The 115,343-nt window shown below is 52.9% G+C and carries 100 protein-coding genes and 1 tRNA gene (2 of these 101 cut by a window edge); 59 read left to right on the top strand and 42 right to left on the bottom strand.

Annotated features, from left to right (window positions below; translation table 11 throughout):
- From B051_RS0107485 to B051_RS0107475, 3 genes are all read left to right on the top strand, one after another.
- On the top strand, positions 1-340 hold the 3' portion of the coding sequence (locus B051_RS0107485; protein WP_018477572.1) for an efflux RND transporter periplasmic adaptor subunit. It extends 713 nt beyond the left edge of the window; the window shows 340 of its 1,053 coding nt (coding positions 714-1,053); the start codon falls outside the window, past its left edge; the stop codon is at positions 338-340.
- A 37-nt stretch (positions 341-377) separates the two neighbouring features.
- The gene (locus tag B051_RS0107480) at positions 378-3,557 is read left to right on the top strand and encodes an efflux RND transporter permease subunit (protein WP_026236253.1); all 3,180 of its coding nucleotides are present in this window, start codon (positions 378-380) and stop codon (positions 3,555-3,557) included.
- Positions 3,558-3,652: 95 nt separating this feature from the next.
- Entirely contained in the window at positions 3,653-3,898 is a 246-nt protein-coding gene (locus B051_RS0107475; RefSeq protein WP_033316757.1) for an acyl carrier protein, read from the top strand.
- Between the two features lie 92 nt (positions 3,899-3,990).
- Here B051_RS0107475 and B051_RS0107470 read toward each other — a convergent pair whose 3' ends face one another.
- Both B051_RS0107470 and B051_RS0107465 read right to left on the bottom strand, forming a co-directional pair.
- A complete protein-coding gene (locus tag B051_RS0107470) occupies positions 3,991-5,943 on the bottom strand; it encodes an ATP-binding protein (protein WP_018477569.1) in 1,953 nt (650 codons plus the stop codon).
- The gene (locus tag B051_RS0107465; protein WP_026236251.1) at positions 5,940-6,743 is read right to left on the bottom strand and encodes an alpha/beta fold hydrolase; all 804 of its coding nucleotides are present in this window, start codon (positions 6,741-6,743) and stop codon (positions 5,940-5,942) included. The genes B051_RS0107470 and B051_RS0107465 overlap by 4 nt, the downstream gene beginning before the upstream one ends.
- A 478-nt stretch (positions 6,744-7,221) precedes the next feature.
- Here B051_RS0107465 and B051_RS0107460 point away from each other — a divergent pair, with 478 nt between their 5' ends.
- Positions 7,222-7,692: a YbhB/YbcL family Raf kinase inhibitor-like protein gene (locus B051_RS0107460; RefSeq protein WP_018477567.1), complete on the top strand. Its 471-nt coding sequence runs from the start codon at positions 7,222-7,224 to the stop codon at positions 7,690-7,692.
- A 10-nt stretch (positions 7,693-7,702) separates the two neighbouring features.
- Here the strand turns inward: B051_RS0107460 and B051_RS0107455 are convergent, their stop codons facing one another.
- Positions 7,703-9,001: a hypothetical protein gene (locus tag B051_RS0107455; RefSeq protein ID WP_033316756.1), complete on the bottom strand. Its 1,299-nt coding sequence runs from the start codon at positions 8,999-9,001 to the stop codon at positions 7,703-7,705.
- Between the two features lie 235 nt (positions 9,002-9,236).
- Between B051_RS0107455 and B051_RS0107450 the strand changes: the two genes are divergently transcribed.
- Together B051_RS0107450 and tamL are read left to right on the top strand one after the other, a co-directional pair.
- Positions 9,237-14,366, top strand: coding sequence for a translocation/assembly module TamB domain-containing protein (locus tag B051_RS0107450; protein WP_322786344.1), 5,130 nt, complete (start codon positions 9,237-9,239; stop codon positions 14,364-14,366).
- A 7-nt stretch (positions 14,367-14,373) separates the two neighbouring features.
- Positions 14,374-16,773 carry a translocation and assembly module lipoprotein TamL gene (gene tamL, locus B051_RS0107445; protein ID WP_157578685.1) on the top strand — a complete coding sequence of 800 codons (2,400 nt, stop codon included), beginning with the start codon at positions 14,374-14,376 and terminating at the stop codon, positions 16,771-16,773.
- 20 nt (positions 16,774-16,793) lie between these two features.
- Here tamL and arsC read toward each other — a convergent pair whose 3' ends face one another.
- Positions 16,794-17,135 (bottom strand): arsenate reductase (glutaredoxin), encoded by a 342-nt coding sequence (arsC, locus tag B051_RS0107440; RefSeq protein WP_026236249.1) that lies wholly within the window; start codon positions 17,133-17,135, stop codon positions 16,794-16,796.
- Positions 17,136-17,508: 373 nt separating this feature from the next.
- Here arsC and B051_RS0107435 point away from each other — a divergent pair, with 373 nt between their 5' ends.
- Positions 17,509-18,147, top strand: coding sequence for a DUF3347 domain-containing protein (locus tag B051_RS0107435; RefSeq protein ID WP_018477562.1), 639 nt, complete (start codon positions 17,509-17,511; stop codon positions 18,145-18,147).
- A 78-nt stretch (positions 18,148-18,225) separates the two neighbouring features.
- Here the strand turns inward: B051_RS0107435 and B051_RS0107430 are convergent, their stop codons facing one another.
- From B051_RS0107430 to B051_RS0107420, 3 genes are all read right to left on the bottom strand, one after another.
- Positions 18,226-18,534 (bottom strand): DUF6122 family protein, encoded by a 309-nt coding sequence (locus tag B051_RS0107430; protein WP_018477561.1) that lies wholly within the window; start codon positions 18,532-18,534, stop codon positions 18,226-18,228.
- Between the two features lie 129 nt (positions 18,535-18,663).
- Positions 18,664-18,933 carry a hypothetical protein gene (locus tag B051_RS0107425; protein ID WP_018477560.1) on the bottom strand — a complete coding sequence of 90 codons (270 nt, stop codon included), beginning with the start codon at positions 18,931-18,933 and terminating at the stop codon, positions 18,664-18,666.
- A gap of 266 nt (positions 18,934-19,199) precedes the next feature.
- A complete protein-coding gene (locus tag B051_RS0107420) occupies positions 19,200-19,595 on the bottom strand; it encodes a hypothetical protein (protein WP_157578683.1) in 396 nt (131 codons plus the stop codon).
- Positions 19,596-19,929: 334 nt separating this feature from the next.
- On the opposite strand from B051_RS0107420, the gene B051_RS22170 reads away from it, so the two are divergent.
- Positions 19,930-20,139, top strand: coding sequence for a response regulator transcription factor (locus tag B051_RS22170; RefSeq protein ID WP_071594862.1), 210 nt, complete (start codon positions 19,930-19,932; stop codon positions 20,137-20,139).
- A gap of 36 nt (positions 20,140-20,175) precedes the next feature.
- Here the strand turns inward: B051_RS22170 and B051_RS0107410 are convergent, their stop codons facing one another.
- Positions 20,176-20,613, bottom strand: a complete 438-nt coding sequence (locus tag B051_RS0107410) for a nucleoside deaminase (RefSeq protein ID WP_018477557.1) — start codon at positions 20,611-20,613, stop codon at positions 20,176-20,178.
- Between the two features lie 240 nt (positions 20,614-20,853).
- On the opposite strand from B051_RS0107410, the gene B051_RS0107405 reads away from it, so the two are divergent.
- The 3 genes from B051_RS0107405 to B051_RS0107390 all read left to right on the top strand — a co-directional run bounded on the left by B051_RS0107405 (position 20,854) and on the right by B051_RS0107390 (position 24,791).
- On the top strand, positions 20,854-21,123 hold the full coding sequence (locus B051_RS0107405) for a hypothetical protein (protein ID WP_018477556.1): 270 nt from the start codon (positions 20,854-20,856) through the stop codon (positions 21,121-21,123).
- A 280-nt stretch (positions 21,124-21,403) separates the two neighbouring features.
- On the top strand, positions 21,404-23,833 hold the full coding sequence (locus tag B051_RS0107395; RefSeq protein WP_018477554.1) for an outer membrane beta-barrel family protein: 2,430 nt from the start codon (positions 21,404-21,406) through the stop codon (positions 23,831-23,833).
- Between the two features lie 208 nt (positions 23,834-24,041).
- Entirely contained in the window at positions 24,042-24,791 is a 750-nt protein-coding gene (locus B051_RS0107390; RefSeq protein WP_026236248.1) for a metallophosphoesterase family protein, read from the top strand.
- A gap of 52 nt (positions 24,792-24,843) precedes the next feature.
- On the opposite strand, the gene B051_RS0107385 is transcribed toward B051_RS0107390, so the two are convergent.
- On the bottom strand, positions 24,844-26,376 hold the full coding sequence (locus B051_RS0107385) for a SulP family inorganic anion transporter (RefSeq protein ID WP_018477552.1): 1,533 nt from the start codon (positions 26,374-26,376) through the stop codon (positions 24,844-24,846).
- Positions 26,377-26,664: 288 nt separating this feature from the next.
- Here B051_RS0107385 and B051_RS0107380 point away from each other — a divergent pair, with 288 nt between their 5' ends.
- Positions 26,665-26,853 (top strand): hypothetical protein, encoded by a 189-nt coding sequence (locus tag B051_RS0107380; RefSeq protein WP_018477551.1) that lies wholly within the window; start codon positions 26,665-26,667, stop codon positions 26,851-26,853.
- A 231-nt stretch (positions 26,854-27,084) separates the two neighbouring features.
- A complete protein-coding gene (gene mscL, locus B051_RS0107375; protein WP_211214323.1) occupies positions 27,085-27,522 on the top strand; it encodes a large conductance mechanosensitive channel protein MscL in 438 nt (145 codons plus the stop codon).
- Between the two features lie 90 nt (positions 27,523-27,612).
- On the opposite strand, the gene B051_RS0107370 is transcribed toward mscL, so the two are convergent.
- The gene (locus tag B051_RS0107370; protein ID WP_033316791.1) at positions 27,613-28,380 is read right to left on the bottom strand and encodes a creatininase family protein; all 768 of its coding nucleotides are present in this window, start codon (positions 28,378-28,380) and stop codon (positions 27,613-27,615) included.
- 86 nt (positions 28,381-28,466) lie between these two features.
- Positions 28,467-28,886, bottom strand: coding sequence for a hypothetical protein (locus B051_RS0107365; protein ID WP_018477548.1), 420 nt, complete (start codon positions 28,884-28,886; stop codon positions 28,467-28,469).
- Positions 28,887-29,267: 381 nt separating this feature from the next.
- Here B051_RS0107365 and B051_RS0107360 point away from each other — a divergent pair, with 381 nt between their 5' ends.
- Positions 29,268-29,555 (top strand): hypothetical protein, encoded by a 288-nt coding sequence (locus B051_RS0107360; protein WP_018477547.1) that lies wholly within the window; start codon positions 29,268-29,270, stop codon positions 29,553-29,555.
- Between the two features lie 218 nt (positions 29,556-29,773).
- On the opposite strand, the gene B051_RS0107355 is transcribed toward B051_RS0107360, so the two are convergent.
- Together B051_RS0107355 and B051_RS0107350 are read right to left on the bottom strand one after the other, a co-directional pair.
- A complete protein-coding gene (locus tag B051_RS0107355; protein ID WP_157578681.1) occupies positions 29,774-30,478 on the bottom strand; it encodes a hypothetical protein in 705 nt (234 codons plus the stop codon).
- Positions 30,479-30,749: 271 nt separating this feature from the next.
- A complete protein-coding gene (locus B051_RS0107350; protein WP_018477545.1) occupies positions 30,750-31,031 on the bottom strand; it encodes a hypothetical protein in 282 nt (93 codons plus the stop codon).
- A gap of 962 nt (positions 31,032-31,993) precedes the next feature.
- Between B051_RS0107350 and B051_RS0107340 the strand changes: the two genes are divergently transcribed.
- Entirely contained in the window at positions 31,994-33,520 is a 1,527-nt protein-coding gene (locus B051_RS0107340; RefSeq protein WP_018477542.1) for a S8 family peptidase, read from the top strand.
- 173 nt (positions 33,521-33,693) lie between these two features.
- Positions 33,694-34,443, top strand: coding sequence for a class I SAM-dependent methyltransferase (locus B051_RS0107335; protein WP_018477541.1), 750 nt, complete (start codon positions 33,694-33,696; stop codon positions 34,441-34,443).
- A 143-nt stretch (positions 34,444-34,586) separates the two neighbouring features.
- Here B051_RS0107335 and B051_RS0107330 read toward each other — a convergent pair whose 3' ends face one another.
- The 3 genes from B051_RS0107330 to abc-f all read right to left on the bottom strand — a co-directional run bounded on the left by B051_RS0107330 (position 34,587) and on the right by abc-f (position 38,008).
- Entirely contained in the window at positions 34,587-35,075 is a 489-nt protein-coding gene (locus B051_RS0107330) for a hypothetical protein (protein WP_018477540.1), read from the bottom strand.
- 317 nt (positions 35,076-35,392) lie between these two features.
- Positions 35,393-35,812, bottom strand: coding sequence for a hypothetical protein (locus tag B051_RS0107325; RefSeq protein WP_157578679.1), 420 nt, complete (start codon positions 35,810-35,812; stop codon positions 35,393-35,395).
- Positions 35,813-36,079: 267 nt separating this feature from the next.
- Positions 36,080-38,008, bottom strand: a complete 1,929-nt coding sequence (abc-f, locus tag B051_RS0107320) for a ribosomal protection-like ABC-F family protein (protein WP_018477538.1) — start codon at positions 38,006-38,008, stop codon at positions 36,080-36,082.
- 235 nt (positions 38,009-38,243) lie between these two features.
- On the opposite strand from abc-f, the gene B051_RS0107315 reads away from it, so the two are divergent.
- The 3 genes from B051_RS0107315 to B051_RS0107305 all read left to right on the top strand — a co-directional run bounded on the left by B051_RS0107315 (position 38,244) and on the right by B051_RS0107305 (position 44,693).
- A complete protein-coding gene (locus B051_RS0107315; protein WP_018477537.1) occupies positions 38,244-38,795 on the top strand; it encodes a 2'-5' RNA ligase family protein in 552 nt (183 codons plus the stop codon).
- Between the two features lie 467 nt (positions 38,796-39,262).
- Positions 39,263-41,458: a catalase gene (locus B051_RS0107310; protein ID WP_018477536.1), complete on the top strand. Its 2,196-nt coding sequence runs from the start codon at positions 39,263-39,265 to the stop codon at positions 41,456-41,458.
- Positions 41,459-42,098: 640 nt separating this feature from the next.
- Complete coding sequence (locus B051_RS0107305; protein WP_018477535.1) at positions 42,099-44,693, top strand: M1 family metallopeptidase; 2,595 nt, start codon at positions 42,099-42,101, stop codon at positions 44,691-44,693.
- Between the two features lie 81 nt (positions 44,694-44,774).
- Here the strand turns inward: B051_RS0107305 and B051_RS0107300 are convergent, their stop codons facing one another.
- The 4 genes from B051_RS0107300 to hslV all read right to left on the bottom strand — a co-directional run bounded on the left by B051_RS0107300 (position 44,775) and on the right by hslV (position 48,455).
- Complete coding sequence (locus tag B051_RS0107300; RefSeq protein ID WP_018477534.1) at positions 44,775-46,046, bottom strand: outer membrane beta-barrel protein; 1,272 nt, start codon at positions 46,044-46,046, stop codon at positions 44,775-44,777.
- Between the two features lie 143 nt (positions 46,047-46,189).
- Complete coding sequence (locus B051_RS0107295) at positions 46,190-47,161, bottom strand: deoxyhypusine synthase family protein (protein WP_018477533.1); 972 nt, start codon at positions 47,159-47,161, stop codon at positions 46,190-46,192.
- Positions 47,162-47,316: 155 nt separating this feature from the next.
- Positions 47,317-47,883: a Crp/Fnr family transcriptional regulator gene (locus B051_RS0107290; RefSeq protein WP_018477532.1), complete on the bottom strand. Its 567-nt coding sequence runs from the start codon at positions 47,881-47,883 to the stop codon at positions 47,317-47,319.
- A 29-nt stretch (positions 47,884-47,912) separates the two neighbouring features.
- On the bottom strand, positions 47,913-48,455 hold the full coding sequence (gene hslV / locus B051_RS0107285) for an ATP-dependent protease subunit HslV (protein ID WP_018477531.1): 543 nt from the start codon (positions 48,453-48,455) through the stop codon (positions 47,913-47,915).
- Positions 48,456-48,663: 208 nt separating this feature from the next.
- On the opposite strand from hslV, the gene B051_RS0107280 reads away from it, so the two are divergent.
- The 6 genes from B051_RS0107280 (at position 48,664) to B051_RS0107255 (ending at position 53,444) form a co-directional block, all read left to right on the top strand.
- Positions 48,664-49,305, top strand: coding sequence for a hypothetical protein (locus B051_RS0107280; protein ID WP_018477530.1), 642 nt, complete (start codon positions 48,664-48,666; stop codon positions 49,303-49,305).
- 106 nt (positions 49,306-49,411) lie between these two features.
- Entirely contained in the window at positions 49,412-50,254 is an 843-nt protein-coding gene (locus tag B051_RS0107275; RefSeq protein WP_018477529.1) for a 1,4-dihydroxy-2-naphthoyl-CoA synthase, read from the top strand.
- Positions 50,255-50,916: 662 nt separating this feature from the next.
- Complete coding sequence (locus tag B051_RS0107270) at positions 50,917-51,300, top strand: hypothetical protein (protein ID WP_018477528.1); 384 nt, start codon at positions 50,917-50,919, stop codon at positions 51,298-51,300.
- Between the two features lie 166 nt (positions 51,301-51,466).
- On the top strand, positions 51,467-51,955 hold the full coding sequence (locus B051_RS0107265; RefSeq protein ID WP_157578677.1) for a hypothetical protein: 489 nt from the start codon (positions 51,467-51,469) through the stop codon (positions 51,953-51,955).
- Positions 51,956-52,052: 97 nt separating this feature from the next.
- Positions 52,053-52,910 (top strand): alpha/beta hydrolase, encoded by an 858-nt coding sequence (locus B051_RS0107260; protein ID WP_018477526.1) that lies wholly within the window; start codon positions 52,053-52,055, stop codon positions 52,908-52,910.
- Between the two features lie 81 nt (positions 52,911-52,991).
- Complete coding sequence (locus tag B051_RS0107255; RefSeq protein ID WP_018477525.1) at positions 52,992-53,444, top strand: DUF1569 domain-containing protein; 453 nt, start codon at positions 52,992-52,994, stop codon at positions 53,442-53,444.
- 191 nt (positions 53,445-53,635) lie between these two features.
- On the opposite strand, the gene B051_RS0107250 is transcribed toward B051_RS0107255, so the two are convergent.
- Together B051_RS0107250 and B051_RS0107245 are read right to left on the bottom strand one after the other, a co-directional pair.
- Entirely contained in the window at positions 53,636-55,375 is a 1,740-nt protein-coding gene (locus tag B051_RS0107250; protein WP_026236246.1) for a pyruvate dehydrogenase complex dihydrolipoamide acetyltransferase, read from the bottom strand.
- Positions 55,376-55,494: 119 nt separating this feature from the next.
- Complete coding sequence (locus tag B051_RS0107245) at positions 55,495-56,121, bottom strand: histidine phosphatase family protein (protein ID WP_018477523.1); 627 nt, start codon at positions 56,119-56,121, stop codon at positions 55,495-55,497.
- Between the two features lie 63 nt (positions 56,122-56,184).
- Between B051_RS0107245 and B051_RS0107240 the strand changes: the two genes are divergently transcribed.
- The 7 genes from B051_RS0107240 to B051_RS0107210 all read left to right on the top strand — a co-directional run bounded on the left by B051_RS0107240 (position 56,185) and on the right by B051_RS0107210 (position 63,162).
- Positions 56,185-56,595 (top strand): hotdog fold thioesterase, encoded by a 411-nt coding sequence (locus tag B051_RS0107240; RefSeq protein ID WP_018477522.1) that lies wholly within the window; start codon positions 56,185-56,187, stop codon positions 56,593-56,595.
- Between the two features lie 5 nt (positions 56,596-56,600).
- Positions 56,601-57,815 carry an isochorismate synthase gene (locus B051_RS0107235; protein WP_018477521.1) on the top strand — a complete coding sequence of 405 codons (1,215 nt, stop codon included), beginning with the start codon at positions 56,601-56,603 and terminating at the stop codon, positions 57,813-57,815.
- A 178-nt stretch (positions 57,816-57,993) separates the two neighbouring features.
- Positions 57,994-59,691 carry a 2-succinyl-5-enolpyruvyl-6-hydroxy-3-cyclohexene-1-carboxylic-acid synthase gene (menD, locus tag B051_RS0107230; RefSeq protein WP_018477520.1) on the top strand — a complete coding sequence of 566 codons (1,698 nt, stop codon included), beginning with the start codon at positions 57,994-57,996 and terminating at the stop codon, positions 59,689-59,691.
- A gap of 106 nt (positions 59,692-59,797) precedes the next feature.
- Entirely contained in the window at positions 59,798-60,253 is a 456-nt protein-coding gene (locus B051_RS0107225; protein WP_033316755.1) for a DoxX family protein, read from the top strand.
- Between the two features lie 363 nt (positions 60,254-60,616).
- A complete protein-coding gene (locus B051_RS0107220) occupies positions 60,617-61,732 on the top strand; it encodes an AMP-binding protein (RefSeq protein WP_018477518.1) in 1,116 nt (371 codons plus the stop codon).
- A gap of 49 nt (positions 61,733-61,781) precedes the next feature.
- Entirely contained in the window at positions 61,782-62,654 is an 873-nt protein-coding gene (locus B051_RS0107215; protein WP_018477517.1) for an SMP-30/gluconolactonase/LRE family protein, read from the top strand.
- Positions 62,655-62,748: 94 nt separating this feature from the next.
- Positions 62,749-63,162 (top strand): hypothetical protein, encoded by a 414-nt coding sequence (locus B051_RS0107210; protein WP_018477516.1) that lies wholly within the window; start codon positions 62,749-62,751, stop codon positions 63,160-63,162.
- 93 nt (positions 63,163-63,255) lie between these two features.
- Here B051_RS0107210 and hutG read toward each other — a convergent pair whose 3' ends face one another.
- The 3 genes from hutG to hutU form a co-directional block, all read right to left on the bottom strand.
- Positions 63,256-64,230: a formimidoylglutamase gene (gene hutG, locus B051_RS0107205; RefSeq protein WP_018477515.1), complete on the bottom strand. Its 975-nt coding sequence runs from the start codon at positions 64,228-64,230 to the stop codon at positions 63,256-63,258.
- Between the two features lie 23 nt (positions 64,231-64,253).
- Entirely contained in the window at positions 64,254-65,501 is a 1,248-nt protein-coding gene (gene hutI / locus B051_RS0107200) for an imidazolonepropionase (protein WP_018477514.1), read from the bottom strand.
- A gap of 127 nt (positions 65,502-65,628) precedes the next feature.
- On the bottom strand, positions 65,629-67,341 hold the full coding sequence (gene hutU, locus B051_RS0107195) for a urocanate hydratase (RefSeq protein ID WP_018477513.1): 1,713 nt from the start codon (positions 67,339-67,341) through the stop codon (positions 65,629-65,631).
- Between the two features lie 120 nt (positions 67,342-67,461).
- Here hutU and B051_RS0107190 point away from each other — a divergent pair, with 120 nt between their 5' ends.
- A complete protein-coding gene (locus B051_RS0107190; RefSeq protein ID WP_018477512.1) occupies positions 67,462-68,085 on the top strand; it encodes a class I SAM-dependent methyltransferase in 624 nt (207 codons plus the stop codon).
- A gap of 289 nt (positions 68,086-68,374) precedes the next feature.
- Entirely contained in the window at positions 68,375-69,871 is a 1,497-nt protein-coding gene (locus B051_RS0107185; RefSeq protein ID WP_018477511.1) for a S8 family peptidase, read from the top strand.
- A 72-nt stretch (positions 69,872-69,943) separates the two neighbouring features.
- On the opposite strand, the gene B051_RS0107180 is transcribed toward B051_RS0107185, so the two are convergent.
- The 3 genes from B051_RS0107180 to B051_RS0107170 form a co-directional block, all read right to left on the bottom strand.
- Positions 69,944-70,987, bottom strand: a complete 1,044-nt coding sequence (locus B051_RS0107180; RefSeq protein WP_018477510.1) for an NAD(P)-dependent alcohol dehydrogenase — start codon at positions 70,985-70,987, stop codon at positions 69,944-69,946.
- Positions 70,988-71,066: 79 nt separating this feature from the next.
- On the bottom strand, positions 71,067-71,969 hold the full coding sequence (locus B051_RS0107175) for an SMP-30/gluconolactonase/LRE family protein (RefSeq protein ID WP_018477509.1): 903 nt from the start codon (positions 71,967-71,969) through the stop codon (positions 71,067-71,069).
- 82 nt (positions 71,970-72,051) lie between these two features.
- Positions 72,052-72,546 (bottom strand): c-type cytochrome, encoded by a 495-nt coding sequence (locus B051_RS0107170; protein WP_018477508.1) that lies wholly within the window; start codon positions 72,544-72,546, stop codon positions 72,052-72,054.
- A 185-nt stretch (positions 72,547-72,731) separates the two neighbouring features.
- Here B051_RS0107170 and B051_RS0107165 point away from each other — a divergent pair, with 185 nt between their 5' ends.
- Both B051_RS0107165 and B051_RS0107160 read left to right on the top strand, forming a co-directional pair.
- Positions 72,732-75,164 (top strand): zinc-dependent metalloprotease, encoded by a 2,433-nt coding sequence (locus tag B051_RS0107165; protein WP_018477507.1) that lies wholly within the window; start codon positions 72,732-72,734, stop codon positions 75,162-75,164.
- Between the two features lie 56 nt (positions 75,165-75,220).
- On the top strand, positions 75,221-75,889 hold the full coding sequence (locus B051_RS0107160) for a hypothetical protein (RefSeq protein ID WP_018477506.1): 669 nt from the start codon (positions 75,221-75,223) through the stop codon (positions 75,887-75,889).
- A gap of 167 nt (positions 75,890-76,056) precedes the next feature.
- Here the strand turns inward: B051_RS0107160 and B051_RS0107155 are convergent, their stop codons facing one another.
- Positions 76,057-76,320, bottom strand: coding sequence for a hypothetical protein (locus tag B051_RS0107155; protein WP_018477505.1), 264 nt, complete (start codon positions 76,318-76,320; stop codon positions 76,057-76,059).
- 237 nt (positions 76,321-76,557) lie between these two features.
- Between B051_RS0107155 and brnQ the strand changes: the two genes are divergently transcribed.
- Together brnQ and B051_RS21015 are read left to right on the top strand one after the other, a co-directional pair.
- Complete coding sequence (gene brnQ / locus B051_RS0107150) at positions 76,558-77,910, top strand: branched-chain amino acid transport system II carrier protein (protein WP_322786339.1); 1,353 nt, start codon at positions 76,558-76,560, stop codon at positions 77,908-77,910.
- Positions 77,911-78,039: 129 nt separating this feature from the next.
- On the top strand, positions 78,040-79,161 hold the full coding sequence (locus B051_RS21015; RefSeq protein ID WP_018477502.1) for a pseudouridine synthase: 1,122 nt from the start codon (positions 78,040-78,042) through the stop codon (positions 79,159-79,161).
- A 140-nt stretch (positions 79,162-79,301) separates the two neighbouring features.
- On the opposite strand, the gene B051_RS0107140 is transcribed toward B051_RS21015, so the two are convergent.
- Together B051_RS0107140 and B051_RS0107135 are read right to left on the bottom strand one after the other, a co-directional pair.
- A complete protein-coding gene (locus tag B051_RS0107140) occupies positions 79,302-80,156 on the bottom strand; it encodes a pirin family protein (RefSeq protein ID WP_018477501.1) in 855 nt (284 codons plus the stop codon).
- Between the two features lie 266 nt (positions 80,157-80,422).
- On the bottom strand, positions 80,423-81,103 hold the full coding sequence (locus tag B051_RS0107135; RefSeq protein ID WP_018477500.1) for a type 1 glutamine amidotransferase domain-containing protein: 681 nt from the start codon (positions 81,101-81,103) through the stop codon (positions 80,423-80,425).
- Positions 81,104-81,967: 864 nt separating this feature from the next.
- Between B051_RS0107135 and dinB the strand changes: the two genes are divergently transcribed.
- Positions 81,968-83,050, top strand: a complete 1,083-nt coding sequence (dinB, locus tag B051_RS0107130; RefSeq protein WP_018477499.1) for a DNA polymerase IV — start codon at positions 81,968-81,970, stop codon at positions 83,048-83,050.
- Positions 83,051-83,056: 6 nt separating this feature from the next.
- Here the strand turns inward: dinB and B051_RS0107125 are convergent, their stop codons facing one another.
- Entirely contained in the window at positions 83,057-84,670 is a 1,614-nt protein-coding gene (locus tag B051_RS0107125; RefSeq protein WP_026236240.1) for a hypothetical protein, read from the bottom strand.
- A 435-nt stretch (positions 84,671-85,105) separates the two neighbouring features.
- Here B051_RS0107125 and B051_RS0107120 point away from each other — a divergent pair, with 435 nt between their 5' ends.
- The 16 genes from B051_RS0107120 to B051_RS0107045 all read left to right on the top strand — a co-directional run bounded on the left by B051_RS0107120 (position 85,106) and on the right by B051_RS0107045 (position 102,014).
- Positions 85,106-87,610 carry a zinc-dependent metalloprotease gene (locus B051_RS0107120; protein ID WP_018477497.1) on the top strand — a complete coding sequence of 835 codons (2,505 nt, stop codon included), beginning with the start codon at positions 85,106-85,108 and terminating at the stop codon, positions 87,608-87,610.
- A 172-nt stretch (positions 87,611-87,782) separates the two neighbouring features.
- On the top strand, positions 87,783-89,396 hold the full coding sequence (locus B051_RS0107115; protein WP_018477496.1) for a CTP synthase: 1,614 nt from the start codon (positions 87,783-87,785) through the stop codon (positions 89,394-89,396).
- Between the two features lie 30 nt (positions 89,397-89,426).
- Entirely contained in the window at positions 89,427-91,268 is a 1,842-nt protein-coding gene (gene yidC / locus B051_RS0107110) for a membrane protein insertase YidC (protein WP_026236239.1), read from the top strand.
- 102 nt (positions 91,269-91,370) lie between these two features.
- Positions 91,371-91,967, top strand: a complete 597-nt coding sequence (locus B051_RS21945; RefSeq protein WP_157578675.1) for a hypothetical protein — start codon at positions 91,371-91,373, stop codon at positions 91,965-91,967.
- Between the two features lie 33 nt (positions 91,968-92,000).
- Positions 92,001-92,498 (top strand): DUF6438 domain-containing protein, encoded by a 498-nt coding sequence (locus B051_RS0107100; RefSeq protein WP_018477493.1) that lies wholly within the window; start codon positions 92,001-92,003, stop codon positions 92,496-92,498.
- Between the two features lie 540 nt (positions 92,499-93,038).
- Entirely contained in the window at positions 93,039-93,884 is an 846-nt protein-coding gene (locus B051_RS0107095) for a YsnF/AvaK domain-containing protein (RefSeq protein ID WP_018477492.1), read from the top strand.
- A gap of 233 nt (positions 93,885-94,117) precedes the next feature.
- Positions 94,118-94,672 (top strand): YsnF/AvaK domain-containing protein, encoded by a 555-nt coding sequence (locus B051_RS0107090; protein ID WP_018477491.1) that lies wholly within the window; start codon positions 94,118-94,120, stop codon positions 94,670-94,672.
- A gap of 333 nt (positions 94,673-95,005) precedes the next feature.
- Entirely contained in the window at positions 95,006-95,686 is a 681-nt protein-coding gene (locus tag B051_RS0107085; protein ID WP_018477490.1) for a metal-dependent hydrolase, read from the top strand.
- 7 nt (positions 95,687-95,693) lie between these two features.
- Positions 95,694-96,476, top strand: a complete 783-nt coding sequence (locus B051_RS0107080) for a ParA family protein (RefSeq protein ID WP_018477489.1) — start codon at positions 95,694-95,696, stop codon at positions 96,474-96,476.
- Positions 96,477-96,488: 12 nt separating this feature from the next.
- Positions 96,489-97,403: a ParB/RepB/Spo0J family partition protein gene (locus B051_RS0107075; RefSeq protein WP_018477488.1), complete on the top strand. Its 915-nt coding sequence runs from the start codon at positions 96,489-96,491 to the stop codon at positions 97,401-97,403.
- Positions 97,404-97,412: 9 nt separating this feature from the next.
- The gene (locus tag B051_RS0107070) at positions 97,413-98,060 is read left to right on the top strand and encodes a DUF5683 domain-containing protein (RefSeq protein ID WP_018477487.1); all 648 of its coding nucleotides are present in this window, start codon (positions 97,413-97,415) and stop codon (positions 98,058-98,060) included.
- Positions 98,057-98,773 (top strand): 4-hydroxy-tetrahydrodipicolinate reductase, encoded by a 717-nt coding sequence (dapB, locus tag B051_RS0107065; protein WP_018477486.1) that lies wholly within the window; start codon positions 98,057-98,059, stop codon positions 98,771-98,773. Before B051_RS0107070 ends, dapB begins: the two co-directional genes overlap by 4 nt.
- Before the next feature lie 18 nt (positions 98,774-98,791).
- The gene (gene lepB / locus B051_RS0107060; RefSeq protein ID WP_018477485.1) at positions 98,792-99,892 is read left to right on the top strand and encodes a signal peptidase I; all 1,101 of its coding nucleotides are present in this window, start codon (positions 98,792-98,794) and stop codon (positions 99,890-99,892) included.
- A gap of 224 nt (positions 99,893-100,116) precedes the next feature.
- The gene (locus B051_RS0107055) at positions 100,117-100,494 is read left to right on the top strand and encodes a hypothetical protein (RefSeq protein ID WP_018477484.1); all 378 of its coding nucleotides are present in this window, start codon (positions 100,117-100,119) and stop codon (positions 100,492-100,494) included.
- A gap of 116 nt (positions 100,495-100,610) precedes the next feature.
- Entirely contained in the window at positions 100,611-101,180 is a 570-nt protein-coding gene (locus tag B051_RS0107050) for a DUF4256 domain-containing protein (RefSeq protein WP_018477483.1), read from the top strand.
- Between the two features lie 39 nt (positions 101,181-101,219).
- Positions 101,220-102,014 (top strand): outer membrane lipoprotein-sorting protein, encoded by a 795-nt coding sequence (locus B051_RS0107045; protein ID WP_018477482.1) that lies wholly within the window; start codon positions 101,220-101,222, stop codon positions 102,012-102,014.
- Positions 102,015-102,269: 255 nt separating this feature from the next.
- Here B051_RS0107045 and ung read toward each other — a convergent pair whose 3' ends face one another.
- Entirely contained in the window at positions 102,270-102,932 is a 663-nt protein-coding gene (gene ung, locus B051_RS0107040; RefSeq protein WP_018477481.1) for a uracil-DNA glycosylase, read from the bottom strand.
- A 98-nt stretch (positions 102,933-103,030) separates the two neighbouring features.
- Between ung and apaG the strand changes: the two genes are divergently transcribed.
- Entirely contained in the window at positions 103,031-103,417 is a 387-nt protein-coding gene (gene apaG, locus B051_RS0107035; RefSeq protein ID WP_018477480.1) for a Co2+/Mg2+ efflux protein ApaG, read from the top strand.
- A gap of 125 nt (positions 103,418-103,542) precedes the next feature.
- Complete coding sequence (locus tag B051_RS0107030) at positions 103,543-104,328, top strand: O-methyltransferase (RefSeq protein WP_018477479.1); 786 nt, start codon at positions 103,543-103,545, stop codon at positions 104,326-104,328.
- A gap of 358 nt (positions 104,329-104,686) precedes the next feature.
- Here the strand turns inward: B051_RS0107030 and B051_RS0107025 are convergent, their stop codons facing one another.
- The 3 genes from B051_RS0107025 to B051_RS0107015 all read right to left on the bottom strand — a co-directional run bounded on the left by B051_RS0107025 (position 104,687) and on the right by B051_RS0107015 (position 107,107).
- Positions 104,687-105,463 (bottom strand): DUF695 domain-containing protein, encoded by a 777-nt coding sequence (locus B051_RS0107025; protein WP_018477478.1) that lies wholly within the window; start codon positions 105,461-105,463, stop codon positions 104,687-104,689.
- 72 nt (positions 105,464-105,535) lie between these two features.
- The gene (kdsA, locus tag B051_RS0107020) at positions 105,536-106,345 is read right to left on the bottom strand and encodes a 3-deoxy-8-phosphooctulonate synthase (RefSeq protein ID WP_018477477.1); all 810 of its coding nucleotides are present in this window, start codon (positions 106,343-106,345) and stop codon (positions 105,536-105,538) included.
- Between the two features lie 171 nt (positions 106,346-106,516).
- The gene (locus B051_RS0107015) at positions 106,517-107,107 is read right to left on the bottom strand and encodes a methyltransferase (protein WP_018477476.1); all 591 of its coding nucleotides are present in this window, start codon (positions 107,105-107,107) and stop codon (positions 106,517-106,519) included.
- A 75-nt stretch (positions 107,108-107,182) separates the two neighbouring features.
- On the opposite strand from B051_RS0107015, the gene B051_RS0107010 reads away from it, so the two are divergent.
- Complete coding sequence (locus B051_RS0107010; protein WP_018477475.1) at positions 107,183-108,163, top strand: hypothetical protein; 981 nt, start codon at positions 107,183-107,185, stop codon at positions 108,161-108,163.
- A 193-nt stretch (positions 108,164-108,356) separates the two neighbouring features.
- Here B051_RS0107010 and cphA read toward each other — a convergent pair whose 3' ends face one another.
- The 3 genes from cphA to B051_RS21005 form a co-directional block, all read right to left on the bottom strand.
- A complete protein-coding gene (gene cphA, locus B051_RS0107005; RefSeq protein WP_018477474.1) occupies positions 108,357-110,987 on the bottom strand; it encodes a cyanophycin synthetase in 2,631 nt (876 codons plus the stop codon).
- Positions 110,988-111,395: 408 nt separating this feature from the next.
- A tRNA-Cys gene (locus B051_RS0107000) sits at positions 111,396-111,466 on the bottom strand.
- Between the two features lie 122 nt (positions 111,467-111,588).
- On the bottom strand, positions 111,589-111,957 hold the full coding sequence (locus B051_RS21005) for a hypothetical protein (protein ID WP_018477473.1): 369 nt from the start codon (positions 111,955-111,957) through the stop codon (positions 111,589-111,591).
- A gap of 467 nt (positions 111,958-112,424) precedes the next feature.
- Here B051_RS21005 and B051_RS0106990 point away from each other — a divergent pair, with 467 nt between their 5' ends.
- A complete protein-coding gene (locus B051_RS0106990; RefSeq protein ID WP_071594861.1) occupies positions 112,425-113,483 on the top strand; it encodes an acyltransferase family protein in 1,059 nt (352 codons plus the stop codon).
- 10 nt (positions 113,484-113,493) lie between these two features.
- Here the strand turns inward: B051_RS0106990 and B051_RS0106985 are convergent, their stop codons facing one another.
- The 3 genes from B051_RS0106985 to B051_RS0106975 all read right to left on the bottom strand — a co-directional run.
- On the bottom strand, positions 113,494-114,402 hold the full coding sequence (locus tag B051_RS0106985; protein ID WP_018477471.1) for a pseudouridine-5'-phosphate glycosidase: 909 nt from the start codon (positions 114,400-114,402) through the stop codon (positions 113,494-113,496).
- Between the two features lie 47 nt (positions 114,403-114,449).
- Positions 114,450-115,007, bottom strand: a complete 558-nt coding sequence (locus tag B051_RS0106980; protein ID WP_018477470.1) for a dihydrofolate reductase family protein — start codon at positions 115,005-115,007, stop codon at positions 114,450-114,452.
- 86 nt (positions 115,008-115,093) lie between these two features.
- A protein-coding gene (locus B051_RS0106975; protein WP_018477469.1) for a HigA family addiction module antitoxin crosses the window boundary here: on the bottom strand, positions 115,094-115,343 show its 3' portion. It continues 50 nt past the right edge of the window; only the last 250 of its 300 coding nucleotides appear in the window; its start codon lies off the right edge, out of view; it ends in the stop codon at positions 115,094-115,096.

The raw sequence follows: 115,343 nt of genomic DNA, 5'->3' as shown, positions 1-115,343 counted from the left end.
CATTGCCGCCCAGGCCGACCCTAGTCTGAAGTTCGATGTAGAAATCGAAGTGAAAAACGCAGCGAACAACAACCTGAGAGCCGGAATGTATGGCACAGCCTCTTTTGAGGTGGACGACCAGCGTGATGCTATGCTGCTTCCACGTGAGGCCATTGTGGGCAGCATCCAGAACCCTAGCGTGTACGTGGTGAACAATGGCGTTGCCAACATGCGCCAGGTAAAGGTAGGTGTGGTGACTCAAGACAAAGTGGAGATACTGGATGGTGTGAAGCCAGGCGAAAAGGTGGTACAGAGCGGCCAAATAAACCTGCGTGAAGGCATCAAAGTGTCAGTACTTTAATAACTGAAGGACTTCTTTTCAAAAAAGAAACTATAAAATGAATATAACCAAAATATCGATTCAGCGATCAACCATAGTAGTGGTGGTATTTACCGTGCTCACGCTACTGGGTGTTGTCAGCTACCAATCGCTTAACTATGAGCTTCTGCCGAAGTTCAACCCTCCGGTGCTCACCATCATGACCTTGTATCCGGGTGCTTCGCCAAACGAAGTGGAGAACTCTGTTACCAAAGAGATTGAAGACGCACTTGCCTCGCTGGAGAACGTGAAAGAGATGAAGAGCACCTCTATGGAGAGCTTTTCGATGATTGTGATTAACCTGAACCAGGGTACGGATGTAGACCTTTCCTTGCAGGAAGCCCAGCGTAAAATCAACGTGATTCTGGCTAACCTGCCCGAGGATGCGGAGGCGCCTACGCTGAATAAGTTTGACCTCGACGACCTGCCCATCATCAAGATGGGTGCTACGGCCAACATGCCTGCCACTGAGTTCTACGACCTGATTGACAAGAAAATCAAGCCGGAGTTGTCGCGCATACAAGGTATGGCTGCCATCAAAATCCTGGGTGGCCAGGAGCGTGAAATCAAAGTAAACATCGACGCCAACAAGCTGGAGGCTTACAACCTGTCTATCCTGCAGGTGCAGCAGAAAATCAGGAACTCAAACCTGGACTTCCCGACTGGAAAGATAAAGCAGGAAAGCGGCCAGACACAGATTCGTTTGGCTGGTAAGTTCCAGTCTTTAGAGCAGCTGAAGAACCTGATTGTTCGTGAGGATGCAAATGGTATCGTTCGTCTTGCGGACGTAGCCGAAGTACAGGATACACAGAAAGACACCGAAGTACTGAACCGTATCAATGGCAAAGCTTCGGTAGGTATAACCATACAGAAGCAGTCTGATGCCAACGCCGTGGAAGTAAGCCGTCTGACAAAAGAAGCGCTTGCTGAACTGGAAAAAACATATGCAGCCGAAGGCTTGCAGTTCAACATAGCCAATGACTCTTCTGACTTTACCCTGGAAGCAGCCGACTCGGTGATACATGACCTTGTGATTGCGGTTATACTGGTTGCCATTGTGATGTTGCTGTTCCTGCACTCGCTTCGAAACGCGGTTATCGTTATGATTTCCATTCCGGCCTCGTTGGTGGCTACCTTTATTGCGATGTACCTGTTTGGCTACTCGCTCAACCTGATGTCCCTGCTGGCGCTCTCGCTTGTGGTTGGTATCCTAGTGGATGATGCCATTGTGGTGATTGAGAACATTCACCGCCACATGGAGATGGGCAAAAAGCCGGCCCAGGCCGCTTACGATGGTATCCGTGAAATCATGGCGACTGTTACTTCCATCACCCTGGTAATCGTAGTAGTGTTCATCCCGATTGCGCTTTCCACGGGTCTGGTTTCGGATATCCTGCGGCAGTTCGCAGTGGTAGTGGCCGTATCTACGTTCCTGTCACTGTTCGTGGCCTTCACCCTGATTCCGTTGCTTGCCAGCCGCTTCTCCCGTTTGGAGCACATCTCAGACAAGAACATCTTCGGACGGTTCATACTTGGCTTCGAGCGTTTCTTAGATAGGATAATTGATGGTTTTACTGCTGCGTTGAATTGGGCATTTAACCATAAGTTCATTACGCTGGCCGTAACCATACTCATGCTGTTCGCTTCGTTTGCATTGGTGCCGTTCGGCTTTATAGGTTCTGAATTTATACCTGCCGGCGACCGCGGTGAAGTGAGCCTGCAGCTGGAATTGCCAAAGAATGCCACTGTAGAGCAAACCAACTTTGCCACACGCCAGGTTGAAGAGTACCTGCAGTCAATCCCGGAAGTGGAGCAGGTATTTACCACGGTAGGTACTACTACTTCGGCTCAGGCTGGTCAGAACACAGCTTACAAGGCAGATGTTTCGGTGACACTGGTGGATGTGAAGGAGCGTGCGTTCAGCACAAACCAGTTCAGCCGACAGGCAAAGGCCGACATTGAAAGCAGAATTCCGGATGTGGAAGTGACACCGGTTCCGGTAGGTCTGGTAGGCAACGCACAGGCGCCAATCCAAATCATTATATCCGGCTCGAACCTGGACAGTGTGATGGCTTTCTCGCAGAAAGTGATGGCCATTACCGAGAGTGTGGATGGTACGGCCGACGTGGAGACATCTGTAGAAGGTGGTAACCCGGAGATTGAAGTAGTGGTGGACCGTGATAAGATGGCGAACGTGGGTCTGTCATTGGAGAGTGTGGGTGCAAGCATGCAGCTGGCTTTCAGTGGCAACTCCGATGTTACCTTCCGTTCCGGTACCGAAGACTACGATATCAACATCCGTCTGGATGAGTTTGACCGCCGCAGCGTGAACGACATCGGCAACCTGTCTTTTGTAAACAACAGGGGCCAGATTGTTCGTCTGGCACAGTTCGCTGACATCAAACAGTCTACTGGCCCATCGCAGCTGGAGCGTTACAATCGTGTGACTTCCGTGAACGTGAACTCGCAGGTGATTGGCCGTCCGTCTGGTTCGATAGGTGCAGATATTCAGGCGAAGCTGGCTGAGATAGAAGCGCCAAAAGGGGTGAACTATGAGTTTGGTGGCGACATGAAAAACCAGAGCGAAGGTTTCGGTACGTTGGGTATAGCCCTGCTTGCTTCCATCATCTTCGTGTACCTGATTATGGTGGCGCTGTACGACTCCTACATTTACCCGCTGGTGGTACTGTTCTCTATTCCGCTGGCGATTATCGGTGCCTTGCTGGCCTTGGCGCTGGCTGCCCAGTCGCTGAGCATCTTCTCCATCCTGGGTATCATCATGATGATTGGTCTGGTGGCGAAGAACGCGATTATGGTGGTCGACTTCACAAACAAGCTCAAGGAAGAAGGGGTAGCCGTGAAGGAGGCCCTGATAGAAGCGGTAAGAATCCGTTTCCGTCCAATCCTGATGACGACGCTGGCAATGGTGATTGGTATGTTGCCAATCGCGCTAGCTGGTGGCTCCGTGGCTGCTACTAAAAACGGCCTGGCCTGGGCCCTGATTGGTGGTCTGAGCTCCTCCATGTTCCTGACCCTGATTGTGGTTCCGATTATCTACTATGGCTTCGACAGGATACTGGCTAAGTTTGGCTGGGATAAAAAGACCAAAATCGAATTGGAAGACAAGACCCTGGAAGAACTGGAGCATGAAACCAGAGAATTGGAAGAAAAGAAAATGGCGCACGAGTTCGCGCACTAAGCCTATACCTTAACCTCTCCCCCACTCCTCCTGCTGCACATGAGCAGGAGGAGCCGGCGGGAACTAGTGCATCGATTCCCTATATTTTTACTCAGATGGCAGATTATAGAACCACCTTGTATAACGAGGTACTACACCTGGTAAGCAGGTTGAAAGCAATTGACCCCCGTAAACTTTCCGGCCCCAAAGGACTTTGGGAAAATGGAATGGATATAGTTGACGTTGTAGACATCATTCTGGCCGTAGAAAAGAAATATGCCGTGGTGATTCCGGACGAAGTACCTGTCTACTCCATTGATGACCTTGTGAATTACCTGCAGCTGAGCACAGCCAAAAGCTAGACACAGCAGCTCTTTAATAATTTAAATGAATTGCCGCGGCGCATTGGGTTACTATTCCTGATGCGCCGTGGCTTTTTAGTATGCGCCATCCGTCAGGTAATCTTTGAATCCAGGCCGGCTATTATTTTCTCAAATTGCTCGGAGATAGACGCCGTCAAAGACTGCAGCACATCCGGTGCCTGGCCTTGCTGTGACAGAAATGATTTACCCTGCTGCAGAACCTCTTGCAATCGCCTGGCCTGCAGCAGTTCCAATGACGTCTCCAGTTGTTGAAGCCAGAACGTATACCGTTCTGCATCTCCACGACGTAGAGCCTCTGTTGACTCAAGGCGCGCCTCCTGTAGGGTGGCGATGGTGATGTTCAGGATTTCCAGCATACCTGCCTTGTCGTCTGCCATCAGTTCATCAAACGTATCCAGGCTGTAGGCATGCTCCGATGCCGTGTCTTGTTCGCTATTGGCTGTAGCAGCCTCAGCTGCGGCGGCATTATAGGAAACAAGCAAGGTATACAGCTCCTGTGGGTCAAAGGGCTTGGCCAGAATACCATCTATACCTGATGCCTGGAGCCTGCCCTCATAGTCAGCCTTGGCGGAGGCTGTCAGGGCGACGATGGGCACCTGCTGCGCCTTTTCGTCTGGGAGCTGGCGGATACGGCGGCTGGCTTCGTACCCATCCAACACGGGCATCTGGAGGTCCATCAGCACCAAATCATATACCTGCTGCTCCAGTTGCTCCACCGCCTGTGCGCCATTGTTGACCACGTCAAAGTCCACTCCCCACTTTTTGAGGTATTGCGACACGACGTACACATTGATGTTGTTGTCCTCAGCCAAAAGCACTTTCAGGCCTTTGGCGGAACCAGCAGGTATACGCTCCTGCTGCGCTGATGCGGACTTACCGGGCTTCAGACTCAGGTCGAAATAGAAGCTTGCGCCCTTGCCGGGTTCGCTCTCCACCTGCAGCCGGCTTTTGTAAAGCGCGAGTAGCCGTTGGCTGATGGCCAGACCAAGCCCGGTTCCACCGTACTGCTGGCTTATCTCAGAACTGGCCTGAGAGAACTCCTCAAATATCCGCTCCAACTGGTCTGGCTGTATACCTATACCTGTATCCGCCACCTCGAACCGGATGTCGACTCTGTCTTCCTGCTGTTGCAAGAGCTTCAGCCGGACATCCACAAAGCCCTTGTCAGTGAACTTGATGGCATTGCCCACCAGGTTAGTGAGCACCTGCCTCAGCTTGATGGGGTCTCCCTCGAGTAGTTGGGGAATTTGCTCATCCACCTCCACCCGGAATGTGAGCCCTTTCTCCACGGCGTTGCCCTTGGTGCTGTAGATGACGTTGTTGACCATCTCGCGTATGGCGAAGCTCTTTTCCTGCAGCGTGACCTTGCCAGCTTCTATCTTGCTGAAGTCTAGGATGTCATTGATGAGGGTGAGCAGGTTGGAGGAGGATTGCTGCAGGATGCGCAGGTACTCCGCCTGTTTGGGAGTGAGCGGTGTCTCGCCCAGCAGGTTCACGATGCCCACGATGGCGTTCAGGGGCGTCCTGATTTCATGGCTCACCGTGGAAAGGAAATCGGCTTTTACCTGAGCGGCTTCTTCGGCTATCTTCTTGGCGTGCAGCAACTCCAATTCATACTTCTTCCGGTCGGTGATGTTGAAGAGCGTGGTTCTGTGCAGCACCGGTTTGCCATACCTGTCCTTCACCTGGGTCGTGTTGAGCAGGACCGGCAGAAAAGTACCATCGGAGCGCCGCAAGGCAAAATTGATTTCGTACAGGAAGCCCTGCATCTGCAAGAGGGGCAGGAAGTGCGTATCGTAGAAGATGACATCGCCTACCTGAAGCAAGTCCTGAATCCGCTTGACATACAACAATTCTGTCGCGTTATAGCCCAGCCATTGCAAGAACGTGTTGTTGATTTTGACGAAGGTGCCGTCAGTCAGCGTGGAGAAGTAGCCGCAGGGTGCGTTGTTGTAGAGTTCCTCGGTGCTTTCCTCCAGCAGTCCTTCATACGTCAGCTTTTTGAGTTCTTCCTGGCTTATCACGTCTGCTCCTCTCTTAAGAATTCTAGGATGGCGGCGATGGTATCTTTGGGGGCGCTCAGGTGCGGGCAATGGCCTGATACGTCCAGTGTGACCATGCTGCTACCCGGAACCGCATCATGCACATACTGCCCCACCACCGGCGGAGCAATGACATCCTGGCTGCACTGCAGGACCAGGGTCTTGGCTTTGACACCAGGCAAGTCAGCGCGGTTGTCTGACAGGAAGGTGACCTGCGCGAACTGCTGCGCGATGTCCGGGTTGGTCCTGCAGAAGCTGTTGGTGAGTTCCTCTGTCAACTCTGGTCTGTCGGGGTTGCCCATGATGACGGGTGCCATGGCGCGGGACCAGCCCAGGTAGTTGCTCTCCAGTGACTGGAGCAGCCCATTGATGTCTTCACGGGAGAAACCGCCTACATAGTCGCCGTCGTTGATGTAGCAGGGAGAAGGACCTACCATAATCAGGTGAGTGAACAGGTCTGGCTTCTGGGCAGCAGCCACCACGCCTACCATGGAGCTGACTGAGTGGCCAACGAAAATCACCTTCTCTAGAGAAAGCGCCTCGCATATCTCCAGTACATCTGCCGCATACCCGTTCAGCGTGGCATAGCGGGCTTTATCATAGGCCGACTCGTCTGACAAGCCTGCTCCCACATAATCGAAAAGCACGATTTTGTAGGCATCCTCGAAAGCGGGGGCGATGAAGCGCCACATGTGCTGGTCACAGCCAAAGCCGTGGGCGAATAGCATGGGCCTCTCCCCTCGCCCACTTACCTGAACATTGTTTCGTTTGAGTATATCCATCGCTATTTTCTATAGCCAGATTCCAAACTAGAGCCTACCATTGTTTACGCGACACATGCACTTGGGTACATTGGTGAGGGAAACATCACAAAGTTTTTAATCTGATTAATGCCATGCCTCCCGAAGAGTTGCAAAGACTGCCAACTAGCCATTGCCTCAGCCTATCCATTGCATATTAATTACCTCATGTTGGTGAAAATTATGAGTGGTAATGGGTAAACAGCAAACAGCTAAACCTTAAAAGAACAATATATTTAGTTAATCTATGTATTTATTTATTTAACAGCCAGCCTCTAGCCTACGAATTGTAGTTATTATATTTTAAACTGTACTCATATAGTTTGACTTTACCTGCAATGCCTTCAGATGAAGTAACTGCCTAATTGCGATTTACAATGAAACCTGATGGTGTAGCTCTTTGGCAGTTTCTCACCTACTAACATTACCGCTACCAATAACTCACATAATCACCAATAAAATGGATTCTAGAACCCAAGGAAAACTATACCTGACCAGCCCGGCATTCCAGCAGGGGGAGCGTATACCTAACCGTTATACCTGCGATGGGGAGAACATCAGTCCGGCCCTGGAGATAAGGAACCTACCCAAATACACAGAGAGCCTCGTAATTATTGTTGAAGACCCGGACGCGCCCCGAGGCATCTGGACACATTGGATTGTGTGGAACATCCCACCCACCAATACCATCGAGGAAGCCAGTGTGCCCGGCGTTCAGGGAACCAATGACTTTGGCAGGCTCCACTACGGAGGCCCCTGCCCGCCCCAGGGAACCCACCACTATTATTTCAAGGTATACGCGCTGGACGTGCAGCTCAATCTGAAGGAAGGTACCGGTAAGCAGGGACTACTGCGCGCCATGGGGCCCCATGTGCTGGCTACGGGAGAGTTGATGGGTGTGTACAGCAGGTATAACGTGATGATGGCTTAGGTCCCATACTTTATTTGACTTTCAACTCTGGATGCCACTGCTCCATATGTGAAGCATGGGTATGGAGGTATGCGCCGGGCTTGTAAAACTTGTCATAAAAGTCCAAATCGAGGTGGTGCGCCTGCAGGTAGGTCAGCACGAAGATGGAGGGAACGGTGGCTGGGAACTTGCCGAAGGTGTCGTAGATGTACTGCGCCTGCAGCGCCACACATTCCCGGAATCCCTCATCATGCACCTGCGCCGCCCCTCTCACTTGGGACGTATCTTTCCACGGACCAGGCGTATCAGGGTGGAATGGGCCGCCTTTGCCAAACTTCCGTTCGCAAAGGGCATCCACAGCAGCCCGCATGCTGGGGTAGTGCGGCGGACAGAAACCTTCCATGACTCCTGCTAGCCCCGTCGGATTGGGGTATGGCCAGCGCGCATCCGTGTCAAATCGAAAACCCAGGCCGGGAACTTCCGGCACACCACTCGCTCCTAACACGCTGAATAGGTCAATGCCATCGTAGAGCCAACCGCCCAAGCCCATCGCCTGCAGCATCAGCGCCCCGGCATAGCAGCTTGTGGAGAGTTCAACCGTTGCCTCCGCCAGCGACAACTGTTCCACAAAGGTGATGGGCCAGGTATGGCTAGTGTCCACCAGATGACCGAACTTTTCGATGCCAGGTATAGAACGCTTGTGTATATCATCGGTGAGCACCAGGCCGTTCTGCAGCATATAACAGAGCGCCAGCAGGACGTGCTGTGCCAAATCGGCAACGGGTATCACCAGGAGCGTACCAGGCTGGTTACTCACCCACGTGTTGTGGGCTTCTACATAGGGTACCTCCGGCGGCAGCTTCAGCCTGCCCTCCTGCAGCTTTACGACATGGCTTTTAAGGGAATCCAGTACTTCCTCCAAATCCAGTCTTCCTTCTGCTTCTCTATCTGCCGACGCCGGCGCATCCCGGTTGTCAAGCACGTACACTCCTTCATCGTCGGTGAAGAACGTCTTGCTGGTATGGAAGCCCGCCGCCGAAGGAAAGGTACGACCTCCCGCCGCAGCCGCGTAGTTGGAAAGATGCGGTGCATAATGCTGCGCCCGGTAAATCATGTTATGCCAGCCCGTGTTGCCGCCACAGGCCGTTACCACCAGCAACTTCTCTAACTCGGAGAGTGGCATGGGTTGATGGGCGGACTTATACGCGAATACTCCATCCGGTATCTCTGCTCCTCTGAAGAAGCGACGGGAACGGCGTCCCAGCAGTGCTTCGACAAGACCAAAACGCATCATATTCTCGAACCCGGAAGGCAAGTTTTGTACTGACATGGCAATTTTTCTGAACTACATCTATAATTGTTTACTCTTATGATTCCAGGTTGTTCTGACATCCTCTCACTTTAACATCCTTTTACAACGTGTTACAGTTCAATTTATGTAGGCATTGAGGCTACTTCTGATTAGTCCCTGTCCCTATACCCATTGTCAGTCCACAATTAGCCACATGGAAGATTGAATTATCACTATCCTTGTTTCGATTATTGCGTAAAGCCATACAGAAAAAATCTGTACAAGTATCGCCTCAGCCAAACATATCGGAAAAGTCATCGGGAAGGTCCTGCTATGGTTCCTGGCCATAGTCATCGGGCTGGTCCTGATTATCGTCATCGCGCTCCAGTTCCCGAGAGTGCAAAATTACGCTGCCCAAAAGGGTGCCTCCTATCTGTCTAACACGCTCGGTACTCGGGTCGATATTGGGAAATTCACAACCGACTGGCGCAATGCCCTTGTGCTGAAGGAAGTGTATGTGGAGGACCAGCAGCAGGACACGCTCTGGTATAGCCAGCACCTGGGAGTAGACATCAAACTCTTCTCGCTGCTCAAAGGCGAGGTGAACATTGGCAAGGTAGACCTGCAACAAGCTACGCTCAACCTGCATATCCGGCCCGACAGTTCTTCTAATTTTGACTTCGTCATGGAAGCCTTCGCCACCGATACCACTGCCGCCCAGCCCGCCGATACCACGGCAGGCGCCCTGGCCATTAACCTGGATGTCATCAACCTGGAGAATGTACTGGTCAACTTCCGGGACGAGGCAGGCGGCAACTTGGTACGGGCGCGTGTGGGGAAATTGAATACCACCATGGACGCGCTGAACCTGGAGGAGGAACAATACCTCGTGGACAAGATAGAGCTGCGGAACACCGGCATAAACTACGTGCAAACCAAGCTGCCGCCCGAGACAGAACCGGAGCCTATTACGTTCAACTTCGGCCTGAACGAGGTGCTCCTGGAGAATTTCAACCTCAACTACAGGAGCATACCTGCAGAACAGCACATTGTGCTGAAACTAGGCAATTCGGAAGTGGTGGCAAATAACATCGACCTGCCTAATGCGCGGGTGGACCTGGAGCGATTCGACCTCCACAACTCCTCGGTGCTGTACGTTCAAGAAAAGTATAAACCGACAGATTCCCTGGCCGTGAACCCTGCCGAGACCGTCAAGAACTTGGACGAGTCGGTGGAGAAAACCCAGGGGCAGCCTGTGAAATGGGTGGTGACCCTAGGCAAGCTTAATGTGAGTGGCCTTGCAGCGGCCATGGACAATGCGGACGCTCCCAGACAGCCACGTGGCATGGATTACGACCACCTGAAATTCAGCCAGATTGAGATGGACGCGGAAGACATCCAATACAGCCTCAACCAAATGGGCATGTCGCTTAAACAACTCAAACTGCAGGAGCAAAGCGGCTTTCTGGTAAACAATTTCCAAGCCGACGTCACCCTGGACTCCACCCACGCCCGCCTCGCCAACCTGGACCTGCAGACGGGCAACAGCCACATCCGCAAGGATTTGGCCATGCGCTATACCTCCTGGGACGATTTGACAGACAATGTGGAGGCCATCCGGCTGGATCTTGATATTGAAAACAGCCGCATCGGTATGCGGGACGCACTTTACTTTGCTCCTGACCTGGCAGATAATCCTTCGTTCAAGAAAATAGCCGGCTCCACACTCCGATTGGATGCGCGGGCACAGGGCCGGGTAGATAACCTGAACATACAACGCCTGCAGCTAGCGGGTCTGCAAGGCACCTCCGTGGACGTGAGCGGCAACGTTCGCAACGCCATGGACCCCGACAAGCTCCTGCTAGACCTGAACATCAACCGCCTGGCTTCTACCCGAACCGATATACTGGCCCTGACCCCTCCGGGCACCCTGCCTCCGGAAATCCGTATACCTGCTACCGTAAGTATGGCAGGCAACTACAAGGGCAGTCTCACGAATTTTGATGCGAAAGCGGACATCCGCAGTTCTATCGGCAACCTGAACGCCGTGGTGGACATGGGCTCCGGACCTGCTGGCGCAGAACCATTCAGTGCCACTATTAGAACAACAGGTATGGAATTGGGCCAGCTGTTCACGGAAGACTATGGCGTAGGAAGGGTCGCCCTGGAGGCCACTGCCAAAGGCACGGGACTGACACCAGAAACTATGCGGGCAAACGTGAAGGCGCGTGTACGCGAGGCCAACTATAACAACTACGCCTACAACAACATTGACGTGGAGGCGGCCATTGACCGGAACCGATACCAGGTGGCAGCCGTAGCGCGAGACGAGAATCTGCACTTAGACCTGAAAGGAGACTTTAACCTGCGGAATGAAAAGGCTCCAAGCTATACCTTCAATGCCGACATCAATAAAGCTGATTTAAAAGCGCTCAACCTATACGAAGAGGACCTGGCTATAACGGGTCAGCTGCAAGGCAACTTTACTGGAGCGGATGCCAGCGACATCAGCGGCACCCTGGAGGGGCAGCAGCTCGTTGTCCGGCACCAGCAGACGAATTACCCAGTCGATTCGCTGCACCTGGTGCTTAACCAGCAGGGCGAGGGAACTGAGGTGAAACTGACCTCCAACATAGCGGCAGCCGACATGCGTTTCACCAACGACCTGGCCACGCTGCCCACAGCGCTGCAGAAGCACTTCTCTAATTATTTTGACCTGCAGCCTGACCCACCTTACCCAGCCAATGTCAACCTGGGCGATTTTGCTTTCAATATACAGGTGCGCCGTCCCGAAGTCATCGCTTCCTTTGTGCCGGGGTTGGAGCGCCTGCAAGTGAATGGTCCCATCACCGGTTCTTATAACGGGCAGACACAGGAGTTCGCCATGGATGCCAGCATCAGCCAAATCACCTATACCGAGTACAACCTGCAGGACATGGGACTGCAGGTACGGGGCAACCGGGAGCAGTTGGGCTACAGCCTGGCCCTGCGGGAGGTGAGGTCCCCTTCCCTGCTCGTCAACAACATCAGCCTGGAGGGAGCCGCCCGCGACAATGACCTGAGCGTGCGCCTGGCCGTGGCGGAAAACACTGGGCAGGAGCGGTTTGTGGTAGGCGGCTTGCTAAACAGCATCGGGAAGGGCTACCGTTTCTCCTTCAACCCGGAGCAGCTGGTCATCAACAGAGAGGCATGGTCTGTGCCGCAGGACAACTACCTGCAGTTCGACACCAACCTGCTATATGCCAACAATATCCGGATGGGGCGCAACGGCAGCTACCTGCTGCTCAACAGCACAGGGCCGGTAACACCTGAGGCTCCCCTGCAGGTAGAGTTCAGCAACTTTGAGATTGGCTACATCATGGAGTCCTTTCAGCAACAGGACAGTCTGCTAACCGGTGTTATCAATGGTACAGCCAACCTGACTAACCTAATGAGCGGCACGCCCGCCTTCACCTCCGACCTCACCGTGTCGAACTTCGCCTATACCGGTATACCGGTGGGTGACATTGCGCTAAAGGCCAACAGCGCCGCCGGCAACCGCTACAACCTCAACGCCTCCCTGACCGGCAATGGCAACCAGGTGACCATCGGTGGGTTCTACGAAGCACAGCCCAATGCAAGTCTCCTCAACCTCAACGCCAACATAGCCAACCTCAACATGGCCTCGCTGGCAGGCTTCACCCAAGGTATGGTAGAGGATTTGGACGGCAGCGCCACCGGCAAACTCCGCATCACTGGGACATTGGACGACCCCAGTATACTCGGCAACCTGGACTTCAACCAAGCGCAGTTTAACCTGGCTATGCTCAACTCTGTGTTCACGCTCCAAAACGAAAGGTTGGACTTCACGGAGCAAGGCATCAGCATGCGCGATTTCACCCTCACCGATTCCATTGGCAATAACCTGGAGGTGAATGGCAACATCCTCACACAAGACTACACCGACTATACCTTCGACCTGAAGGCCACAACAGACCGCTTTCTGGCTATGAACTCCACGGCACTGGACAACGACCTGTTCTACGGCACGGTGCTGGTCGCCGCAGATGCCGGCATCACAGGCAACATGACGACGCCCCGCATCAATGTAAAGGCGCAGGTGCTGGACGGCTCCGACTTCACCACCGTTATACCTGCCGATGAGGTGGCCGCAGCCGAGCGCGATGGCGTGGTGGAGTTCGTAAACCTCAATGACTCCCTCAACCGCATCATTGGGGTACCGGAGGAGGCTCCCGCTCCCACCGGGTTTGTAGGTGCCGACATCGAAGCCGAGATAACCGTAACAGATGCCACCACCATCACCATCGTAATTGACCCTACCACAGGCGATAACCTGGTGGTGAGGGGCTCAGCTGACCCACTCTACATCGGCATGACCCCGAGTGGCCAGATGAACATGAGCGGGCGCTTCGAGATAACCGAAGGCAAATACAGCATGGACTTCTATGACCTGGTGTCGCGGGAGCTCGAGATAGCCGAGGGCAGCTACATTGCCTGGACAGGCGACCCCATGACTGCCGACGTGCAGGTAACCGCCATCTACAACATCAAAACCTCCCCCATGGAGTTAGTGGCAGCACAGGCCGGTGGTATGGAGCAAGGCGACAACCGCTACCGCAACCAGTTGCCCTTCGATGTGTTCGTGGACGTGACCGGCGAAATGCTGAAACCGGAGATAGGGTTCAACATAGAGCTTCCGGAACAACAGCGTGGAGCTTTGGGCGGGGAAGTGGAAGCGCGATTGGCTACGCTCCGGCAGGACCCGGCGGAGCTGAACAAGCAGGTATTCGCCTTGCTGGTGCTGGGCCGCTTCCTGGCTCCCGACCCATTGGCCAGCACAGGCGGTGGACTGGGAGCGACGGCCCGCAACAGCTTGAGCCAGGTCATGTCAGACCAGCTGAATCAGCTCACCAACCGCTATGCCGGCGGCCTGGGTCTGGAGCTCGGAGTGAGTTCCTATGAAGACTACTCCTCCGGTTCTGCCGAAGGGCGAACAGATTTGAACGTGGCCTTGCGCCAGCAGTTCCTCAACGACCGGCTGACGGTGCGGGTGGGTACGGATATCGGACTGGAAGGACAGTCGGAATCACAGAACAGCATGAGCGGCTTTGGCGGTGACGTGTCAGTGGAGTATGCCCTGACCAGCGACGGGCGTCTGCGGGTGCGCGCCTTCCAGCGCAACCAGTACGAGGGCTTCCTAGAGGGTGACGTGCGTGCAACTGGTGTCGGCTTGATATTCGTGCGGGACTACGACAATTTCTCGGACCTGTTCCGTAGCCTAGAAAGCCGCGAAGCACGCAAAGAACAGCGCCAGTTGGAGGAGGCCATGAAATTCAACGAGCGTGAAAAGCGTAAAGAGGAGGAGGAAGCCAAACAGGAAGTGATGGAAAACAAAAAGAACTAGTGCCTATATGACAACAGCTATACCTTATACCTTGCGTTACAGCTTGCTTCTCCTCATGCCCCTGCTGGCCCTCCTGCTACCGGGCTGCAGTAGCACCAAAACGGTGCCAAAGGGAGATGCCTTGTTTGCAGGCTTCGAGGTACAGGTGAATGATGAAAAGGACAGCAGCAAGCGCGGCCCGGAATTGGAGGCAGAACTCAGTGCTACCGTGCGTCCCAAGCCCAACGCCTCTATACTGGGCATGCGCCCTAAACTCTGGATATACAACGCCTTCTATACCGAAAAAGAGAAGGGCCTGAAGCACTGGATACAGACCAAACTGGGGGAGCCGCCCGTTCTCCTGTCCGAGGTGGATACGCCCAGCATCAACAACGTGATGCAGGCGCGGCTGCACAACCGGGGCTACTTCTACAACACCGTGGCAAGTGACACGACCATCAAAAAGAAGAAAGCCACCATCAAGTGGACAGCCGAGGTGCATGAGCCATACCGCATTCGCAAGCTGTCCTATACCCCAAGCGACTCGCTGGAGGTGAATGCTGAAATCCGTGCCTTGCAGGAAAACGCTATACCCAAAGAAGGCGAGCCATACGATTTGGATAAGATGCTGGCCGAACGAGCCCGCATCGACCAGGCCCTGAAAAACAGAGGCTACTTCTATTTCAGCCCCGATTTGCTCATCTTCAGCGCAGACACCACCGTCGGGAACCGGCAAGTGGACGTGCTTCTGCGGGTCAAAGACATAGCACCGGCCCAAGCCCTGCGTCCCTACCGGATTGAAGATGTGTTCATCAACGCCAACTACTCCCTCGGCGACAGCCTTTCAGTAAGCGACACCCTTCGGTTTGAGACCTACAACTACATCCCGAATGAGAACTACGTGAAGGCTAAGCACGTCATCAAAGGGATATTCATTGAAAAAGACAGTGTGTTCAGTCGCCAGAACCACCTGCTGACGGTCAACCGCCTGATGGGGCTGAGTGCATACAAATTCGTGAACCTGCAGTACGAGCGGGACACGCTGCGCGAGGACCGATTAGATGCTTTTATCTACCTCACCCCAGCCTTGAAGAAATCGCTGCGGGCAGAGGCCCAAATGGTGAGCAAGTCCAACAACCTGGCAGGTCCGGGCGTCACGGTTTCATTCCGTAACCGGAATGCGTTCAAGGGTTCTGAGATGCTCACGCTTGACCTGACGGGGCGCTTCGAAAACCAGGTGGGAGGCCGGAGCACTAGCAACACAGAAACCGGAGACACCAAGGAAAACCCTGTCGGGCTGAACTCCTATGAGCTGGGGGCGCAGGCCAACCTGGTGATGCCGCGCATCGTGTCGCCTTTCAACCTGCCCAACCTGCGCACCGAGTTTGTCCCTAAAACCCGGATTGGCCTCGGGTTCAACTACCTGAACCGTGTGCAGTTCTTTCAGATGAACTCCATCAATGCCTCCTACGCCTACAACTGGCGACCCAAGCAGACCATCACCCATGATTTCACGCCCATCAACCTGCAGTATGTGAAGCTGGGTAAAACGACAGAGGCCTTTGACACGCTGCTGCTGAACAATGCCTATTTGAGACGGAGCTTCGAGGAACAATTCATTGTCGGCTCCATCTATCAATTCACCTATAGCACTTTGTCGCTGCCTAGCCAGCGCCACCAGTTCTTTTCCAGTGCCACTTTGGATGTTTCCGGCAACGTGCTGAACGCCCTGCACTCACTTGTCGGGGCAGAGAAGCGGGACGATGCCGCCACTCCTCCCATAGAGGCTCGCACCCTGATTGGACAAGCCTATTCGCAGTATACCCGCATTGACAATGATTTGCGCTACTACCTCAACTTCAGCGAGAAATCACAACTGGCCACTCGCCTCATAGCAGGTGTAGGTATACCCTACGGCAATTCGGTGACCATGCCGTATGTGAAACAATTCTCCATAGGTGGTCCGAACAGCATCCGGGCATTCCGGGCGCGCAGCATCGGACCAGGTACCTACAATGTGCCGGATACGCTCGCTTTCTCCTTCTTTGACCAGACAGGTGACATCAAACTGGAGGCAAATGTGGAATACCGCTTCCCAATTGCTGGCTTCTTCCGGGGGGCTGTGTTTGTAGACGCAGGTAACATCTGGCTCGTGAAGGAATCTGTGAACCCTGACGGAACCATAGACCGGGAAGGCGGCAAGTTCAAGGCGAGCAACCTGCTGGGAGAGTTGGCCGTGGGCACGGGCTTCGGTCTGCGCGTGGATGTGGAGTTCTTCGTCATCCGGTTCGACTTCGGCATACCGGTACGCGTCCCTTACCTGCCGCCAGGCGAGCGTAACGTCCTCAGCGACCTGAAATTCGGTTTCAACCCTAAGCCAGATGAGTACGGCGTCGTGCTGAACATTGCCATCGGTTACCCTTTCTAAATCAGCAATTGCAGGTATAGCTACAGGATGGACAGCACGCTTTCGGGTGGGCGGCCGATGGCAGCTTTGTCACCGTTTACCACAATAGGGCGCTCAATGAGCGACGGGTTCTCTACCATTATCTGAATCCACTCTTCATCGGAGTGGTGCTTGCCGGCGAACTGCTCCTTGTATACCTGCTCCCCTTTTCGCAGCAGTTGCTCAGGCTTCATGCGGAGCTTGGCCAGCACCTGGCTTAGCTCCTCGGCGGTGGGAGTTTGCTTCAGGTACTCCACCACCTCCACTTCCTGCCCTTGCTCCTGCAGCAACTCCAGGGTCTGGCGGCTTTTGCTGCACATCCGGTTATGATAGATTGTCACCATGGGTATAGCTTGATTTGTTCTTCCTGCTAATATACACATAATCAGACATGCCGCCATACCTGTCATGGCTCCTTCCTAAACGCCACCCATCCACACAGAAGCCGTTATTACCTTCCTGAAAATGTGTAAACTTCTTCCTGTTTCCTGTAACGTATCGGGCGTAGTAACACATACCTTTGCCAGATTACACGAACTGATTTACCTGATTGGCAAGCTGCTCTGAATTAGAACTGGTTTGTCCTATTACCCGGTAAATGCTTACCTTTGCGACAAAACGCGCCTGACGTCGGGTAGGAAGCAGGTTTGTACTGCACCTGCCAGGCCGCAAGCAGGTATAATTGAATGTATAAAAGTCTATTCAACAACTAGATACATGAAGAGAACAACTGTAGTAGCAGCCTTCCTGGCCGCGTTCGCATTCGCTTCCTGTTCTGACAACAGCCAGAACACAGCAGAGACAACAGAAGCCCATGACCACGAGCACCACGATGACATGGCGCACGGCGACAACCTGCCGGCGGCTGGCACTGTAGTGGTGGAGACCCCATCCTTTGATTCGGTGGCGGACCCATTCCGCAAGAACCTGTCGCAGCTGCTGGATGAGTACATCACCCTCAAAGATGCCCTGGTAGAGTCGGATGCCGATGCAGCCAAAGAAGCAGCCGCCGCTGTGCTAGCCTCTGCCAACGCCATGCCTGTGGCTGCCCTGCAGGTAGAAGACCAGAAAGCATTTGCTGAGAAGCAGGTGGAAGTGGTACGCCAGAGCGCCGCAGCCATTTCCGGCACGGCTGACATTGCCGAGCAGCGCAACAACCTGGAGAACCTGTCGGAAGCCGTGTTCTCGCTGACCAAAGCCTTTGGTGCTACAGACCAGAAGGTATATTACCAGCACTGCCCTATGGTGAACAACAACCAGGGCGCCTACTGGGTGAGCACCAACCCGGAAATCCGTAACCCCTACTTCGGCAGCAGCATGCTCAAGTGCGGCAGCAACGAAGAGGTGGTGAACTAACTTAATGCTATCCAACTAAAAAAACCTCTCCTGCCTGGTGCGGGAGAGGTTTTCTTTTTATACCTAAGCTATACCTTGTTACCGGATACACTCCAGCCAGTCCAGCACAATGTGTATCATCAGCCCAATCCCGATGAGGCGTGTTTTGGGTACGAGCGCCAGCACGAAGTACACAAGGATAAGCCAGTAATGGTGCAGCAAATGATAGCCCACGCTACACCTGTCCGGGTCAACGATGGGATTGGCCAGCACGTGGTCCACGTCAATCAAGATGCCAGCCAACAGCAGCAGCGAGGCGCGCCTGAACTCCGGCCTGAAGAACAGCCCGGCCACCGCCAGCGGTACCGCCACATGCAGGAACAGATGGAATGCGAAAGCAAATGTCATACAGGCAGTACTCCAATGGCCTGAGTGAGGTTACAAGGTATAGCCACTGTAGGGCAGGCATAAAAAAATCCCTCTGTTCTCGCTGCCGTGGCAACGCAAACAGAGGGATTCCTATGGGTATGGTATAGCTTACTTCAGTGTCTCGAGCAGAATCTTGGATTTTACGTGCACCGAAAACCAGTCGTAGGTATTGCGGAGCCTCTCAAAGTTGCTACCTTCCACAATGCCGTTCGTGCTTTTTTCTTGCAAAGCACTAGCAATGGTTTTGTTCTGGATTGGAAAGTTGTCATACACCAGCCCCTCCTTAATGAAGGAGCACTCTACTTCCTTTTCGCTTTTCTTCAGGACAAGGGTGTTGCTGTGATGCAAGGCGTTGTGAATTCTCTCTAATTCTTTCATGAACTTCCTAAGTTTGTATGAAACTGGTTGGGTGCTTCTGAAACTATACAGCGCCAAAGAGCAGAAAGTTCAACTTAAATTTCAAATTATTCAAAATGTATCAAGTATAATGATACTTTTCTAAACAAATACTAGATTATACCTACTACAATGGTAGTTTATACCTCAACCCTAGGTAATTGTCTCTGCAAGCAGACTTGGCACGGGTTACAGCGCGTGCAGGTATAGTAAAATGGCAGAAGAAAGGTTTAGAGCGGAGAGGCTTATTAATGCTGACCTTGGATGACATCCTCGCGGAAAAGACCTTCTTTATCTCTAGTGGCAAACAGCCAGTCAAAGGCTTGGGAATAGGTCCGGAAGCTTTCCATCAGTATCTGGTTACTGGTTTTCTGATGGAGTTTCTCTTTTATCTTCTCTGTCACTACTTCAATAAACAAATCATTTGACGTAACAAAGGCAATCCGATTAAGAGGGGTTTGGAGGAGAGAATCACTTATTTTATTCACTGTCCAATTCTGGTCTTTTAATGGAGGAGCGCACAGGCGCGTGGCGTCCACCATCCAGGAGGCTGCGCTGTGTTTTCTGATTATCCGGCAAAAATAGCTGATGCCAGACCTGTATTCACGGCTGTTAACAGCCCGAAGCCACTTAGTCAACACCATGTTGCTTTGCTTATCAATATCTACACTAGTGTACCCCATATTGATTTTCCGACACCATAAATAAAGTATCTTATTTTATTAATACAAAAACGTTAAACTTTTATATTTTGTTGCTGCACAGAAGCATCTAACAAAGAAATTAAGTATAATTCTTATAAAAATGGTTACAAATACCTGCCTTATTAGGATTGAATTGAATTGAATCTAATCATATCCTGCTCTAAAAATACCCATAAGTGGGTATTGCTGCCTCTGTAGATAGTATGGAATTTTATATAATTCCACCTAAGCTATGAAGCATGAGATAAGTTAAACTTATTACAGGATTCTTTTCATGGAAAGAAACATACGACTACTGAGTGAGCGGGAATGTGAAGTACTAAGGATGCTGTCTGATGGCTATTCGCACCATGACATTGCAGAGACATTACACGTAACGGAAAGCACTATTGAGAAACACGTGCGCAACATGCTGCGCAAAAAGCAGTTCGCCCATACCTACCAATTGGTAAGCTGGGCATACCGCGAAGGAGTGCTCAGATAAGAACAACCACTCCCCCCTTTTTAAGTACTTTGGCTGCTATACCCCGATGTCCTCGTTCCAGAGTTCGGGCTTCTGCGCAATGAATTCCTGCATCAACGCACGGCACTCCGGGTTATCCACCACAGTCACGTCTACTCCCCGGGAACGCAGCAGTTCCTCCTCTCCCATGAAAGTTTCGTTTTCACCTATCACCACCCGAGGTATGCCATATAGCAGGATGGTGCCTGAGCACATGGGGCAGGGCGAGAGTGTCGTGTAGAGTACACACTCCCGGTACACGGATACTGGCTGCCTGCCCGCATTCTCCAAGGCGCTCATTTCGCCGTGCAGAATCACGCTTCCCTCCTGCACCCTTTTGTTGTGCCCCCTGCCAATTACCTTGCCTTGGTGCACCAGCACAGAGCCAATGGGTATACCACCTTCCGCATAGCCTTTTCTGGCCTCCGCCAGCGCCGCCTCCATAAATTCATCCATAGTCCTTATAGCTTTAGTTTGTGTTTTCCCCTCCTACGCAGGTTTTTGATTATGTGTACAACGGCTGCAGGAATAAAATCAGCCGCAGCTCGTTACCTCCCTGTCAGACAAAATACTTGAAATATTTCAAAAGATGACCTTGCTCATTTTTCCGCCCCTGCATACTAGGTATCTTTGGGCTTCTCTGTTTAAGACATAAGCTATTGGTAATAAAACATATACATTTTCATCATTAAGGGCATGAGAAATAAAGCGAAGGCCGTACAGGAGGTATTGGGATACAGCATGAAGCCGAAAGGCGTCAGGAGGTGCTTCTATAACGTGTACAGCTTTCTGCTCTACCACGACCCCAAGGCTCTGTTTCAGATGCTAGACTACAGGGAGAGCCTGCCAGAGCAGGACAAGCCCCGTGAGAGCTACTTTGTTTTCCGGTATATGCTGCAACTCCTCAAAAAACGCCATCCGTACCACGTTACGACCCTCTGTTCGGGTGCGCAGGAGGCAAAGTAAGCTTTCCCCATCCGCTCATTCCAATTAGCTATACCTGTCTCCTCGGGCTTTGCCCATTAGCCTGCTCAGCCGCGTTCTCTGCCCGCTGCTGTCTCCTGCCGCACCTCATACTTTATCTTCTCCCTCCTCTTTCGTAGCCGCTGTTCGTCGGCAATCCAGTGTTGTTCACGGATAAAATCTGAGGGTTGATATAAAATTGCAAACAGTACCTTGTATAACAAAGTACTATATAATATCTTTGCTTCATCAGTATCACCGTACACGCTAACAAAATACCACTATGAAAAAAGTATTCTACCTCACACTCCTGCTCCTGACAAGCCTCATTACCAGCACTTTCGCGCAGAACGGGGGCACGCTCTCGGGCACTATCCTCGATGAGAACAATGAGGGGCTTGGCTTTGTGAATGTGGCCGTCGTGAATCCGGCAACTGCTGCCATCGTGACGGGTGCCATCGCAGAGATGGACGGCAGCTTCCGCATTAAAACGCCTGCCAAGGGCACCTACCTGCTAAAGGTGAGCGGACTGGGCTATACCCCCCTTCAGACCGAAGCGTTTGAGGTGACGGGACCCGATTTCTCCAAGGACTTCGGCAAGCTGCAATTGAAGCCGGATGTGAAGACACTGAAGGAAGTGACCGTACAGGCCATGCGCCCCACCATCAGCCTGGAAGCGGACAAAATGGTGGTCAGCGTGGAAGGAACAGCCCTCTCTGCTGGCAGCACCGCTTACGAGGTGCTGGAGAAGTCGCCGGGCGTGTGGGTGGACCAGGACGGCAACATTACACTCAATGGCAAACCGGGTGTGATGGTGATGATAAACGGCAAGCAGTCCTATCTTTCAGGCAAGGAGTTGCAGAACCTGTTACAGGGTATGTCAGCCGAGAACCTGAAGGACCTGGAAATCATCACCAACCCATCTGCCAAGTATGACGCCGAAGGCACGTCGGGTATCATCAACATCAACCTCAAGAAGAACAACCAGGTGGGCATGAGCGGCAGCGTGTATGGCGGCTACCAGTACAACAAACTGAGCACCTATACCTCCGGCGCTGAGCTCAGCCACAAAAGCGGCAAATGGAACACCACCGCCAGCTTCGACCTTGCCCGCCGCATGCGCTATCGCAATATGGACATGGAACGTGTGTTCAGCGGAGGAATAGAGGAAGTCACCATGCTACAGGAAGGCTATGAGGAATCGGAGCGCTGGAACCCTTCGCTGCGCCTGGGCACCGATTACGATTTAAACGAGCAGCACAGCGTGGGCTTCCTGGCCAACCTGATGTACTCCGACAACAGCAACCTGTTCCGGACTGACTCTTACCTTCGTCGCCCCAACCCAGCCGACAACCTGAACATCAACTCCCTCAACCGCATACAGGATACCTACAAGAACGGAACGTTCAACCTGCATTACGCCGGCAAGCTGGACTCTGTGGGCACCACCCTCTCCGCTGACCTGGATTATGTGCGCATCCTGGACAACAGCGACCTGACGTTTGAAAACCAGAAGTTCTTCCAGCAGTCAGGTGAGCTTTTTGAGCAGGAACTGCTGACGAGCGACAACCCTGCTACGTACGATATCTACTCCGCCAAAGTGGATTTTGGCAAGACCCTGGGAAAGACAAAAATGGAACTGGGTGCAAAGGCTAGCCATGTGGTATCGGACAATGCCCTGGATTTTTATGAGGTGGTAGATGCACGCGAGACGCTCGACCCGAACCGCACCAGCCACTTCATCTTCAAGGAGAATATCTATGCGGCCTACGCCACGTTCTCTACATCATTCGGCAAGGTTTGGCAGGTGAAAGGTGGCCTGAGAGCCGAGCAAACTGACTCCAAGGGCAACTCCATCACGCTGAACCGGCTGACCGAGCGCCACTACCTGGACCTGTTCCCTAGCCTGTTCGTGCAGCAGCAGGTGAGCGAGAACTACCAAATAGGCTACAAGTACAGCCGCCGCATCAACCGACCCTACTATGAGAACCTCAACCCGTTCATCTTTTACATAGACCCCTATACCTGGGCGACGGGCAACCCCTACCTGAAACCGCAGTACACCGACTCCTATGAGCTGACCCAGACGCTGAAGAAGAACTACAACCTGGTGATGACCTATGCCGTGACGAAGAACTTCATAGCTGAGATACCTGTGTTCAACAGCGCAGACAACACCACTGTGTTTGAGCGGCAGAACGTGAAGTCTTACCGCAACATTGGCGCCACAATGGTAGCCCCAGTGCGCATCTCCGGCAAGTGGGACATGAACAACACCGCCACCTTGGCGCACCAGCGTTACACCAACGTGATAAACAATCAGTCCCTCCTCAGGGAGCAGCTATTCTTCATGGCACAGTCAAACCACAACATACAGCTCCCGCACGACGTTCGCCTGGAACTGAACGCAGGCTACCAGGGCCCAGCCGTGTACGGCATGTTTGAGATAGACGACATGTGGTGGCTGGACGCCGGCCTGAAGCGCTCCTTCCTGAATGACAAGTTAGACCTGAGCCTGAACGTGACGGACATTTTCAAGACCCGCAACCTGGATTTGACCACCCGTCAGGAAGGCAACCTGAACAGAATCATCCAGTACCATGGCTCCCAGAGTGTGCGCATCAACCTGCGCTACCGCTTCAACAAGGGCAAGGAGTTCGAGACTAAGAAACGCAACGTAAGCCTCGACGAGCTGAATCGTACCGGCAACTAACAGCATACTACTACCTATACCTACTGCCAGCGCCTCCGCCAGTTTGCGGAGGCGCTGGTGCTTTTAGAGGCCTGGCTGCAAAATCACCCATCTTCCTGCTGCCCTGTTCCGTAGTGTATACATTCAGACGGAACATCAGGTATAGCACACGCTCGCGACCTACTCGGGCAACACCGGCAGAGGCTATCAGAAACAAACGAACAGAGGCATGCAACAACCAAAACCAACTTCTACTAAAACCAGAATAGCAGCAATCGGAGACATACATGTGCAGGAAGGCGATGCGGGCAAATGGGTGGATTTTTTCAAGGAAGTGTCAGAGAACGCCGATGTGCTGCTACTCTGCGGTGACCTAACGGACACCGGTAAAGAATCAGAGGCCGAAGTACTGGCAGAGGAACTAAGGGCCTGTACCATACCCGTGCTGGCGGTGCTGGGCAACCACGACTACGAGCACGACCAGGTGAAGAAAATACGCAAAGTCCTGGCACAGACCAATCTGCAACTACTAGATGGCAACTTCACCGTGGTGGGTGATGTGGGCTTTGCCGGCGTGAAAGGCTACGGCGGCGGCTTCGACAACCACATGTTGGGTATGTTCGGCGAAAAGCTCAACAAAGACTTTGTGCAGGAAGCCGTGACGGAAGCGCTCAAACTGGATGCCGCCCTGGCCCAGATTGACAGCGACGACAGCGCCATCAAGAAAATAGCCATCCTGCATTACGCCCCAATAAAAGCCACCGTGGTGGGAGAACCAGAGGCCATCATGCCGTTTCTGGGTTGCTCCAGGTTGGAAGAACCCCTCAACCGCAGAGGCGTGATAGCAGCTTTCCATGGCCACGCGCACGTGGGCACGCTGGAAGGAGAGACATCCACAGGCGTCAAGGTGTATAATGTGTCCCGGCCCGTGTTGCTGAAAGCAGAGCACCCAACCCCTTACTACTTGCTGGAAGTGTAAAACAAAAAAGGAGGCTTTCGCCTCCTTTTCCGTTATTAAGAGCAGATGGCTATTAAGACAGTTTGTCGGAAAGCACAGCGTAATGCGGGTCTTCCTGTATGTTCACTTCCACCATGTCGCCCACCTTTTCCAACAGCCTTCTGCAGTCCTCGCTCAGGTGGCGCAGGTGCAACTTCTTGCCGGCATTCTGGTACCTCTCCGTCAGTTTGTTCAGTGCCTCTATACCGGAATGGTCCACTACGCGCGACTCTTTGAAATCCACCACCACTTCCTCCGGGTCGTTGATTACATCGAATTTCTCCAGGAAATTAGCTGTGGACCCGTAGAACAACGGTCCGTAAATCTCATAGTGCTTCACGCCCTTTTCATCCACGCGCTTGCGGGCCCGTATGCGCACCGCGCTGTCCCAGGCGAATACCAAAGCAGCAATCACCACCCCGATGGCCACGGCAATGGCCAAGTCAAAAATCACGGTCAAGACCGTAACAGCTACCAGCACCAGGGCATCAGACTTAGGGATGCGGCGCAGCACCCGGAAACTTGCCCACTCAAACGTGCCGATGGCCACCATGAACATCAGGCCCACCAGCGCTGCCAGCGGTACCATCTCAATAAGGCTGGAGGCGAACAAAATGAATACCAGCAGCATCAGTGCCGCTGTTATACCTGACAGGCGCGTGCGGCCACCCGAACTTACGTTGATGATGCTCTGACCAATCATGGCGCAACCGCCCATCGTGCCGAAGAAACCCGCCACCACATTGGCGGCTCCCTGCGCTATACTTTCTTGGTTGCCACGGCCACGGGTGTTTGTTAGTTCATCCACAATCGTCAGTGTAAGCAGCGATTCCAGCAACCCGATGCCCGCCAGTATAAGCGAGTAAGGGAAAATGATTTGTAGCGTCTCCAGCGTAAAAGGCACCATCGGGATATGGAATTCCGGAAAGCCGCCTCCTACCGAAGCCATGTCGCCCACCGTGCGCGTCTCCAACCCAAAGCCGATGACAATGGCAGAGACCGTCACGATAGCTGTCAGCGCTGCGGGTATAGCTTTTGTCAATTTTGGCAGCAGGTAGATGATTGTCATGGTGGCTACTACCAGCGCTAGCATGATGTAAAGGGCATTGCCCGACAGCCACTCCAGCCCGCCCGCTGCAGTAGGCACCTTGAACTGACCGAACTGCGCCATGAAAATCACGATGGCCAGTCCGTTCACGAAGCCATAGATAACGGGCTCCGGCACCAGCCGGATGAACTTGCCCAGTTTCAAAGCCCCAAAAATAATCTGCAACACCCCCATCAGCACGACAGCAGCGAAAAGGTACTCCACGCCGTGCGTCGCCACCAGCGACACCATCACCACAGCTAAGGCGCCAGTGGCACCGGATATCATACCTGGCCGACCTCCGAACACGGAGGTGATGAGACAGATAAAAAAAGCGGCATACAAGCCGACCAAGGGTTCAACGCCTGCTACAAAGGCAAAGGCAACTGCTTCGGGCACAAGCGCCAGGGCCACCGTAAGGCCAGACAAGATTTCGTACTTGTAGTTAATCTCCTTCCAGGAGAAAGGGGCGTAAATCATAAATGAGTTGTAACTATTGAGATGTATAGATGCAATAATAAATCTGCTACAGCCGGGATTGGGCAGCATGTTTCGTATACCAATAAGCTTATATCGGATTGACAAGCAGGCGAAGGAATGCTTGCCGTTAGGAGCAGATTAAATCAATCTGGTGTATTGCCTGTATGTAGGGTGGCTGTTGTCATGGCGGCTGCAAAGGTATAACTATCCATCAGAAAAAGCCACAAGAGTGTCAATGTTTTCAACTCATATAAAATCATCTTGTTATAAATTCAACCAATCACCACCATGGAAAAAGACAAAGAAACGTTTCTGAAAGCACTGAAGCAGAATGAAGGGAAGCTTGACGAGAGGGCGCTAGGAAGCAGCCTGGGCTTCAGCAAGGAGTATACCGATGAGCTCATCGCCGCCTTGTTGGCAGATGAAAAAATCGAATACAGCACCGACAGCACAAGCAACTACCAGGTAAAGGAGTAGCGCTTAGTCACATAGCACTAAGTTTCCTTTACATTCAAGACAGCAAATGCAAAATAAACCGTCACATTGTTTTGCAGCTAACTTCAAATGAATATATTTACATATTAGGATAATAGTTTCATCCTTTATACTCCTCGGGTAGAGATACAAGCTGGTACATTCCATTGTATTTTGACCGACTTACGCTGCTTTCTAATCTAATTTCTTTCACCTAAACAACCAATCTGAGACATGGGAATGTTAAAAGAATTCAAAGAGTTTGCCATGCGAGGCAATGTGATGGACCTCGCCATCGGTATCATCATCGGAGCGGCCTTCAGTGGCCTGGTCAACTCCGTCGTGAACGACCTGATTATGCCCCTGGTTGGCAAGGCCATTGGCGATGTGGACTTCTCCAACCTATACGTACCCCTTTCCGCCGACATACCCGATGGATTGGCATTGGAGGAGGCTCGCAAACTGGGTGCCGTATTTGCTTGGGGAAATTTCATCACCATCCTGATCAACTTCCTTATCCTGGCCTTCATCATCTTTATGATTGTGAAAGGCATGAACAGGCTGATGCGCAAAAAAGCCGCTGCTCCTGCTGTGCCGCCTGCCCCTACTAAAGAGGAAGTGCTGCTTACCGAAATACGGGACGCATTGCGTAACCCTACCCTGCGGGCCTAAGCCATACCTGCATCTAAAAACAAATAGCCCCGGACTGTGTAAGTCCGGGGCTATTTGTTTTTAAACTGTTAAAGGAATTGAAGTTACAGCTTACTCCCGCCTATACCTGTTCTTGTTATCTACCCCAGCCAGTTCGGTGAGCAGATTGGCGATTTTCTGGGTGGTAGCCTCGAAGAAGGCTTTGCCCTTTTCAGCGGTGGCAGCAGCTGGGTCACCGATACCTGTATCGTCGCTCACCTGTGACCAGAGCCGCTCCGACCAGGCCCAGCCCTCGCGTATACCTGTCAACCTGGATTTGTATTCTCTGCCCGCTCCTGCCTCGCTCAGGGGCAGCACCAAATCCGAGCGTAAGTGCAGCATGATGCTCGTCTCCATCTCATCGGCATGGTCACCGGGACTGTCGAAGAACTGCCGGCGGTCCGCGGCCAGGAACCAATTGGTGGTCAAGAGAAACATGTCCGGATAACGAAGGCCGAGTTGTCGCAGCATGGGTTTGAAGTCATTCCCGCCATGGCTGTTGAGCACCAGCAGTTTGTGTATGCCTTGCCTGTTGAGCACCTCCACAATGTCACCCAAAATAGCCAGTTGCGTACTCGGGTTCAGGTTGATGTCAAGGGTGATGTCGGCCTGGCCTGTGTTCACACCGAACGGAATCACGGGAAGCACCATCACACGGGTACCTGCTTCCCAGGCCATCCGAGCAGCCTCGGCGGCCACTGCCTCTGCCTCCATGTTGTCGGTGCCGTATGGCAAGTGGTAATTATGGGCCTCAGTAGCACCCCAGGGCAAAATGGCAATATCCACCTGTTGGTCTTTGATGGCTTTCCAGTTCGTTTCGGCTAGTATGTATGGTCTCATGTTGTCAGGTTTGTATGGGCAAGTATACGCAATATGCGGCATTCCACGAAAACGGCCACAGCGGTGTGGGTTTAGTTGGCGAATGGTTATAGGCTGAGCGAGCTATCTTCAGGATTGCTGAGCCAGAATAGGGCGTGGTCCCTCCTGCTGAAGCACTCTACCTGAATTTTCTGCCCGAATGCTGTATAAATTTTCTGTTTGATTCTATCCCCTACCAGGTGCAGGGTGGCGTCGTTGGGCAACACCAGGGCCACCTGCAGCAAGGACGTGTCTACGAGGCGGGATGCCAGGCTTTCCACTACCCAATTTTGGTCCTCCAGGGGAAGGGGGGTGAGGTGGTGGGTCTCCATGAGCCAACTGACCGGCTGGTGCTCCTCCGTTAAGTGCTGCAGCAACAGCAGCCCTTCCCGTAACTCAGCGCTCTCCACAGGCCGCAACCACCGCGACACCACACGCCTTTGCCCGTCCTCCAACTCAACTGACAGATAATCCTTGACCTGCTTCATAGTCCATCTCCTTTCGCACCTTCTTTTCATCGAGCCTGACAATAAGCTCCTCTCACGCGCCCATTGGCGGCAGCCTCGAATAGGTTTAACGTAGAAAAGGGAAATAAGAATACATCCTCATCCGTCAATGCAAAGCCTCGCATAAATCTGTATGAAGGGACTGTTTTTATTTGAGGTGTATTGCACCTCGTACTGCGAGGCTTATAACGCAGCCATTAAAGCCAAACATACATATAATCCTATTCAAACTAACCATTTAGAAGGTATACCTGGCCAGGAGAAGCCATCAAAGCAAACACTTTGCACCCATCTCTATCAAAATACAAAAACTTACGTTAGACAGAACAGGCACAAATTGCACCGTTTTAAATCTCAACCTAAATGGATACCGCAGAAAGTCATGTGGCAGATGTGATATTGAAGGCATTGCATGCCCATGGCGGTAGCATGGCATCTTTTGAGGTGAAGGCGCTTGGCATCAGTCGCCACCTGGATATCTTCCTGCTGAATAAAACCCTGCAGCAGCTGATAGACTTAAACTTTGTAAGGAAGGGAACCGGGGATAACACCAAAGGCCGGCACATGCTCCACCTCACCCCGGACGGTGAGCAGGCAGCGACTACCAGCCTGCTGGACTACTTAGCATCACATGAGTTGCCGAGGGAATGAGTGAACAAATGGCACAGACAGGTATAGACAGAAAAAAGCCCCGACCGTTCACCTTCGGGGCTTCTTCTATTTAAAGCAAAATGAGCTAAAGCATTTTGACTATATATACGACTGTATATATAGAAGGTTCGAAAATCCTTCAAAATTTTAATTTATTATTTGAGGCACTTGCCTGAGCCAGTCGATAAACACCAAATCTGACAAGTTTGTGCTCTCCCTTAGAACCCTCCATATTCGGTAGTACCACGGTCTGAGTTGTGCGAGGTGCGGTCGCTCAGGCTGTTGCGTGAGCCGCTCATGGAGCCGGAACCGCCATAGTTGCCCGACGAGCTGCCGTACTGTGTACTGCCAAAGGACCCTCCCCGATGGCCACCGCCATAGCCCGTTCCGCCGCCGTAATTGGAGCCGCCATAGGAACTGCCCATACCGGTGCCTTCGTCATCATGAAAGTTTCGGAGGCCATAGGTGGTATCCGGAACGCCATGATGGGAGCTGGGGAAGGCCTCGCCTATACCTCCGCCAAAGCGGGTGCCCGTAAAACCATCGCGACTGCCGCCGTAGTAGGTATCGTTTTCACCATAGTCCCGGGCGTTATCCGGATTGTTGAGGGTATTGAAGCGGTCGGAGATGCCGTCGTAGCCGGAGATGCCATAGCCGCGACGCAAGTCGCCTTGGTTCGGCTGCCCTCTCCGGAAGTCGCTGGCGTACTCCCGGCCCCTGCTGTCATCCGGGTGAGACTGGTACCTGCCGAAACGGTCGTCATGATGCAAATGGTGGTGCTCCTGTTGTTGGTGATTGTGATGCTGGCGGTAATCGTGTTCAAAGGAATTACGCATGTCGCGGTCGTTGTGGTATCCGTAGTCATCGCGATACCTGTTCTCGTGCTGCCCGTTTCCGTAGTTGTCTCTATCGTATCGTTCCATAGCTTTTTGTTTAGGGTTGTACATTGTTTCCTAATTTTAACGACAGCAGGGCCTCCCGGTTCTGGCTTCGAACACCCCCTCTCCGAGAAGTCTCCCCATACCTCTACCCTAGCCTATTTGCAAAATATGCTAAGGCCCTCTCTCTTGGTACTTCAGCAATCCTAAAAATAAGCCAGGCAAGGCAGACAGAAGCTGCCGATGGTAGCCATAAATAGAAATCCCCAGCCGCGTGGTTGGGGATTCTGTTAACAGCCCAGGTATAGCCGGAATGCTAGTAGGAGTTTCTCCGCTTGACCTGCTCCTGCAAGGCTTTCAGTTCGTGCTCCGCTGCTTTCAAACGGTTCTTGGCTGCCTTTTCGCGCTGCTTGGCCTCCTCGGCAAAGCGCTCCGCTTCGCGCACCTCCAGCTCCAGGGCACGTATTTCTTCCTGCTGTGCGCTTATCTGGGGGTCGTTGGTCGGGTTGCCGCCTGAAAGCAGCGAACAGCCCATCATCAAAGGGAAAAAGAGTATGGCTATACCTGCCAGTAGGTTCTTGTATGTAAATGTTTTCATAGTATTATCTTTTAATAGTACCTATGAAAGCTTACGGTGCTGCCTGTCATGTAGTTCAGTAGCGTGGCTGCCTCAAGTGTATAACTACCTTACCTCCTTGTTTACCTCCTGCACCAGAAAGTGAAGGTATAACACTGCCTGCTGGAACAGCCAACAAGGTTCGGCTCCAGACAGAATCTTACCCATTCACTTTCTATCTACCAAAATCTGCTTGATGAGCTCGTTGCTGAAGGGCCAAAACTCGACCCAGCTCCTCTTCGAGCCTGTATGCAGCATCGGCAGCGAAAAAGGGTTAATGAGTCAAAACGACATCTTGAATCTTGAGACAAAATCAAGAATTAGAAGTTAAGATTTATGGGTTATTGGAGAATGGGCTTCCCCACTTGTGCGCACTTATTCTGTGGTGCCAACGGCTAAGGTTAAACGTCCTTGCTCATGTTCGCTGTGGAGGTGAAATTTGGCGGCTGTTCATCTTGATTCGGGTCAAAGGCAGACAATACCGGGCCTCGCGTGAAGGCACTCTCGCCATACCTAGGCACAAGCTCCGCTTCCATACATTCCATAAATCTTCCATACCAGGTAAGACGACTGCAAAAAAATAGTGATAAAATTTAAAGTCATTTATTGGCCTGACGCTATGGATTCGATTAAATAGTCTTTTTGCGATATAAATATTTGCAGAAAAGGGTATAACTTTTTTAAAAAGCAGGCCGTAATGCTAAAATCTAATTGCAGTAACAACCTACGCACAAGCGCCTTAGGTATACCTACCAATTCAACAGGTAAGTTTACCTCCATCAACGTTCTGTTCACCATACCACCACTTCTTCCCGGGACTGCTAACGGCAGCCTTTAACCAAGTTATATCCTAATCAGGGCAGGGCTATATAGCTGAATAGCGCTCTGTTAGCTGGTAGGCTAGAAATTGATTTCATATTTTTCAACCTTATAATTTTAATAACATGCTTAACACGACCTTTACCCGTAAGAAGCTGATTTACCCTGCCCTTTTTGCCTTTGTAGGCCTGCTTGGCTGTAACCCTGAAGAAGACATGGCGCCGGATGCCACCATGAGCCAGGAGGCAGTAGCAGCCCTGCAAGGCTCCCCAGCGTCTAACGTGAAGTTGCGCAAAAACCACTACCTCGTGCTTTCTACTTCAGAAACCCTTCCGGCAGGTATAGAGAATGCCGTGGCCTCTGCCAATGGCAAGGTGACGAGCCTCATTTCGCAGGCAGGTGTGGCCTCGGTGTATTCCGAAGACCCGAACTTTGCCGCCAAAGCCTCTAAAATCTCGGGTGTGCGCTCCGTCGTGCGTGACCTGGAAGTGCAGTGGTACAATCCCGAAGAACAGAAAGTGGTGGAGCTAGAAGACTTTGGAAATCCGCCGGCCAGTGGAGACAATGACCGTTACTTCGACCTGCAATGGGGACATGCGGCCATACAGGCACCTGCCGCTTGGAATGCTGGCGCAAGAGGTAAAGGCGTGCGTGTAGCCGTGCTGGACAGCGGCTTCGACTTGGACCACCCTGACCTGGCTCCCAACATCGACATAGCGGCCAGCAAGAACTTTGTACCAGGTGAGCAGCTGTCTTATGCCCTTGCTGGGGTAGGCAGCCACGGCACCCACACAGCCGGCACCATTGCCGCCGCTGATAACGGTACAGGCATCATAGGCGTGGCTCCTGAGGCAGAACTGATTCTGGTGAAAGTGCTGCGTGATGGAGGCTCCGGCTCCTTTGGCTGGATGATGGAAGGCATTGTGCATGCCACACAGCAGGGCGCTGATGTCATCAACATGAGCCTGGGTGCTGCCATACCACGCAACGGCAAGTTCTTGGATGACAACGGTACTCCTGACGACCCAACGGATGATTTCATCGTGAGCGATACTAAGGCGGTGCAGGAACTGTTGATAGCCATTAACCGTGCCACGAGCTATGCCACCAAAAACGGCGTGACCGTAATTGCCTCTGCCGGTAACGATGCTAACAATGGCAACGCTGACAAGTCGCTGCTGCACATCCCTTCAGCCTCCACAGGCGTGATTTCTATTTCGGCTACTGCACCAACTGGCTGGGCGCTCGCTCCTGCCACCACCTCACTTGACGGCTTCGCCTCCTACTCCAACTTCGGTACTGCTGACGTTCATTTCGCAGCCCCAGGCGGCGATTATCAGTACCCTGGTGCTGAGATAGCTACAATAGGTGGCATACGTCAGTATGTGTACGTGTTTGACTACGTGTTCAGCACAGGCAGCAACTTGGACCCTACCAGAGCATCGTACTACTGGTCAGTAGGCACCAGCATGGCCGGTCCGCATGCGGCAGGCGTGGCAGCGCTCATCATCGGTCAGAACGGCGGCTCTATGGACCCAGCCCATGTACTGGCTAGAATGCGCGCCTCAGCTGATGACTTGGGCATGCCAGGACGTGACCCACTCTATGGCTACGGACGCGTGAATGCTTTCAAAGCCGTGACTGCTCAGTAATTTCTGCAACTTACAAACCAAAGGCCTCTGTCGGGATATCAAATTCCCGGCGGAGGCCTTTGGTTTGTACTCAGTACAATGAGCGGGATGAGATGCTATACCTTGCCATTGATACAATGAACGGCAGCTGGCTCTTCGGTCATCATCTGTCGTAATAATCGTAAGATAAACCTATGAAAGCACCCATCGACAATTTTTCAGGCCAAGCCGGTGGTTATGCCCGGTACCGCCCCACCTACCCCGAGGAGCTCTATCGCTTTATCCTACAGCAGGTGGAACTCCGGCAATGCGCCTGGGACTGCGGCACCGGCAACGGACAAGTGGCGGCAAGGCTCGCCCAGGAGTTTGAGCAGGTATACGCCACAGACCTCAGCGAACAGCAGCTAGCCCACGCCATACAAAAGCCGAACATCCGCTACCAGCAATCGCGCGCAGAGCAATCCTTCCTTCCAGATAAGCAAGTACAACTCGTAACTGTGGCACAGGCCCTGCACTGGTTTGACTTGGAGCACTTTTACCAGGAGGTGAAGCGTGTGACGACGCCGGGGGCGGTGATAGCCGCCTGGTGCTATGGCCTGCTGCAGATTGACCCGAAAGTGGATGCACACATCGGCACCTTCTACCACCATACCTTGAACGATTACTGGGACAAGGAACGCCAACTCATTGACGATGCCTATACCACCATCCCCTTCCCCTTTGAGGAACTTCAAACACCTGCGTTCAGCATGCAATACGATTGGGATTTGCCAAAGCTGCTGGGCTATTTCAACACCTGGTCGAGTGTGCAGAAGTTCATCAAAGCCAACAACACGAATCCGGTGGATGAACTGGAGGAGAAGCTGCAGCGTGATTGGGGGAGCGTCAACACCAAACGACCCATTCTCTTCCCGCTGCACCTGCGCATGGGGTTTGTCAGGTAAGCTGCTGCATATTAGTCCTTGCCTTTCCGTCTATACCTGTTTCTCTGGACAAAGGCGGGACGATTACAGGAACAGCCGAGTGGTATAGCTGAGTTGCCCGCAGCTATTAACTAATTCTATGAATGGGCCTTGTCTCTAGAATATTAGAAAGTAAGGCTCAACTTGGCGCCTGTCGGGGCATAGTCGAGTTGGTAGAGCAGCTTCTTTTTGGCGATAGCAGGTGGCGTTTGGGAGTTGTACAGGTATACGGCGCGTTGCTCCTGCCTCATCTTGGCTCTCCAGAAGGGGAAACTCAAAGCCACAAAGCCTGCACCGGCCCCAGCCAACGCCCAATTCGGCTTGCTGCCCACTAAATGTGTACCTGCCGAATAGCCTACCAGAAAACTTCCGGCAAAGGCCAGCGTTTTAGCAGGTATGGCATTTCTCTGAGAGAGTCTCAGGGCATCGTTAGCCGCTGCGTTGCTTTGCAACACGTAATGAAGTCCATTCTTGTCCAGCTGCTGCCCGTTGAGGTAATAGGCAAAAGAGATTCCTTTTTTCCGTACCATTACCACACCCGTACTCTGGGCATAGAGCGGACCCGTAAACACAAGAATCAGTATCGTTGAAAGCAGTTTGTATAGGTTTTTCATACAAGAGCGCCTTAATCATATAACAAAAAAGTTATACTATACTACGACGTCGCTCCTTATCTGTTTTCAGGCAAAGTAGCACACCTGCTGAAAGCTATAATTAATGATGCACAGCCAGTGATTTGAGATATAAAACTTAAATTATTTTCTCTCAGGCATACCTATACCTTTCCAGACAAAGCAGCCTCCTGCAGATGATGTCAGCAACAGCGGCACATTAAAACAAAAAGGAGTTATCCTATGAAATTGCACCAGATGAGCAAAGCTGTAGAGAGAATCCTCGAAAGGAAATTGCACTAACTACCATGCTTATGCATTCACATACCTGCATATCCTTGGTTGTAGTGGTAGACTGCCAGTTGCTTCCGCTTCATGACGGCGCCAGAAAACGGGATTTGCAGAACCAGCAGCCCAGCCCCGACACCGGCCAAAGCCCAGTCTGGCCTGTCGCCTGTGATGTGGTTCCTGACCTGGTACCCCAGCAGAATGCCTCCGGCGCAGCTGAGCAAGGTAGCCGGCAGAGAGTTCTTCTGTGCCCTTTTTAGCTCCCTTTTCGCGCCGGCATGGCCATTGAGCATGTAGTACAGTTCGGTATTATTGAGCTGTCTGCCCTCATGTGAGTAGATGAACTTCAGCCGTTGCTGCCGCACGGAAATTTCAGTGGGTTTTTGAGCGCATACCTGATGCGCCAGGCCAGCCAAGAGCAAGGCCATGAGAAAGGTGTAAATTTGTTTCATAGATGGTGGCGTAGGAAATATAACTAAATATATACCTTTGAAATATATTATCAAAACTATATAATCAAAAATATTGCACCTTTTTTGCACTATCTTCTTATGCTTTCGGCATACCTATCACGCAAATCAGGTCGAGTATGAGAAAGTATACCCACAGCCCTGGCAGCTTTAAAGGATTAGCCTCCCAGCAGGCACTATTATACCTAATCAGAAACAAAAAAACAGCGGAGACTTTGCCCCCGCTGCTTTCGCTCAGCACTGCCCAGACTAGTTTAGTTTTCCTTCCAACTCCTCTGCCTCCAGCATCAGATTCTCCCATTGCGTCTGTGTCGCATCCAGCTCTTTCTGTACCGCCTCAAACTTGTGGGAGGTCTCCTGCAACAAGCTCACGTTGCCGTATACCTTGGGGTCGGCCAACTGTGTCTCATACTGGGCCAGTTCCTGCTCCAGTCGCTGCACCTTCTTCTCCACTTCGCTCAGCTGTCGGTTCACCTGCTTCAGTTGGTTGTTCAACGCATTGGTTTCCGCATTGTCACGCTTAGGCTTGGGTTCCTCTTTTTTAGGGGCGGGCGCAATGGCCGCCTCTTTCTTCAGCTCTTTATCGCGTTTCTCCTGGAATGCTTCGTACTCGTGGTAGGTGCCTGGATATTCTTTCAGTTGGTAATCCTCAATATACCAGATTTTAGTGGCCACGTTCTCCACGAAATAACGGTCGTGCGAGATGATGATGAACGTTCCTTCGTACTGCTCCAGGGCCTGAATCAGGATGTTCACCGACTGCATGTCCAGGTGGTTGGTCGGTTCGTCGAGCATTAGGAAGTTAGCCTCTGAAATCAACGTTTTGGCCAGCGCCACCCGCGACTTCTCCCCTCCCGATAGCACCTTTATCTTTTTGAACACCTGTTCGCCGGTGAAAAGGAAAGAACCCAGCAGCGTGCGCAGTTCTACCTCCGTCTTGCCAGAGCCCGCCTGCTGCAGTTCCTGCAGCATCTCATTCTCCACGGAGAGGGACTCCAACTGGTGCTGTGCATAGAAGGACATGATGACGTTGTGTCCCAATTCGCGCTTCCCTTTGATGGGCTCTGTGCCGGCGATGATGCGCAACAGCGTGGATTTACCTTTACCGTTTCCACCGATGAGGGCTATCTTATCGCCACGCTCCACGTGCACGTTGGTATCCCGGAAAATGACTTTATCGCCGTAGCTTTTGCTCATGTGCTCCAAGCGCAGGATGTGGCGGCCCGGCTGCGTGTTGAACCGGAAACTGAAGTTTACTTTGGCGGCATCAGGTGCCACATCTTCGATGCGCTCCAGGCGCTCCAGCTGCTTCATGCGGCTTTGCGCCTGCTTGGCCTTGGTAGCCTTGGCCTTGAAGCGCTCAATAAAGCGTTCTGTCTGTCGTATCTGCGCCTGCTGGTTCTCATAGGCTCCCTTCTGTATCTCGTTGCGCATGGCCTTCTCCTCTACATAAAAGCTGTAGTTGCCGGGGTACAGGTTCAGCTTGGCGTTAGAGACCTCCACAGTGGTGTTGGTGGTTTTATCGAGGAACTCACGGTCGTGCGACACGATAACCACTGCCCCCTCAAAGCGCTCCAGGTAGGTCTCGAGCCATTTGATGGAAGGAAGGTCCAGGTGGTTGGTTGGTTCGTCGAGGAGGAGCAGCGAAGGTTTTTGCAACAGTATCTTGGCCAGCATCACGCGCATGCGCCAGCCACCCGAGAAGGAAGCCAGCGGCTGCTGCAACTCCTCCGTCGTGAAGCCCAAGCCTTCGAGTATGGCCTCGGCCTCGGCCTGCATGGTATAGCCGCCCAGCGCCTCAAACCGCTCTTGCAATGCCGCCAGTCGGTCCACCAGGTTGTCATGGAAGTTGTTCTCAAACTCCACCAGCACTTTGTCTATCTGCTTCTGCAGGCTCAGGGCCTCGTCAAAGGCCTGCATGGCTACGGCCAGGATGCTCTCATGCGTTTCATAGCTCAGCAAATCCTGGTTCAGGAAGCCGATGGTGGTCTCCTTGCTCATCTGGATGCTGCCGCCGTCCGGCTTGTACTCCCCCACAATGATGCGAAGCAGCGTCGACTTGCCCGTGCCGTTCAGGCCTATCAGACCGATTTTGTCCTTCGGCTTGATGTGCAGGTTGGCGTCTTCGTACATCGGGCGGCTGCCGAAATGAAAGCTGAGGTTGTTGATAGAAATCATGTGTAACAGAATGCTGAGACGCAAAGGTACTCATTTTAGAAGATATCTGGCAGTGCCCCGCCTCCTTCTACAAGCAGACTAAAGCTGCTCCAATACGTAAAAAGTATTTGTTCACCCGCTACAAATACAGGCTCCGATGGTTAAACAATATGGGCAGGACTTCGTTCTATAGTTTTGTGCTTTCAGAAATGATGTGTTCTTTTGATGCTGAGCGGCGCCTACAAAGAAATTTTTTATGATAGCGGTTACTTCCTTACTTGACCAATCCCATTCTGAACGTGTCACTGAACTGACGGAACTACTGGAGAAGAAGTTTGGTCTGGCCGGGGTTAAAATGACTCCATACCCCCACCTCACCCTCCTCACAGCTGAGATTCCGGACATGGAGGAACTGCGGGAGTACCTGGAGCAGACCTGCCGCGAAACGAACCCTTTCTCAATCCGAACCACCGGGCTGGGCGTGTTCCCGGGCGATACGCCTGTCATCTACATACCGGTGCTGCGCACGCCTCCCCTGAACCAGCTGCACGCCCGCCTGCACCGAGACATATCGGAGATGAGCAGCGAGATGGGCATCTACTACAACCCCAACATGTGGCTGCCGCACATCTCCCTCGCCCTCGGCGACACCACGCCCGACATGATGGGACCGGTGCTCACCTTCCTGTTCAACTACAACTTCAACTGGGAGATAAAGCTGGACAACCTGACCATCCTGCAGAAGTGCGGCGACTTCTACCTCAAGGACGATGAGTATCACTTCGGACGGAAGGAACTGACCACCTAATCGTACGACACCCGCCTTTCCAGAACCCAAGTCTCAGGAGCCACTCTGGCTGATACCTGCTGAAAAACCTGTGCCCCTGACTCCCCTAAAAGCACAAAACTCCCTCCTGCCTACCCCCTCATTAGCTATACCTGCAAGCTTCCGACAAACAAACGAACTGTGGTATAATTCAGGTGTTCCTGCCACAAGTCAGGTATGGAAATGTTTTCTGGCGGTCTGTTCTTTGACCATCCATACCTATACATGACATTTTTTGGGGTTCTCCAGCCACTTCGATTAATCTAATTTTAATCTAATTTTAATTTTGTAAAACAAAACTTTTCCCAACCCAACAAATTTATAAGTCGTATCCTTTCAAAGGCATACGCTGCCCCGGAGGCAGCTGCATTTGGAAGGTATAGCCTGCATTGCTCCCGCAGCAATCCTAATCCAAACCGTACACGATTCAAGCTAAAACAAACCAGAACATGGAGAAAAACGACAACAAGAAGGAGAAATCCTTCCGAGTGGATGAAAACAGCAAAGACAAACAATTAGAGCAGTTCCGGGAAGACCCCAAAGACCAGTACATGACCACCGACCAGGGGCTACGCATCAACCATACCGATGACTCCCTGAAAGCAGGCTCCCGTGGGCCTACCCTGATGGAGGACTTCCACTTCCGGGAGAAGATGACGCACCTCGATCATGAGTCCATCCCGGAGCGGGTGGTGCACGCCCGAGGCTCCGGCGCCCACGGCTTCTTCCAGCCCTACGACGACTCCCTGAAAGCTTTCACCAAGGCCAAGTTCCTGACCAACCCCAACACGAAGACCCCGGTTTTCGTGCGCTTCTCTACGGTGGTCGGCTCGCGCGGCTCCGCTGACACGGTGCGTGATGTGCGTGGCTTTGCCACCAAATTCTACACCGAGGAAGGCAACTACGATTTGGTGGGCAACAACATACCTGTATTCTTCATTCAGGATGCCATCAAGTTCCCAGACCTGGTGCACTCCATCAAGCCGGAGCCGGACAGCGAAATGCCTCAGGCCTCTGCCGCACACGACACCTTCTGGGACTTTTCCTCGCTCATGCCGGAGAGCACACACATGCTGATGTGGGTTCTGTCTGACCGCGCCATTCCGCGCAGTTTCCGCATGATGCAAGGCTTTGGCGTGCATACCTTCCGTTTCATCAACGAAGCGGGCAAGGCTACTTTCGTGAAGTTCCACTGGCGCCCCACCATCGGCACGCACTCGCTGGTTTGGGACGAGGCACAGAAACTAGGCGGAAAAGACCCGGATTGGCTGCGCCGCGACCTGTGGGAGGCCATTGAACAGGGCAACTATCCTGAGTTCGAATTATCGGTGCAGCTCGTGCCAGAAGAAGACGAGTTCAAGTTTGACTTTGACCTGCTTGATGCCACTAAACTCATACCAGAGGAACTGGTGCCGCTGCGGCCGGTCGGCAAAATGACCCTCAACCGCAATCCTGACAACTTCTTCGCCGAGACAGAGCAGGTGGCCTTCCACCCGGGCAACCTGGTGCCGGGCATCGACGTCACTAACGACCCGCTGCTGCAGGGCCGCCTTTTCTCGTACCTGGACACGCAGCTCAACCGCTTCAACAGCTCCAACTTCACGGAGGTGCCCATCAACCGCCCGGTGTGCCCGGTGCACAACCACCACGGTGCTGGCTTCATGAAGATGACGATAGGCAAAGGCAAGGCGAACTATTGGCCGAATTCTATTGACAATGGCTGCCCCATGATGGCGCCAGAAAACATGGGCGGCTATGTGCACCACCAGGAGAAAGTGGAAGGACACAAGATACGCGCCCGCAGCGAAAGCTTCAACGACCACTACAGCCAGGCCACTCAATTCTGGAACTCACTCACAGAGCCGGAGAAGGACCACCTGGTATCGGCTGCGCACTTCGAATTGGGTAAAGTGAAGAACAAGGCCATCCGGGAGCGGCAGCTGGCTAATTTCTACAAAGTGGACCCTACTTTTGCGGCCTTGGTGGCAGCTGGCATCGGGGTGGAAGTGCCTAAAGGGATGGATGTGGAATCAACGGGCAACTACGAAGACAATGAGGCCTCACACAAAATGAAAAAAGGTAAGTCGGTATCTACGTCGGATGCCGTGAGTATGGAGAAAAACAAAATCGAAAGTGCCAAAACCAGAAGAGTGGCCATTTTAGTGGAGAACGGTTTTGAGTACAACGAGGTGATGCAAGTGCAGGAAGCACTGAAGGCAGCCGGCGCACAGTCCGAAATCGTTTCGATGCTCCTGGGTAAGCGGCTTTCCAGTTCGGGTCAGGAACTCGAAGTGGACAAGAGCCATGTCACCACCGGCTCCATCATGTACGATGCCGTTTACATCCCGGATGGGGAGAACAGCATACGGGCCATGGCTATGAAAGGCGACGCGCTCCATTTCATCAGTGAGGCCTTCAAGCATTGTAAAACCGTCGCCACTTCCGGCCATGGCATCGCCTTGCTGCAGAAAGCCTTCGTGGTAGGCATCGACTTGGCTGAAAAAGACTCCAGAAAGGTGATGTCACACAAAGGCGTTATCACGGCTGGCAACGATGCCGACGCTGAAGAGTTTGCGACTAAGTTCGTTGAGGCCATTCAAAAGCACCGCCATTGGGACCGTGAGAAGACCATGACACCAGCTTAGCTATTTGTTTGTTATTGATTGTTTGTTTGGAGCAAAAGCCGCGAGATTCGCGGCTTTTGCTTTTATAGAGAGTTTTTTACAGGAAGCATCAGTTGTTGCTTTGTAGTAACTGTCTTTGCAATTTGCTCGCCGCGTTATTGCATAGCTTGCCCTGGCCGGGCGGGCCTCACTTTTTTCCTTGATGAAAAAAGTAAGCAAAAAAATCAAGACGATTTTGAACTCGCTGACCGCTCGAACAAAAAATCGTCATGGGTGCACCTGGTTCAAGGCACTGCTCTGTAGATTCTGTTGTAAGTATGTCTGCTATACCTGCCAACGCTTCCGACACGCCATACCTGCTCGCTTAGGAACCCTCCCCTTGAGGGGAGCTAGAGGGGTGTTTCAATCGTTTCTGATTCCCCTCTTGAGAGGGGCAGGGGTGTGTTCAGCTACAGCAGGGGAAGCACCCAGCTACAACGCTTATACCTGACCATCAGCAGTAGCCGACTCCCCTCCTTGGACAAGGAGGGGCAGGGGTGGTTGGACCCGGAGCTGCCTAATAGTACCAAGCGTAATATCAAGACTACCTCCTAAATGAAAACCAAGACCAGAGCAGCCAGAAAACACGGCAATTCCTTATCTTTATCCATACTCACGTGACATGAACCTACTGAACCATACCCTGAAGTCCTCTGCCCTGGCCCTCTCGCTCACCATACTCAGCTGCAGCGGCAGTCAAACACCTGCCTCCACTCCGACTATGTTACCCGTTGAAACCGGTGTGGCCCAGTCGCTAACGGAGCACAGGCGGGCCGTGCTGCACCAGGTTGCTTACGACCTGCAACTCCAACTGCCGGCCAACAAAGCGACGCCTATACCTGCTTCGGAGATTATCTCGTTCAAGCTGCGCGACAGTAGCCAGCCCCTGCAAATAGATTTTAAGGAGCAGCGCGAGCACATCAAACTGGTGAAAGTGAATGGCCAGGAAATTCCAGTTCAATTTGAGAGAGAACACATCCTGGTACCTGCCCAGCATCTGAAACTAGGGCAAAACCAGGTACAGATAGATTTCATAGCCGGCAATCTGTCGCTCAACCGCAACGAGGACTTCCTCTATACCTTGCTGGTGCCCGACCGCGCCCGCACTGTGTTCCCCTGCTTCGACCAGCCGGACCTGAAAGCCTCCTTCAAACTCTCGCTGACCCTGCCACAGGACTGGAAGGCCCTGGCCAACGCCCCGCTGCAGGATTCTGTGGTGACAGGCGCGACTAAGACCTATCAGTACCAACCTTCTGATACCATACCGACCTACCTGTTCTCCTTTGTAGCCGGAGACTTCAGCAAGGTCAGCCGAACGAAAGGCAGTCGCGCCATGCACTTCTATCATCGCGAGACTGACCCGGGCAAACTGAAGCAAAGCATGGATTCCATCTTCGGCATTCACCGCGATGCGCTGGCCTTTATGGAGACCTATACCCAAATCCCCTACCCTTTCCAGAAGTTCGACTTCGTGGCTATACCTGACTTCCAGTATGGCGGCATGGAACATGTGGGCGCCATCGATTACAAAGCCTCCACCCTCTTCCTGGACGAAGGCGCCACCAAGGACCAGTTGGTAGCCCGCTCCAATCTCATCGCACACGAGACGGCGCACATGTGGTTTGGGGATCTGGTGACCATGCGCTGGTTCAACGATGTCTGGATGAAAGAGGTATTCGCCAATTTCATGGCCGACAAAATCTCCAAGACCACCGTGGAGGACAGCAATTACGACCTCAAATTCCTGATAGACCATTTCCCGGCTGCCTATGGCGTAGACCGCACGGCCGGGGCCAACCCTATTCGCCAACAACTGGAAAACCTGCAGGATGCCGGCTCGCTGTACGGCAACATCATCTACCACAAAGCCCCCATCATGATGCGGCAACTGGAGCGACTCATGGGCGAGCAAGCGTTTCAGGAAGGACTGCAGGTATACCTGAAAACCTACGCCCACGGCAACGCCACCTGGCCAGAGCTCATCCAGATACTAGACGCCCGTACCCCAATTGATTTGCAGGCCTGGAACCAGGTATGGGTGAACGGTGCGGGCCGGCCGGTGTTCGATTACCAACTGGAAACGGAGGACAGTAAAATCACATCTTTCACCATTTCCCAGAAAGGAGAAGACGGCTCTGACCGCCTGTGGCCGCAGTACTTTGAGGTAGCCTTGGTATACCCGGACCGCGTGGACGAAATGACCGTGCACATGGACAAAGCCCAGGTACAACTGGCTGAGGCGATTGGAAAATCCAAACCCTCTTTCGTGCTTTTCAACTCCTCCGGGCAGGGCTACGGCGTGTTCCCCGTTGATTTGAGCAAGCTGGCGGATGTGTCTAAGCTGCAGAACCCGGTGATGCGGGCATCGGCCTACATCAACCTGTATGAGAACATGCTCAATGGCCGTGCCGTGCAGCCCAGTTTGCTGCTCCCTTTCGCTCTGTTAGAGGCTGGCCGCGAAACAGAAGAACTTAACCTCAAGCTACTCACCGGCTACCTCAACGACACGTTCTGGCGTTTCACCACCCCGGCACGTAGGCAGGAAATAGCCGCAGGTATAGAGAAGAACCTGTGGGAAGCCATGGAGATGCAGAAGTCATCCAATGCCAAAAAACTGCTCTTCAAAGCCTACCAGGGTATAGTCCTCACCCAGGAGGCGCAGGACAAGCTCTACCAGGTATGGAAAAGCCAGCAGGCACCCAAAGGTGTCACGCTCACCGAAGACGACTATACCTCCCTGGCTCTTTCGCTGGCGGTGCGCGATTACAAAGATTCTGAAGCCATACTGCAGCAGCAACTTGGCCGCATCAAAAACCCGGACCGCCAGAAGCGCCTGCAGTTTATGATGCCTGCCTTGTCGGGCGATGTACAGGTGCGCGACGCCTTCTTCGCCTCGCTCAAAGACCGCAACAACCGCGAGAAAGAAGCTTGGGTGGCCACTGCACTGAGCTACCTGCATCACCCCCTGCGCGCGCAGACATCAGAGAAATACCTGCGCGAGAGCTTGAAACTGGTGGAGGAAATCCAGCTGACCGGCGACATCTTCTTCCCGACCAACTGGCTGCAGTCCACCTTCGGATCCTACCAAAGCGCAACTGCCGCTGAAACCATACGCCAGTTCCTGGCGGCGCACCCCAACTACAACCCCAAACTGAAAGGAAAAATCCTACAGGCCGCGGATGGTGTGTTCAGGGCAGAGAAGCTGGTCCAGCAGTAACAGCAATTTATACAGCTCGAAAAAAAGAGAGGCTACCTGAAACGAATCAGGTAGCCTCTCTGGCGTATAGTGCTGCTCGTTTTATTTTATCCTGTAGCCCAACCGTACGCCTACGGAGTTATTGACGGTCTTCACGCCTTTCGCAGCAGAGAAACCGTTTCCGTTTTCCAGCCTCACCTCCGCCTGCAAACGTTTCCATTCTCCACCTATGCCCAGCAGGAGCGCCTGCTCATGCTTCCGCGTGGCATTCCCCATCGGATTCCCGTCTTTGTTCTTATCTGTTGTATAGGATGGGGTATAGACTTTCTGTTTGCTGTTATCGTTCAGCACGAAGTTGTTGCCAAAGCCCAGGCTTACGTATGGCCGAATGCCCCTGTCCAAGAACCGGTAGCGGCCCAACAAGTTAATTGCCAGCTGGGACATCTCGAAAGTGGTGGTGTATTCTGTGTACACCTGCTCCGTCAGCGGGTTCACGTGTTGGAAGGTTCCCTCAGTCTGATAGGCTTTGTAGAGCAGCTCCCCTATCAGAGCGTATTTGCCATGGCTTCTGGGCAAGGTGGCCATAAAGGAGGTGCCGAAGGTATAGCCCATACCTGTGAACTCCGGCTCAGTCAGTGCCTTGTTGGGGTGGCCGTTGATGTCCAGGGAGGTATAAGAAACTCCCCCCAGGGCATAGACATTGAACGCTAACTTCTCTTCTGCGGCCACATAGTCTCCTTCAGTGCCGCTGGCGCACTTATTGTAGTCCTGCACCAGACTTTTCAAAGCCGACGGCTTGAAGGCCACCCTGCTTATCTTGTTGCTCAAATCCGGGCAGTCCGTCATCTTGGCGGTTAGCATCCCCCTGTAAACCGGCAGTTTCACCAGCCCTGATTTGCCACGCTCGCTCTTCATGATGGCCCTGTACACCAGCTCAACGGGAGTCTCGCCTTCTTTCTGGATGTAGATGCGCTCCTGGGCATCCGGTTCATTCAGCGTGTACAGGCTCACCTTGCCTTTCACCAGGGCACGCAGAAACACCGTGTCCCGCACAATGCTAAATTGGCTGTCGTAAACGTAGGTGCTGCCTATTTTGGTCACGGCCTTTTCCTTGTCTACGGCATGCACCTCATACCTGTCACCAGAAGCAAGCGAGAAGCTTTTGATGTCGGCCACGCCGAGTTTTTGTGTCGTGGTGCTGGACAGGTCCTGCTTCACTTCGATGATTGTAGGGCTCCTGTTCCAGTTCTGGTCGTTGATGTGCACCTGCACCGTATCTCGCTGGTGCGTCACGTACTGGCCTGCTACGAACTTCTTCTGCCCGAAGGCAAAGGAACAGGTGAGCAGTAAAATAAGTGTACAGGTTGTCTTCATGTATGGCATGTTATGAATATAGGATGACACGAATATAACAGCAAGTTACCAATTCATGAAGACCCAGGCAAAAGAAAGAAGGGCCGGCTGCAACTGCAGCCGGCCCTTCTTTCTGAATCATAAATGAATGCCTTGTCTTATGACTACATATCCAGCACGATTGCGAAGACTAGCGGAGCCACAATGGTCGCATCAGACTCAATCATATACTTTGGTGTGTCCTTACCGAGCTTACCCCACGTGATTTTCTCGTTCGGAACGGCACCAGAGTAGGAACCGTAGCTGGTCGTGGAGTCAGAAATCTGGGCGAAATAACCCCACAACGGAACGCCTGTACGCTGCAAATCCTGGTGCAGCATCGGCACCACGCAAATCGGGAAGTCACCGGCTATACCTCCGCCAATCTGGAAGAAGCCCACGGTTGATTCCTCTTTCGCGTTCTGGGTATACCAGTCGGCCAGGAACATCATGTACTGTATACCTGTCTTCATGGTATGCACGTTCTTGATGTCGCCACTGATGACGTGACCGGCGTAGATGTTACCCAACGTGGAGTCTTCCCAGCCCGGGCAGATGATAGGCAGGTTCTTTTTGGCCGCCTCCAGCATCCAGCTGTTTTTCGGGTCAATCTGGTAGTACTGCTCCAGGTCGCCTGACAACAGAATCTGGTAGAAGAACTCGTGCGGGAAATAGGATTTGCCTTCCTGGTCGGCTTTCTCCCAGAACTTCAGCACGGTGTGCTCAATGCGGCGCATGGCTTCTTCCTCCGGTATGCAGGTATCGGTCACGCGGTTCATGTGGCGGCTCAGCAGTTCCTCCTCATCGGCGGCAGAAAGCTCGCGGTAATGCGGCACGCGCTCGTAGAAGTCGTGCGCCACCAAGTTGAAGATGTCCTCTTCCAGGTTGGCACCAGTACAGGAAATGGCGTGCACCTTGTCCTGACGAATCATCTCCGCCAGAATGATGCCCAGCTCAGCCGTGGACATGGCACCGGCCAGCGTAATCATCATCTTGCCGCCGTTGTTCAAATGCGTTTTGTACCCTTCGGCAGCGTCTATCACAGAGGCCGCGTTGAAGTGTTTGTAATGTTTCTTAAGGAATTCTGATACGTTCATTCGTCTATCGTTTTGTTACAAGCTATTCAGAGGTATACTCTGAATCTGCGCTTCTAGTTGATTCTGGTTCAGGAACAGTCTTACCTACTAGTCTCTCCGTTCTCATTGCAAAAGTCTGAAAAGCAGCCGGTATAAAAATTAACAAATGTTAAATTCTACCTGATTTCGGCCCGAATGCGGCTCAGCGTAACCTGCGTCACCCCCAGGTAGGAGGCGATGTGGTAGAGCGGCACCCGCTGCAGCAGCTGCGGGTCTTGCTCCAGCAGCGACTTATACCTTTGCGTGGCCGACTGAAACTGGAATGCGATGAAGCGCTCCTCTGTCTTGATGAGCTCATACTCGGCCAGCTTCCTGCCCCAGTTGGCAATCTCGATGTTCGTGCGAAACAGCGCCTGCAGCTGCTCCAGCTCCAGCACGTATACCTCAGAAGGCTCCAGCAGCTCCACCGTCTCGTAGCCGGGTTTGTTGGCCACGTAGCTGTAGTAGGAGAAGATGAGGTCCCCTTCGGTGCCGAACCAGAAAGTCACTTCCTGGTCGTTGCGGTAGCAGAAGGCGCGTGCTATACCTTTCTCAATGAAGAACACCTTAGTGCTCACCTCCCCCTCCCGGAAAAGGATGTGGCCTTTCGTAAGCTCCAGTTTGCAGAGCGTCGCCATCAGCTCCCGCCTCGCCTGTTCTGACAGCGGGTAAATGCTGTTGATTGTCCCGGTTACCGCTTCCACGTGCCTGCAGCCTCCTGAAGGTATAGCGATTAAGCCTTTGGCTTTTCTATCACCAGGTTGTGGTTGGTGTAGATGCAGATGTCCGCAGCGATATTGAGGCTTTCGCGCACCATCTCCTCGGCGCTGAGGTGCGGCGCGTGCTTCTTGAGTGCCAGGGCCGCCGCATGCGCGAACATACTGCCCGAGCCGATGGCCGCAATCTGGTTGTCGGGTTCCAGCACATCTCCGGTACCGGATATGATGAGCAGCTCGTCTTTGTTTGCCACCACCATCATGGCCTCCAATTTGCGCAGGTACTGGTCCTTGCGCCAGTCCTTGGCCAGCTCGATAGCGGCGCGCTTCATGTTGCTCTGGTAGGCATTGAGTTTCTCCTCGAAGCGCTCCAGCAGCGTGAAGGCATCGGCGGTGGAACCGGCGAAACCAGTCACGATCTTGCCGTCGAGCAATTTGCGTATCTTCTTGACGTTGCTTTTGGCGATGTGCTTGTCCATGGTCGCCTGTCCGTCGGCGCCCACGCATACCTCTCCGTTGTGGTAGATTCCCAAAACGGTGGTCGATTTTATCTTAGCCATTGTGTCTGCTTTTTCGAATGTGAAGGCATGGACGCAGCGCGCGCTATACCTGTGTTGTGTTCTGTCTGTAAAGCTACGGCAACTGCAAACAAAAAGCCAAAGGGTTTTCGGCCGACAATTTGTCCGGTATGGCTTCTGCCCTATACTTATGACCCAAGTATAATAGGAAAAGCCTATATTCGTTTCCTAAAGTATAAAAGGATAATCTATGAAAGGCATTCTAGCCGGGGCGCTCCTGCTGGCGCTCCCCCTCCTCTCCCAGACCCAGAAAAACGAGAAGCTCCCACGGTACTTCGGTGAGGCAATTGCCATTGACAGCTCCTCCACCGTCCTCATCCCGACACGGTACAACGCGGATTTGCTGTCTTCTAATAAGCTCGCCCTATGGCATGACTTCTACGCCAACGTGATTTTCTACGACATGTCGACCGACACGTACAAGAAGCTGTTCGAGACCGATACCTATATCCGGCAATTCACACGGGAGCGCAATCCTATACCTGACAGCAGGCCCGAAGGTAATCCTGCCCGACTGAACAACACCAGCCGGAACTGGATTTTCTATTTCGTGAAGCCAGGGGATTACAACAAGAACGGCCGAATCGACAACGATGACCCTTCCGTATTGTATGTATCCAATAAAGCCGGAAACAAGATAAGGGCTCTGACACCGGAACAGGAGAATGCCGTCTCGATGGAGGTATATGACAAGCAGGGGTTCGCGCTGGTGAAGATGCAGCGCGACAGCGACAACAACAAGCGCTTCGAGGGCAAAGACCGGGACTTCTACTACATCCGTTTGAACCTGGCTGACCTGGCCCTCGGGCAGAAAATCGAACTGAACCCTTGAGGTGACAGGTATAGCCACCTCCTCAACAGCGCGTTCTGCCAAAGAGCCGGGCATAAGTTTGGCGAAGGCCGTGTAAAGCCCTAATTTTACCCTAAAATTGACCGTTATGAGCAAAGCAAACTGGGTAACCGTAAAAGAATATACCGACATCACCTATAAGAAAGCGAACGGCGTGGCCCGCATCGCCTTCAACCGCCCAAACGTACGCAACGCCTTCCGCCCCAAGACGGTGGCTGAGCTGTTTGAGGCCTTCCTGGACGCCCGCGAAGACACCTCCATTGGTGTGGTGCTGCTTTCTGCCGAGGGACCTTCCACTAAAGATGGGGTGTACTCCTTCTGCAGCGGCGGCGACCAGAACGCCCGCGGCCACCAAGGATATGTGGACGAGGAAGGGATGCCGCGCCTGAACATACTGGAGGTGCAGCGTCTCATACGCTTCATGCCCAAAGTGGTGATTGCCGTGGTGCCGGGTTGGGCCGTGGGCGGCGGGCACAGCCTGCACGTGGTATGCGACCTGACGCTGGCCAGCCAGGAGCACGCCATCTTCAAGCAGACGGATGCCGACGTGACCAGCTTCGACGGTGGTTACGGCTCGGCTTACCTGGCCAAGATGGTGGGCCAGAAACGCGCCCGCGAAATCTTCTTCCTCGGCCGCAACTACTCTGCCCAAGACGCTTACGACATGGGTATGGTGAACGCCGTGATACCGCACGCGGAACTGGAGGATACCGCTTATGACTGGGCGCAGGAGATTCTAGCCAAGTCCCCTACCTCTATCAAAATGCTCAAGTTCGCCTTCAACGCCACCGACGACGGCATGGTGGGCCAACAGATATTCGCCGGTGAAGCCACCCGCCTCGCCTACATGACCGACGAGGCCAAAGAAGGCCGCAACGCTTTTCTGGAGAAGCGCAAACCCGACTTCAAAGACATCAAGTGGATTCCGTAAGGTATAGCCTTATATAGTAAAACAGCAAAGCCGCTCCTAAACAGGGCGGCTTTGCTGTTTTATGGAAGAATCAGGTATAGCCAAATACTTTTCTATAGTGTTGCATACGTGTATAGTAAAAGCTATATTTAACATAAAACCAATTACGTATAGCCAACATACGTTTGCAAGGAAAGCGTATGTTCACGCTTTCGAGGTAGTTAGCAGACTTTAAAGAGAATCAGAAAGGTGAGACAAAAATGATAGTTCTTATGTACGTATTCGGGTTTGCAATTTTGAGCGGACTTTTAGCTTGGTACTTAAACAAGAAAAAAAAGTCAAAATTGGCAAGGTTGGAATCTGACATACTAACACAAAAAACGTATCAAAATAGATAAAACAGCAGGCAACAGCGGTTTTGCGTCAGCTGGGGGCGACGCAACGCAACATCAGCAGCAGTAACAGCTATCATTTGTAGTTGTCAGCGTGACGGAACACAGGTAAGCAACAAAATTAAACTTGTACATTAGTAATACCATCGGCAGCAGTCCAGGGGCGACGGAGCACGGAATGCCCCGCCGAACGCAAAGCCAATGAACGTTAGCGGTAACCAAGTGACAAACCATTAACATTTGCAGTTTGACACTATACTGTAATTTAGTAACACACAAAAATCAATTGACATGAAAAAATTACTTACAATTCTTTTCCTTGTTTGCAGCATTAGTTTGACAAACATTGCATCTGCTCAGACAAAATCAAATGGCGAGACTACTCTCAGTAGCGACAAGATTGTGTTTAACCAAGACCCAAAATTTCAGTGTAAACAAATTTCTTTTGACGACAAGACACAGATAATGACTTTGTTGGAAAACGTTTCATTAAAAACTGAGAAGTTTGAACTCTCTAATGCAGGCAAAGTTGTTTATGACCAAAAGACAAAAAAACTCACTATCTATGACTGTAAAGAATTTACAATAGACGGAAAAGTTGTGACCAATAAAGAAACTCATAAAAAGAATATTGTTGAATATACTTTAGGCGACGATACTGTTTACATTCTCTAACAGGCTACCGCTAACATCGGTTTTGCAATATGGCGGCTGACGGAAGTCAGTCGTCATTTGTTTTTCAATTGGGCTGCATATCTTTAATCAAACTGACGGAATGCTATTGCCGCCACATCGCAAAGCCGTCCAACGTTGGCAGCAATGCCTTTGAATGAATTTCAAAATGACAGAGATAGCATTAACTCAGAGAGACATAAAAAGGATTAAAAACGACATAAAATTGACTCTAATCCTTGGAATGCTTTTTACAATTGGACTGATTATTTTATTATTTATTACTCCATTAATTCTGACTCTGTTTAATAAACCAGCTGACGGTTTCGCAAATAGGGCCTTGTTTATCATAGGTCTTGTGTCATTGCCATTTATTGGGATATCATGGAAAAACATTGTTAAGTATATCGACTTAATTAGGAGTAGGAAAATAAGTTTTAAGACATCGGACTATGAAATCAAAAAAGGGAAAGATGGTTTTATCCTGAGTATAGAGACACCGTTAAAGTTGAAGTTCGATTTATATGACAAGTTACCAGAATTGTTAAGATTGGGAGAACCAATAAAAATTGAGTTAACGAGGTTAAGCAAGACTCTCCTTTACATCTCACAAGACGGTAAAAATTTATTAGAGAAGGTTGAAATTGAAAATGATTAACGCAGACAATAAGCAATACTGCCAACCACACCTATAAGGTAGCTACGCCACCTCATAGCCAAGTCCGTTGTCATAGAAAACAGCCAGCAATCAAAAAATGAATAGAGCATTTATAATTCTTTTTCTTGTTTTTTCATCCGCACTGACTTATGGACAAAAAAACAAGTCAAGACAGGCTGACAGCGGCGAACCATTTGTACTTGGTGTAATCGACAAAATCCAATCAAGAGAATTGAACGAAGAAAGGATACTGAATATCTATCTACCCGAAGGATACAGTAAAAATGATACGATAAGTTATCCGGTTATCTACTTACTTGATGGTTCGGCAGACGAGGACTTTATTCATATCGTTGGGCTTGTTCAGTTCAGCAGCTTTGAATGGGTCAACCAAGTCCCAAAGTCAATTGTTGTAGGTATTGCAACTGTTGACAGAAGGAGAGATTTTACTTTCCCAACAACAATTGAAGGAGATAAGAAAGCATACCCAACTACTGGCCATTCGGATAAATTCATTTCTTTCCTTGAAAAGGAGTTGCAGTCTTACGTTCAGGCGAAGTACAAGGCAAACAACTCTAAAACAATTATTGGGCAATCGTTAGGCGGATTATTAGCGACAGAAGTACTTGATAAAAAACCCTCGCTTTTTGATAAGTACATCATCATCAGCCCCAGTCTGTGGTGGGACAATGGCTCATTGTTAAACCAATCCTTTTCAAATTTCGAGAATAAGGATATTTATATCGGTGTTGGAAAGGAAGGATTGACACCCACAGTAACTCCCCGTGTGATGGAGGTTGATGCAAACGTGTTAGCTGACAAATTAAAAGGCTTGAAAAACAAAAACGTAAATGTGCATTTTGACTATTTGCCCTTAGAAAACCATGCAACGATAATGCACCAGGCTGTTATGAATTCATTCAAACTTTTATATCCGAAAACACCCAGAGAATGACATCGGGGAAACGGGAAAACTAAAATCCCCATAGTAGTATACCAGGCACCTATACCAACTTACCAAGGCTAACCAAGAATTATGAAGACCATATTTGACGAACCGACCAGAGATGAAATTGTTGGTAGAATCAATTTGCTAACTAAGCATAGCATGGCTCTATGGGGCAAAATGCATGTTTTTCAGATGGTAAAGCACAATACCTATTGGAACGGCTGGATTTTAGGCGAAGAGCATCACACGTATAAGCAGGTTCTTCTGGGTAAAGTATTTGGTAGAATGGCATTGAGAAAAATGATAAATGATGAGAACCCTTTTGATAAGAACATTCCGACTTCCGCACAATTCAAAGTGAGAGAAATGGAGGGAGACTTGGAAGCTGAGAAATTCAAATGGATTGAATTGACGAAAGCTTATGAAAGCTATGATAACCCAGACTTTATACACGACTTTTTCGGCAAAATGACAAAGGAGCAGATTGGTGTTTTAGTCTACAAACACTCTGACCATCATTTAAGGCAATTCGGTATTTAAACAAAAAAAGCCTTCTAACGCTTGCCAAAAGCTGCGGAGCGGGATACTGAAAACGTAGCAGGAAATTAACTCTGAGTAGCTTAAAGACTAGTTTAGAGCGTCTGCCTCCTAAAATTTTAGCCACTGTGGTAGCCATAAAAAAAGAGCCTCTCCGTATCCGAAGAGGCTCTTTTCTTGTTCACTATAAGTAATTACACCAGTATTCTTACCGGGTTCTCCAGCATGTTCTTGAAGGTCTGCAGGAAAGCGGAACCCACGGCGCCGTCTACTACACGGTGGTCGCAGGAGAGCGTCACCTTCATCACGTTGCCGATGCGGATTTGTCCGTCGCGTACGACCGGCGTCTGCTTGATGCCACCCACAGCCATGATGCAGGCATCCGGCGGGTTGATGATGGCGGTGAACTCCTCAATACCAAACATACCCAGGTTGGAGATGGTGAAGGTGTTGCCTTCCCACTCGGCGGGCTGCAGCTTCTTGCTCTTCGCCTTGCCACCCAGTTCTTTCACTTCGGCCGCGATGGCAGACAGTGATTTGAAGTCGGCGTTGCGTACCACCGGTACCAACAGGCCTTCTTCCACCGCCACGGCTACCCCAATGTTGATATGCTTGTTATACCTGATTTTGTCGCCCAGCCAGGAAGAGTTCACGGCAGGGTGCTGACGAAGCGCAGCAGCGGCCGCTTTGATTACCAGGTCGTTGAACGACACCTTCACCGGCGACACCTCGTTTATGGACACACGGGCTTCCATCGCCTTGTCCATGTCAATTTCCATGGTCAGGTAGAAGTGCGGCGCAGAGAACTTGCTCTCGGCCAGTCGGCGCGCAATTACCTTACGCATCTGCGACACGTTCACTTCCTCGTAGGCATCGGCTGGCGCGCCAGGTATAGCCTGCGGTTGTGGAGCCGGTGCGGTGGCAGGAGCTTTGGCAGCCTGTTGCGGCGCAGGGGCAGCAGACGGGGAGAAGTTCTCCACGTCACGCAGCACAATGCGTCCTCCCTCACCTGAGCCTTTGATTTGCGCCAGATTGAAGCCTTTCTCTTTGGCTACTTTCTTCGCCAGCGGAGACGCCTTGATACGGCCGTTGCCTTCAGCGGCAACCTGCTCTGTACCCGTGGCAGGTACTTCTATTTCCTGTACTTTATCTTCTGTTGTAGCCTCGGTGCGGGCCTCGATGTTCTCGTCCGATTTGGCGTTCTCTTCGCTGGAGCGTTCCTCCACACCGGCAGGCACCGTACCGCCTTCTGCATCCAGCAGGGCTTTGTAATCGGCACCTTTTTCACCGATGATGGCGATTACGGCATCAATGGCCACCGAAGAACCGGCCTCTACCCCTGTGTACAGCAAGGTACCGTCTTCATAGGACTCCAGCTCCATTGTCGCCTTGTCGGTCTCCACTTCGGCCAGCACGTCGCCGGAGCTTACTTTGTCACCCACTTTCTTCAGCCAGGATACAAGTACGCCTTCTGTCATGGTGTCGCTCATCTTAGGCATGCGGATGACGCTGGCCTTGATGTTGGACGTATCCACGGAGGTTTTAGCGGCAGGAGCCTCTGCCTTGGCAGGGGCAGGGGCTGCTTCTTTTTTCTCTTCCTGCTTAGGTGCTTGCGCTGCTTCCTGTTTGGGTTCTTCTTTGGCTGCCGGCTTCTCTCCTTGTCCTGCCTCACTCAGCAGGCCGGAAATGTCTTCGCCTTCTTTGCCAATGATTGCAATAACGGCATCAATGGGCACCGAATCACCTTTCTTGGGACCAATGTAGAGTAGCGTGCCATCTTCGTAGGATTCCAGCTCCATCGTCGCCTTATCGGTCTCCACTTCGGCCAGAATGTCGCCGGAGCTTACTTTGTCGCCTTCTTTCTTAAGCCAAGATGCAATCACCCCCTCCGTCATTGTGTCGCTCATCTTAGGCATTCGTATCACTTCAGCCATAATTGTCGTCTTATTGGTTCGCCTGTATCGTCTAAACTGTAAGCCCCAAAATTAGATTTAAAAATATTTTATTCAAACTATACCTTCTAAATTGTTGGGGCAGGTATGGCAATGGCATATTATACCGTCAGTTCCTGCAGATGCGCCAAATCGCAATACTTTTTTACCACAAACATAGTACCTGTAAAGTCCAACTGGTACAGGCATAGGTTCTGGTGCTCGAACTGGTCCATGCAGCGCAGCGGGTAGTGCAGCAGCTGGCAGAGCAGGATGCGCATGGCCCGCCCGTGCATGCAGATGAGCACCGTTTCCTCTTCGGGCCGGCTCAGCAGCAGGTCGATGAAGGGCCGCTGGCGCTCCGCCACCAGGTCGGGGCTCTCCCCTCCTTCTATGCATACATCGGTCTGGCCGTTGCACCAGGTCTGCAGGATGCCGTGGTAGTAGGCGTCCTCCTCGGGTGTGATGCGGGTGCCTTCGCGGGTGCCCCAGTTTATCTCGTTCAGGCCGGTGTGTTGCTCATGTGGTATACCCAGGTCCAGAAAGCCCTGCACCGACTCCATGGCGCGCTTGAGCGAGGAGGTGTATACCTTGTTGAAGGGAACATCCTGGTACATCCGGAAAAAAGCGGCCGCCTGCTGTTGACCCAACGCGTTGAGTGAGGAGTCTACGCCACTGCCCTGCACAATGCCCTGTTGGTTGTAGTCTGTCTGCCCGTGGCGGATGATGTATATTTTCTTAATACTCAAAATTCTTCTACTTTTGCCTCTTTACACTGAGAATGCGAAGGTAGCATTTGCAACCCACACAAAATGGATACTACGTTAGAAAAGCTGCAGGAGTGGCGCAAAAATACGATGGTGGAGCACCTGGGCATTGAGATTGTGGAGTACGGCGAGGGTTTCCTCATTGGTAAAATGCCAGTCGACCACCGCACCCACCAGCCCATGGGCCTGCTGCATGGTGGCGCCTCCGTGGCGCTGGCCGAGACGCTGGGCAGCATCGGCGCGGCCCTGTCGGTGGACCTCTCCAAAAAAGCATGTGTGGGGCTGGAGATTAACGCTAACCACATCCGGAGCGTGCGCGAAGGCTGGGTGTACGGCAAGGCTACGGCCATACACCTGGGGCGAAGCACCCAGGTATGGGAAACCAGAATCACGACTGAAACCGGCGACCTGCTCTGCCTCAGCCGCATGACAGTGGCCATCATCGATAAAAAATAAACGCCATGACACAGGCTACCGCCGCCTTAGGAGTAGAAGGACCACACCGCTATACCTGGCAGGAGGTGCTGGCCGCCGCCCTGGTGCAGGGGCTTTCCGTTGCCGCCTGGCGACTGCCGCTCCTGCCGGAAGTACAGCTCTGCGTCTCGTTCAACACACAACTATCGCAGGATTCGCCCAGGGTAGAGGAAAGTGCCTTCGGCTTCCTCTTCTGCCCCTTCCAAACGGATGCCGCGCAACCCAATGTTTTCCTCAAAGCCGACATCAGCCTCTCGTCTGTAACAGGCGAATTGAATTTGGCGGCTGATGCTCCGGCAGAGGCCACGCAAAGATTCTTAAAAACGTTGCAGGAAAGGCATCAGGAATCAACCCCGCAGTGGCATACCTCTCCCACTTCGCCTCCCAACCGCCACCGCACCGAAGAGACGTTCAAAGCCGCCGTGAGCCTGGCCGTGGATGTGATTCGGGCCGAGACGATGGAGAAAGTCGTGCTGTCCCGAACTGCTGCGGCAGACCTGCCGCAGCAGTTCGGGCTTTTCGGCGCTTTCGAGAAGATGCTGTCTGCCTATCCCAATGCTTTCGTGTCGCTGGTATCTATACCTGGCACCGGCACCTGGCTGGGAGCCTCCCCTGAGATTCTGGTGAGCATTGACCAGCACCAGGTGTTCAAAACCGTCGCGCTGGCTGGCACGCAGCCGCTTTGTGAAGACGGTTCTACGGCCAATGCCATCTGGCGGCAAAAGGAGATTGAGGAGCAAGGTATGGTAGAACGCTACATCCTGAGCTGCTTCAAAAAACTGCGCCTCCGCGAGTACACCGAAGTCGGGCCGCGCACCGATATCGCCGGCAACCTGATGCACCTGCGCACCGATTTTAAAGTGGATTTGAAAGAAGTGGATTTCCCGACCTTGGGCTCTGACATGCTGCAACTGCTGCACCCCACCTCGGCCGTGTGCGGACTTCCCAAAGAACCCGCATTAAATTTCATTCTGGCCAACGAAGGGTATGACCGCAGCTATTACAGCGGCTTCCTGGGGCCGGTAAACAGTGCGGCGGGCACGCACCTGTTCGTGAACCTGCGCTGCATGCAGCTAATGACCGACAAGGCCGTACTATACGCAGGAGCCGGTATCACAGGAGAGTCATCGCCTGAGAAAGAATGGCTGGAAACCCAGCACAAAATGCAAACAATGGCCAGAATATTGTCGGATTTCGAATGAGCAAAAGCGTGACTTGAGTTGAATCATAGCGAGTGGGTGATTTATCAAAAAAACTCAGTGCACCTATTCTGCTATACCTTGAACCCAGCGTCCTTTCTTCCTCCGTTTTGAAAAGTGTTTTTCTGTCTACTCAGTCCTTTATCAAACATCATTTCACCCAATCACTCAAAACTAAACCATGGTCCTTCAGCCTGTTGTTAACATAGCCGAAATATGCGCACGCAAGGGAGTGCAAAACGTGGTGCTGTCACCGGGTTCCCGCTGCGCCCCATTGACGATAGCCTTCGCGCGGCATCCGAAGCTGAAAGTACGCACAGTGAGCGATGAGCGGTCGGCCGCCTTCATCGCGCTGGGTATGGCGCTGACGACATGCAAACCGACTGTGCTGGTATGTACATCCGGGACGGCTGCACTGAACTATGCCCCTGCCGTCGCCGAGGCTTTTTTCCAGCAGGTGCCGCTGCTGGTGCTCACCGCAGACCGCCCGCCGGAGTGGATTGACCAATTGGACGGGCAGACCATCCGGCAGCAGCAAGTATACGGACAACACATCAAGCGCAGCTTCGACTTCCCGGTGGACCTGTCGCACACCGATGCCGTTTGGTATACCGAGCGCCTGGTATCCGAGGCGCTGAACGAGGCCGTGGCTTATCCGGCGGGTCCGGTGCACATCAACGTGCCTTTGCGGGAGCCTTTTTACCCGGAGTATGATGAGGAAGTCCAGTTCAATGAGCAGGTGAAGTTGATTGAGGAGGAGCAAAACCACTACGAACTCAGCTCCTATCAGGCCTTGAAATTCCAGCAGGAAATGCTGCATTTCAAACGCGTTCTGCTGGTAGCCGGGCAACAGCCCCACGACCCAAAACTCCTGCAGCACCTGCAGCACTTTGTCTCCTCCACGGGCGCTGTACTGGTGGGCGATAGCATCAGCAACATGCACCAACTGGAGGAAAGCGTGCGTCACCAGGATGCCATTCTAGCCTGCCCGGATGAAGCGAAGATGCAGGCGCTGAAGCCGGATTTGCTCATCACCTTTGGCAAGTCCGTCATCTCCAAAAGCCTGAAGCTATACCTGCGCCAGTACAAACCGAAAGCGCACTGGCACCTGCAGCCAGCCGGCCAGGTAGCCGACACGTTCCAGTCGCTCACCCACGTCATCCGCTGCTCACCCGGGAGTTTCTTCAAAGGGATGGCTGGCAGCACCCGGGTAGAAGCGTCCTTTGCTGCGGCATGGTCTACAATGGAGCGCAAGGCGCAAGACTTTCTGCAAGACTACTCTTCCACGGCACCCCACAGCGAGCTGCCGGCCGTGGCCCGCCTGCTGGCTCACCTGCCGCCACAGAGCAACCTGCACCTGGCCAACAGCATGGCCGTGCGCTATGCCAACATCATTGGGTTGGCTGCCGACAGAAACGTGCAGGTATATGCGAACCGGGGCACCAGCGGCATTGACGGCAGCACCAGCACCACAGTTGGCTGCGCCCTCACCAGCCCCCACATCACCACATTGCTCACCGGGGATTTAGCCTTCTTCTATGACCGCAACGGGCTCTGGCACAACTACCTGCCGGCCAACCTGCGCATCGTGCTCATCAACAACCACGTGGGCGGCATTTTCCGTCTCATTGAGGGCCCCCGTCGGCAGCCTGAACTAGAGGAGTTCTTCGAGACGCGCCAGGAGTTGGATGCCCGCAACACCGCTCTCGACTTTGGGTTAGGCTATACCGCCTGCCATACCTTGGAGGAGCTGGAGCAGGCGCTTCCTGCTTTTTTGGCTGCAGAGGCGGGAGCAGGTATACTGGAGGTTTTCACCGATAGCAAAGAGAACGCGGCCGCCTTCGCAGCTTATAAGCAGGCTTTGCTGAAAGCCCTCTAACGCACTTCAGCGGCCCTCACATTTGTTCAGCGGCATTCATCCGTTCTGTAGAATTAATCGTTTAAATAATTGTACAACAGTTTGTTAAACCTTAACCCCTACAGCCATGAATCTAACACACGACATGAACCGGCTGGAGCACTGGGCTGATGCGCACCATCCCGTTTGGGTTGACTTCGTGCGGATAGCGCTGGGCATTTTCATCTTCATGAAAGGCATCTTCTTCATACAGGATACAGCGGCGCTTCAGAGCATCATGAGCAACAGCCAGTTCCAGTGGGTGTCATTCGGTATGGCGCACTACGTGGCCTTTGCGCACCTGGTGGGGGGCCTGCTCATCGCCATGGGCCTGGTGACACGCATTGCCATACTGTTCCAGTTGCCTATTCTGATTGGTGCTGTGTTTTTCATCAACCCGCAGCGCGGTTTCTACTCGGAGAACACGGAACTGTGGTCATCCTTGATTGTGCTGCTTCTGTTGGTGTTTTTCCTCATCTGGGGTTCCGGCAGGCTATCGGTTGACCACCTCATCCGGAAGCCCAATAAGGACTGGCTCTACTAATCCGCAGGTATAGCCTACAGCAAATCAGGCGGCGAATCCACCACTTGGCTGGCAGCGGTGCGCCTTGGAAAAGCCATGCCTGGCAGCATTGAAAAACTAAACATACTTGTAGAAATCAGCTGGTAAATCGTACTTTTGCCGCTGCTATACCTGTGGCTTCCCTATGGAATGGATAGGTATACCAACAGGCAGCAACAGCATATGACAGATAGAAAAACGGGCAGAGCAGAGGTAGATGATATTTCTGCTCTGCCTGTTTCTACTGCCTGTGCCCAAACTAGCTCGGTCACGTATGAGTTAGTTAATGCAAATCCAACTACAGGTACCGGCTCCGTGCTGGTGCGTGTTTAACGTTTATGATTCATGACTGAAAGGTTCCTTCTCCTCAACGGCAAGAAATTCTACTTCGACGAAATAGCAGCTTACTCTTTCCGCAACAGCATCCCGCTGAATGGCTATGAGGCAAAGACGCTCGAATTCATCCGCGATTGGCTCAGCGGCGTGCAGGAGTTCCCGATACAGACATCCGGATCCACCGGCGCACCCAAACTCATCGCGCTCACTCGTCGGCAGATGGAGATAAGCGCCCGTCGCACCTTAAAATTACTCCGCCTCAAGCAGGGCGACAGCATGCTTGTGTGCCTCAATACAGAGTACATCGCCGGCATCATGATGCTGGTGCGCGGTCTGCTGGCCGAAATGGACATGACCATTGTGGAGCCTATCAGCAACCCGCTGGAGTTGGTGCCGGAAGGGCAGCCGATTGACTTCGCCTCTTTTGTACCCATGCAGCTGCAGACCATCCTGCAGGACGTGCCGGAAGAAGCGGTGGAGCAGCTCAACCAGATGAAGGCCATACTGGTGGGCGGTGCACCGGTGAGCTTTTCCCTGCAGCGTGACCTGAAGCAACTCCAGGTGCCGGTATACCATACTTATGGCATGACGGAAACTGTCTCCCACATCGCGCTGCGCCTGCTCAACGGCCCCACCGCCGCCGAGTATTACGAGACGCTGGAAGGCGTCACCATTGGGCAGGACAACCGCGGCTGCCTCACCATCAAAGCCGACATCACCGATAACGAAACGCTCATCACCAACGACATCGTGGAAATCCTCACCCCTACCCGGTTCCGTTGGATTGGCCGCGCCGACAACACCATCAACACCGGCGGTGTGAAAGTGCAGACCGAGACCGTGGAGGTGGCGGTATCCGAGGCGCTGGCGGATTTGGAGAGGCCTCCCCGTTTTTTCGTGGCCTCGCAACCAGACGAACTGTTGGGCGAGAAAATGATTCTGATACTGGAGGGCGAGAAACTGCCGGAGGAGGTTGAACAGCAGATGCAGGAGAAAATGCGCAGTCTGCTCCGCAAATTCGAGATGCCCAAAGACACCTACTACTGCCCTGCCTTCTCTGAGACAGCCACCGGAAAAATATCGCGGCAACGCACCATGCAGAAGCTCGGGCTAGAAACGGATTAAAACAGGTATAGCAAGCTTTCGTAGTAGTACCTGAACCAACAAAAACATTATGCGCACCACATTTCCTTACCTCGCCTCATTCCTGGTGATAACGCTACTTCAGGGCTGCAGCGGCGGCCTGTTCAGCTCAAAGGCACCCGTCACACTGCAGGAGGCCTGGTCCACTGACAACACCCTCCGCACACCTGAATCGGTGGTAGTTGACCGAGAACGGAACGTCCTCTACGTGTCCAACATCAACCAATCGAGCAAAGAACGCAAAGATGGGGACGGCTTCATCTCACGCCTCACCCCCAATGGCGAGGTGGAGCAACTGTATTGGGTATCCGGATTGAACGACCCGAAAGGAATGGCCCTGCACAACAACGTGCTCTATGTGGCCGACATCGATGAGATTGTGGCCATCGCCACCCAGACCGGTTCTATTCTGGCCCGCTACAAAGCCGATAAAGCCAAGTTTCTGAATGATGTGGACGTGGACGATGCCGGCAATGTGTACGTTTCAGACTCCGAGGTGGGCAGCATCTACCAGATGCGCAACGGGCGTGTAAGCAATTGGTTGGAGAACGCCAAGCGCGAAAGACCCAATGGCCTGCTCTGGGACAACAAGCGGCTCATCGTGGCTTACTCCAAGAGCGGCAACGTACGCTTTCTCGACCCCGAACGCAAAGAGTTCACCGATTGGACAGACGGTATCCCCTCCGCTGACGGCATCGTGCGGGTTGGCGCTGAAGGCTACCTGATTTCGAATTGGAACGGAGAGGTGTACTACGTGAATCAGGACGGCAAAAAATGGAAGTTGCTGGATACGACTGAAAGGAAGATAAATGCCGCCGACATCAGCTACTCACCGGAGCAGCAAATGCTTTACGTGCCTACCTTCTTCAATAACCGCGTCGTAGCCTACCGCGTGACTTTCTAAAGGAGCAGGAACAACATTTTTCTTGATTCAGACGGAATTGGCCCGGATTATGTATACCCAGTAGACATACCCAAACCATACAGGGGATGAGATTATGAAGAAGAAAGAAACGTATGCATTTGCAGCCGCCCTGGCCTTGCCCTTGGCGCTAATCGGATTCACTGCAACGGCTCAGGAGAAGGGCAAGCCGCTGCCGCCCGTAGAGCGGGAGCACATACTGATAGCCGCGCCTGATACCGCCACCCATCTGGAGACATTGTCTGGAATCCACCTGAACCCTACCAAGAAAGGCACTTTCCTGCTGGACTTTGAGCAGGTACTGAAAGAAGACGCTAAACTGGAAGTGAAGAACAGAGCCGGGAAAGTCGTGTACCAGAAGCCCGTCAGCATCGCCAAGAACCAAAAAGCCTGGCGCTATGATCTAGGCAAGCTCCGCCCTGACACCTATCTGGTGGAGGTGAAGACCACCGACACCGTCTACTGGACGAAATTCAAGATAGGGAGATAATTCTAGAACCAGACTCTACAAACGCAAAGGCCCCGACAGAAATCTGCCGGGGCCTTTGCGTTTGATATGTTCTTCACCAGGTATAGCTCGACCCTAAACCTGACTCCACTGCTGCACAACGTGGTAGAGCAGCGAGGCCCCCAGCTTGGCCGTTCGGTTATCAATATCCAGCTTTGGGTTGAGCTCCACCACATCCAGCGTCAGCAGTTTGCCACTGCCAATAATTTCCTGGAGCAACAACAGCACGATGTCGGGCCGTATACCTAAAGCCGTAGGCGCACTGACGCCGGGCGCATAGGCAGCCGCAAACACATCCAAGTCGATGCTGACATAGAGCACGTCCACCATCGCCATGAACTGCTGCAGGCGCTCCCGCAGGGCCTCGTAATTATATACCTGCAAGGCTGGCGCAAACACATAGTCCGCACCGTAGTCGGCGGCTGTGTTGAAGAGCTTCTGCGTGTTGCCATACTGCTGTATACCCAGGCACAGGTACTGGAAATCCTTATTCACTGCGGCCAGGTCATCGGCAATCTGCAGGAAAGGCGTGCCGGAAGAGGCTTGCTTGTCGTAGCTCCTCAAATCGAAGTGCGCGTCAAAGTTAATGATGCCCAGTTGCTGTCCGGCAGGCAGTGCGGCCTTTATGCCCAAGTAGTGCCCATAGGCTGTCTCGTGGCCACCGCCTAGCACAATAGTCTTGTAGGTATTGGAAAGCAAGGTATGTACCTTCCGTCCGAGTTGCTTCTGTGCCTCCTCCAGATTTTGGTTGGTGCAGAACACATCGCCGGCATCCAGCAGTTCAGCGTCGTCGTCCAGGTGCCAGGCGAAGGATGCCATGGCCTGCCGCAGGGCGGCCGGACCGCCCACTGCGCCTTCCCTGCCCTGGTTGCGCCGCACGCCTTCATCGCAGCAAAAACCCAGCAGTGCGATGGACTGCTCTGCCGTAGCAGGCTCCGTGGTTTCTGTCAGGTTGAGCAGCCGTATGCTCTGGTGCCAGCGTTTGCCTTCTTCGCCGTCAAGCGCGTCTACACGGCCTTTCCAGGCGCCTGCCTCTGTGGGTTTATACATGGTGTGGATGTATGAGTGTCATATTAAAGTTTCTCGCCCCGCTTCCATACCTGTGCCGGCTTCAGCTTCCCCTGCCAGTACAGGATTTCCTTGTAGTTTTCGGTGGGGAACGCAATCATATCGGCCAGTTGCCCTTTCTGCAGCGTGCCTCTGTCTTTCAGGTTGAGGGCACGGGCAGCGCGGGTGGTGATGCCGGCCAGTGTTTCGGCAGTGGTGAGTTTTTGGGACGCTCCCAACAGAGCCGCCTGCAGCAGCAGGTCGCCCATGGGTGCCGAGCCTGGATTCCAATCGGTGGCAATGGCTACGCAGAGGCCGCTGTCCAGCATCTTGCGGGCCGGTGCGTAGTGCATGCCCAAACCCAGTGAGGCTCCTGGCAACACAGTGGCCACCACACCCGCCTCTTGAAGCAAGGCCATCTCCGCTTCCCCACTCGCCTCCAGATGGTCGGCGCTCGCGGCGCCCACCTCGGCCGCAATACGGCTTCCGCCGGTGCTGAACTGGTCAGCATGCACGGTGATATCAAATCCCATCTCCTTAGCCGCCAGCAGATACTCTAGCGCCTCCTCTTCTCCAAAGGCGGTGTCTTCTATGAAGATGTCCACCCGGTTGGCCAGCTCTTGCTCCTGCACCTGGGGCAGTAGTCTGGTCACGACCTCCTCCAGGTATGCCCTGGAATCTGTATGCTCTGGCGGACGCATGTGCGCGGCTAGGCAGGTAGGTATAAGTTCGAGGTGGTGGTGTGCGTTCACGAGTTGGATGGCTTCCAGCATTTTGAGCTCCTCCTCCACTGTCAGTCCGTAGCCGCTCTTTACCTCGCAGGTAGTCACGCCTTCAGCCAGATGCCGGTCACAGCGCTTCTTAAGCAAGTCGACCAGTTCCACCAGGGTTGCCTCCCGGGTTTTGTTCACGCTGTCCAGTATACCTCCCCCGCTACGCGCAATTTCCAGGTATGATTTTCCAGCCACCCGCATGGCATAGTCATTCGCCCGGGAACCGGCAAAGCACATGTGGGTATGGGCGTCTACGAGGCCAGGCAGGAGCACCATGGGCCGGTCAATCTTCTCCAGCGCGTAGTTGTTCTCCGATGCTATTTTCAGCAGTTGTTCATAGTTGCCAACCAGTAGGATGTGCTCGCCACGCACCAGCACGCCCGCGTGTTCCAGCACCTGCAGCTGCTCATCGGCGATGGGACCAGCCTCCGGCAAATCAGCCATTGTCACCAGCTGGCAGAAGGGGCCAATCATGATGTGATTGTTGTCGATGGGTTTCATAGTTTTAGTTTTGGAGGCAACGGATGTACCCTATGTGTTTACAGATTATCCTTCCAAGGCCAGCTGGAAACCAGCCACAAGTTTCGTACAACAGATTTCCCGCTCTGGCTGGAAGGAAAGACAGAAGCTACAGTTTCAACCCGAACTTCTCGGCGTTGTCCTGTGCCGTTTCATAGCCGGCGTCGGCGTGGCGGAAGATGCCCATGGCCGGGTCGTTGTGCAGTACGCGGCTCAGGCAGCGGTCGGCACGCTCGGTGCCGTCGGCCAGAATCACCATGCCGGCATGCTGCGAATACCCTATACCTACGCCTCCTCCGTGGTGGAACGACACCCAGGTAGCACCGCCGGCGGTGTTGGACATCAGGTTGAGCAGCGGCCAATCCGAAACGGCATCAGAGCCATCCAGCATACCTTCCGTCTCGCGGTAGGGTGAGGCCACGGAGCCGCAGTCGAGGTGGTCGCGGCCAATCACGATGGGTGCTTTCACTTTTCCATCGCGCACCAGTTGGTTGAACATAAGCCCGGCCTTCTCGCGCTCGCCCATACCCAGCCAGCAGATGCGGCACGGCAGCCCTTGGAAAGCCACCTTCTCCTCGGCCTGCTCCAGCCAATTAATCATGTGCGAGTTCTCGGGGAAAAGCTCTTTAAGCGCCTCGTCCGTCACACGTATATCCTCTGGGTCGCCGGATAGTGCCGCCCAACGGAATGGTCCCTTGCCCTCGCAGAAGAGCGGACGCATGTACTCCGGCACGAAGCCCGGTATGTTAAACGCATTTTGTTCGCCGCCTTGTTGTGCGAACTCGCGGAGGTTGTTGCCATAGTCGAAGGTGCGGCTGCCCCGGCGCTGCAGTTCCAGCATGAAGCTCACGTGACGTGCCATGCTCTTGAGGGAGCGGGATTTGTATTCCTGTGGATTGCTTTCACGAAGTGACTTCGCCTCCTCTAAAGTCATTCCGTTGGGTACATAGCCGTTAATGGGGTCGTGGGCGGAGGTTTGGTCGGTGAGAATTTCCGGGGTGATGTTGTCCTGAATCAGTCTTTCCAGCACATCGCCGATGTCGCCTACCAGACCGATGGAGATGGCCTCTCCTTTCTCCTTCGCCTCCAGCGCCCAGCGCTTCGCTTCTTCGTAGTCGTAGGTCATTTTGTCAATGTAGCGGGTCTCCAGGCGCTTCCTGATGCGCTCCGGGTCCACGTCCACGCCCAGAAACGTAGCGCCGGCAATGGTAGCCGCCAAAGGCTGGGCACCACCCATACCGCCCAGTCCGCCAGTCACGAGCAGCTTGTGGCGCAAGTCGCCGTTGAAGTGGATTCTGCCGCAGGCCGCGAAAGTCTCGTAAGTGCCTTGCAGGATACCCTGGGTGCCAATGTAAATCCAGCTTCCAGCCGTCATTTGCCCGTACATCATCAGGCCGCGGGCGCGTAGCTCGTTGAAGTGTTCCCAAGTGGCCCAATGCGGCACCAGGTTGGAATTGGCGATGAGCACACGCGGCGCCTCCGTATGCGTGCGCACCTTGCCCACCGGCTTGCCCGACTGCACCAGCAGACTTTCGTCCTCCTCCAGGTTCAGCAGCACTTCTATGATTTTTTGAGCATCGGCCACAGTCCGCGCCGCTTGTCCTATACCTCCATATACTACCAGCCGGCTGGGGTCCTCAGCCACCTCATCGGTCAGGTTGTTCAGGAACATGCGCAGCGCAGCTTCTGTCTGCCAGTTCTTGGCGTTGAGCTCGGGCCCGGTCGGCGGAATGTAAGTCGGGTGGTTGGCATATTTCTGAATAAACTCCTTAACTGAGAGATTGGAGCGGGTTGTGGTTGCGGCTTCTGAGGTGCTATTCATAGTTTTTTTATCGTATATTCCTGTTCAATATTCTTAAAAAAAAGGCAGAAAGGGTAGGAAAATCATGCTTAATTTCGCCTTGCGCTGCTGCATGTGTTCCTGTACCTATACCTATACGCTATGTTTCACCTGCCCATCACCTCCCTCAAAGCCCAGTTCGGCGACTTAGACCTCTACCTGTTCGACCAGTTACTCAAAGGCCGCATCCAGAAAGGCATGAAGCTGCTGGATGCCGGCTGCGGCACTGGGCGCAACCTACACTACCTGCTGCAAGCTGGCGTGCAGGTATACGCGGCTGACGTGTCAGAGGAAGCGGTGCGGCGTGTACGGCACATGACGCTGGAGGTAGCACCTACCCTGCCGGCCCGCAATTTCGTGGTGGCGGACGTGGAGGCAATGCCCTTCTTTGATGCTGAGTTTGACGTGGTGCTGTGCAGCGCCGTGTTGCACTTTGCCCGCAGCGAAGCCCACTTTCGAGCCATGGTTCAGGAGATGTGGCGGGTGCTTCGGCCGGGAGGCATGCTTTTCTGCCGCTTCGGCACCACCATTGGGCTAGAAGGCAAGTTGGAGCACCTGCAGGAGCGATTGTACCGTATGGCACACGGTCCTGTCTGGTTCCTTGCCGACGAGGAGTTGCTGCTGAAACTGGAGCAACAGCTGGGGAGCGAAAGGCTGGAGCCGCTTAAGACGGTGCTGGTGGAACAAGAGCGGGCCATGACCACCTGGGTGCTCCGGAAACCTTAAAATAGCTCTTTCAAGAGAATTGGATGTATCTGCTGATTGGCTATCGTGCTGAATCAGCCAGTCACTCCTATACCTTATTCCGGGATTAAGCAGACAATACTAGTCGCTTTGGTGTTCTGTGTACATTTCGATTAAATTTATCGGCATCAGCCAAAAAATTTATTGGTTTATGCAAATCAAATTCCCTATATTCAAGTTCGCTTGTATAGAACAACTTCTATTGAGCAAATCGATAGTCGCCTTACTTGACCCTTACAAACTATTCACTAACCCTTATTTGACAGATTACATGCTTAACAAAAGTTTTACCCGACGCATCCTCCTGTACCCGGCGCTAGTTGCCTTAGCCGGTCTCATCAGCTGCAACCCCGATGAAGAAATGTCTCCGGAAGGCACCATCGCCCAAAGCGCCATCAGTGCGGCAGCCAAAGGCGAAGCGGCCCCCGGTATCACCCTCCGCTCCAAGCACTACATCGTGATTGGCTCATCGGAGACGCTGCCTTCAGGTATAGAGCAGGAACTACAAGGTATGGGTGGAAAAGTAACCGCTCTAATGGCAGGAGCTGGTGTGGTCGCCGTTTCGTCTGATGACCCGAACTTCATAGCCAAAGCAAGCAAACTGAGCGGTGTGCGCTCCGTGGTGCGCGACCTGGAAATACAGTGGTATAATCCGGAGCAGATGAAGACGCAGGAGTTCACTGAAGGAGCCACAAACAACGTGAACCCACCAAGCACTGCGGATGACGACCCAGGGTTCTCCTTACAATGGGGACATACAGCTGTTCAAGCACCTGCCGCTTGGAACACAGGAGCCCGCGGACAGGGGGTGCGTGTGGCAGTGTTGGACGGAGGATTTGATTTGAATCATCCGGATTTAGCTCCGAATGTTGATATGAAGGCAAGCGCCTCTTTCATACCAGGAGAAATCCTGCAGTATGACCCTGCTCGGGGAGATGGTTTCAGTCACGGCACGCACGTGGCCGGCACTATTGGCGCGGTAGACAATGACATGGGTGTGATAGGTATAGCACCTGACGCTCAAATGATTTTGGTGAAAGTGCTGCGCGACTCCGGCTCCGGTCCCTTCTCTTCTATCCTGCAAGGTATTGTTTGGGCCTCCATGCAAGGTGCTGATGTCATCAACATGAGTTTGGGAGCAGCTCTGCCACGCAATGGCAAGTTTCTGGATGACAATGGAACGCCAGACGACACTTCTGATGACTTCGTGGTGAGCGATACTAAGGCTGTCCAGGAGCTACTTGTGGCCTTTACCCGCATCACCAACTTCGCACACCAGAATGGCTCTACCTTGATAGCGGCTGCTGGCAATGACGGCAACAATGGTCAACGGGACGGTTCGCTGATGTACATACCGGCGCATGCGCCTAACGTGATTTCAATTTCGGCTACGGCTCCCACTGGTTGGGCGTTCAACACCAACACGAACCTGGATGTGCCGGCAGCTTATACAAACTTCGGAGTTTCTGATGTGGACTTCGCTGCACCGGGTGGTGACACCAAACTTTACCCTAAGAATGGTTACCATTACGATATGGTGCTGAGTTTAGGTCACCAAAGCTATACGTGGTCCGCCGGCACCAGCATGGCGGCTCCGCACGCATCGGGTGTTGCGGCCCTCATCATCAGTGCCAATGGCGGCCAGATGGACCCTGCTCAAGTAAAAGCGGTGCTTCGTGCCTCTGCTGATGACCTGGGCAAGCCGGGACGCGATTCGTTCTATGGCTATGGCCGCATCAACGCGTTCAAAGCCGTGACTGCGCAATAGGTATAGCCAGCATTACAAACGAAAAGGGCTTTCGCTACAGTAGCGGAAGCCCTTTTCGTTTTCAGGAAAATTTTACAGCGTGGCCATGTCTATCACAAACCTATACTTCACATCGCTGCGGAGCATGCGTTCGTAGGCGGTGTTAATTTCAGCTATCGGTATGAGTTCGATGTCGGATAGGATGCTGTGCTCAGCACAGAAGTCCAGCATCTCTTGTGTCTCCCGTATACCTCCTATCATGGAGCCTACGAGGCGTTTTCGGCGAGCTATCAAACTGAAACCGGCCACTGTGGATGGCTCTGGTGGCGCGCCCAGCAGAATCATGGTGCCGTCGCGTTTCAGCATAGACAGGTATAGGTTGTAGTCATGCGGTGCGGAAACCGTGTCGATGATGAAGTCGAAGGAGTTGCGGAGCTGCTTCAGCGTGGCTTCGTCTTTGGTCACGGCGAAGTTGTGCGCGCCCAGGTCCAGCGCATCCTGCTTCTTGTTCGGAGAGGTGCTCAGCACCGTCACGTCGGCCCCCTTGGCGGCCGCAATCTTCACAGCCATGTGTCCCAATCCACCCAAGCCTACTATACCTACACGGTGCCCTTTGCCGATTTTCCACTCCATGATGGGCGAGTACGTGGTGATGCCTGCACACAGCAGGGGTGCCACTCGTGCCAAATCCAGGTTTTCCGGCACTTTCAAGGTATAGTTCTCGTCCACCACAATCTGGGAGGAGTAGCCGCCGTAGGTGATGGTTCTGTTGTCGAGTTCGTAGCTGTTGTAGGTGCCTACGTTGTGTACTTCGCAGTACTGCTCCAGGCCTTCTCTGCAGCTGTCGCAGGTGCGGCAGGAGTCCACGAAACAGCCCACGCCAGCCAAGTCGCCTTCCTTGAACTTCTTCACGCTGCTGCCCACCTTACTCACCACGCCGACAATCTCGTGGCCGGGCACCAGCGGGTACATGGCGCCGCCCCACTCGTCGCGCACCTGGTGCAGGTCCGAGTGGCAGACGCCACAGAATTTAATGTCAATCAGCACGTCATGTTCCCCCACTTCGCGGCGCTCCAGGCTGAACGGCCCAAGCGGACTGGTAGGGTCAAATGCGGCATAAGCTTTAGCTGGAATCATAGTCTGACTGGTTATGTGTTGTGTAAAAAAAATCGGTTGCTGCCTGAGCAGCCTTTATAAAAGTGCAGATTAAAAAGGTTTAAACCGCTCCAACAAAATAATGGGCGGGTACGCCTCGCACCCCAGGCTTCACAGAGAACAGGCCCCCACTCTGCGGATATTTTTTCAATTTCTCTTCATCAAGCCCTTCCCTGGCCGTTGTGATGTAAAGCGTGTCCAGGTTCTCACCACCAAAGGCGCAGGAAGTGGTCTGGGGAGTCGGAACAGTCACCCGCTGGAGTAACTTGCCTGTGGCGGGGTCGTAGCATACCACGGCGCCTCCGCCATGCAGCGCAATCCACAGATTGCCGTCCACATCGATGGTCATGCCATCCGGGGAGCCATCTGCTTTTGGCACCTCAACCACCAAGCGGCTGTTACTTATAGCGCCAGTCTCGTGGTCGTAGTCAAAGGCCTGTACCTGTTGGGTGCGTGTGTCGGTGAAATACATGGTTTTCCGGTCAGCTGTCCAGACGATGCCGTTGGCGATGGTGAGGTTGTCCAGCACCTGTTCAGTGCTGCCGTCTTTCTCCATGCGGTATAGCGCCGCGGCTCCTTTGCGTGTATCGAGTGCCATAGTGCCTACCCAGAACCTGCCCGACGGGTCACACTTGCCATCGTTGAACCGGATATCTTCTTCCTCAATTGGGTTGGTGATGAAGGTGAGCTTGCCTGTATCTGTATCTATACGATGGATGCCACTCTGAAGCGCGACCAGCGCGCCTCCGCCCTGCACCGGCACCACGGTGCCAATCCGTGAACCGACAGACCATACCTTGTCCTCCCCCGATGCGGGGTCGTAGAGGTGGAGTGCTTTACCCTCGATGTCGACCCAGTAGAGCAGGTGCTGCTCCGGGTGCCACAAGGCTCCTTCGCCCAGCGTCGCCTTCGCGTCCAAGACGAGTTTAGCCTCCATGTCCGCAGTCTCCTGAGATTTGCTCATTCCTGATTTGGATGTCAAACAAATGAAAACAAAAAAGCTGTCCCTATACCTGTCAGGTATAGGGACAGCCCTTGTAACGTGGTTATTTCCGGAGCGACAGAATGTACCGGGCCATCTCCTTGGCATCCTCTTGCGGGATGTTCGGGTGCGGCGTCATCGGAATCTGTCCCCATACGCCTGCACCGCCCTGTATGATTTTGTTGGCCAGGTAATCTGTGTTCTTGTCGTTCGCCTCGTACTTCTGTGCCACCTCCTCATAAGACGGTCCCACCAGTTTCTGGTCCACTTTATGACAGGCGAGACAGTCGGAACCGGCTATGAGCTTTTCGCCCTTCGCAAAATCGCCCGCCAGTGCCTCTTCGGTGCCGGTGCCGGCTACGGTGCCTTCCTCGTCTGCTACCTTGGTGTTGTCAGCGGGCACAGTGGCCGGTTTGCTTGGAGCCGGTCGTGTAGCGGCTGTCGCTGTGGTGTCGGGTTGGTAGTTCGGGTCGTAGTAGCGCTCGTACTCAGATTTTGGCTCGCTACCGCAGGCACTCAGCAGCACACAGGCAGAGAGGACAGAGAGTATTCTTTTCATGTTTTTGTAAGATTAGTTTCGACTCGTGCCCGGGGCACATACAAAGTGTATGTACTGAGCAGAACCCGTAAGGTTTCCGCCTCGGTAGTTTTTGAACGTTCTATACCTTCCTTATATTTTAGAATTGCTATTTTCTAAATTCGTATCTTACCCTCTCTTTCTACTTAAAACAGTCTACAGAAACCATGAAATCACCCTTTTACATGAGGCTTTGGCTGCTGCTGCTTCCGCTCTTGATGGCAGGCTCCGGCTTCGCCCAAAGCCTGCCCGGTATAGCTTCCAAAACGGCTGGTATGAAAAAGTACCCCGGTTACTTCAGCTTTTACTGGGACGAAAACAACGGAAAAATCTGGCTCGAGATTGACCGCTTCAACCAGGATTTCCTGTACGTGAACTCCCTGCCCGGTGGACTTGGCTCCAACGATATTGGGCTGGACCGAGGCCAGTTGGGCGGGCAGCGCATCGTCTCATTCCAGAAAGTAGGCCCCAAAATCCTGCTGGTGCAGCCCAACCTGCGCTACCGCGCCATCACTGACAATCAAAACGAGGCCCGTGCCGTGGAAGAGTCCTTCGCGCAGTCGGTGCTGTGGGGATTCAAGGCGGAGGCCGCTGATGGGAACAGGGTACTGGTAGACGCCACCGAGTTCCTGCTGCGCGATGCGCACGACGTAATTGGCAGCATCAAGCGGGCGAACCAAGGTACGTATCGGCTTGATGCCAGTCGCTCGGCGCTATACCTGCCCCGCACCAAGAACTTCCCGAAGAATACCGAATTTGAATCCACCCTCACCTTCACAGGTGATAACGGCGGCTACCTTGTCCGCAGTGTGACGCCTGACGAGCAGGCCATCACCCTGCGCCAGCACCACTCGTTCATCGAACTGCCCGACAATGGCTATACGCCACGGGAGGCCGACCCACGCGCCGGCTATTTCGGCATCTCCTACTTCGATTATGCCACTCCGGTAGGCGAAGACATCGAGAAGCGTTACATCGCCCGCCACCGCTTGCAGAAGAAAAACCCGTCGGCTAAGGTATCGGAGCCGGTGAAGCCGATTGTGTACTACGTGGACAATGGTGCTCCCGAACCTATCCGCTCGGCGCTGCTGGACGGTGCCCGTTGGTGGAACCAGGCCTTTGAGGCAGCCGGGTATAAGGATGCTTTCCGGGTGGAGGTGCTGCCTGACACTGCCGACCCTATGGATGTGCGCTACAACATGATACAATGGGTGCACCGCAGCACCCGCGGCTGGTCCTACGGCGCTTCCGTCATAGACCCGCGCACCGGCGAAATCATCAAAGGGCACGTATCACTGGGGTCTCTACGCGTGCGTCAGGACTACCTGATAGCCGAGGGTTTGCTGGCCCCCTATGAGGAAGGCAAGCCGGCCAACAAAGCGATGCTCGACATGGCGCTGGCGCGCATCAGGCAGCTGTCGGCGCACGAACTGGGCCATACTTTGGGCATCATGCACAACTACGACGCCAACAACAATGCCTCCGTCATGGACTACCCGCACCCGCAGGTGAAGCTTGATCGCTCCGGAAGAATCGACTTAAACAGCGCCTATGGCACCAGCATCGGGGAATGGGACAAACTGGCCGTGGCTTACGGCTACCAGGATTTCCCGAAGGGCACGAATGAGCAGAAGGCGCTGGACGAGCTGCTGGCGCAAGGCAGGGCGCGCGGCCTGTCGTTCATCTCCGACACTGATGCCCGCGCACCGGGAGGAGCCCACCCCACCGCCCACCTTTGGGACAATGGCAAAAACGCCACCGAGGAACTGCTGCATGTGCTGGAGGTGCGCCAGAAAGCGCTCCAGAACTTCTCCGAGAAAAACATCAAAACCGGTGCCCCTATGAGCAAGCTGGAAGACGTGTTGGTGCCTATCTACAACTTCCATCGCTACCAGACCGAGGCGGCGGCCAAGCTGGTGGGCGGCGTGAACTATACTTACGCCCTGCGCGGCGATAAGCAGGTGGTAACCGAAGTACTGGACAAGCGGGAACAGCAGAAAGCGTTGGAAGCCATGCTGAAGACCATCTCGCCAGAGGTGCTGACCCTGCCCGAGGATATCATCCGACTGATTCCGCCTCGGGCGCCGGGGCTGGGCAATAACCGGGAGCTTTTTGCCAAGCGCACAGGCCTTACCTTCGACCCATTGGCTGCTGCACAGGCCTCTGCTGACTTCTCTATCTCCTTTCTGCTGCACCCGGAGCGTGCCTCCCGTCTGGTGGAACTGGGCGCCCGCAGCAACAGCCTCAGCCTGCAGGACGTGACGAACCAACTGCTGGAAAACACCTGGAAGAGCCGCCGCCAGGATGGGCTGGCCGCACAGGTGCAGTTGCAGACCGAACAGGTAGTGCTCACACACCTGATGGCGCTGGCCCAGAATGAAAACGCCTCGTACCAGGCGCGCGCCGTAGCCGCCGCCGCGCTCGACCAAATCAAGCAGCACGCAACCAGCCAGGCCAAGCGCACCCGCGACGATGGCTACAAAGCCCATCTGGACTTTGCTTTGGCCCGGATGGAGAAACCTGAGGAAGTGAAACCGACTAAAGTGCTCAGCCTGCCACCCGGTGCTCCTATCGGAAGCGGTGTGATGGGTTGTGACTAGTTAAAAAGTATGAAACAGCACGAGTTAATGTACAGCATCAAATGAGTACTACTCTCATGAAAAAAACATTCTGCTTACTCGTAGGTATGCTGTGGCTGCTATGTTCCTGCAAAAGCGATGCTCCGCTTCCTGAGGTTCCTTTGGAGGATTTCTTCGTGGCGTTTGTCGTGGATGGGAAAGAGAAGGTGTTGATAACGCAACGGCTGAACCCGGAGGTACAGGTACATGCGCAGACTAGTATCACACCAAGAACCAGTCCTGAACTGTCAAAGCTGCAATACAGAACGGTGATAGGTAACTATCAGTCCGGGGCCGCGTTTGATTTCACCCACAGCACGGACAAGCAAATATGGCAGCAAGGGGGCGAGTACGCGGATGGGTTTCTTCAGTACATCCGAAAACAAGTGCTGTCAGCGCCTGTCAGCTTCGCCCCAGCCAACGACACCCGGGGATTGGCTATCACGTTCGAGTTTGGTGACAGCAGGATGGGCGGTTTCCGTTCCATACTGCTAAAAGAAGTGAATGGCGTTATATCCCCTGTCCCTGCTGATCAGCAGAATTCCACCTTCGTTATCACCCGGCATGAGAAAATCAAGGTCAAAGACCTTCATTATGGCAGCTTTAATTCAGAGATGATTGAAGGGACATTCAACATGAAACTATACAGCCACGAAGGTGCTATCACAATCACCGATGGCAAGTTCAAAATGTTCCTGACGATGTAAAACCCACATTCAGTTACCACAGCCTGATGGCTTGGCATCTGAATCAAGTTTTGTTCGATTGGGTAGTAAAAAACGACCGGCCTCTGTCAGCGCTATACTGACAGAGGCCGGTCGTTTTTACAGGTATAGCTCAGGGACGCTAGAGGCAGTGCGCAGGTATAGCGGGGTTACTTTTGGAACTTCAGGTAGTCCTGTATGTCCATACCCTCCAGGTAAGGCTCCAGCACATCTACCGCACGCGCTGACTTTTTGAACGTACTGAAGACTTCCGCGTCCCTCCCGGACCACAGTTCCACAAAGGTATGGTGCAAGGCAAAAAGCGTCACCGTCCAGCCTTTGTGGTGGCGTTGGGCAATCAGGGTGCCGTCCCTGGCGATAGCCTCTTCCTGGCTCCGGAACGGGAGCCTTTCAAACATGGAGTACTCTAACATACTGACAATGGTAAGGGTCGGAATTAATAAGGGAAGCAGAAAAAAATTAGTTTCATTTTACTATACGGCTAACCTTAAAACTTAAATATTGCATCATTCATGAGATAATATTTTGTAGTTCTGCCAAGCCATTTTTGCACTCCTTTTTCTGCCTCTGGCCCAAAACACAAGATAAATGTAGGTTTTTGACCTTTTGGATATTTACTTGCAGTTCAATTAATTCCATTCTCCCAGTAAGTGCGAAATATAGTGAAAGCAGGAAACATCTCATTCAAAGAAACATTTTTCATTGGTTTAATGCTCTTCGCCATCTTCTTTGGCGCGGGTAATCTCATCTTCCCTTTGTCGCTTGGACAAGCCGCCGGCACCGAACTCATACCTGCCATCGTCGGGTTTCTGATGACTGGGGTGGGGCTGCCGTTGCTCGGGGTAATTGCCATTGGTATGTCCAAGAATGAGGATGTGCAGACCATCTCGGCCAGGGTGCATCCCTGGTTCGGGTTGCTGTTTCCTGTTATCATCTACCTGACTATCGGTCCTTTGTTTGCCGTACCCAGGACGGGCACCGTGTCCTATGAAATCGGGGTTGCGCCGTTCCTGCCAGACGCCTTGAAAGCCTCCAGCATCAGCATGATGTTGTACTCAGTTGTCTTTTTCGGAGTGACTTACTGGCTCGCCCTGAACCCCGGCAAAATCGTGGACCGCATCGGGAAGCTTCTCACGCCGGTGCTGCTGCTCATCCTGCTTGCTTTGCTGGCCAAGAGCGTGGCCACTCCCCTGGGCATCATACAGGCACCGTTGGCGGCTTATGAGTCTGCTCCCTTCTTCAAGGGATTCCAGGAAGGCTACCTGACCATGGACACCATCGGCTCCTTCGTGTTCGGCCTCATCGTCATAAACGCCATACGCTCCAAGGGTGTTGACAGCCCCAGGCAAATTGCCAAGGTATGCACTATAGCGGGTCTGGTGGCGGCTAGCGGTCTGGCGCTGGTTTACATCGGGCTGTCCTATGCAGGCGCCACTAGCGTGGAGGCCATCGGGCACCTAGAGAATGGCGGACTCATCATCAGCCGTGTTTCAGACCTGCAGTTCGGGGTGTGGGGCAGCCTGATACTTAGCGTCGCCATCATATTCGCCTGCCTCACCACCAGTATTGGTCTGGTCGTCGCCTGCTCCAGTTTCTTCAACAACCTGCGCCCCTCCATCTCCTACAAGACCTATGTGCTGGTGCTGACGCTGGTGAGTGCCCTTATCTCGAACGTAGGTCTAACCCAGATAATCTCTTTTTCTATCCCTGTTCTGGTGGCCATCTATCCTATCGTCATTGTACTGATAGCCTTGACGCTGTTCGGCTCGCTGCTCCGCAAGAGGACGGCAGTCTATACCTGGTCTGTGCTGTTGACCGGCATTGTGAGTGTGGTGGACGGCTTCAACGCGGCGGGCATTGAACTGGGCATCAGCAAGGTATTTGCAACGTATTTGCCGCTGTTCAGCCTAGGCATGGGTTGGCTAGCTCCGGCCATAGTGGGGGGTGTGATTGGCTATGTGCTTTCATTCCGCCAGTCGGCTTATGCGCTTTCCAACGAGTAAACACACCTGTTCCATTTCCGTGATGACATGAGGGAGTAGGTAAAGCTATATTTTCCCGTAATTTTGCCTCTTATTCAAAACGGGCGTACAACGGGGAAAGGCGCATTACAGCCCCACGCCCTCAATACCATGGAACCAAAAAGACTCAACAAATACATCAGCGACACGGGCTTCTGCTCGCGGCGCGACGCGGACCAACTCATAGAGCAGGGCCGGGTGACGGTGAACGGCAAAATCCCTACAGACCCGGGCATGAAGGTGACACCCAAGGACAAGGTGCGCATCGATGACGAAACGCTCGTGGTGAAGGAGGAGAAGCCGGTATACCTCATCTTCAACAAACCCGCCAACATGTCGGCCACCTCAGATTCCTCGGTGCGCGACAACGTGGTACGGGCCATCAACTTTCCGGCCTCGCTGGAGCCAACAGCCATGCTGGAGCGCGAGGCCGAAGGCATCATCTTCCTGAGCAACGACGGCGACTTCGTGCGCCATGTCAAGCGCTCTGACAACAAGTATGAGAAGGAGTATGTGGTGACGGTGGACAAACTGATTACGGCCGATTTCCTGCAGAAGATAAGCGGTGGCGGGGCGCCTATACCTGGGGAGGAACGCAAGAACAATTCCGTTTCCAAGGAGGCGCAGACACGTTTTCGCATTACGCTCAAACCCGGCACAGACCACTACCTCAAGCGCATGTGCGAGAGCCTGGGCTACAAGGTGGTGCACCTGCAACGGGTGGGCTTCGGCGACTTCTCCCTTGCTAAACTACCCACCGGTCATTGGCGCGTGCTTACGCCCCAGGAGGTGAACAGCCTGCTGCAACCCGGCATGGCAGCTTCGGAGAGGAGGTCAAGCGGCAGCATCTACAGCAAACCAGACAAAACAGCCCGTACGGAAAGAACGGGCGCCAGAAGCGGAGCCGATAGAAGCAAAGACGCTAAAAGCCGTAGCACGTCTCCCCGCGGTCCCAGGAAATCGGACGACAGGCCCCCCAGCAACGCCTCTTCCAGAAGTGCCAAAAGCTCGGACGATAGAAAAACCGGTGCCTCTACTCGCGGTGCTAAGAGCGCTGCTACCGACAGGAAAAGTACAGCGCCTAAATCAGGTGCAGGTAGCCCTGCCAGAAGCACCAGGGATGGCTCATTCAAAGGCGGCTCCAAATCAGGAACCGGCAGAGGCGCGGCTCCTAAAGGCGCCTCTGGCAGAAGAAGCGATACTCTAAAAGGTGGCCCAAAGAAAGGTCGTTAAGACAAGGCTCCCCATTTAAACATTCGAAATAGATTCGAGTGATATAAAAACCCTCCTGCAGCATATGCCTGCAGGAGGGTTTTTATTTTAAAGGGACAGGATGCTATACCTGCTTGCCTATACCTGCACTAGCCTATTTATCAACTCTCCCAGCTGCCCATTTTGCCCAGCTGGTAATCGCGGAAGGCCTCCTGTATCTCCTCCTCGGTGTTCATCACGAAGGGTCCGTGCGAAACCACCGGCTCTTTGTACGGCAGGGCGTGGCCGAACAGGATATAGGCATCTTCGGTGGCTTCCACTTTCACTTCTTTCCCTTCGTTGGAGAACTCCACCAGCGTCAGTTTTTCGGCGGTCTCGCCGTTCACCGTCACTGTGCCGCGCACCACGTAGAAGAAGATGTTCCGCTCCGAAGGGATGTTGTAGACGAACTCCCCACCTTGCCGCAGTTCAATGCTGACCATGTGGATGTCGCTCAGGCTTTGGATGGGTGCCTGCACCTCGCCCCAATTTCCCGATACCACATTCACCCGTACGTTGCCATTATCCAGTTCCACCACCGGTATTTTGTCTTTCTGAAGGCCGATGTACTTAGGCTCGGTCATTTTGTGCTTGGCAGGCAGGTTGAACCACAGCTGCAGAATCTCCAGCGGCCCTCCCTCCTGCTTGAACTTGTCTGAAGATACCTCGGCGTGTATCAAGCCCCGACCAGCCGTCATCCATTGTACACCGCCAGCCTCTATCACGTCTTTCCCTCCGCCGGTGTCCTGGTGCATAATATCGCCTTCCAGAATGAAGGTCAGCGTTTCGAAGCCGCGGTGCGGGTGCGGCCCAAACGGAAGGCCTCTGTTGTTGGGTTTGTATACCTGCGGGCCGTGGTGGTTGAGGAACAGGAAAGGGTCAATATACTCCACTTCGCGCGTAGGCAGGGCTCTGTAGGTGACCAAGTCAGCTATAGGCGCATATTGTGGCTTATGTTTCTTCTTGATTTTTCGCATGGGTATGGAAGTGTTTTTTCTCCGCAATTTAGTGTATATACATCAATTAAGATAGCACCTGTGCGCTATACCTCTGCCGTGCTACCACGTGCTTATTTAGGAAACAGACTCGGCATGTTTGGTATAACATGCTTATAAAGTAAATGGGTCTTCGCCATAGGCACTGCTTAACATAAGTATCCCACCAAACCCTTTGCAGATTTGGTGGGATGTTACGCTACACTGATAGGTAGGTATACGTTTTCGGTGCGATTTGGTCGGCCGGCTTATTTGCGGAGCATCCGGAGCAGTTCCTCCGCTGCTGGCTCAGAAGACGCCGGGTTTTGCCCCGTTATCAGTAGGCCATCCGTCACCACGTAAGGTTGCCAATCATCTGTCTTGGAGTAATGCCCACCCAGTTCCTTCAGCCTGTCCTCTACCAGGAAAGGCACGATATTGGTCAGTTGCACGGCCTCCTCCTCGGTATTGGTGAAGCCCGCTACTTTCTTACCTTTCACCAGCGGCTCTCCGTTTGCGGTTTTTGCCTCCGCCAGCACTGCCGGTCCATGGCAGACGGCGGCGACAGGCTTTTGCTGTTTCGTGAAATCCTCTATCAAACGGATAGAGTCACGGTCGTTAGCCAGGTCCCACAGTGGTCCGTGCCCACCTGGGTAGAACACAGCGTCGTAATCCTCCGCCCGTACCTCGCTTAGTTTTTTGGTGCGGGAGAGTTTGTGCTGCAGGTCATCGTCCTCATAGAAACGCCTGGTAGCCTCGGTCTGGGCATCCGGCTCGGTGCTTTTGGGGTCAATGGGTGGCTGCCCGCCTTTTGGGGATGCAAGGTCAACTTCTACTCCTTCATCCGCCAAGGTATAATAAGGCGCAGCAAACTCCTCCACCCAAAAGCCTGTTTTCTTGCCAGTGTCCCCTAATTTATCGTGAGAGGTCAATACGAATAATACTTTCATAGCTTGTTGATGTTTTCAATGTTGTATCTTTTACTTACGGGATGTATTGTCTTTTGTAGAAATCAACCAAAGAGATAAGTGGATAAGTAGTGGCTACCGCTGCGCAACGGGTATAGTTCTAACCCCTTCTTTCCTTTTCAATGTGTTGGTCTGTTCATGGAATATCCCTTTGTTCAACCGCCTTTGTATGTTGTAAGCTGTATTGTTGTTTTTTAGCATTGCGCGCGCGCAGCTTCCTTTATACTCTACTGCTGAATGGTTTCCCCCCTGCGCCTCCCGAGCATAGGAATCGGGAGCGATTGACATCCCCCTGCCCTCTTCGAAGGGGGACTTTTCCTGTACGAACTGTCATTTCTTTTCATTTTTGTCATTTCGACGTTAGGAGAAATCTGTTACCCTTCGAGCCGCACATTTAGCGTCAGCGCAGATGCGGCTTTTATGAGGATTTCTGTAAACCTCCCATATCTCACCGCCGGTTCTCGCTGCGCTTGCAACGGCGGTGGCTACGGTAACAGATTCCTCCTAACGTCGGAATGACAGAATGGGAGTGCAGGGATTACAGAAGCGTGTGCAGTTTTGGAAGGCGAATGCAGGTATAGCTTTCAGATATAGCAGACATACTTGCACCTGTACCACGATGCAGCAGCCTGAGCCAGGTGCACCTAATGGCGCTCCACTGTCCGAGCGTTCAGCGAGTTTGCAGCGTCTTGATTTTTTTGCTTACTTTTTTCATCCAGGAAAAAAGTAGCTGTCCGCCGCACAGGCGAAGCGATGAAACAGTATAGGTTTGAACCGGTTAAGGCCGCTGTTAGAGGCTAAATCAAGGAGGAAATTCAGTATCTTTGCACCACATTTCTATACCTGGTGAACACAGCAGCCATCCGAAAAATCATCCACATCGACATGGACGCCTTCTTTGCGTCGGTGGAGCAGCGTGACAACCCGGAGCTGCGCGGAAAACCTGTGGCCGTCGGTGGCTCCCGAGCGCGTGGTGTGGTGGCGGCGGCTAGCTACGAGGCCCGCAAGTATGGAGTGTATTCGGCCCTGGCCTCCAAGATAGCCGCCCAGCGCTGCCCGCAGCTCATCTTCGTGAAACCCCGCTTTGAGGTATACAGCGCCGTCTCACGGCAGATTCGGGAGATTTTCCACTCCTTTACCGACTTGGTGGAACCGCTCTCGCTGGATGAGGCTTATCTGGACGTGACCGAGAACAAAATCGGCATGCCCTCCGCTACCATCATCGCCAACCAAATTCGGGCGCGCATACTAGAGGAGACCGGCTTGACAGCCTCCGCGGGCGTTTCGTTCAACAAGTTCCTGGCTAAAATCGCCTCGGATATGAACAAGCCCAACGGCTTCACGCTCATCACCCCGGACAAAGCGGAAGAACTGGTAGCCGGACTGGTAATTGAGAAGTTCCATGGCATCGGCAAGGTGACAGCGGCCAAAATGCAGAGTATGGGCATCCTGACCGGTGCTGACCTGCGGGAGCGTTCTGAAGAGGAACTGGTCCGCCACTTCGGCAAGACGGGCCGCTATTACTTCCGCATCGCCCGCGCCCTGGATGAGCGGGAGGTACAGCCGCACCGCATCCGCAAGTCCATTGGCTCAGAGCATACCTTTGAGGTGGACCTCACAGAGGAGGAGGATATGCTGGAACAGCTGGAGCGACTATCCAAAGAGGTGGCGCAGGACCTGGAGCGCCTGCAGGCAACAGCCAAAACAGTCACCGTCAAAATCAAGTACTTCGACTTCACCCTCAACACGCGAAGCAAAACTTACCTGAGTGAGTTCAAGTCTGCAGAGGCCATCTATACCATTGCCCGTGACCTGCTGCGCACGCCGCAGCTCCCGCAATACCCGGTGCGCCTGTTGGGCGTATCCGTCTCCAGCCTGCTTTACCAGCACGACAAGCAGGAAGGCTATCAGCTCACGCTGGAATTCTGATACACCTCATTTCTTCGCCTGTTTTCGGGCGTATAGGATGCTCTCCCGGTCACTGTCAGCCTTGGCTGAGTTTTTCACTAAAGCCGAGTAATAGTTCATAGCCTTTTGCCGGTCCTTGGCCATTTCCGCTGCACGGGCGGCCCCGTATAGGCTGTTGAGCCGGTTAGGCGATACCTGCAGGCTGGCCTCATACGCTACTTCCGCCTCCTGGGGCTTTTTGGCGAGTAACAGCATATCTCCCAGCAGTTCCCTGGCTGGAAGTATGGCACCGGGCGTGACTGGATGTTTGTCGAGGGCATCCTCCTTGTCTGCAGATTCCCGCATCAGAGTCAGCGCCTTGTTTTTATCCCCTCGCTGGTACTCCAGCCAGGCCTCCACCGCCTTTTGCTGCGCCTCCGCCTGGGCCGCCCAATAGGTGTCGCTGGAGTTGGTGAGCTGTGTCTGGAGCTTTCCCAGCGCTGCGATTGACTCCTCTGCCACGGCTGTATTGCCGGAACGGGCGCCACCGATGCCCCTGGCGAAATGTGTCAGGGCTTCTGCCCCTGGATATTTCTCCCAGGGGAAGTTCTCAGGTGACCTCACCGGCAGCTGCGCCGCCTCCGCCCATTTGCCTCTTTCCAAAGCATTGCGGGCCGGTGTGGCGGCCAAGGCATAGGCGGTGGCAAAAGTAGGCTGGTACTTGGGCACTTCCAGCATCTGCGCTACTACATCCTGTGCTTTTTTGTCCTGCCCTTGCTGCAAGTAGCCATAAGCCATGTAGTCCAAGGCATGGGCATAGTGCGTTGACATTTCCTCTTTAGCAGACTGCCGCATGGCTGCCTCCGCTGACCGGATGTTCCAATCCACAGCATCGGGCCATTGGCCCAACCGAACGAAAATGTGGCTGGGCATGTGCAGGGCGTGGGGCACGTCTGGGGCAATACGCTCGTATTCCCGCGCCACCTTCACGGCACGGCTAGCCAGCGATGGGTTATCGTAAGCGTGGATGATGTAATGGAACAGGCCCGGGTGGTCAGGGTTTTTGGCATTTAAGTTTTCCAGCAGCTCCCCTGCCGCCTTCTGCTTAGCGTATGTTTTGTCGGTTTTGGGAGCCGTAGCTAATTGAGCCAGGGCAAAGAAGGTGGTGGCTTCCGCATCCTCTGGAAAAGCCTCGTGCAGCGCCTGAAACCCGGTCTCAAAAGCCTTCAGTTGGTCCGCATAACTGGTATTCTTCCAATTCTCATAGAAATTAGCCGCCGCTTTGATGTAGGCCGCTTCACGGGCCGTCAGGTTCTTTTGCTGGGCGGCCTTTTCCAGTGCGGACTGTCCTTTCTGTAGGTTTTCGTCAGAGGGTCTTTCACCCCAGAGCGGGTGGATGACGCTCATCGCGATGCCCCACTGTGCCATGGCACAATCTGGAGCAGCTTCGGCGGCTTCAGAAAATTCCTGCTCCGCCTGTTCGTACATCATGTGGTGCATGAGCGCCAGGCCCGAGTTGAACCGCTGCTGCGCCGCTGGGCTACAGGAGGTCTGCAAGTTTACGGTACCGTGTTTGGTTTTATGGCCTTGCGCCAGACTGAATTGGATGGTCAACGGAAGGACCAGGCAAAATAAAACTACTACTTTACTTATCTTCTTCATACGGTTTGGGAAGGGACAGTTGGTTTGAATGTTCAGCAGAAGCACGGACGAGATTCGTCACCAGGTAAGCGCAGGGGGGCTGTAATTGACACAGGATAGCATCAAAGGCAGCATCGGGTGGGGCTATCCTGTTTTTTACTCTATCAGCGTGGCTTTGTTTTAAGAATAACCATTTAATTTAGCTTCGTCTTCAGCTAATTCCGAGATGAAGATGCATCTCCATACTTCCGTTGCTATACCTGCTGACCCAAAATTAAATCCATTTAAAATCAGCAACATAGCTTTTTCTCAGGTATACCGCCTGCGCAGCTGATTAAACTATCTTCCATTCAAGCAGTCTCAGAGTAATCTGAGCATGTTTTGGAGCTTCAGCACCTTGTATTTTCTTAGATAACACCTTTACTACTTAACCAATCTAACCTAAACCTTTACCTGATGAGTAAAAATGTACGCTATGCGCAGCTGGCGACCTTACTGCTGGCCGGTGCGCTCATAGCACCGCCTTCCTTCGCCCAAAGCAAGGAAAAGAAGAAGAAAAAGGCCAAACAGGAGGCCACTACAACACAGGATGCCCCTGCTCCCAAGAAAGAGGAGAATGGCGTGAAACCCTACAGCAGCGTCATTACGGCCAACGCCGTGACAGATGAGGGCCTGTTCAAGGTGCACCGCATCGACGAGAAGTATTTCTACGAAATCCCAGACACGCTGCTCCACCGCGACATGCTCATGGTGAGCCGTATCGCCAAGACCGCTACCAACATTGGCTATGGCGGAGAGGAGCTGAACCGCCAGATGCTGCGCTGGGAGAAGAAAGGCAACCGCATCCTGTTGCGCCTCATCTCCTACCAAAATGTGGCCAACGACACTTTGGAGATTTTCCATTCGGTTCAGAACTCCAACCTGGCTCCGGTGATACAGGCATTCGACATCAAGGCCTACAACAACGGTACATCGGTGGTGGAAGTGACCGACTTCTTCTCCAGAGACGTACCGGCACTGGGCCTGGACAAAGAGAACCGCGACAAGTACAAAGTGAAGCGTCTGGATGATAAGCGTTCCTTTGTGGAAGGCATCAAAAGTTTCCCGACCAACATCGAGGCCCGTTCCTTAATGACGTACGAGGCGTCTGAGCCGCCTGCCAACTCCAGCGCGGGCACCATCTCCCTGGAGCTGAACCACTCCATGCTGCTCCTGCCGAAGGTGCCGATGCCGGCCCGGCGTTTCGACCAGCGCGTAGGGTACTTCACCCTGTCGCAGACGGACTACGGCACCGACGAGCAGCGGGCCGCCAAGCGCCGCTACATTGTGCGCTGGAAACTGGAGCCAAAAGACAAGGAAGCCTATGCCCGTGGTGAACTAGTGGAGCCGGTGAAACCCATCGTCTACTACATTGACCCGGCCACCCCCACGAAATGGCGCCCCTACCTGAAGCAAGGAGTACAGGACTGGCAAAAGGCGTTTGAAGCCGCTGGTTTCAAGAATGCTATCATTGCCAAGGATGCCCCTACCTTTGAGGAGGACCCTGAGTTCAGCACTGAGGATGCGCGCTACTCCGTTATCCGTTACTTCTCTTCTGAGACACAGAACGCCTACGGCCCGAACGTGCACGACCCGCGCTCCGGCGAGATTCTGGAGAGCCACATCGGCTGGTACCATAACGTGATGAACCTGCTCCGCAACTGGTACTTCATTCAGACGGCGGCCATCAACCCGGATGCCCGTAGCATCAAGTTCAAGGACGAGGTGATGGGCGAACTGATCCGCTTCGTGGCTGCCCACGAGGTAGGCCATACCTTGGGTCTGCCGCACAACATGGGCTCCAGCGCCGCCTACCCGGTAGAAAAACTGCGCGACTCCAAATTCACGAAGGAAATGGGCACTGCCCCTTCCATCATGGACTACGCCCGCTTCAACTACGTGGCGCAGCCTGAGGACAATGGTGTAGCGCTGATGCCAGGTATAGGCGTGTATGACAAATACTCTGTGAAATGGGGTTACTCCTACTTCCCGGAAACCAACGGGTATGACAACCCAGAGAAACTGGCCAAATGGATTCGTGAGAAGGAAGATGACCCGATGTACCGCTTCGGCAGACAGCAGGGCAGCCCGGTGGACCCGTCTTCGCAGACCGAGGACCTGGGCGATGACGCCATGCTGGCCAGCAACTACGGCATCAAGAACCTGAAGCGCATCATGCCGCAGCTAATTGAGTGGACCTCAGAGGACAACAAGAACTACGAGGACCTGCAGGAGATGTACACCCAGGTGCTGGGCCAGTGGAACCGCTACATGGGCCACGTGACCGCCAACATCGGGGGCGTGTATGAGAACTACAAGACCTACGATCAGAAGGGGGACGTATATGCCGCCGTGCCGAAGGAGAAGCAGCAGCGCGCCATGAAGTTCCTCAACGAGCAGGGCTTTGCCACCCCGACCTGGATGCTGGACCAGAATATCCTGCGAAAGATAGAGTCGGCGGGCGCCCTGGAGCGCGTACGCACGGCACAGGTGAACATCCTGAACAATGTGCTGGAGCCGGGCCGCATGCAGCGCCTGCTGGAGGCACAGGCCTCATTGGGCAGCAAAACCTATACCTTGCCCGAGATGATGGCCGACCTGCGCAACGGCCTCTGGTCAGAAATCGGAACCGGCAAGACAGTAGATATGTACCGCCGAAACCTGCAGCGTGGCTACCTCGACCGCATGGAGTACCTGATGAAGGAGGAGCAGCGCTCCGTTCCGGCAGGTGCCCGCGCCTTCATGGGCTTCACATCGGTGAACGTGTCGCAGTCTGATATACGACCGATGGTACGCGGCGAGCTGACGGCTTTGCGCAACCAAATCAGGGCTTCCATGCCGAAGACACAGGATACGATGACCAAGTACCACTTGCAGGACGCACTGGTGCGCATCGACAACATCCTGAACCCGAAAAGTTAAATTTCCTGTTTTCATTGGAAAAGCCCCGGCTAGCTTAGCCGGGGCTTTTTATTTGGATTCTCCCTTGAATATTAACTAAGATATACTATGCAACGCCAGAACAGCCAAAGCGACTTACCATTAAATCAAATATATCTTGTACCTTTGCAGTCCATAAGACTTACCCTAACTTATGGCTGCTAAATATATTTTTGTTACGGGAGGCGTTACCTCCTCTCTTGGAAAAGGTATCATCTCCGCTTCACTTGCTAAGTTGCTGCAGGCAAGGGGCTTCTCTGTAACAATCCAGAAATTCGACCCTTATATCAACATCGACCCGGGCACGCTCAACCCCTACGAGCATGGTGAGTGCTATGTGACCGAAGACGGCGCAGAAACCGACCTAGACCTGGGACACTACGAGCGTTTCCTGAACAACCCCACCTCACAGGCCAACAACGTGACTACGGGCCGCATCTATTACAACGTGATTACGCAGGAGCGCCAAGGAGCCTATTTGGGCAAAACGGTGCAGGTGGTGCCCCACATCACCGACGAAATCAAGCGCCGCATGCTGCTCCTGGGCGAGTCTGGTGAGTTTGACATCGTGATAACGGAGATTGGTGGCTGCGTAGGCGATATTGAGTCGCTGCCTTTTATCGAGGCCGTGCGCCAGCTGCGCTGGGAACTGGGCGTAAACGAGACCTGTGTCATCCACCTGACCCTGGTGCCCTACCTCAAGGCCGCCGGTGAACTCAAGACCAAACCCACACAACACTCTGTTCGCGACCTTTCGGAGGCGGGTGTGCAGCCGGACATTCTGGTTTGTCGCTCCGAATACCATATACCAACAGATTTGCGCAAGAAAATCGCGCTGTTCTGCAACGTAAAACAAAACTCCGTTATTGAGTCTATTGACGCGGAGACTATATACGACGTGCCGCTGCTCATGCGCAAAGAGAAGCTGGATGAGCGCGTAATTGGCAAACTCAAGCTGCCGCACCGGGCTGAACCGGAGCTGGAAAGCTGGAAAGAATTCTTGGGGAAACTGAAAAACCCCACGGCTGAGGTGAACATCGCCTTGGTTGGCAAGTATGTGGAGCTGCCAGATGCCTATAAATCGATTGTGGAATCATTCGTTCATGCGGGTGCGGCCAACGAGTGCAAGGTGAACATCAAGTGGTTCCAATCTGAGAACATCACCAACGAGAACGTAGCCAGCTTGCTGCGTGGCATGGACGGCGTGCTTGTGGCGCCAGGCTTTGGTGAGCGCGGCTTCAAAGGCAAACTGGAGTCCATCCGGTTTGTGCGCGAGGCAGGTATACCGTTCCTGGGGATTTGCCTAGGTATGCAGTGCGCCGCCGTGGAATTCGCCCGCAACGTGCTGGGGCTGGAAAACGCCGCCTCTACAGAAATGGACCCGGAGACGCCTTTCCCTATCATCGATTTGATGGAGGGGCAGAAGGAAATCACCCAGAAAGGCGGAACCATGCGCCTTGGAGCCTATACCTGTGAACTAAAGAAGGGCACAAAAGCATTTTCTATTTATGGCAAGTCCAAAATTTCGGAGCGCCACCGTCACCGTTACGAATTCAACAACAAGTTCCTGCCCGAATTTGAGCAGGCAGGCATGATTGCCTCGGGCATCAACCCGGATACGGGGCTGGTGGAGGTGATAGAGCTGCAGAACCACCCATGGTTCGTGGCGGCGCAGTACCATCCTGAACTGAAGAGCACGGTGCTCAACCCACACCCGCTTTTCGTGAAGTTTGTGAAGGCGGCCATGAATTTTTCAAAACCTAAATAAGCAATAACCTACACAACTCAGTAAAATTAAATGGATAGAAATCAAGCTATTGGCTTTGGATTGATTGCCGTGCTCCTGCTGGCTTACTCCTTCTTCTTCTCGGGTACGACGGAAGAAGCCAACAGACAGGCCGTTGAACAGACAGCCAAGGTGGAGCAGGTGCAGCCGTCTCCGGAAGCCGTTGCAGTGGATGACTCACTGGCGCAGGTACGCAGAGCGGCCGCGCTCGGTGCCTTCAGTGCCGCTGCCACAGGCGAGGAGAGCACCACTACCCTCGAAAATCAGCAGATGCGCGTTACCTTCAACAGCAAGGGTGGCCAGGTAGAGGAGGTTCTGCTCAAAAATTACAAAACCTATACCGGCGAGCCATTGGTGCTGTTCGACAAGGAAAGCAGCCAGACCGATGTGCAGTTCACCACCAACGATGGCAAGACGGTGCGCTTGTCTGACTTGTTCTTCACCCCTTCTGAGGTGCAGCGCGGCACTGTTGGCGAGGAATCTGCCCAGACCATCACCTATCGTGCCCAGCTTGGCGAGGGACAGTACATCGACCAGACCTATACCTTGATGGACAACAGCTTCCAGGTAGGTTACAAGCTGGATTTCAAGGGACTCAACGAACAAATCAGCGGCAACACGCTGACCATGGTATGGAACGACCGCCTGAAGCAGTTGGAGAAGGACATGCCACAGAACCGTGCCAAGTCCACCATCAACTACTACACCGCTGACGAGAGCTTCGACTACCTGTCCATTTCAGAGGGTACGGAAACCGAGACGCTGACCGAGCCCGTAAAATGGGTGGCTAACAAGCAGAACTTTTTCACGGCGGGCATCATCGCTACCAACACGTTTGCAGGGGCTAAGCTGGAGTCTGTCACTGACCCGGCCGACTCTTTGGTGGTGAAGACGCTCTCCTCCCAGATTCTGGTTCCGACGCAGGACGTTCTTTCAGGCAAAGGCGAGTTCACTTACTACTTCGGCCCGAATGATTACAAGATTCTGAAGCACATGGGCAATGAGTTCAACAAGAACCTGGACCTGGGTTGGGGCATCTTCTCCTATGTGAACAAGTGGATTATAATCCCAGCCTTCGACTTCCTGGAGAACTACATCGGCAACTATGGTATCATCATCATCCTGTTGGTGCTGTACATCAAAATGATTCTGTTGCCGCTGACCTACAAGTCTTACCTGTCCATGGCGAAGATGAAGGTGCTCAAGCCAGAGATTGACGCCATCAAAGAGAGCAACGACGGTGACATGCAGAAGACCCAGATGGAGACGATGAAGCTTTACTCCGAGATGGGCGTGAACCCGCTGAGCGGCTGTATCCCGATGCTGCTGCAGATTCCGATTCTGTTCGCGATGTTCAACTTCTTCCCGAACTCCATTGAACTGCGCCAGGAAGCATTCCTGTGGGCCGATGACCTTTCAACCTACGACGTGTTCGCCCGCCTTCCCTTCACCATACCTTTCTATGGTGACCACGTGAGTATGTTCACGCTGCTCATGACGGCCTCAACGATACTCTATACCTGGTCCAACAACCAGATGAACACCATGCAGGGTCCTATGAAGACGTACTCCTACCTGATGCCTATTATCTTCATGTTCGTGCTGAACTCCTTCCCGGCAGGTCTTTCCTTCTACTACTTCGTTTCCAACATGGTGACATTCGGTCAGCAGGCCATCATCCGCCGATTCGTGGATGAAGGCAAAATCAGAACGCGACTGGAGGAGAACAGAGACAAGCGCAAAGAGAAGAAGAAGACAGGCGGTCCGTCGTTCACCGAGCGCATGCAGGAGGCCATGCGCGCCGCCTCTGAGAAAGAGCAGCAGCGCCGCAACAACCCGAAGCTCAAGAAATAAGCAACTGCTATACCTGACGAAAAGCCTTCCCATTCCTTGGGGAGGCTTTTTTGTTGGCTATACCTGGCGTTCTTGCGTATAGAGGAACACATATATACACCCATGCGAAAGAACCCACTCCCCTACTTCCTGCTCCCTATGGCACTTTTGATGTCTGTTTCAGGCTGTCAGCAAAAGGCCGAGGAAGAGTCAACCCTAGCCAGTACGCACCCAAAACTGGAGGAGAGCCTGCAGCAGGATTCCCTTACCACGCCTGTTTCATCAGGTGAAAACACCGAGGTGTACCAGCGCTACCGCCTTCGGATGGACGCCTACCAGACAGACCAGGCCTATCGCGTGGAAGAGCGGTACAAGGGCCCGCTGGCTCCCCTGGATGAGACAACCCATGCCGATGCCGCCAAATACAGAACCGCCCTCCAGGAAGGCCTGAAACAGGGCGTGAACTTCGCCGGACAGTACACAGTCGTGACGGTAGGCTGTGGCACTACCTGCCAGGAGCATTACGTAGTGGACAGCAGCAGCGGCAAGCTGCTGGACAAACTGCAGAGCAGCACAGGCGCCAGCTATACCCCAGAAAGCCGCATCTTCATCGTCAATCCACCCGACTCCTCTCTCAACTATGTAGACTGCCCCTACTGTGAACCGGAAGCATACGTGTTCGACGAAAATGGCTTCAGGAAACTTCCCAAAGGCCAATAGCGTGCTATACCTGAAACTGAAAGAAGAACCGATATGCCTGACATCCTGAAACTGGCCCTGCTGTCTCTCCTGCCCTTCCTGAGCCTGACGGTGCTAGCGGGTTGCCGGGGCGGGCAACAGCAGGAGCAACAAAATAGCAGCCCGTTCCTGAACTTCCAGAAGACGCCCTGCCTGGGAATCTGCCCCTCCTATGAAGCGGCCATTGCCACAGATGGCATCATCCGCTACGTAGGTTGGGAGCACGTGCCTGTAAAGGACACGGTATACTTTCAACTGTCAGACGATGAGATGCAGGTGCTGCGACAGGAGGTGGCGCAACTAAATCCCAGCACCCTAAGCAGCACCTACCTCACCGAGTGGTCCGATATGCCCTCCACCATCACCACGTTTTACCAGGACGGAAAAGAAGTAAAGCGCGTCAAGCAGGAAGAAGGCGGTCCGCAGCAGCTGCTCACGTTCCAGGAGAACCTGCACCAACGCATCATGCGGCTCGTGGAAGCGGAAGCCCAGCGGCGGTTGCCCGTAAAATAAATTGATTTATTTCCCTCGCCGTCTAACAGCTACTCCAGACGCTTGCTGCTATACCCAATGCTGCCCTTAACACAGCGCTGTGTGCATTTTTTGTTGTATATAAACAAACGTATATAGGACTTATTAAAGCAATAAAACAGGGGATATTCTATATCCTCTCATAACCCTTGCCGCGCCAGCCCGTAAAAAAACACATGAGTTACAAGAAAGGCTAATTTGAAAAGTTATATTTATATATATGTTTTGGAGCGATAAACAAGATAACACTTTAAAAAAGTTAAATATAAAGAATAACCTATAGTATAGCCAGCTTTTCAAATGTGTCCAAATTCTTAACTCTATTGGCATCGCGCTTAGTTAGTAACCCTAAACAGGATTTACTTCACCAATGCAGTGCACCGTATCAGGCACTGCTACTACTGTATGCCAATACAAAACTGAAAACAAGGATTTGACTATCCTTTAAAAATAGTAGGGGCTATGGAGCTGCCCTGTCAGTCGGCAAAAATGCTCCTATGTTCAATTTAGACCAACAAAACTATGACACGACAAACGGTAATAGGAATTTTTAAAGAAGGTATAGATGCACAAGCCGCTGTACAGAAGCTGGAAAGCACACATCATATCGGCCGCAACAAAGTGGATATAGCCAACCCTGGCTCAAGCACAGCCCAGCAAGTGAAGAGCAGTACTGCAGACCGAGACAAAGACAGCGTGAGCGGTTTTTTCGGGTCGCTTTTTGGCAGCAGCGATGAGGCCACCAAACATACGCAGGCAGCCCGTAGAGGCTGGGTAGTAACGGTTCACGCCGACTCGCAGCAGGAAGCTCAAAAAGCAGCTGAAGTATTGGACTCCTGTGGTGCCGTAGACGTGGATGAGCACAGCATGCAGAGCAATAATCCGCAGGCAGGTATGGCCACCCCACCACAAGGCACTGCCCACACCACCAGAACCGACCAGACTAGCAATACAGACAGAACAATTCCGATTATGGAGGAGCGTCTGAATGTGGGCAAGCGGGAAGTAGAGCAAGGCGGTGTTCGCATGAGAAGCCGCATTGTGGAGCGTCCTGTGGAAGAGCACCTGCGCCTGCGTGAAGAGCACGTGGATATTGAGCGAAACAAGGTGAACAGACCAGCTACTGAACGTGATTTCCAGAACTTCAAAGAAGGTGAAATCAATATCACTGAGCGCGCCGAGGTGCCTGTTGTAAACAAAGAAGCCCGTGTGGTGGAAGAAATCAAGGTAGGCAAACACACCGAGACACGCGATGAGACTGTACGAGACACGGTACGCAAGACGGACGTGGACGTAAACAGAATAGACTCGAAAGATGACCCGAGAAAACCGGGCAATACGCCTGGAACTGATCCTCGAAATAGATAGTCTATAGTTTCTTATACATAGAGAGAGGCAGCCGCTAAGCGGCTGCCTCTTTTCTTTTGTCCTTACCAGCGCGATGTTCCCGACAACTTTCCAGGTATAGCTCGTGCCATAAGGCAGCCTGTAGCACCAATGCATTATAAACCAAAACTATAGCCACACCCACCCGTAAAAAATCAGGCGCATCGGCGCCCACAGGAATAAGCAGGGAAAAGAACTAACATAATCCAGAAAACATGAATAAGAAAACAGACAAATTAAAATCAGAGTTTGATGAAAAACTGCGGGAGGGACACACCAACGACCCAGTTGGAGATAGTGTCAGGCAGGATGCTTATATCCCAGGAAGTGCCGAGGAAATACGACTGGAAGAACGGAACCGCCTGGAGGAAAAGGACGAGCACATCGAGACCATACCTGTAATAGAGGAGCGCGTGCAAGTGGACAAGGATGTGGTGGAAACCGGCCGGGTTCGCATCTCAAAAGACGTGCATGAAGAAGAGGTGACCGTAGACCTGCCCACCGTGTTTGAGGAAACCGACATAGAGCGGGTTGAGATAAACCAGTATGTAGACACTCCCCCACCTCCCATCCGCTACGAAGGCGACAAGATGATTATACCTGTCACCAGGGAGGTGCTGGTGGTTGAGAAGCGCATACTGGTAGTCGAGGAACTGCATATAACCAAGCGCCGCACCGAGAAGCACGACACCGAGCAGGTAACGCTGCGTCGCGAGGAGGTACGCGTTGACCGCCAACGAAACGAAAACCTGGACCCGGACAGGCGCTAAGGAACGGTGTCTATACCTTCCAGAAAAAAACAACAAGCTAGCCAGTGAAATAACTCGTTCCACGGCTCGTTAGCAATAGCATACAAGCAACCAGAGACCCGGTGCCGTGGCAGGTATACTGCCACAGCACCGGGTCTTGTGGTACTATAAAATCTGGCCTCAGAGCAGTATAGGCCTTTTCCATATAGGAAACCGCTAATGTGGATAACCCCCGAAATCGTGGATAAAAATATGCCCCGCCTGCCGTGGAACATCGTTCATTCTGAACAAAAACGTGTATCTTTGTAGAAGTTGATTACCTGTTACAGTTAACCAAACCTAAACGCGAGAACTATGGAAATAACGTACTACGGCCAGTCCTGCTTTCTTTTCAAGATAGGCGAACACCGGATTCTATTCGACCCGTTCATCTCTCCCAACGAGCTGGCCTCGGACATAGACGTTGACAGCATCAAGACAGATTACATCCTGCTCTCACACGGCCACCAAGACCATGTGCACGACGCAGAGCGCATCGCCAAAAACAACGATGCCACCATAGTGGCTACTTTTGAGATTGCCAGCTGGTATGGCCAGAAGGGGATTGAAAAAACCCACCCGATGAACACAGGCGGCAAAGTGACAATGCCCTTTGGTACCGTAAAGATGGTGAACGCCATCCACTCCAGTTCCTTGCCAGATGGCACGTATGCAGGCAGTGCGGCAGGTTTCGTGGTAGAAACAGAGAACCAGACATTTTATTTCGCCGGCGATACCGCCCTCACCTACGACATGAAGCTCATTCCAGAGCAGTTTGACCTGGACTTTGCCTTGCTCCCTATCGGCGACAATTTCACCATGGACATCCACGATGCCCTGGTAGCCGCTGATTTCGTGCAGGTGGACAGGGTAATAGGCATGCACTATGATACTTTCCCTTATATCCAGATTGACCACGAGGAGGTGAAGGAAGTGGCGCAGATGGCCGGCAAGGAACTTATATTGATGGAGATAGGTCAGACTATAAACCTATAATTTTTAGATGGGAAAAATAATCGCGGTTGCAAACCAAAAAGGTGGCGTAGGCAAGACCACCACAGCCATTAACCTGGCTGCGAGCCTGGCAGCCCTAGAATATAGAACACTGCTGGTTGACGCAGACCCCCAGGCGAACGCCACGTCGGGACTCGGTTTCGACCCGGCCAGCATCACCACCAGCATCTACGAGTGCATGGTAGAGGATGTGAAAATACAAGACATCGTCCTGAACTCCCCCAACGTGGAGTTTCTGGACCTGATTCCCTCGCACATCGACCTGGTAGGAGCTGAAGTGGAGATGATTAACGTGCCCAACCGGGAAGAGAAGATGCGCGAGGCGCTGGCTCCCATAAAGGATGTATACGACTTCATCATCATCGACTGCTCCCCTTCCCTGGGCCTCATCACCGTCAACTCGCTTACGGCGGCCGACTCCGTGGTGATACCGGTGCAGTGCGAGTACTTCGCCTTGGAAGGCTTAGGCAAGCTCTTGAACACGATTAAAATCATACAGTCACGCCTTAACCCGGAACTCTCCATAGAGGGTATCCTGCTGACGATGTATGACGTGCGCCTGCGCCTGAGCAACCAGGTGGTGGAAGAGGTGAAGACGCACTTCCAGCAGATGGTGTTCGATACCATCATCCCCAGAAACGTGAAGTTGAGCGAGTCGCCTAGCTTTGGTATACCTGCCATTCTGCATGACGCAGAGAGCAAGGGTGCTATGAGCTACCTGAACCTTGCCCGTGAGATAGCAGAGAAGAACAGCGTTGCGCTGGCGAAATAACCTTACCCTTACATGTCCGACAACAAAAAATCAGTACCTGCACGTAAAGGCGGCCTCGGCAGAGGCCTGGGTTCCCTTCTGGAAGGGAACAAGTATACCGGTAAAACTGAGTCTTCCACACTTAACGAAGTCAATACCATCGCAGATATAGCCATTGAATACATACAGACCAACCCGTACCAGCCGCGCACGCACTTTGACCAGACCGCGCTGGAGGAATTGGCTGAGTCTATAAGAATACAGGGCATCATCCAGCCCATCACGGTTCGCCAGCTTGACCAGCATACCTACCAGCTGATATCGGGTGAGCGTCGCTACCAGGCGGCTAAGATGGCCGGGCTGACCACCATACCTGCCTACATCCGCAAGGCCGATGACCAGCAGATGCTGGAGATGGCCCTGATTGAGAACATCCAGCGGGAGAACCTCAACGCCATCGAGATTGCCCTCTCCTACCAGCGCCTGCTCACCGAGTGTAGCCTGAAACAGGAGGAACTGGGCGACCGTGTGGGCAAGAAACGGACTACCGTCACCAACTACCTGCGCCTGCTCAAACTGCCACCGGATATCCAAATCGCCTTGCGTGACAACGTGATTTCCATGGGCCACGCGCGTGCGCTCATTAACATCGACACCATCGAGAAGCAGCTCGAGATTTTCCGCAAGGTGGTGGCCGAAGAACTGTCGGTGCGCAAGGTAGAGGAACTGGTACGCAACGTGCAGAACGCCGGCAGGAAACCTGACCCGCAACAAAAACTGGTGTTCAACAAGTATGAGGAGGAACTGAAGGGAGTGGAATCGCGGCTTTCATCCCAATTCGGCACCAAGATTATTGTCAAGGCGAATAACGACGGCAAAGGCGAAATCAAAATCCCGTTTGTGACGGTGGATGAGCTTAACCGTATTCTGGAGATATTGAACTACTAAGGTCAGAGCATGAGGTTTGCGTCAGGCATCACGATACTTTTGCTGGGGCTGTCATTGCAGCTCTTTTCTGAGCGTGCGCAGGCACAAGTGGTGACTGCCGGCCCTGACTCCGTTATGGTGCTCACGCCGGAGGCGGATTCGGTGGCCCAGGAAAAGAAGTTTTTCCTGAGTGGCCTCAAGGACCTGGGAAGACCTGGAAAGGCAGCGCTTTTTTCAGCCGCACTGCCCGGATTGGGCCAGGCCTACAACGGCGCCTACTGGAAGATTCCTGTTATTTATGCCACGGGCGCGGTGTTGGGCTATTTCCTCATCGACAACAACAACAAGTACCAGGACTTCAGAGCAGCCGTTTTACAGCGACGTACTAATTCCGATAAGTATCAGGACCACCCGATTTACGGCGTTCAGCGTTCCAATGGCTCTGCCCAACTCCTCTACAGCCGCGACTATTATCGCCGCAACCGCGACCTAACTATTATTCTGTCGGTTGGAGCCTATGCCCTGAACATTGCAGAAGCCTATGTGCATGCCCATTTGAAAGACTTTGATGTGGGCGACAACCTGACCCTACGGGTGCAGCCAGACCTTTTTCAAACACCAGCCGCTAACAGCATGACCCCTGGCCTCACCCTTACCCTATACACCCGAACCAAATGAGAATCCTATTGATTGGCTATGGCAAGATGGGCAAAACCATTGAGCAGATGGCCCTGGCTAAAGGTCACCAGATAGCCGGTACCATTGATCATACCAATGCTGAAACCCTCAGCAGCTATACCCCTGCCAATACCGACGTAGCCATTGAATTCACCCATCCGGAGGCCGCATTCGGCAATATTTCCTACTGCCTGAACGCCGGTATACCTGTTGTTTCCGGCTCCACGGGTTGGCTCGACAGGTATAGCGAAGCCGTGCAGCTGTGCCAGGAAAACAAAGGAGCTTTCTTCTATGCCTCCAATTATAGTGTGGGCGTTAATTTGTTTTTCCATTTTAACGAATATATTGCCAGTAAAATGCAGGCCTATAAGGAGTACCAGGTATCCATACGCGAGATACACCACCTGCAGAAAGTTGACAAACCAAGCGGAACAGGTATAACAACCGCCGAAGGTATACTAGCCAGCTACCCTACCCTGAGTGGCTGGGCCGCTGACGACGACTCAGACAAGAGCAAGCTCAACATCATGTCGGAGCGCGAGCCGGACGTGGTAGGAACCCACATCGTGACCTACGCCTCGGAGGTAGACAAGATAGAATTGGGCCACATCGCCCACAGCCGCGCCGGCTTTGCCGAGGGGGCCCTGATAGCTGCTGATTGGCTCAAAGGCCGCCAGGGCGTGTATGGCATGAAAGACATGCTGAACCTATAGTAACAAAACGAATTCTACATGAAAGTAAAGTTTTGGGATAAAAAGCCCGTCACCAAGGAGCCGAAGAAGAAAAAGAGCTTTGCGCGTGAGTGGGGTGATGCCATCCTGTTTGCCGTCATTGCGGCCAGCTTGATTCGCTGGGCTACCTTTGAGGCCTATACCATCCCAACGCCTTCTATGGAGAAGTCGCTGCTGGTAGGTGATTTCCTGTTTGTGAGCAAACTCCACTATGGTCCACGTACGCCTATCACACCGCTGCAGGTGCCGCTCACGCATCAGACCATCTGGGGCACCAACATCCCCTCCTACTCCGATGCCATCCAGCTGAAATCTTACCGCCTTCCGGGCTTTTCGGAAGTGAGCCGCAACGACGTAGTCGTGTTCAACTACCCGCCCGAGGAGCAGCACCCTGCTGATTTGCGCACCAACTACATCAAGCGCTGCATTGGTATTGCCGGCGATTCCATTGAGATACGGGAGATGCAGGTATACATCAACGGTAAGATGGCCGAAAACCCGGAGAAGATGCAGTACAAGTACTTCCTGTCCACGGACCAGCGCCTAGCCGAAAAGTTCTTCCTGGAGCGCGACATCACAGACGTGATTCAGTGGCAGGGCGGCTACATTGTGGACACTTCCCCTGAAAAGGCGCAGGAACTGGCCAAACTGGACTTCATCAAGGAGACCATGTTGCTGAAAGACGAGGCCGGCAAAGGCGACGCCGAGGTGTTCCCGCACGTGCCGAGCAAGTATGAGTGGAACAAGGACAACTTCGGTCCGCTGTACATCCCGAAAGAAGGCGCTACCGTAGCGATTACGCCCGAGACGCTGCCTTTCTACGAGAAGGTGATTACAGGCTATGAGCACAACGACAACGCCGAAGTACGCGAAGGCAAACTGTTCATCGATGGCAAAGAGGCGACCTCCTATACCTTTAAGCAGGACTATTACTTCATGATGGGCGACAACCGCCACAACTCCCTCGACTCCCGCTACTGGGGCTTCGTGCCAGCCGACCACATCGTAGGCAAGGCCGTCCTCATCTGGATGTCAACCGACCCATACGGCAGCTTCCTGGACAAAATCAGATGGAACAGATTGTTTAAGTCGATTGAGTAGAGCGTATAGTAGTGCCATTGAAACCGCCAGTTCTGGAAAGAGCTGGCGGTTTTTTGTTTATACCTCTTGGATTTGGAATGAGGAATAATTGTATATTAGAAGCTCTATATAAGGTGCTAAAAGCGTTAAGATTGAATAAGCACTACACTTGATATATTGCAGATAAACGTCGATGTAGCGTATATCCAGTAGTTGGTGGTAATAGAAATGTATAAAATGAAAGAATGGAAAACTTTAGAATTGGCATTTACCTAATAGTTGTAGCAGTTCTACAGTTCATTACTATTCTTCTCTACGGTTATATAAAAGAAGGGGGAGATATAAATGCTGCATCTATGTATCCAGTAGTTTATTTGATACCCGCTGTAGTCTATAATTTCTTCAGCGGCTTGCTTATATTCATGGTTGAACCGAAGAAGTTACAGGGACAATTCATTCTGCTGCTTTTGCCTGCTTTGATGGCTATTGTTGTAAACGAATCTACTGATACTCTGGGTAAAGGGCTGTATTATGTGATTATAGCGGCCTCTTTACTTATCAATGTAGGGTTCTACTATATTGTGGAGCAGAACAGAAGAACCACCTCCACCAACAAAACCTAAACCACACCAAGGCGTGCTTTAGCCCAGCACGTTGGTAGCCAGTCCAATCTACCACTCCAACCCCACATGGCATAGCATAAAATAATTGAAAAAGACCGTAAGCAAATCAACCTATCATGACAATGGCAAACAGAAGAGAGTTAACACCAGAACAATGGGAAGAGCTACTTAAAGTGCTAAAAACTCGTTTTGAGAAAAACATGAAACGTCACCAGAGTCTTGAGTGGTCTAAAATACAGGCAAAGCTGGAAGCCAATGTCGAAAAGCTGTGGTCGCTACACGAAATGGAAAGAACCTGCGGCGAACCGGATGTGGTGGGGTATGCTGAAACTACAGACGAGTACATCTTCTATGATTGCTCAGCGGAAAGTCCGAAAGGCCGCAGAAGTGTCTGTTATGACCGGGACGGGCAGGAATCCAGGAAAGAACATCAGCCCGATAATAACGCTGTGGATATGGCTGCCGCCATGGGCATCGAACTTCTAACAGAGGAACAATACCGTGAACTGCAGCAACTTGGGGGATTTGATTTGAAAACATCGAGCTGGGTAAAAACCCCTGCTGATATCAGAAAACTGGGTGGTGCCCTCTTTTGTGATTGTAGATACGGTCATGTTTTCGTATATCACAACGGAGCGCAATCCTACTACAGCGCAAGGGCGTTCCGGGGCTCCTTGAGAGTCTAATTATGCCATGCCATTCCCCATTCCTCCTACATTAGAACCATGAAAAAAGCACCCAGCAACCTGATTCACTTTGCGCTATACCTACTCCTCCCCTTCCTTACCCTTTCCTGCACGCATAACATGAACCAGACCGCCAGCCAACCCCAAAACGGACAGCAAGTGATTGAAGCCATGCATGCCAGATGGCAGGACAAGTGGTACCCGAATTTCGCGTTTGACCAGAAGGCCATCTTTTATGAGAACAATCAGGTGAGCCGAGAGGAGGTATGGCAGGAGATATACAGCTATCCGGCTAACCTGCACATCCGCTTCGATGGCTTTGAAACAGGCAATGGCGTGATATACAACCAGGACACGGTCTATACCTTCAAAGAAGGGAAACAGGTAAGCAAGCAGTATTCCATCCACCCGCTGGTGCTGCTGAGTTTCGATGTGTACTTCTACTCCCCTGCCACCACCATCAGCAAGCTGCAGGAGCTAAACTACGACCTGAGCCAATTCACCGAGAGCACCTGGCAAGGCCGCAAGGTATACGTGGTAGGCACCACTAATCTGAGCGACAACACCAGCAGCCAGTTCTGGGTGGATAAGGAAAACCTGTGGGTGGTGCGCATCATCACCAACAACAAAGGCGTGGCCCGTGACGTGGAGATGAACCAGTACCAGCAAATTGATGGCTACTGGGTGGCTACCGAGATTGTGTTCAAAAACAACGGCAAGCTGTTCCTGCGCGAGGAGTACTACAATATTTCTTTCCCGAAGGAGGTGAATCAGGAGTGGTTTGACCCGCAGCAGTTTAGTACTACCAATTGGCAGAAGTCTCTTCAGGAGTAGTCTCTACCATTTTTAATTCGCTTTCTGCCATTCTTTTGTTCCTGTCATTCCGACGAAAGGAGGAATCTGTTAACCTTCCGGCCGAACATCCAGCGTCAGCGCAGATGTGGTATTTCTATGAGCTTTTATTTTAGCCGATTCGCAGCTTTCACCGCCCGGTCCCGCTACGCTCGCACCGGCGGTGGCTATGGTAACAGATTTCTCCCTTCGTCGGAATGACAGAAAGAGTAACTAAAATGGCAATTAGTTTTATCTCTACCAGTCAATCGGCTCCTTGCCCTGCTGCTTCAAGTACTCATTGGCTTTGCTGAAGTGGTGGGTGCCAAAGAAGCCACGGTCGGCGGCGAAGGGAGACGGATGGGCGGCCTTGAGCACCAGGTGCTTGCGCTCGTCAATGATGGCGCCCTTCTTTTGGGCGTAGGCTCCCCACAGCAGGAAGACCACCCCTTCTTTTAGGTCGTTCACTTTTTTTACCACGGCATCTGTGAATTCCTCCCAGCCTTTTTTCTGGTGTGAGCCGGCATCGCCTGCACGCACGGTGAGGGTGGCGTTGAGCAGTAGCACCCCTTGATGCGCCCATCGCTCCAGGTTGCCTGTGGGGGGCAGGTCCTTGCCCAAGTCGTTCTTTATCTCTTTGAAAATATTGACCAAAGAGGGAGGTATACGCACTTCATCCTTCACCGAAAAAGCCAATCCGTTGGCTTGATTGGGACCATGGTAGGGGTCTTGGCCTAAAATAACTACCTTTATGTTTTCGAATGGGCACATCTCGAAAGCATGGAAAATCTGGTTGCCCGGTGGGTAAACTTTTTGGGAGGCGTACTCGTCTTTAACAAAAGACACAAGGTTTTTGAAATAGGGCTTTTCGAATTCGTCTTGTAGCACATTTTGCCAGCTTTCTTCTATCTTTACAGTCATGAGTTTGTGAAGGATTCATTGAAGGAAAAGGAACAGGGTTTCAGGACATGATACGGCTATACCTGAAACTTTTCTAAGTATACAAAAAACTCTGTCACATGGATACAAAAACTACAGAAGGTGTAACCGTAACGGTCACGACCAACTACCTTCCAGATTACTCCAGTCCGGTACAGCAGCACTATGTATTTGCCTATAAGATAAGCATAGAGAATAACAGTGAGTTTACGGTGAAGCTGCTCCGCCGCCATTGGTACATACACGATGCCACAGGTGCCGTGCGTGAGGTGGAAGGAGAAGGCGTGGTGGGTCAGCAGCCGGTGCTGGAGCCAGGCGATTCGCATGAATACGTATCAGGCTGCAACCTGAAGACTGGCATGGGCAAAATGCGCGGAACTTACCTGATGGAGCGCATGGTGGACGGCAAGCACTTCCATGTGACTATACCTGAATTCACACTTATTGTGCCTTACAAGCTGAATTAAAATCTGTGTAGAGCGAATGGATTGTTTCTTTCAAGCTTGTATTGTAAGCACGAATTCGCTCTTAAAAGAACTATCACTTTAATCTAGAACAACTGGTTAACGATTACCTAACTCACAAGTCAACATTGCTCCCCTTCCACCTGGCTTCTCACTACCTGCTTTACCGACTAAAGTCCTTTAAACTGCACGGGGTTCATTCGCCTTTCATCTTTGAACTCTACCACCAGGTCATCCGCCACGACGGTGATTATTACGCCTACCCCTTGATAGAAGGTTTACGCCAGGCACTGCTAGCTAACAACAGCACCTTGCTGGTAACAGATTTTGGGGCAGGACCCAAGGCCGGTCTAAAAAAGGAGCGCAAAATCAGTTACATCGCCCGCACCTCAGCCAAGCCCGCTAAGTATGCGCAACTCCTTTTCCGGCTCGTGGGGCATTTTAAACCTAGGGTAATCTTTGATTTAGGCACCTCCCTGGGCGTTACCACCTCTTACCTGGCGCTAGCCAACAGACAGGCCGAGTTCTATACCTTTGAAGGCTGCCCTGCGATTGCCGGTGTGGCACAGGAGAATTTCAGGAAACTCGGGCTCAGGCACGTCAATCCGGTTATAGGCAACCTGGATGAAACGCTGTCCCGGCAACTGGATCAGGTAAAGCAACTGGATTTTGTCTTCTTTGACGGCAACCATCGTTACGAGCCGACCATGCGTTACTTCGAAACCTGCCTTGCCAAGCATCACGAGCACAGCGTATTCGTGCTGGACGACTTGTACTGGTCCGCTGAGATGAAACGGGCGTGGCAGGAAATCAAGCGGCACCCACAGGTATGCCAGACCATTGACCTGTTCTACGTCGGCTTGGTTTTCTTCCGGAAGTCTCAGCCCAAAGAGAATTTCACCTTGCTGTATTAAACCGGTTACAAGCACCCCTGGCCCTACTAAGTAGGGGGACTCCCCTGCACGAACCCCATCGGTCGTAACTGTCATTCCGACGAAAGGAGGAATCTCACGCCCTTCCGGCCGCACATCCAGCGCCAGCGCAGATGCGGCTTTTGTGAGGACGGCGGGGAAGGAAATTTTGCAGAATGCCAGCTGCAGACTGGCTCTAAATATCTCACCACCGGTTCCCGCTGCGCTCGCACCGGCGGTGGCTATGGTAACAGATTCCTCCTTTCGTCGGAATGACAAATAGTGCATGGGAATAACTGGATTATGAGCAAGTGTGGCAGGTGATACATGCTCATGCCCCTGCCTCATCACCGCCTCTACCCTAATCATTCTCCCGCACGACCTGCGCTTCCCAGCCCTCGTAACTGCCTTGATGCTCCTCTGCCAGTTGCCACAGCTCTAGCGTGGCGGTATGGATAGCCTCTTCGGTCAGCGTCCCCATTCTGGAAATAATCAGGCTGTAGGGAGGTTCCGAACCATTCTCACTTTTACTCTCATCAACTAATGTATAGCCCATCTCCCCAGCTTTGCTACGGAACAAGGCCCTGTCTGCTTCAGTAGCAAAGTGAAGGCTGTGCGAAACTGGGCGCGGAATCTGCTCCTGGTCTCCCTGCTCCTGCATCATCCGGATGATGCGGGCATTTTTGATGCTCTGCATGTCCACTGGCTCCGGGAAAAGAAAGTCCAGGTATAGCCCCCAGTCCGCATCTTCCAAGGAGTTGGTGGAATAGGTATAGTCCGGGAACTGCTGCATCACGTTGGCAGCAAGCACATCGGGCAGCGCTTCCTGGCCGCTGTAAAAATAGAAACTACGCTTGCCGTCATGCAGGATTTTCCCCACGAACAAGGCTTGTAGCGAGTTCTGGAACTGCTCGACAAGCGCCTCCTCAATCTGTTCCAGCGCTTCCCACTCCTTTTCACTCTCCGGGAAGCCATCGGCATCGGGCTGCTGCAGGGCAACTACCAGCTCAAAGGCCCGTTGCTTGCCAGCCACTGGTGCCAGCTGCTCCAGCGCCAGGTCTACGCTGATGCAGGCGGGGCGGTCGGCGATGTCGCAGAAGTACACTTCCCACTCTGGGGTATGGTTTGTCTCACTCATCGGTATCCTATTTAAAAAGTAAAAGAGCACCAACGGCTGTTGATGCTCTTCCTATATATGTCTAACAGCAGCCTATCGAATCGCCTGGCGTATTCGAATCAATTTCTCCAACAGGCCTTCCAATTGGTCGAGCGGCAGCATGTTGGCGCCGTCCGACTTGGCAATGGAGGGCTGTGGATGCGTCTCGATGAAGAGACCGTCGGCCCCAACCGCAATGGCCGCCTTGGCAATGGTCTCAATCAGGGCTGGCTTGCCGCCTGTCACGCCGGAGCTTTGGTTGGGCTGCTGCAGCGAGTGCGTCACGTCCATCACCACCGGGGCACCCGTCGTTTGCATCTCGGGCAAATTGCGGAAGTCCACCACCAGGTCAGAGTAGCCAAAGCTGTTGCCTCTGTCCGTCAGGATGACTCTGTCGTTGCCCGACTCGCGTACTTTGTCTACGGCAAAACGCATAGCCTCACCTGAAAGGAACTGTCCTTTTTTTATGTTCACCACCTTGCCCGTCTGCGCAGCTGCCACCAATAGGTCGGTTTGCCGGCACAGGAACGCCGGGATTTGCAATACATCCACATACTCCGCGGCCATGGCAGCCTCATGTGTTTCGTGGATGTCGGTAACAGTGGGCACATCAAATGTCTGACCCACCTTCTGGAGGATGCGCAGGGCCTTCTCGTCGCCGATGCCTGTGAAGGAATCGAGACGGGAGCGGTTGGCTTTGCGGTAAGACCCCTTGAAGATAAGCGGCACCTGCAAGCGGCTGGTGATGTCTACCAGGCGCTCTGCTATCTGCAAGGCCATCTCCTCTCCTTCTATCGCGCAGGGACCTGCCATCAAGAAGAAGTTGCCGGAGTCAGTATGTTTCAGTTTCTGTATTTCGAACATTGGTTTTTAATTAGTTGAGGCCTTGCGGCTCTGCAAATTTAAACAGCTTATGGCGAATAAAGAACTTTATACAGTTGAAATGAGTCCTGAAACCTCCAGACTTGCCCTAAGGCAGGTATAGCAAGAGCATTTTGCGGATTCATATATTGCGCATACGCCTACTTAGAGAACCTATTCCTTCACCCTCAGTTCTATAAACAGTTCTCGCCCCTGTCTCGGCGGTATGGAATTGTAGGCGGTCTCAAAATGTAGGAAATCGAAGTAAGGCTCGAAGTAGCGCCTGTACTCTTCCCTGCTCCCCCCAAAAGGCGGCCCCGCATGCTCAAAGGTGGTATCGAAGAGCAGCCCCACCAGTATACCTCCGGGAGCTAGCAGATTTGCACACTTCCGGGCATATTCCTGCCTCAGGGAAGGGTCGATGGCGCAGAAGAAAGTCTGCTCCACTATCATATCATACTTCCCATCTAGCTCAAAAAAATCCTGTTGCAGGAGCTGCCCCTTCGGGAAATCAGGTATACGGGTTGCCAATTGTTCCAGGGGGGCCGCCGCCACATCTACTACATAGGTGTTGCTGAAACCATGCCGGTACAGATATTCTGCCTCATACCCATTTCCGCAGCCCGGAACCAGAATGCGCTGCGCAGCGTTAGTCAGCTGATTGAAATATTCTTTCAGGGGTGTCGTTATAGCCCCAACGTCCCATCCTGTCTGGCCGTTCTCGTAACGGCTCTGCCAGTAGGCAGCACTAAATTCTTGATTCATATTGTATGATAATACAGCAAAAGCTTTATATTTGAAACCTACGCTACGAGTATTCTGCGACAAAAGAACAAACAAATGAACACTCTGGAAAAAAAAGACAATCCAAAACAAGAATCGCCCATGAACCCTTCTGAGAAAAGAAGCAACCGCAAGCTTTTGATTAGTGGCCTGCTCGTTATCCTGATTAGCATCAACGGCATCCTGCTTTACATGAACTACCAGAAAAAGGAGAAGACTGAGGAGCAGGCGGAAGTTATCAGAGTGAAAGATAAGGAACTGGAGAACCAGATAAAAGTATACGAAGCCCTGAAAGCCGACTTTGAGCGCCAGAGCCAGGAACTGCAGGCGATGGGCCTTGAAAACGACTCGATGGAGGCACAAATCGCCTCTATCACCTCTGACCTGAACGAGCTGCGTGGGTTCCGCAAGAGTTCCTACAGCTTAGCCGACCAGCGCCGTTTCCGCGACAGAGCAGCGGCCTTTGAGCAGCAGCTGAAGCAGAAGGATGAGCAAATCGCCACCCTGAAGCAGGACAACGAAGTGCTCTTCACCGAGAACACTACCCTTAAAACCACACAGAACCGCCTCAGCGACAGCCTTACTACCATGAAGTCTACCAACGTAGACCTGACGGAGAAAGTGAAGGTAGCCTCCCGACTAGAGGCACAGCGTCTGGATATAAACGTGGTGAACAAGCGCGGCAAGGAATTGGATGACAAGAAAAATGAGTTCCGCGCCAAGAATGCAGAGAAAATCCGTGTGACGTTCAACCTGGGCAAGAACGATGTAGCTCCCAAAGAGCCGAAAACCATTTACATGCGCCTGATTGAGCCTGATGGAGCCGCCTTATACAACCTGTCAACTGGTTCTGGCTCCTTCCAGATTGATGGCGAGGACATGTACTACACTGCCAAGCGCGACATTGTGTTTGACAACACGCAGCAGCAGGTGAGCCTGATGTATGCCAAAAACGCAGAGTACAAAAAAGGCCAGCACACCATTGAATTGTACGCTGATGGCTTCATGATTGGCTCCACCACGTTTGTTCTGAAATAAGCTATAAACCCTAATATCCTGAAAAGCCCCTGCCGCTCTGGCGGGGGCTTTTTTTGTGCTAATGATTTGGAGTGAGTGTTCCACTTTGGCCGCTCAGGTATAGGAATAGGTATAAGGCATAAAAAAACCCTCTCCTGAGGAGAGGGTTTTAGTCCATCGTTCACATGAAATTTTCTAACGCAGGCGTTAGACTTTACTCAACAAGAATTCTTTTTCTGTCCTGAATCACTTTGAAGCTCTCCACCATTTTCACCGACTCCTCTATGTCTTCCGTGAAAATGGCTACGAACGAGCCTTCTTCTGCATTCTCTAGGGCGTAGGCGATGGCCCGCATCTCCTCCGGAATCACCTTCACCTGTTTGTAAGGGGCCACGTCTTCAATACCCTGCATCATGGGCAGCGTTATCTCCTCGGCTGTTTTGCCACGCAGGTCGCTGTCCAGCCGGATGATGATTTCGTCGAATATCTCCCCGGCCACTCTACCAAGTTCGTAGAAATCCTGGGGACGACGGTCCCCTACTCCAGCCACTATACCTATCTTTCTGGTTGCGTCCAAGTTCTCCATGAAACCGCCGATGGCTTTCAGGCCGCCCACGTTGTGGGCGTAGTCCACGAGCACCTCGAACTGCGGGAACTGGAACAGGTTCATGCGGCCTGGCGTCTTGCTCGGAGAAGGGACAAACGTGCGCAGCGCATGCTTGATATCATCTATCTCAAAGTGTGAGATATAGCCCGCCAGAGTAGCCGCCAGTATGTTCTCGATGTTGAACTTGGCCCTCCCGCCGAAGGTCAGTGGCACGTCAGCCACCCTGTCTACGCGAATCTTGTAGCTGTTCTTGAAGATGGAGATGAACCCATTCTCGTGTACCGCAGCGAGACCTCCTTTGGCTATGTGCTTGAGGATACGCGGGTTGTTTTCATCCATGCTGAAGAAGGCCACTTTGCAGGACACCTCTTCCGCCATGGCATACACCAGGTCATCGTCGGCGTTCAGGATGGCGTATCCGTCCTTGCTCACACTCTTCGGGATGACTGCCTTCACTTTGGCCAGGTCTTCCAAGGTATGGATGTCCTTCAGGCCCAGGTGGTCAGAGCTCACGTTCGTCACAATGCCAATGTCGCACTGCTCAAAGCCAAGGCCAGAACGCAGAAGGCCGCCTCGAGCGCATTCCAGCACGGCGAAGTTCACAGTAGGGTCCTTGAGCACGAACTGCGCACTGTACGCTCCCGTGGTATCGCCCTTCTCCAGCAGTTTGTCCTGAATGTAAATGCCGTCTGTAGTGGTATAGCCTACCTGATAGCCCTTGCTCTTGACCATGTGCGCTATGAGGCGCGTGGTAGTCGTCTTTCCGTTAGTGCCGGATACCGCAATGATGGGTATGCGAGCAGGTTTGTTGTGTGGGAACAGCATATCCACCACCGGCTCGGCCACGTTGCGCGGCAGGCCATAGGTAGGCGATATGTGCATCCGGAAACCAGGGGCGGCGTTCACCTCCAGCACGGCGCCACCGGCTTCGTTCAATGGTATGGCGATGTCAGTGGTCATCACATCAATGCCACAGATATCCAGACCCACAATCCCGGCGATACGCTCCGCCATCAGTATGTTGTACTCATCCACCAGGTCTGTAACGTCAGAAGCGGTGCCTCCAGTACTTATGTTAGCCGTGCTTTTCAGGTATAGCACCTCCCCTTCGGGCAGAACCGACTGAGTAGTAAGCCCTTTGGACTTTAAAATATTTTGGGTATGGCGGTCAATGGTAATCCGGGTGAGTGCCTTTTCGTGGCCTACACCGCGTCTCGGGTCCTTATTCTCACGGTCTACCAGTTGTTTGATGGTGGAAGTACCGTCACCGGTCACCATGGCCGGGGTCCTTTTGGCGGCCGCCACAAACTTGCCATTTATCACCAACAGCCTGAAATCGAAGCCTTGGATGTAGCTCTCCACCATCACGGCATTGGAGTACTTGCGGGCAGCAGCGAAGGCCTTTTGAGCATCCTTCCAGTTGGTGATGTTGATGGTGGCGCCCTTGCCATGGTTGCCGTCCAGTGGCTTAAGCACCAGCGGGTAACCCAAGCGGTTTACAGCCCGCTTGAGCTCCTCCAGGTCATACGCGGTCGTACCTTTTGGCACAGGTATGCCTGCCTCTTCCAGCAGCTCCTTGGTAGCGTTTTTGTCGCCGGCTATCTCCACAGCAAAGCAGGCCGTACCGCTTGTCAAGGTGGCCTGAATACGTTTCTGGTTCACACCATAACCCAGCTGGATGAGTGAGTGCCGGTTCAGGCGGATGTAGGGAATACCGCGGCTCACAGCCTCCGACACGATGGCGTACGTGCTCGGGCCGAAGTACTCATCCTCACGGATTTCGTGCAAGCGTGCAATGTCCTCACTCACGCTGTACTTCTCCCCTTTTACAAGCGCCTCTGTAATGCGCACGGCGGCGTGTGCGGCATACTCGCCTGCCCGCTCTTCCTGGTAGGAGAAGATGACGTGGAGCATGTGCTGGTCCTGGGCCATGTAACAACGCCCGAAGCCGCTCTCCATACCTGCCAAAGTCTGCAGCTCAAGGGCGATATGCTGCACTACGTGCCCGAAGGTGGTGCCCTCCTCCACTGTCTTGAAGAAGCCTCCGTCTACGCCCTCCCCGGCACGATGCGTATAGAGCGACGGAAACATCCGGCGGAGGCGGCTGAGAAAGCCAGGAACTTCGTGTGTGAGTTTGTCTGCCAGCTCACCGAGGGCCAGCTTCATGACGATGATTTTGGGGTGCTCGACTGACCAGTAATTTGGTCCGCGCATGATGCGCAAATCTATGATTTTCATGTGGAATGATAGAATGCTACTATTGCTTGTCTTCTGTTAGCGATTCGGGGTAGAGCCTTGCCTGACCGGGCCTTGCCAGGTCAATCAGAAAGGTGCCGGCAGCAACTGGGCATAGCCTGAACCCTCTCCTGATGCGGAGGCTGTGTCGTTCAATGGGTTTGTTCTGTAAAGTTTGATGAAGGTATAGCCAAAAGGTAATGTCAGCTTGCAATACGATTTCCTGCTGCAAAGGATATAGCGATTCTCAAATTTCAGTACTATTTGAAAAGCCTGTGCATGGGTAGGCTATCTCGCAGACTTCATTTAAGTTTCGCCTTTGAGGCAGCTTATTTGAGGCGGGAAAAAGCCTTTGGAAAGGGCATAAAAAAAACCGACCGCTCAAGCATACCTGAGCGGTCGGTTTAAAAGAGGTAACGAGCGGATTCGAACCGCTGTAGCAGCTTTTGCAGAGCTGAGCCTAGCCACTCGGCCACGTTACCCTGATTGGGAGTGCAAATATAAGCAGAGAAGTATGCTTGTCAAACTATAACCGCATATTTTTTAGCCGGCATTGGCTATTCGGCTATACCTTAGCACGTTAATTTATACGCCTGGCCAGACTTTACTTCTTAAGCGGTGCGCCCACAGGTATACCACAGTCATGGCCGGGTTGGCCGTGCGGCGGGTTAGTACCTGCTGCCACAGATCCGGACGGCTGCGGCTGGAAAACTGGCGGAGGCGTGGTCAATTTGGGTTGCACGGGTGTGCTGAGCGGTGCACCCACCTCTATGTCGCAGCGATGCCCGGGCTGGCCGTGTTCCGGATTCAAGGCTACTCCGGTGGCAGGTGTGGCGCTGGTTGCCGGTACACGTTGTGTATTGGCGGTATTGACCGGCTGGTTGCTCGTAGTAGTCTCTTTGCTGTCGCTGTCTGAGCAGGCAGAGAAGCCGAAGAGCGCCAGTGCCAGCAGGATATTCGCTGTTATTTTCATATGTATCAGTTTGACAAAATCCAGGTTGAGATTCGAAATCGGCGCTAGGAGCACCTTTCCTCCTATAACAATCCTCCAAGCTAGCAAAAACACGATTCAAAACCAAAGACAGGTGCCCCAAATCAGACATACTCCTCCTCTGCAACCACAGATGACACCATTTTCAGTACAACTTTATACCCTGAACTCCGGTATATCCTGAAAAACCTGTATACCACTTTGGGAGCGTAAACCTAGCCTTGTGCCTCGGCTCCCATACGTGACTGAAACCAACGAATTAAAACACCACATAAACTCCATTGTTGTTGTGCCTGTTTGTCATCAGAATGCTGTAGGGTTACCCGCTTTATTTACGAAATGGGCCATAGGAATGCTGACACAGGCTTTACAACGTTTTGCAGCGCCTGTACATGTACTCGCAAGGCCAGGAATGGCCTCGCATGTGCAGGTCAAGGAATGATAGCATTATGAACCGACTTCTATTCTTAGACGCTCTTCGGGGTATAGCAGCCTTGTCTGTCGCCCTCTTCCATTATACCTCCGTGTACCGAAGCCTGTACGGCCACGGCTTTTCGCCCAGGTATGACTTTGACTATGGCCTGTATGGGGTGGAGCTTTTCTTCATGATCAGCGGCTTCGTGATTTTCTTCAGCTTCGATCGAATCAAGAGTGGCGGCGAATTCCTCTTCAACCGGGCCATCCGCCTCTACCCTACCTATTGGTTCAGCATGATTACGACTTTTCTAGTGGTGCAGACCTTTGGTTTACCTGGTTTCGAGACCACTGTTCCGCAGATGCTCGTCAACCTGACCATGTTCCAGAAACTGGCCCGCGTGCCGGACGTGGATGGCGTGTACTGGTCGCTTTTCTCGGAGTGGATGTTCTACCTGATGATGCTGGCCCTGTTTATGACCAATAACCTGAAGCGCATCCTGTGGGTGGGGCCGGTGTGGGTACTGCTGAGCCTGGTGCACAAATATGCTTTCAGCTTTGGGGTGGGCGGCGCACTGCTCAACCTGTACCATGGCGTCTTCTTCTATGCGGGCATCCTGTTCTACCTCCTGCGCAAGCATCCGGAGAAGAAACCCATCATTTTGGGCCATCTGCTTTTCTCCATTGCCGCCATTGTGGCGCTATACCTACCTGAAGGCCTGGCACATACCCTAGTGATTATCTCGTTCTTTGGACTGTTTTATCTGGGTCTGATGGGGAAACTGGAGTTCATGGTGAACAAGGTACTGCTGTTCCTGGGAAGCATCTCTTATGCCCTATACCTGATACACCAGTTTGTGGGCTACGTCATCATCAACGAGACCAGAGCCCTTTTCGGTGATAGCCTGCTCGTGATTGTGCCGCCCCTGGTCATCTCGCTTACGGCTGCCTGGCTGATTACTTCCTATGTCGAGAAGCCTGTGGTGAACAAACTGAAGAACTGGTACAAGCAGCGTAACGGGGCGCCGATGCAGGAGGAAAGGAAGATCCCTGTCAGTGGCTTTGCCAAGCCGGAGACGGCTCCAACCAAGTAGAGCTGCGTGTTTACCGAAAGTATGCCACCGCAATCTCCGCACCCAGCTTCGCGTTGTTTTTGATGAGGGCTATGTTTGCCTCCAGGCTCTCTCCCTGTGTATGCGCTGCAATGAACTTCAGCAGAAACGGCGTGACGGCTTTGCCCCGGATGTGCTGCTGTGCCGCCGCGCGCAGGGCCTCCTGAATGTGGCGCTCCATCTCCTCTGCCGGCACCTCCTGCCCTGCAGGTATAGGGTTCGCGATAAGCACGGCTCCTTCAAGCCCAAGTTCCCATTTGGTGTGCAGCAGATTGGCTACGCCCTGAGGCGAGTCAAGGCGGAGCGGCGAGGGAAAGCCACTCTGGCGTGAGTAGAAGCTGGGGAAGGCATCCTGCCCATACGTAACAACAGGTATTCCTTTCGTTTCGAGGTACTCCAGGGTCAGCCCGATATCCAGAATCGACTTCACACCAGCCGATACCACGGCTACAGAGGTCTGTCCCATCTCGGTCAGGTCGGCCGATATGTCCATGGTGGTCTCGGCTCCCCGGTGCACGCCGCCTATTCCGCCTGTCACAAACACCCGTATACCTGCCATGGCGGCAATGCGCATGGTGGTGGCCACGGTGGTGGCTCCGGCCAGCTTCTGGCTGATGACGTAAGGCATATCCACCAGGCTCACCTTCCAGACGCCCGTTGCCTTGCCCAGGTGCTCCAGCTGCTGCTTTGTCAGCCCCACACGGCACTTGCCATCCAGGATGGCGATGGTGGCAGGTATAGCGCCGGCCTTCCGAATCACCGCTTCCACCTCCAGGGCGGTCTGCACGTTTTGCGGGTAAGGCATGCCATGCGCTATGATGGTAGACTCCAGCGCTACGACCGGCATTCCTGCTGCCAACGCCTGCTGTACTTCAGGGTGTATCTCCAGGTATGGGTTCATGGGGTGCTTCAGGCTCTTTCATTCAGTAATGTATGGATACACCGTTATCAGGTGATGGTTTGGCTCTTTGATTGGTAGACAAGTTGGACCACCCCGGACCTGAACCTATTCACTTCCAATAAGTCAAGGTTTATCCTATCCTGCAGACCCTGGAACAAGGGCTTGCCTGCCCCTAATACTGTTGGGTGGACGGAAATCCGGTAGATGTCAATCAGCCCGTTTTGGATGAAGGTGGAAATCAGTTTTGCGCCGCCATACAGCCAAATGTCCTTTCCGCCTTGCCGTTTGATTGCAGCCACCTGCTCAGGTATAGCAGAGGTGATAAAGGTGGCCTGACTGCCCTCCTGCTCCTGGCTAGAGAAAACCACTTTCTGTTTGGCATGTACCGCCTTCCAGATAACCTGCTCGGTTTCGCTAGCTTTTGCATCTGGCTGGAAGTTTCCCCACATATCGTAGCTCACCCTTCCATAGAATATCGTGTCTATACCTGCCAAGAAACCCTGTAGGTCCATTTCGTCATCCAGCACACACCAATCCACCTCTCCGTTGGGGCCTTCGATGTAGCCGTCCAGGGAAACAGCTAAATCCAGGATTATCTTTCTCATGGTGTTGGAGGAGGCTTGGTTGGTATAACGTGCTTGGTGCAGCCGAAGCCCGTAGCGTAGCAAGGGAGGGTTAAGGCTGAACTGGGTTAGGCTGCGGTTTTCTCAAATCGCTTTATAGTTTCCAGCTCCTTTTGCTTATTTGTCATTTCTTCTTCCAAATCGTAGTCGTCTTGAAGCCCGAGCCAAAACTTAGGGGAGTTGCCAAAATAATAACTTAATCTCAAGGCTGTATCCGCTGTGATTCGTCTGTTCCCTTTTAGAATTTCAGACACTCTGGTTTGCGGTATTCCAATGTTCTTCGCAAGCCTGTAGGCTGTAATGTTTAAAGGAGAGAGA

This window comes from Pontibacter roseus DSM 17521, assembly GCF_000373265.1.
Classification (GTDB): Bacteria; Bacteroidota; Bacteroidia; order Cytophagales; family Hymenobacteraceae; genus Pontibacter; species Pontibacter roseus.
This window is presented reverse-complemented; position numbering and strand designations above follow the sequence as displayed.

Coding starts and splice junctions, on each gene's coding strand:
- B051_RS0107095 (WP_018477492.1), top strand. CDS start 93,039: ATGACACGACAAACGGTAATAGGAATTTTTAAAGAAGGTATAGATGCA.
- B051_RS0107115 (WP_018477496.1), top strand. CDS start 87,783: ATGGCTGCTAAATATATTTTTGTTACGGGAGGCGTTACCTCCTCTCTT.
- B051_RS0107295 (WP_018477533.1), bottom strand. CDS start 47,161: ATGAACGTATCAGAATTCCTTAAGAAACATTACAAACACTTCAACGCG.
- B051_RS0107435 (WP_018477562.1), top strand. CDS start 17,509: ATGAAGAGAACAACTGTAGTAGCAGCCTTCCTGGCCGCGTTCGCATTC.
- B051_RS0107050 (WP_018477483.1), top strand. CDS start 100,611: ATGACAATGGCAAACAGAAGAGAGTTAACACCAGAACAATGGGAAGAG.
- B051_RS0107165 (WP_018477507.1), top strand. CDS start 72,732: ATGAAATCACCCTTTTACATGAGGCTTTGGCTGCTGCTGCTTCCGCTC.
- arsC (WP_026236249.1), bottom strand. CDS start 17,135: ATGGTGACAATCTATCATAACCGGATGTGCAGCAAAAGCCGCCAGACC.
- B051_RS0107465 (WP_026236251.1), bottom strand. CDS start 6,743: ATGGATATACTCAAACGAAACAATGTTCAGGTAAGTGGGCGAGGGGAG.
- B051_RS0107330 (WP_018477540.1), bottom strand. CDS start 35,075: ATGAAAAACCTATACAAACTGCTTTCAACGATACTGATTCTTGTGTTT.
- B051_RS0107085 (WP_018477490.1), top strand. CDS start 95,006: ATGGAAATAACGTACTACGGCCAGTCCTGCTTTCTTTTCAAGATAGGC.
- B051_RS0107395 (WP_018477554.1), top strand. CDS start 21,404: ATGAAAAAAGTATTCTACCTCACACTCCTGCTCCTGACAAGCCTCATT.
- B051_RS0107335 (WP_018477541.1), top strand. CDS start 33,694: ATGAAAGCACCCATCGACAATTTTTCAGGCCAAGCCGGTGGTTATGCC.
- B051_RS0107260 (WP_018477526.1), top strand. CDS start 52,053: ATGAATAGAGCATTTATAATTCTTTTTCTTGTTTTTTCATCCGCACTG.
- B051_RS21015 (WP_018477502.1), top strand. CDS start 78,040: ATGGAACCAAAAAGACTCAACAAATACATCAGCGACACGGGCTTCTGC.
- B051_RS0107425 (WP_018477560.1), bottom strand. CDS start 18,933: ATGAAAGAATTAGAGAGAATTCACAACGCCTTGCATCACAGCAACACC.
- B051_RS0106990 (WP_071594861.1), top strand. CDS start 112,425: ATGAACCGACTTCTATTCTTAGACGCTCTTCGGGGTATAGCAGCCTTG.
- B051_RS0107265 (WP_157578677.1), top strand. CDS start 51,467: ATGACAGAGATAGCATTAACTCAGAGAGACATAAAAAGGATTAAAAAC.
- B051_RS0107325 (WP_157578679.1), bottom strand. CDS start 35,812: ATGAAACAAATTTACACCTTTCTCATGGCCTTGCTCTTGGCTGGCCTG.
- B051_RS0107390 (WP_026236248.1), top strand. CDS start 24,042: ATGCAACAACCAAAACCAACTTCTACTAAAACCAGAATAGCAGCAATC.
- B051_RS0107215 (WP_018477517.1), top strand. CDS start 61,782: ATGCGCACCACATTTCCTTACCTCGCCTCATTCCTGGTGATAACGCTA.
- hutG (WP_018477515.1), bottom strand. CDS start 64,230: ATGTATAAACCCACAGAGGCAGGCGCCTGGAAAGGCCGTGTAGACGCG.
- B051_RS0107410 (WP_018477557.1), bottom strand. CDS start 20,613: ATGGATGAATTTATGGAGGCGGCGCTGGCGGAGGCCAGAAAAGGCTAT.
- B051_RS0107090 (WP_018477491.1), top strand. CDS start 94,118: ATGAATAAGAAAACAGACAAATTAAAATCAGAGTTTGATGAAAAACTG.
- B051_RS0107380 (WP_018477551.1), top strand. CDS start 26,665: ATGGAAAAAGACAAAGAAACGTTTCTGAAAGCACTGAAGCAGAATGAA.
- B051_RS0107480 (WP_026236253.1), top strand. CDS start 378: ATGAATATAACCAAAATATCGATTCAGCGATCAACCATAGTAGTGGTG.
- B051_RS0107240 (WP_018477522.1), top strand. CDS start 56,185: ATGGATACTACGTTAGAAAAGCTGCAGGAGTGGCGCAAAAATACGATG.
- B051_RS0107280 (WP_018477530.1), top strand. CDS start 48,664: ATGAAAGGCATTCTAGCCGGGGCGCTCCTGCTGGCGCTCCCCCTCCTC.
- B051_RS0107170 (WP_018477508.1), bottom strand. CDS start 72,546: ATGAAAAGAATACTCTCTGTCCTCTCTGCCTGTGTGCTGCTGAGTGCC.
- B051_RS0107430 (WP_018477561.1), bottom strand. CDS start 18,534: ATGACATTTGCTTTCGCATTCCATCTGTTCCTGCATGTGGCGGTACCG.
- B051_RS21005 (WP_018477473.1), bottom strand. CDS start 111,957: ATGAAAATAACAGCGAATATCCTGCTGGCACTGGCGCTCTTCGGCTTC.
- B051_RS0107225 (WP_033316755.1), top strand. CDS start 59,798: ATGAATCTAACACACGACATGAACCGGCTGGAGCACTGGGCTGATGCG.
- B051_RS0107080 (WP_018477489.1), top strand. CDS start 95,694: ATGGGAAAAATAATCGCGGTTGCAAACCAAAAAGGTGGCGTAGGCAAG.
- B051_RS0107185 (WP_018477511.1), top strand. CDS start 68,375: ATGCTTAACAAAAGTTTTACCCGACGCATCCTCCTGTACCCGGCGCTA.
- B051_RS0107180 (WP_018477510.1), bottom strand. CDS start 70,987: ATGATTCCAGCTAAAGCTTATGCCGCATTTGACCCTACCAGTCCGCTT.
- B051_RS22170 (WP_071594862.1), top strand. CDS start 19,930: ATGGAAAGAAACATACGACTACTGAGTGAGCGGGAATGTGAAGTACTA.
- B051_RS0107120 (WP_018477497.1), top strand. CDS start 85,106: ATGAGTAAAAATGTACGCTATGCGCAGCTGGCGACCTTACTGCTGGCC.
- hutI (WP_018477514.1), bottom strand. CDS start 65,501: ATGAAACCCATCGACAACAATCACATCATGATTGGCCCCTTCTGCCAG.
- B051_RS0106985 (WP_018477471.1), bottom strand. CDS start 114,402: ATGAACCCATACCTGGAGATACACCCTGAAGTACAGCAGGCGTTGGCA.
- B051_RS0107135 (WP_018477500.1), bottom strand. CDS start 81,103: ATGAAAGTATTATTCGTATTGACCTCTCACGATAAATTAGGGGACACT.
- B051_RS0107270 (WP_018477528.1), top strand. CDS start 50,917: ATGAAAAAATTACTTACAATTCTTTTCCTTGTTTGCAGCATTAGTTTG.
- B051_RS0107250 (WP_026236246.1), bottom strand. CDS start 55,375: ATGGCTGAAGTGATACGAATGCCTAAGATGAGCGACACAATGACGGAG.
- B051_RS0107220 (WP_018477518.1), top strand. CDS start 60,617: ATGACTGAAAGGTTCCTTCTCCTCAACGGCAAGAAATTCTACTTCGAC.
- B051_RS0106980 (WP_018477470.1), bottom strand. CDS start 115,007: ATGAGAAAGATAATCCTGGATTTAGCTGTTTCCCTGGACGGCTACATC.
- cphA (WP_018477474.1), bottom strand. CDS start 110,987: ATGAAAATCATAGATTTGCGCATCATGCGCGGACCAAATTACTGGTCA.
- yidC (WP_026236239.1), top strand. CDS start 89,427: ATGGATAGAAATCAAGCTATTGGCTTTGGATTGATTGCCGTGCTCCTG.
- B051_RS0107010 (WP_018477475.1), top strand. CDS start 107,183: ATGAACACTCTGGAAAAAAAAGACAATCCAAAACAAGAATCGCCCATG.
- kdsA (WP_018477477.1), bottom strand. CDS start 106,345: ATGTTCGAAATACAGAAACTGAAACATACTGACTCCGGCAACTTCTTC.
- B051_RS21945 (WP_157578675.1), top strand. CDS start 91,371: ATGCGAAAGAACCCACTCCCCTACTTCCTGCTCCCTATGGCACTTTTG.
- dapB (WP_018477486.1), top strand. CDS start 98,057: ATGAGAATCCTATTGATTGGCTATGGCAAGATGGGCAAAACCATTGAG.
- B051_RS0107385 (WP_018477552.1), bottom strand. CDS start 26,376: ATGATTTACGCCCCTTTCTCCTGGAAGGAGATTAACTACAAGTACGAA.
- hslV (WP_018477531.1), bottom strand. CDS start 48,455: ATGGCTAAGATAAAATCGACCACCGTTTTGGGAATCTACCACAACGGA.
- B051_RS0107355 (WP_157578681.1), bottom strand. CDS start 30,478: ATGGAACGATACGATAGAGACAACTACGGAAACGGGCAGCACGAGAAC.
- B051_RS0107175 (WP_018477509.1), bottom strand. CDS start 71,969: ATGAGCAAATCTCAGGAGACTGCGGACATGGAGGCTAAACTCGTCTTG.
- B051_RS0107100 (WP_018477493.1), top strand. CDS start 92,001: ATGCCTGACATCCTGAAACTGGCCCTGCTGTCTCTCCTGCCCTTCCTG.
- B051_RS0107475 (WP_033316757.1), top strand. CDS start 3,653: ATGGCAGATTATAGAACCACCTTGTATAACGAGGTACTACACCTGGTA.
- B051_RS0107370 (WP_033316791.1), bottom strand. CDS start 28,380: ATGAGACCATACATACTAGCCGAAACGAACTGGAAAGCCATCAAAGAC.
- lepB (WP_018477485.1), top strand. CDS start 98,792: ATGAAAGTAAAGTTTTGGGATAAAAAGCCCGTCACCAAGGAGCCGAAG.
- B051_RS0107340 (WP_018477542.1), top strand. CDS start 31,994: ATGCTTAACACGACCTTTACCCGTAAGAAGCTGATTTACCCTGCCCTT.
- B051_RS0107310 (WP_018477536.1), top strand. CDS start 39,263: ATGGAGAAAAACGACAACAAGAAGGAGAAATCCTTCCGAGTGGATGAA.
- B051_RS0107015 (WP_018477476.1), bottom strand. CDS start 107,107: ATGAATCAAGAATTTAGTGCTGCCTACTGGCAGAGCCGTTACGAGAAC.
- B051_RS0107405 (WP_018477556.1), top strand. CDS start 20,854: ATGAGAAATAAAGCGAAGGCCGTACAGGAGGTATTGGGATACAGCATG.
- B051_RS0107365 (WP_018477548.1), bottom strand. CDS start 28,886: ATGAAGCAGGTCAAGGATTATCTGTCAGTTGAGTTGGAGGACGGGCAA.
- B051_RS0107255 (WP_018477525.1), top strand. CDS start 52,992: ATGAAGACCATATTTGACGAACCGACCAGAGATGAAATTGTTGGTAGA.
- tamL (WP_157578685.1), top strand. CDS start 14,374: ATGACAACAGCTATACCTTATACCTTGCGTTACAGCTTGCTTCTCCTC.
- B051_RS0107210 (WP_018477516.1), top strand. CDS start 62,749: ATGAAGAAGAAAGAAACGTATGCATTTGCAGCCGCCCTGGCCTTGCCC.
- B051_RS0107155 (WP_018477505.1), bottom strand. CDS start 76,320: ATGTTAGAGTACTCCATGTTTGAAAGGCTCCCGTTCCGGAGCCAGGAA.
- B051_RS0107420 (WP_157578683.1), bottom strand. CDS start 19,595: ATGGTGTTGACTAAGTGGCTTCGGGCTGTTAACAGCCGTGAATACAGG.
- B051_RS0107045 (WP_018477482.1), top strand. CDS start 101,220: ATGAAAAAAGCACCCAGCAACCTGATTCACTTTGCGCTATACCTACTC.
- hutU (WP_018477513.1), bottom strand. CDS start 67,341: ATGAATAGCACCTCAGAAGCCGCAACCACAACCCGCTCCAATCTCTCA.
- mscL (WP_211214323.1), top strand. CDS start 27,085: ATGGGAATGTTAAAAGAATTCAAAGAGTTTGCCATGCGAGGCAATGTG.
- B051_RS0107125 (WP_026236240.1), bottom strand. CDS start 84,670: ATGAAGAAGATAAGTAAAGTAGTAGTTTTATTTTGCCTGGTCCTTCCG.
- B051_RS0107300 (WP_018477534.1), bottom strand. CDS start 46,046: ATGAAGACAACCTGTACACTTATTTTACTGCTCACCTGTTCCTTTGCC.
- B051_RS0107190 (WP_018477512.1), top strand. CDS start 67,462: ATGTTTCACCTGCCCATCACCTCCCTCAAAGCCCAGTTCGGCGACTTA.
- B051_RS0107070 (WP_018477487.1), top strand. CDS start 97,413: ATGAGGTTTGCGTCAGGCATCACGATACTTTTGCTGGGGCTGTCATTG.
- B051_RS0107360 (WP_018477547.1), top strand. CDS start 29,268: ATGGATACCGCAGAAAGTCATGTGGCAGATGTGATATTGAAGGCATTG.
- B051_RS0107075 (WP_018477488.1), top strand. CDS start 96,489: ATGTCCGACAACAAAAAATCAGTACCTGCACGTAAAGGCGGCCTCGGC.
- menD (WP_018477520.1), top strand. CDS start 57,994: ATGGTCCTTCAGCCTGTTGTTAACATAGCCGAAATATGCGCACGCAAG.
- ung (WP_018477481.1), bottom strand. CDS start 102,932: ATGACTGTAAAGATAGAAGAAAGCTGGCAAAATGTGCTACAAGACGAA.
- B051_RS0107275 (WP_018477529.1), top strand. CDS start 49,412: ATGAGCAAAGCAAACTGGGTAACCGTAAAAGAATATACCGACATCACC.
- B051_RS0107160 (WP_018477506.1), top strand. CDS start 75,221: ATGAAAAAAACATTCTGCTTACTCGTAGGTATGCTGTGGCTGCTATGT.
- B051_RS0107460 (WP_018477567.1), top strand. CDS start 7,222: ATGGATTCTAGAACCCAAGGAAAACTATACCTGACCAGCCCGGCATTC.
- B051_RS0107455 (WP_033316756.1), bottom strand. CDS start 9,001: ATGTCAGTACAAAACTTGCCTTCCGGGTTCGAGAATATGATGCGTTTT.
- apaG (WP_018477480.1), top strand. CDS start 103,031: ATGGATACAAAAACTACAGAAGGTGTAACCGTAACGGTCACGACCAAC.
- B051_RS0107140 (WP_018477501.1), bottom strand. CDS start 80,156: ATGCGAAAAATCAAGAAGAAACATAAGCCACAATATGCGCCTATAGCT.
- B051_RS0107315 (WP_018477537.1), top strand. CDS start 38,244: ATGATAGCGGTTACTTCCTTACTTGACCAATCCCATTCTGAACGTGTC.
- B051_RS0107055 (WP_018477484.1), top strand. CDS start 100,117: ATGGAAAACTTTAGAATTGGCATTTACCTAATAGTTGTAGCAGTTCTA.
- B051_RS0107350 (WP_018477545.1), bottom strand. CDS start 31,031: ATGAAAACATTTACATACAAGAACCTACTGGCAGGTATAGCCATACTC.
- abc-f (WP_018477538.1), bottom strand. CDS start 38,008: ATGATTTCTATCAACAACCTCAGCTTTCATTTCGGCAGCCGCCCGATG.
- B051_RS0107025 (WP_018477478.1), bottom strand. CDS start 105,463: ATGAGTGAGACAAACCATACCCCAGAGTGGGAAGTGTACTTCTGCGAC.
- B051_RS0107305 (WP_018477535.1), top strand. CDS start 42,099: ATGAACCTACTGAACCATACCCTGAAGTCCTCTGCCCTGGCCCTCTCG.
- B051_RS0107235 (WP_018477521.1), top strand. CDS start 56,601: ATGACACAGGCTACCGCCGCCTTAGGAGTAGAAGGACCACACCGCTAT.